A 112,639-nucleotide genomic window follows, 5' to 3' on the forward strand; every position below is an offset into this window, starting at 1 on the left:
CCGCTCCGACCACCCGCACATGCCTGAGAAGCCGGGCAAAGCGCTCACGCACCCGCCCAACCCCTCAAAAAGCCCCTAGTTCAGCAGTCTCCTAGGGTCATAGCCATGGCAGAGGATGCAGCGCTACCGAAGCGGACCTATCCGGCCGGCGTGCCGTGCTGGGTGGACAGCCAGCAACCCGACGTCGAAGCGGCCACGAGGTTCTACGGCGGATTGTTCGGGTGGGAGTTCGACGCCGGTACGGCACCGCCGGGGGACGGCGGCAGTTACGTAATTGCCCGGCTCGCCGGCCAGGAGGCCGGCGCCATCACCGGTTTGGGAACCGGCATCCACGGTGTGCCTGCGTGGAACACGTACATCGCCGTCGAGGATGCAGACTCCGCGGTGCGGCACCTGCTGTCCGCCGGCGCAACCCTGAAATCCGCTCCTGCCGATACCGGGGCCGGAGGGGTCCGGGCCGTGCTAGCCGACCCCGAAGGAGTGGAGTTCCGCCTTTGGCAGCCACTGCAGAGGCCTGGCGCCCAGGCGGTTAATGTGCCAGGCGGCTGGAACTTCAGCGACCTCCATACAGCGCACACTGATGCGGCGGCAGATTTCTACGCCAGGGCCTTTGGTTGGCAGTTCGACCGGCTCGACTTCGGCACCATGATCCGCCGGCCCGGATACGGCGACCATCTGGAAGCCACCATCGACCCCGGCATCAGGGCCCGCCAATCGGGAGACGCCGTGCCCGCAGGTTTTGAGGATGCTGTGGGCTGGCTTGCCCCGGCCGCCCAGGGCGAGCGGCCGCACTGGCATGTCACCTTCACGGTTGCCGAGCGCGACGTGGCTGTCCGGGAGGCGGAGCGCCTTGGCGGCCACGTCCTCGGACAGGAGGACACCGAGTGGACACGGACCGCCCTCATCCGGGACCCCGGCGGGGCTGTGTTCACGGCCAGCCAGTTCACGCCGCCGTCGGGTTTTTAGCCCAAATCAGACGCCGGCGATGTGCCGCACCGCGTCGAGGTACGGCATGTTGACGGCGGCGTCGGCGACGGCGAGGACAGCGGGCTTGGCATTGAAGGCCACCCCGATGCCCGCGGCGCCGAGCATGTCCAGGTCGTTGGCGCCGTCGCCCACCGCGATGGTGTGCTCCAGTGCGATGCCTTCAGCGGCGGCCCATTCGCGGAGGTACTTTTCCTTGGCGGCGCGGTCGATCACGTCGCCGACAACCTTTCCGGTGAGTGCGCCGTCCACGATTTCCAGTTCGTTGGCGATCCAGTAGTCCATGCCGAGGTCCTCGGCGATGGGGCGCAGGATCTGGTTGAAGCCACCGGACACCACTGCCACGGCATGGCCTGCGGCCTTGAACGCGGCCACCAGCTCGGCGGCTCCCTCGCTCAGCGTCACCTCCGCGTAGACAGAGTCGACGACGTCGGCAGGCAGCCCGGCCAGGACGGCCACCCGGGCGTGCAGGCTCTGGGCGAAGTCGAGTTCACCGCGCATGGCGGCCTCAGTGACGGCTGTGACTTCGTCGCGCTTGCCGGCGTAGGCGGCGAGGAGTTCGATGACTTCCTGCTGGATCAGGGTGGAGTCGACGTCCATGATGAGCAGCTTGCGCTCCGCCTGCCGCAGTTCTGCGGGAACAATGGCGGTGTCCACTCCTGCCCGCCCACCGTTCTCCTTGGCGGCGGCAATCACGTGCCGCAGGCGAGCGATATCCGCGGCTGACCCCGAAGGAACGGAAAAGTCCAAGGTGCAGACTTCGAACCGTCCGTCGCCGGCGCTTGAGGTTTCTCCGAAGGTGGCGTCGGAGTCCGCCAGCAGGGACCGCAGGTTCTCCGGTTCCGAGGGGGACAGTTTCGGGCCATAGCTGACCGCAGTCACGTTCGAAGTCATGACTACAATCTTATCGAGCGAGGGCCCCCCTCCCGAATCCATTGCGCCCGACCCTTCCCAGCCGGCTCCCAGCAGACGTCCGGCAACGGGGAGCGGATTCCGGCAGAATGGTCTGATGATCTCTGCCCTGACTGCCCGCCTGCGCCCGGCGCCCTTGCCACGGGCGTCGCAGCAGGTACTTTTCTGCTGGGCCGGGGCTCTTTTGGTGGTTGGTGACGCGGTTTTCTGGCTCATGTTCGCGGCCGTCCAGTCGGACTCGGGGCTGGCAGCAATGGACGGCACTGTGCACAGCCTGCTGGTGGATTCGCGCAATCCTGCCGCCACCGCGCTGTTTTCGGTCGTGTCCGCCGTGACCGCGCCGGAAGTGCTGACCGTGGCCGGTGCGGCGTTCGCCCTGGCATGGGCCGTCTGGAAGCGTGAGCTGTGGCGCCCCGCAGTGCTCATGGGGGCCATCGTGCTGGCCGTGGTCCTGACCACTCTCATCAAGCAGCTCGTCAGCCGGTCACGTCCGCCCGCCGCTGACTTCCTGCTCGGCCCGGACGATGCCCTCTCGTTCCCCTCGGGGCACACCGTGGGAGTAGGCGTGATCACGGTGGTGCTCGCCTACCTTGTGCTGTCACGCTCAGGAACGCGTACGACGGCGGTGCTTGGGTTCTCCGGGGCCCTTGCAGTTACGGTGCTGGTCGGCTTAAGCCGGCTGTATCTGGGCTATCACTGGCTCACCGACGTCGTGGCGTCCTTCGGCGTGGCACTCGCTGCGGCAGCGGTGGCAATGTTCACTGATGTAGCCCGGCACGGCTCTGCGAGGCTGCATCAAAAAACGTCCGAAAGCCGGCCACCCAGCAGTTCGGCGGATGCTGATCCGTCAGCTCCGGACGCGCAGGCGTAGCAACGCCACGCCCGCCGCAGCGATGACTGCAGCCGCAAAGGCACTGATACCGGAGTAGCCGGTGAGGCCCATAACGGGTCCTGACAGCGCGCTTCCCACCGCGCCGGCCAGGGACATGGTGGCGTCCGCGAACCCCTGGACCGGGACGCGCTCAGCGGGGGCGAGCGTGGCGACGAGCAGGGTGGAACCGGCAACAGTGGTGGCCGACCAGCCAAGCCCAAGCAGGACCAGGCCTACCGTGACCGAACCCATGCTCTGCGACGCCAGTCCGGTCAGGGCAACGGCGCCGAGCAAAGTCAGCAGGCCCGCGAGCGCGGCGGTCCGCGGTCCGAGACGGTCGGTCAGGACGCCCATCAGTGGCGAGAGTGCGTACATCCCCGCGATGTGCAGCGAGATGGTCAGGCCGATCAGGGCGATGGTGTCCGGGTTACCCGCGGTGTGGCCGGCGTGGTGCTGCATGTGCAGCGGCGTCATGGACATCACGGCGACCATCACCGCGTGGGCCGCGACGACGGCGATCACCGCTGCGCGGGCGCTGGGGTGCTGCCGTACGATCTGCCATCCTTCCCGCCAGGTGCCGGAGCGCTGTGCACCCGGCAAGGGGTCCCCGCCGTCGAGCGCGCGCCGGGTCAGGAGCGGATCCGGGCGCAGGGCCAGCACCACGATAGCGGCCCCGACCACCATCCCCAGCGCTGATATCAGGAACGGCCCGGCCGACGCGGGAATGGCCAGCCAGCGGGCCAGGACTGCCCCCGGAGCCACCATGTTGGGCCCCGCGACAGCGCCGATGGTGATGGCCCACACCACCAGCGACAGGTCCCGTCCGCGGTGTTCCGGCTCAGCCAGGTCGGTGGCAGCAAAGCGGGCCTGCAGGTTGACCGCGGACGCCAGTCCCACCAGGAAGGCCCCGCCGAGCAGAAGCACAAACAGTCCGGAAGTCACGGCGCTGACCATCAGGAAGGTGCCGGCGATCGCCGCGGCCAGACCGGTGGTGAGGGCAACCCGGCGTCCCCGTCGCAGAGCCAGCCGGGACAGCGGAATCGCCGTGGCCGCGGTGCCCAGGGTCAGGGCGGTGTTCACGGACCCGGCCCATGCTTCGGACCCTGACAGCTCCACAGCCAGGATGGAGCCCAGGGCAAGGGTTGAGCCGCTGCCCAGGCCGGAGAAGATCTGTGCGACCGACAAGGTCCGCACGATGCGGCGCTGGGTGGAACGGGTTGCTTCGGCGGTGCTGGTCAACTTGTGTGATCCCCTCGGGCAGGTCCTCGATGTGGAAAGCTCCACAGGACAACTGTGATGTCATGGGTTTATGCAGTTCAACCATGACAACATGCACGGCGTGCGGCTGGCGGAATCCCTCGTCAACATGCTTGCCGACGGCCAGTGGGGCAGCGACGCGCTGCAGGAGCTCCTGGCAAACCACCTGTTCCGCTCGCCCCGGGTCACACCCGCGTCCCGGAACGAGCTCCGGGAGTGGACAGTCCGGCTGCAGACAGTCTTCGCCGCCGGGGACCAGGCGGCCCGCTGCTCAGCGGTCAACGCCCTGCTGGCGGCGGGTGTGCGGCGCGTGTTCCTCACCACCCACGACGAGATGCTCCCGCACCTTCACTTCGCGGACGCCAGCGAAACGCTGGTTGAAAGGGTGCGCGCGGTCACTGCCGGCGGACTGGCCATCTTCATGACCGAGGCCGCCGGCGAGCGGCTCGGCGTCTGCGCCTGGCGGGACTGCCACCGCGTCTTCGCCGACACCAGCCGCGGCGGAAACCGGACATACTGTTCAGCCCGATGCGGCAACGCCGACGCCGTCCGGCGCTACCGGGCGGGGCGCGCTTGAGCTGACGGGGAGTTGGAGCTAACTGGGCACTCGGCCGTCACGTACCGCGGGCGCTGCCGCAGCCGGTGAGGCTAGGGCGTGCCGGTACTGGCAGCGGTGGGCGTGAGAGCCACGTCGTCGAGTTTGGGCAGGGCGTGCCGCAGCCGGTGCTTGGCCTCGCGCATGGTCTCTTCAGCCCGAGCCAGGCTGCTGCCGCCGTCGAGCCCGATGGTGGCCGCGCCCTGGAGCCGGTGCCCGACCCACCGCAGCTGCACGCGCCTCACTTCCACAACACCGGGCGTTCCCTCAAGGGCGCCGCGTGCACGGTCGACGAGTTCGGGCTCGATGCCGTCCATCAGCCGGCGTCCGATGCTGCGGACCGTGCCCCACAGCAGCATGATGATGGCCGCCGAGATCAGCAGGCCAACGATCGGGTCCGCCAAGGGAAAGCCGAGCATGACGCCGCCGGCGCCCAGGACCACGGCCAGGGAGGTGAAACCGTCCATCCGCGCGTGAACGCCGTCGGCCACCAGCGCAGCGGAACCGATCCGGCGCCCGATCCGGATGCGGTAGATGGCCACTGCTTCGTTTCCGGCAAAGCCGATCAGCCCCGCGGCCATGACCCAGCCAAGATTCTGGAGCGCTTGCGGGTGGATCAGCCGGTCCACCGACTGCCACGCCGCCACCACCGCCGAGAGTGCCACGACGGCTACAATGAACAGCCCCGCCATGTCCTCCGCCCTGCCGAAGCCGTACGTGTAGCGGCGGGTAGCCGCGCGCCGGCCCAGGACGAACGCCACCCACAGCGGAACGGCGGTCAGCGCGTCGGAGAAATTGTGGATGGTGTCCGCCAGCAACGCGACGGAACCGCTCACCAGAACCACCAGGAACTGCAGGACCGTTGTTCCGAGCAGCATGAGCAGGCTGATCTTCAGGGCCCGGATGCCCTCCGAGCTTGCCTCGAGGGCGTCGTCGACAGAGTCGGCCGCATCGTGGGTGTGCGGGATGAACAGCTCGTAAAGCCAGCCCTTGAGGCCCTTGTGATGCCTGTGCCCGTGGTCATGGTCATGGTCGTGGTGGTGACCATGGTCCTGGTGATCCTCGTGCCCGTTGTCATTGTCATGGACATGCCCGTGGTGGCCGTGCGGCTGGTCGCGGTGATGGTGTTCCGGAGCGTTTCCGCCCCCTGGCATTCCGGCTGTCTGCGTGCGCTCACTCATGATTCCGTTCCCTTCGTGCGGTGGTGGGCCGGCTGGCCGCCGAGCGCATGCTCGGCCTGGAAGATTGCATCCGCGACGAGCTGGCGGGCGTGCTCGTTTTCGAGCCGGTAGAGGACCTTGGTTCCTTCCTGGCGGGTGGAAACCATGCGCGCCAGGCGCATTTTGGCCAGATGCTGTGACACGGCTGCCGGCGACTTGCCCACCACCTGCGCCAACGCCCCGACGGCCATTTCACCCTCACGCAGCGCCAGGATGATCCGCACCCTCGTGGCGTCCGCAAGCATCGCGAAGATCTCCACCGCCAGTTCCACATACTGGCTATCGACGTCGAGCCTGCAAGCCTTCTTATCTGCGTTCATACGCATATAATGACATAAACAGGAGGGCCCGCGACGGCGGCCAGGCCAGTTATCAGTCACACCCTGTTTTGTCCTAGTGTCTACTTCTATGAGTGATGTTCTTGAAATGGCCGCCGTCAGCGTTGTGCGCGGAGCCAAAACGCTCCTGAGCAAGGTGGACTGGCAGGTCAGGGAAGGCGAGCGGTGGGTCATCCTCGGCCCCAACGGCGCTGGCAAGACCACTCTGCTGCAGATTGCCGCCGCCCGGCTCCATCCCACCAGCGGCATCGCCGGCATCCTGGACGAAAGCCTCGGAAAGGTGGACGTCTTCGAACTGCGGCCGCGGATCGGCCTGTCTTCCGCCGCACTGGCCACCCAGATCCCGGAATATGAGAACGTGCTCAACGTGGTGGTCACTGCCGCCTATGGAGTGACCGGCCGCTGGCGCGAAGGCTACGAGAAGGACGACGAGCGCCGCGCCTTCGCCCTCCTGAACGACTGGGGGATGGGCCCTCTCCTGAACCGCAAGTTCTCCACGCTCTCCGAGGGTGAGCGCAAGCGCGTGCAGATCGCCAGGGCCCTGATGACCGACCCCGAACTCCTGCTGCTCGACGAGCCCGCCGCCGGCCTGGATCTTGGCGGCCGCGAGGACCTCGTGCACCGCCTTAGCCAGCTGGCCATGGACGAGGATGCGCCGGCGATCGTGCTGGTCACGCACCACCTCGAGGAAGTCCCGCCGGGCTTCACCCACGCAATGCTCATGCGTGACGGCGAAGTGGTGGCGGCCGGTCCCGTCGCCGAGGTGCTCACCTCGGGCAACCTGAGCGAGACGTTCGGCCTGCCCCTCGACGTCTCGGTGAACGCCGGCCGTTACACGGCAACCGCCCGCCGCTAGCGGGGCAGCCTGCACAGCGTGGAGTTTTTCAGCGGGATCATTGTGTTCTTTGCCGGTCTCTGGGCCGGCACCATCAACAGCGTTGTCGGGTCCGGAACCCTCGTCACCTTCCCGGTGCTGATCGCCCTGGGCATCGCACCGGTGACGGCCTCCATGAGCAATGCCATGGGCCTCGTTGCCGGCGGTGCCGCTGGCGCCTGGGGTTACCGGCGCGAGCTGAAGGGCCGCGGCCGCCAGCTCCTGCGGCTGCTTCCGGCGTCCCTGCTGGGAGGCATCAGCGGAGCCTGGCTCCTGCTTCACCTGCCGGAGCAGGTGTTTCATTACGCGGCGCCGGCGCTTATTGTCCTGGCCCTACTGATGGTGGTGTTCCAGCCAAAGCTCCAGCAGTGGGTGCGGAACCGCGAAGAAAACCCCGAGCACGCGCTGCGGGACAAGCACCACGGCATTCTGCTGGTGGTGCTGGTGTACCTGGCCGGGGTCTACGGCGGCTACTTCGTCGCGGCGCAGGGCATCCTGCTGGTGGGCATCCTCGGCGTCTTCATGACCGGCACCATCCAGAACGCCAATGCCATGAAGAACATCCTGGTGCTGGGCGTAAATCTGATTGCTGCCGCCTCATACCTGCTGTTCGCCTTCGGCCGGATCAACTGGACCGTGGTGGCCCTCATCGCCGTCAGCTCCCTCATTGGCGGCTTTGTGGGCGCAAAGGTTGGGCGCCGGCTCTCGCCCCCGGTACTGCGCGGCGTGATCTTCACCCTCGGCCTGGTGGCGCTCGGCTTCATGGTTGCCAACCTGCTCAACGAATAAGTAAAAGGACTGCCGGTGACTTTTCACTACCTCGATTCTGCCGCGGATCCGCGCGTCGCCGACTACACGCAGCTGACTGATGTGCACCTGCGGAAACTCCGCGAACCCGCCGAGGGAATGTATATCGCCGAATCCTCCCGCGTCCTGCGGCGGGCCCTCGCCGCCGGGCACCGGCCGCGGTCCTTCTTCCTGGCCGAGAAGTGGGTTGCGGACCTCACGGACATCTTCGAGCAGTACCCGGACATTCCCGCGTACATCGGCAGCGCCGGCCTTCTGGAGGAAATCACCGGATTCCACCTCCACCGCGGCGCCATGGCAGCCATGCACCGCCCGGCGCCGGTCCCGTTGCCGGAACTGCTGGCAGGCGCCCGGCATGTGGCGGTCCCGGAGGACACTGTGGACCACACCGCTGTGGGGTGTTCCAAAACCCCGCATCGGTCGAGGATCGCGGTCCTGGAGGACTTGACCGATCATACGAACGTTGGCGCCGTTTTCAGATCAGCTGCGGCGATCGGTGTCGACGCTGTACTGGTTACGCCGCAATGCGCCGACCCGTTGTACCGCCGCTCGATCAGGGTCAGCATGGGCACCGTTTTCCAAGTTCCGTGGACGAGGGTCGACCCGTGGCCGGCCAGTATCGAACAGCTGAAGGAATCGGGCTACTTCGTGGCAGGCATGTCTTTGGGGGAGGGAGCCATCACTCTTGACGAACTGGTGACCCAGGACCATCAGAACCTGGTCCTGGTCTTCGGAACGGAGGGCGAGGGGCTGAAGCCTGAGACCGATCGACTCCTCGACGCACGAGTGACAATCCCCATGATGAACGGCGTAGATTCGTTGAACGTTGCTGCGTCGTCGGCCGTGGCGTTCTATGCGACCAGGTAACGCGTCGAACTATGTACTTCTTGCCTGCTACGGGCTTGGGCCCTCCCGGCTTGCCTCCAGCACCGATTCCCGGAGCCGGGACTGTGCCAAGGTCAGTCCCGCATTTGCTGCTCCACTGGCCACCGATAGTCCGAGCACTTGCGGTGCGACCCTGATCTCCGGAACGACGGGAAGGTTTTGCTCGAGCCGCCTGCGCGCCTCGGGAAGGACTTCGACCACCAGCGGACTCAAGCGACCCACGAAGTACACGGACTCCGGATCCAACGTAACTGCAACGGCACCGACAGCGGTGACGAGCGCCGTCGTAAACGCCTCCATGACCTCCGCGCGGGGTGCCGCTTCCTGCGGCTGGGACCAGAGCGCTTCGATGCCCTCCAGCTCCAGTCCTCGCCCCTTGGAGAACTGGAGGAGCCCCTTTGTGCTCAACAGCCCATCGAGGGTCTCGTTGCCAACGCCCGAGTAGAGAACACCACCGAGGTCACCGAAAGTAGGCGTACGCCCCTGGGCGATCTCATGATCGGTACAACTGGCGAACGTCAGCACGGTACTGAGCATGAACAAGGCAGCGTTACCTAGGCCCGCATCATCCTTCAGGATCCCCCGGAGGGACGCGCTGGCGTCGCTCTCAAGGCTCACGGGAGCGTTCAGTCGATCCTCCAGGCAATTCCGGAGAGAAGAATCAATAGAATTCTTCCGTGTCTCTGGTGTCCCAGACCTCCTCATGCCATGCGGGACACGGCCGGGCAGTCCGACGACGATTTGGCGCAATGGTCCCTCTGCGGAATCACTGGTCTTCGCAATCAGGTCCGCCAGCCACCTGGCAGTTGTTTCAGCATCGCCCCCTTCGTGGCTGGGAACAATGAGATGCCTAATCTCGCGACCTCGCAGGTCCGTTACCAGGACGCAGGTGGTTTGCGCTCCGAATGAGATGCCAACAATGTGTCCCGCCGTGCCGGGTACGTCGAGAAACGTGGAGCGTCGACCGCGGCGCACAACTGTGTCGACCCCCTGCTCAACGAGGAAACCGTCGAAAAGAAGCTCATCCACCTTCCGGGATACTGTCGCCTGGCTTAGACGCGTCAATTCGATCAGCCTGCTCCGCGTCAAAGGTGCCTCCGAAAGGACCGCATCAAGGACCGAAGCCTTGGTGTAGTCACCTGCCGTGGGGATGCTGCTCATAGCACAACCTTAATGAGAGTTCAGACCAAAACCGGTACATGAGAGGCGGCCCGGTATTCGTTGCATAGGGGTTAGTGGCTTTCTTACTGGCGGATCTTGGCTTCTGTGATGGCTGATTCTCCCAAGCCCCAGTAGTCCAGCGACTCCTTGTATTCCGGGGTTTCCAGAACGGACTGGATGGCTTTCTGGAAGGCCGGTGTCAACGGTGACCCCTTTTTCAGGCCCATCGCAACGTTAGTGTCCGTGCGGGTATCCATCCGCGGCTCCAGGACGGTGAAGTGGCCCGGCTGCTGCTCGTTGGCCCACGCCAGGGCACTGGCGTCGTAAAAGACGCCGTCGATCCGCTTTGAGTCCAGTTGGGTCAGGGCTTCCTGGACGTTGGGCAGCGTGATGGCGTTGATGGCTTGGTTCCCCTTTTCCTCACAGGTCCATTTCGAGACGTTCGGCAGGTGCTTCAGTTGCTGCGAGGACCCTTTGGTCACGCCGATATTTTTGCCACACAGTGCATCATTGGCCAGATTGAGCGGGTTGCCCTTGGCCACAGCCACGGCGGAACCACCCTTAAGGTAGTTGATCATGTCCAGAACCTTCAGCCGCTCTTCCGTGGCGGACATCGTGGTGGCCGTGAAGTCGTAGCGGCCGCCGTCAATTCCGGGAATGATCGTGTCGAACGCCGTGTTCTCGAACTTCAGCTTCAGCCCCAACTTTTTGGCTACAAGGCGCGCGAGGTCCGGGTTGACGCCAATGGGGGTTGCATTATCCTCAGCGAGGAAGGTCATCGGCGGGGAGCTCAGATCCATCGCCACTGTCAGTTCACCGTTGGCCTTGTAGGACTCCGGTAGCAGCGCCACCGCGGCCTCATCCGGCTGGACACCCGCTGAAATGTCACGAGTGTTCTGGGTCTTCGGGATATCCGTGGCCTGGCTGCCTGTTGCCGCGCCGCCGCACGCGGAGAGGGCCAGCAGGACGGCGAGTCCGGCAGCAGCAGTGTGGATCGTGTGTCTGGTCTTCATGGTGCAATCCTTCATATCGTTTCAGCGGGTGTAATCCGCAGAATGAGTGAACTTGTTTAGCAGGATTCCTCCGTCCCGTGCGGGCCTAACGCAGCGTCTTGACGGCACGGCCCATTGCTTCGAGCAGACGATCAGCATCATTGCTGGAGAACGGCATTGGGGGGCGGAGTTTCAGGACATTGCCCTGGGCACCGCATGCCGAGATGAGGATCCGGTCCTGCCTGAGGGCGTTCACAATGCCAGCGGCGGCTTCGCCGTCGGGTGAGAGTGTGGCTTGGTCCGTGACGAGGTCGACGCCGATAAAGAAGCCGCTGCCGCGGACTTCTGCAACCTGATCCAGACCCTGAGTGAGATCCTTGAGTCCGGTGAGGATCTTTCCGCCGACCTTGAGGGCGTTTTCCATGAGCGATTCCTCCCGGATCACGTCCAGGACGGCCTGCGCCGCCGCAATGGCGACTGAATTCCCGCCAAAGGTGTTGAAGTAGCGGATGTTTTTCCCGAACTCCTGCAACAGTTCGGGCCTGAAGATGGCAGCCGCAACGGGAATGCCGTTACCCATCGGTTTACCTATGGTCACGATGTCCGGCACGATTCCGTGACGCTGGAAGCCCCACCATTCCTCACCGGTGCGGCCGAAGCCCGGCTGGACTTCATCGGCGATGTACAGGCCGCCCACAGCATGGATTTCCTCGACGATGGGACGCAGGAAGCCTGCTGGGCCGGCGAAGACACCGTCGGAGGAGAAGATGCTGTCGGCGATGAAGGCCGCCACTCCGATGCCATGCCGGTGAAGGTCGGCGATGGCCGCACGCACCTGGTTCCGCAGGTGATCCTCCAGGGACCCTTGATCCAATGGGTATCGCAGGGAGTCCGGGGCGTCGATGACCCGCACGTTCGCACCCAGGGGGACGCCGATGCCCAGGGACGGTGAGAAGGACGCTACTTCGGTGGTGAGTCCGTGGTACGCGCCGGAGGTGACGATGATGCCCTGGTTTCCGGTGGCGTATTTGGCGACGCGCATGGCGAGGTCGTTGGCTTCCGAACCTGTGCAGGTGAACATGACATGGCCAAGCTCGGCGGGAAACGTGGAAAGGAGCTGCTCTGAGTAATCGAGGATGGATTCCTGGACGTAACGGGTGTTGGTGTTCAGCGTCTGCATCTGTTCGTGGACGGCCGCGATGACACGCGGGTGGGCGTGACCGACAGAGGGGACGTTGTTGTAGACATCGAGATAGTCATTACCGTCGCGGTCAAACAGCGTCACGCCCTTGCCACGGACGACTTCCAGCGGTGTGTCATAGAAAAGCCGGTATCCGGGCCCCAGGCTCTGGTCCCGGCGCCGGATGTTCTTCTGCATCTGGTCCGGGAGTTCATCGAGGCGGTTGGGATCAAAGCCATTGACCATTGCACGCGATGGCTTACGGATTTGGGAAGTGTCCATGGTTTCTCCTTGAAGGCTGTGAATCTGGTTCAGAATGTAAAAGGCACTATTGGTGCAGGGGCGGCCACTGTGGAAGCGAGCCGGTCCCAGTCAGGTTTGGAGTGGGACAGGAGATAATCACTTCTTTGCGGCAATTGGCTTGCCCGCCACTGCGTGATCAGGGCCCGCAGGAGCAGACGTGCCTGCGCTGAGACGATCAGGGCCTCCAACTCCTGGTCAGGCAGCGGACGGATGCTCCGATACCCGTCCACGACGTGCAGTGCGAGTTTCCAGGGTCGGGACGGGTCTGCTCCCAGCAGGTTGGCCATGGTGACACTGAGGTCGAAGATCACAGGAGTCCGCACGACGTCTCCGAAGTCGATAATCCCGCTCACGTAGTCCGGGCTGTCCGGGTCGATCAGGACGTTGAACGGACTGAAATCCCCGTGGACAACTTGAGTGGTGAGGGTGCTGAGAAGCGGAACCACCTTTTCGTCGAACTGATCGAAAATGTCTTCGGCCAGGTCACGTTTTTCCTTCTCGTCGACGTGGTCAAGAAGCGGCCGCATCCGGTGGAAGTGCTTGAGGTCCCAGAGGAGCAGGCGGTCGGCACGAGGATGTTCAAAGTCCTGCAGTGCTCGGGCCAGACGGGCAAGGCTTGAGCCAACCAACTGAAGCTGAGCAGCCGACGGTACCTCGTTGGCCAGCAAAATTCCGGGCATGAAGCGCATCACCCGAAGTACCCGGTCATGGGGTCCTTGCAGCACGGGGATGTGGACTTCGGGTTTCCCGCCCAGGCTCCTCACCAGGCGCTGGGCTGGAATTTCAGGCGCAGCCTGTTCAAGATGCTTCATGCATGCGGTCTGAAGATGGACGATCATCGGATCCTCGTCCGGTGTGGAGATCTTGACCAGATAGGTTTCTTCTCCGTGCCCGAGGCGGAAAGTCTCGTCCTTCTCGGTGGGAATCCGGACAAGCTTCCCCTTCAGGCCGTAGGACTCTTCAAGGAGTTCCAGGACTGTTGAATCCGGGAGTTGGGACTGCTCCGCAAGCAGTCCACTCTCTGATGCGACGGCGTCGATAAAAGCAGAGTCGCTGCTGGCATTCCAGGCTGCCTGGACGCGGCCGGCGGACCCGCTGGCATGGGGCGGCGCCGTATGGATTGTCGCGGGTTCGGGGGTAGTGCTCATGTCACCCTTTCAAAAGGGAAGAGTCAGGAAACCGGGCTTGGTTTGGTGAAGTGTTTGGGGGCCGGAAGAGCATGCGGAACAGGCAGGTGTCCCCGCCCACGGCACTACGGCCGTGGGCGGGGGAGGAGGCCAGGTTTGGCCGTCGGTCACCTAAATCACCTTTACGTCTTCAAAGACGCTTCGCCTCAGGAACCGGGCTTAGAGACCGAGGTGCTTGTTGATCTCGTCCAGGGATTTAACCGTGTTGTAGTCGTAGCCCCCGGTAATGGGGTCATAGCCACGGTCCAGCACCCACAGGTTCCTAAAGCCCATGTCGTGCATCGGATGCATGTCGTACCGGGTGTGCGAGGCGATGTGCAGGAAGTCCTCGGGCTTGGCGTTCAGGGTGTCGAGCATGTACTCGAAGGCCTGGTAGCGCGGCTTGTAGGCCTGGGCCTGTTCGGCGGTCAGTACGGCGTGGAAGTCTGCACCGAGCTTGGGAATGCTGATGTCCAGGAAGCTGTCGTCCGCATTGGACAGGGCCACCAGCTTGTAGTTGTCGCCCATGAGCTTCAGCGGAGCCGGCACGTCCTCGTGGGCACCAAAGCCGCGTACGGCGTCGGCGAACTCTGCGCCCGCACCGGGGGTCGGCCCAATGCCGAAGTACTTGCAGACCCGGTCAAAGGAATTTTGCAGGATCTGCTCGTAGGGCTTGTAGTCGCCCAGCACCTCGTCGAACCGGTACCCGCGGAACACCTTCTTGAATGCGGGCCAGTGCTCTTCAGGCAAACGGCCTGCAAGTAGCCGGCGGGTAGTGGAATCCGTATCCCAGTTGATCAGTGTGCCGTAGATATCAAAAGAGATGTACTTCGGCCGGGAGTTGGTTTCTGCCATGGATTCGATCCTTCGTAGTGGTGTTTGGTGGCTCGGCCGTTGTCAGCCGTTTGCATCCGTCTTCCGGAGCAGTTTTTGATTCACTACGAATCTAAATCGGTGATAGTCAATTGTCAACAATTTTCTTTTGCTGTCGTGTACTCCCTCTACTGCTGTTGCGGCGGGCAAACCCTCCCAGGCCCGGGTGTTCCTGCTCTTGGTGTTGGATGCAGGAACCGAAGCAGATTCGGCAGTCGGGACGAGGAAGCTGCACCCGCCGGAGGGGCCGGTTCGTTGGTTTCCGCCAGCATCCGCTATGATTGATAGCTGGTTCCACTGTGTTTTTCGCCGTCCTATGGCCGGCCGGGGCACGGCGGAAACCATCCCATTCATACCTGGCAGCTGGCAAAATCCAGCTGCGTGAACAAAGGTCCCATTATGAAGTCTGAGATCCACCCGAAGTACGAAGCTGTTGTTTTCAACGACCTGGCCTCCGGCACGAAGTTCCTGACCCGCTCCACCGTGTCTTCCTCGAAGACCATCGAGTGGGAAGACGGCAACACCTACCCGGTCATCGACGTCGAAATCTCCTCCGAGTCCCACCCGTTCTACACGGGCAAGCAGCGCATCATGGACTCCGCTGGCCGCGTCGAGCGCTTCAACGCTCGCTTCAAGGGCTTCGGCGGCAAGAAGTAATTCACTTCTCCCCAAGGTTCTTTGGAAAGCCCGCACCGGCAACGGTGCGGGCTTTTTGCGTTTGTGGGGCAGGATGGAAGGCATGACTGCCACGCCAGGTTCTGCAAACGAGGAGGCCGCCCCGCGGCTGCACGGTGAGTACAAGGTCCCGGGAGGCAAGCTCGTAGTGGTGGACCTCGACATCGCGGACGGCGCCCTGGCAGACGTGTCCCTGAGCGGCGACTTCTTCCTCGAACCGGATGAGGCGCTGCTGGCCATCAACGCGGCCCTGACGGGACTGCCGGAAAGTTCGACGGCGGCCGACATCGCCGCCGCTGTAGAGGCCTCCCTCCCCGAGGACGCCGTACTGTTCGGGTTCTCGGCCGACGCCGTGGCCATCGCCGTCCGACGGGCGCTGGCCAAGGCCACCGCATGGACTGACCACCACTGGAACATCATCCCTCCCACAGTGCTCCCCACGCATCTGAACGTGGCCCTGGACGAGGTGCTCACCGAGGAGGTCGGCGCGGGCCGCCGGAACCCCACCATCCGCTTCTGGGACTGGGAGGAACCGTCGGTGGTGATCGGCAGCTTCCAGTCCTACCGCAATGAGGTGCATCCCGACGGCGTGTCCCGGCACGGCATCACCGTGGTCCGCCGCATCAGCGGCGGGGGAGCGATGTTCATGGAGGCGGGCAACTGCATCACGTACTCGCTCTACCTGCCGCAGACCCTCGTGGACGGCATCAGCTTTGCGGATTCCTACGCATTCCTCGACGCGTGGGTCATGGCCGCCCTGAAGAAACTCGGCATCGACGCCTTCTATGTTCCGCTGAACGACATCGCCACCAGCCAGGGCAAGATCGGCGGCGCTGCCCAGAAGCGGCTGGCCAACGGTGGAATGCTGCACCACGTGACCATGAGCTACGACATCGATGCCGACAAAATGGTGGACGTGCTCCGGATCGGCAAGGAAAAGCTCTCAGACAAGGGCACCACGAGCGCCAAGAAGCGCGTGGATCCGCTGCGCCGCCAGACCGGCCTGGCCCGGACCGCAATCGTGGCGGCCATGATGGAGGTGTTCGCCGAGCGCTACGGCGCAACGCCGTCGGAGATCAGGGCCCAGGAGCTGCAGACCGCCGGTGAACGCGTCGCGTCAAAGTTCGGCACGGAGGCGTGGCTGCACCGGGTGCCCTGAAACGGATCGAGCGTTCCCATCGACTGCTCCGTAGGTGCCGTTCTGAGCGGTCAAAAGGGCATCTACGGAGCAACCGATGCGGTTTTAACCGGCACCGCCTGCGCCGTCAGGGACCGGTGCAGGTGGCTCCGCTGTTCGATGACGATCCGGCGCAGGGCACGCGGGGCATCAGGGTGCTCGGCGAGCCAGCGGTCGGTGCGCGCCACCACGGGATGGTCCTCCGGATTTCCCGCTGTGCCCAGGTCCCGGACCGCCGGGTAGAGACCGCGGACAATCCGGCTGGCGATTTCGATGCTCCGCTCCGCCCACACGCCTTCCAGGCACGCAAAGTAGGGCTCCACAAACGGGTCCAGCAGCTCCTCCGGGGCCGTGTTGAATCCGGCGATGGTGGCGCTGAGCAGCTGGTTGGACAGCTCCCTGCCGCGCACTGCGGCATCCCAGGCCGCGGCCTTGACCGCTGCCTCGGGCCGGGCGGCCAGCGCCGTGGCATGCCCGGCCCGGCCGGAGGCTGTGGTGTCCCTTGCCAGTTCGGCGTCGAGTTCCTGCTCCGTGGCCAGGCCGCGGGCCGCCAGCGCGTGCCACAGGCTCCAGCGGAGCTCGGCGTCCACCGCCAGCCCCGGCACCCGCTCACTGCCGTCCAGCAGGCCGCTCAGGAGCCCGGCCGTGCTGCCCTCGGTCCGGCTGACCGTGGCGAGCGTCCTGGCCCAGGCCAGCTGCTGGTCGGAGCCGGGTTCCGCCGCATGGAGTTCCTGCACCACACCCTCGGCAAAGGACTTCCGCAGGGCATCCCGCTGCCCGGCCGGAACGTACTGCTCCAGGGCCATGGTGGCGCTGCCCAGGATGTTCAACAGGACGCCGATGCCGGATTCGGCGGAGGCAAACCGGAGCACGGCGTCCACATAGTGCGAAGCCGGGGAGATGCCGTCCCGGGCTGAGTTCCACAAAGCTGACCAGCACAGCGCGCGGGCCATGGGATCGGTGATCCGATCCAGCGAGGCACGGACGGTGGCTTCCGATACGGGGTCGAGGCGGACCTTGGCGTAGCTCAGGTCATCGTCATTGACCAGCAGCAGGGCCGGCCTGGCCTTCCCGGACAGGGCCTCGATGTCCTGGGCTTCGCCGCTCAGGTCGGTCTCCACGGAATCGGTCCGGACCAGCGCGCCGGTGCCGTCGAAGTTGTACAGGCCGAGGCGCAGCCGGTGCGGCCGGGGCTCCTGGCGGCCGGTGACAGGATCGGCAGCATCCTGCAGCAGGGTGACGCGCTCCAGGACGGCCTGCCCGTCGGCGGCCGCAGCCGGCTCCACCTCGGCGTGAAGCGTGGAGATCCCGGAGGTCTGGAGCCACTGCCTGGCCCAGGTGGCGAGGTCGCGGCCGGACGCCGCGCTCAAGGCGTCGAGCAGGTCCGCCAGCGTGGTGTTGCCGTACTCGTGGTCCCGGAAATACTGCCGCGAGCCGGCGATAAAGGCGTCGAAGCCGACGTAGGCCACGAGCTGCTTCAGGACGGAGGCGCCCTTGGCGTAGGTGATGCCGTCGAAGTTCTGCTTGGCCGCCTCGAGGTCCGGGATGTCCGCCACGATCGGGTGGGTGGTAGGCAACTGGTCCTGGACGTAGGCCCAGCCCTTGCGGTTGTTCGCGAAGTTGACCCACGCGGTCTCCCAGTCCGTGGCGCGGTCCACGCCGAGCGTGCCCATGTAGTCCGCGAAGGATTCCTTCAGCCACAGGTCGTCCCACCACTGCATGGTCACAAGGTCACCGAACCACATGTGCGCCATCTCGTGCAGGAGCGTGTTGGCGCGGCCCTGGTACTGGGAATCTGCAGCGCGGGACGTGAAGACATAGTTCTCGGTGAAGGTGACCAGGCCGGGATTTTCCATGGCCCCGAGGTTGTATTCGGGCACGAACGCCTGGTCGTACTTGCCCCAGGGATACGGATAGTCGAACAGCCCGTTGAAGAATTCCAGCCCCTGCTTGGTGAGCCTGAACAGTTCGGCGGCGTCGAACGAGGGCGCCATGGAGGCCCGGCAGTAAAGTGCCAGCGGCACGTCAAGGCGGGCTCCGCCGTCGTCCGTCCTGCTCCAGCGGTCCTCGGCCTTGAAGTAGGGACCGGCCAGCACCGAAGTGATGTAGGTGGACATGGGCAGGGTGGGCTGGAAATCCCAGCGGCACGCCCCGGCGTCGTCCGCCAGCGGCAGGCGTGCTGCCTCGGCGCCGTTGGAGGCCACTTCCCAGCCTGCCGGTGCGGTGACGGAGAAGGTGAACCGGGCCTTGAGGTCGGGCTGTTCGAAGTTCGCGAAGACCCGGCGGGCATCGGCGGGTTCGTACTGGGTGTAGAGGTAGCACTGGCCGTCGGCCGGGTCGAAGAACCGGTGCATGCCCTCGCCCGAGCTGCTGTACAGGGCAGTTCCGGTGACCGTCACCCGGTTCTCAGCCTGCAGGTTGTCCAGCCGGATCCGTGCCCCGTCCACCACCTCCGGCACAGCCAGCTCCGCGCCGTTCAGGAGCACGCTGTGCACGTCACCGGCGATGAAGTCCAGGAAGGTGGATGCTCCGGGCTGCGCCGCCGAGAATGCGATGGTGCTACGGCTCGTGTAGCCGGCCGTGTCCGGATCCGGGGCGCCGCGGACATCGAGCGAGACGTCGTAGCTGTGGGTGGTGATCAGGGCGGACCGCTCTGCCGCTTCGCGGCGCTGGAGATTCTGGTTCGGCACCCAGCTATTGAATCACGCGGGCTATTGAATCACGGGCTGCCGGATACAGCGCGCTACTGGACCATGAGCAGCGCGGCCGCCAGCCCGAGGACAGCAATCAGAACCCATGCCGCGAGGGCAGCCAGCACGGCCCGCGCCCCGGTGTGCAGCAGGGTCCGGATCCGCACCGCCGACCCCAGCCCGAAGAGGGCAGCTCCCAGCAGCACGTCCTGTAAGCCGGCAGCGGCCTCCAGCCAGCCGGCGGAGAGCCAGCCGCTGGAGCGGAGCGCCACCATCGCCACGAATCCGGCCACGAACAGCGGGATGATCGGAGGCCTCCCCGGGGTGGGACCGCCGGTCCGGCCGGCCTCCCGGCGGTGCCGGAGCCTCTGCTCTGCCCCCGCTATGGCCACCATGGGAGCCAGGAGGATCACCCGGGTGAGTTTGACGACGACGGCGAGGGCCAGTGCCGCCGGGCCTGCGGTTTGCGCTGTGGCCACCACCTGCCCGACGTCGTGGACGGAGGCGCCGATCCAGGCACCGAAGGCCTCGGTGCCCAGCTGCAGCGGATGGACCAGCAGCGGGAGCACGCCGATGGCCAGCGTTCCGCACAGCGTCACTAGCGCCACGGGCAGGACCGTGTCCCGGTGGCTGATCCGCCGCACCGCGGCCATCGCCCCGATCGCCGAGGCGCCGCAAATCGAAAACCCGGTGGCCACCAGCAGCGCCGTGTCGGCGGGAAGGCGGAACAGCCGGGAAATTCCGTAGGTGCCGGCGAAGCTGGCCACCACCACGCCCGCGATGAGCAGGAGGGCCAGCCAGCCCAGGCCCAGCACGTCCGCGAGGCTCACCTTCAGCCCGAGCAGCACGATGCCGGCGCGCATCAGGTGCTTGCCGGCGAAGTCCAACCCGGGCCGGGCACGGCCGGCAGTCCACACCGCCGTGCCGGGCAGGTTGGCTGCCAGCAGGCCGAGCACCACGGCCAGGGTCATGGCCGGAAGCGCCGGAACGGCAGCGTGGATGGCGAATGCGAAGGCCAGCGCCACCACAGCGGTCAACAGGCCGGGCAGAATCCGGGTAAGGTTCTGATGCGTCATCCCGCGCAACTGCGGCAGCAGCGGCGTCGGGAGTCGGAAGTCTGGCACCTCCCAACCTTGCCGGACGCCGGCGCCAAAGACCAACCGGGAGTCCCGCCAACACGCCAGGGCGGAACGGGAAATGAATTCGCAACAAAAAGGTGGTTGGCTATTGCCCATGTCTGACCTATTCCAGGATTACTCCGAGGCCGCCGGCCGCACCGGCGCCTACGACGAGATGTTTGCCCCCGGGCAAAAGGCACGCCAGTCGTATGGCCAGGTTGCGGGCGCCCTGCGGCAGCTGTCCCTGGCGGACGTCAGCGCGCGGGCGGACTCGATGGCGAGGACGTTCCTGGACCGAGGCGTGACCTTTGACTTCGCGGGGGAGGAGCGGCCGTTTCCGCTGGACATCGTCCCGCGCGTCATCCCCGCCAGCGAATGGGACGTGCTGGAGCGCGGCGTCGCCCAGCGGGTCCGCGCCCTTGAGGCCTTCCTGAACGACGTCTACGACAAGATGACGGTGGTGTCCGACGGCGTGATCCCGCGCCAGCTGATCACCACCAGCGCACATTTCCACCGTGCCGTGCACGGCTTCGAACCTGCCGGTGGGGTGCGCGTGCACATCTCCGGCATCGACGTGGTGCGCGACGCCGCGGGGACGTTCCGGGTCCTGGAGGACAACGTCCGTGTGCCGTCCGGTGTGAGCTACGTGCTGGAGAACCGCCGGGCCATGGCGAAGGGCCTGCCGGAAGCGTTCGGCCAGCAGCCCATCCGGCCGGTGGAGGAGTACCCGCGACGGCTGCTGTCCGCCCTGCGCAAGACGGCGCCGTCGGGCGTGGACGACCCCACGGTGGTGGTGCTGACCCCCGGCGTGTTCAACAGCGCCTACTTCGAGCACACCCTGCTGGCAGGCCTCATGGGCGTGGAGCTCGTGGAGGGCCGTGACCTCATCTGCCGCGGCAACCGCGTGTACATGCGCACCACCGCAGGCGAACAGCGCGTGGACGTCATCTACAAGCGGATCGACGACGACTTCCTCGACCCCCTGCAGTTCCGCTCCGACTCCATGCTCGGCTGCCCCGGACTGGTCAATGCCGCCCGCGCCGGCGGCGTCACCATCGCCAACGCGGTGGGCAACGGCGTGGCGGACGACAAGCTCGTCTACAGCTACGTTCCGGACCTGATCCGCTACTACCTGGGTGAGGAACCGGTGATCGCCAACGTGGACACCTTCCGGCTGGAGGAGAGCGAGGCCCGTGAGCACGTCCTGGACCGGCTGGACGAACTCGTGGTCAAGCCCGTGGACGGCTCCGGCGGCAAGGGCCTGGTGATCGGCCCGGACGCGTCCAAGGACGAGCTGGACGCGCTGCGCAAGCGCATCATCGCCGATCCCCGCGGCTGGATCGCCCAGCCTGTGCTGCAGCTCTCCACCGTGCCCACGCTCAGCGGTGACAAGTTCGGCCCCCGGCACGTCGACCTCCGGCCGTTCGCGGTCAACGACGGCGACGACGTCTGGGTGCTGCCCGGCGGGCTGACCCGCGTAGCCCTGAAGGAGGGGTCGCTGATCGTTAATTCCAGCCAGGGCGGCGGTTCGAAGGACACCTGGGTGCTGGCCGGTTCCCCGCAGGTGCCGGTGGAACGGGTGCCGCGGCAGTCCGTTACCGTCCGCGAGCGGGTCTCCGTGTGGCCGGTCGAGAGCAACTGGCGCGACCGGCAGTCGGAACAGCAGCAGCAGCAGATTTCTGACCCGCAGGAGGTACCCGCGAATGCTTAGCCGAATTGCCGAGTCGCTGTTCTGGATCGGCCGCTATGTTGAGCGGGCCGACGGCACCGCCCGCATCCTCGACGTCCACCTGGAGCGCCTGAACCACCTCCCCACGGAGGAGCGGCGCAGCGTGGCCCGTGAACTCCTGGGAGTCATGGGCGCGCGCCCGCAGAGCGAGGACTTCGGGCTGGAGGAACTGCTCCACGCCCTCGCCTATGACAAGCACAGCGCCACCTCCATTGCGGGGTCCCTCGGTGCTGCCCGGGAGAACGCCCGGCGCGCCCGTGAGACGGTCTCGTCCGGCCTGTGGGAAAGCCTGAACACCACCTACTACGGGCTGAACCAGCACCGCAAGGACGTGGTGGGCACCTACCGCTTCTGCCATTGGGTGCTCGAGCGGACAGCGATGGTCAGCGGCCTGGCCGACACCACGGTCAGCCACGACGACAGCTGGCTCTTCCTGGCGCTGGGCCGTTCGCTGGAGCGGGCCGACATGACCGCCCGGATGCTCTCCACCCGTGATGTCCTCTCCGCAGGCATGTCCTGGGTGAACATGCTCCGCTGCGCCGGCGCCTACGAATCCTTCCTGCGGACCCGGCGTGCCGCCTTCGGCGACCAGCACGCGGCCGAGTTCCTCCTGCTGGACCGGCTCTTTCCGCGCTCCATCGTCTACGCCCTGCGCGACGCGGACGATTGCCTGGCCAAGCTGGACCCCACGGCGCAGCGCGTCGGCTTCATCAACGACGCCCGCCGGATCGTGGGCCAGGCGCGCACCTTCCTGGAGTTCCACCGCACCGACGACCTCATGTCCGAACTGCCGGAGCACATGGAGCGCGTGCAGAAGGCCGTTGCGCAGGCGTCGGACGCCATTTCCCGTAAGTACTTCAATCAGGCGGATGAACTGGCCTGGGTGGGAGAAGTTTCATGACCCGGCTGAGCATCGTCCACCGGACCGGCTACAAGTACAAGCGGCGCGTCACGCTCTCCTACAACGAGGCCCGCATGACCCCCCTGACGGACCCCCAGCAGGTGGTGCTGGAGTCCTCCATGAAGGTCACGCCGTCACAGGCGGCCGTCAGCAACTACCGGGACTACTGGGGCACCAAGGTCACCGCGTTCGACATGCAGGTGCCGCACGAAAGCCTGGAAGTGCTTTCCACCACCACGGTGGAGGTCCACCGGGTGGTTCGGGTTCCCTCCGAGGCCGACATTGTGGGCTGGGACGACCTCGCCTCCCCGGAGACACTCAACCAGTTCAGCGACTGGGTGCCGCAGTCACAGCTGACCGGCCCTGGGGAGGAAGTCCTTGGCCTTCTCCCCGGCGTGGTCAAGGGCAAGAATCCGCACGAGGCGGCAATGGCGATCTTCGACTGGATGCGCGGCGAAATGACCTACATGAAGGGCACCACGGGCGTGACCACCAACGCCGAGGAAGCCTGGACACAGCGCCAGGGCGTGTGCCAGGACCTGGCCCACCTCGCCATTGGCGCCCTGCGCAGCTGCGGCATCCCGGCCCGGTATGTCTCGGGCTACCTGCATCCGCGTTCGACGGCGGACATCGGCGAGACGGTGGCCGGTCAGTCCCACGCGTGGTTGGAATGGTGGGACGGCGAGTGGCGCAGCTGGGACCCGACCAACCACAAGCCGGCGGGCGACTTCCATGTGACGGTGGCCCGTGGCCGCGACTACCGGGACGTACCGCCGCTGAAGGGCATCCTGTCCGGCGGCGGAGGCTCCAACTTGAGCGTGAGCGTGGAGATCACCCGCCTGGCCTGAGGCTTACTCCGGCGAGGACTTAACCGCGCCGCTGAGCTGGGTCCACCAGGTGAGCGGCGGGGTGACCTTGAACCGCCTGCCGGTGACCGAGTCCGGTGTGATGCGGACGAAGTGGTCCTTCTGCCCTGCCTGCCACGGGAACAGGAACAGGGACGCGGAATCCAGGATCTCCTCGGTGCCCTTGAGGGCTGCCGCCTTGCCTTTGACCACCACGCTCCAGGCCATTCCGGAATCGGCGTCAACGCCGTCGGCTTCCAGTGCCACCGGGGCTTCCCCGAGAGCGCCGCCGAGCTTGGTGCCTTCCCCGGTTCGGAACACCAGGGTGCCGTGGTCAACGGTGTAGTTGAGCGGGAAGATGTCGGGGTGGTCATCAACCCACACGGCCAGCCGGCCCACGGAGACCTGCCGGAGCAGGGCCCAGCACTGGCCGGAGTCGAGGTGCTCGACGGAATGTTGGGAAGCGTCAGTGGGCTGCACGTTCGTCATGGACCAGAGCCTACGCTGGCATGCTGCGGGCTTCAAAGAGTGAAGAATCCGCCGGGCTGAATCTGCCGGCAAGCCGGCAAGCGGCCTCGGCAGCCCGCTACTCGAACGACGCCCTGCGCTGGTCCTCCAGCCTGGTGCTCCAGATGTGCGGGGCAGCAACTTTGAAGCGGCGGCCCGTCAGCACCTGGGGTGTCAGGCGGACATAGTGGGACTTCTCGCCGGGCTCCCACGGTTCCAGGCCCAGTGCGTCCGCCGCGGCCTGCTCCACATCACTGTCCACGACGGAGGTGGTGCCGCGTGCCGTCACGCTCCACGCCTCCTGCGTGCCCGCATCGTAGCCGTCAATCTCGAACGCAGCCGCGGATTCCCTGGCGGTTTCCCACAGCTTGGTCCCGCCCCCGGTGCGGAACATGATGCTGCGCCGTTCGATGACGAAATTGACGGGAAAAATCTCCGGATGCCCGTCCACGATAATGGCGAGCCTGCCGACCACCGAAGCGGCCAGCAGGTCCCAGCACTCGTCGAAGCTGAGTTTTCCGTCCTGCGGAGCGCGGTCCTGTGATGTCCTGTCCTGTGATGCGCTAGTCATGGACCCATGCTACGAAACCATGGGGGCAGCCGGGAGTCCATGACACGCGGCGAGGTACAGAACGGCCGCGGGGTGCCGCTGGGGCCGCTACCAGGGGCTGGGCTTGTAGTCCTTCAGGAACACCCCGTACTGGTCTTCGCCGTTTTCGCCCATGACGATGGGGTCGTAGACCCGCGCTGCGCCGTCCACCAGGTCCAGGGGCGCGTGGAAGCCTTCTTCCATGAGCCGGACTTTGGTGTAGTGCGGGCGTTCGTCGGTGATCCAGCCGGTGTCGACGGCGGTCATGAGGATGCCGTCCGTTTCCAGCATTTCCTGAGCACTGGTCCGGGTCATCATGTTCAGCGCAGCCTTGGCCATGTTGGTGTGCGGGTGTCCGGGTCCCTTGTAGGCCCGTGAGAACTGGCCCTCCATGGCGGAGACGTTGACGATGTACTTGCGCCGCGCGGTGGACCGTTTCATGGCGTCGCGCAGCCGGCTGACCAGCAGGAACGGTGCGGTGACGTTGCACAGCTGCACCTCGAGCATCTCCAGCGGGTCCACCTCGTCCACCACCTGCGTCCAGCTGTTGATGGTGGCGAGGTCCGGGACCAGTCCGCCGGCGTCGATGGCTGTGCCGGCCGCGATCCGCTCCAGAGACGCCGAGCCAGTGGACAGGGCAAGGGACGTGACAGCGTCCCCGGCCAGGACCGGGTGCTCCGTGACGCTGCTGGCGATGGCGAGCGGGTGCTTGTCGTGGGCGTGGCCAAAGGTGACCAGCTCCGGGCCCCCGTTGGCTGCCTGCAGGGCTGCGGGGAGCGGCTCATCCTCGGCATCCACCAGCGGCTTGTAGGCGTTGCCGGAGCGGCGCACTGTCTGGGCAGCGTTGTTGATGATGATGTCCAGCGGCCCGGCGGCGTTGAGGTCATCGGTGAGGGCCATGACCTGGGAGGGGTCGCGGAGGTCGATGCCGACAATCTTCAGCCGGTGCAGCCAGTCCCCGCTGTCCTCCATGGCGGCGAACCGGCGCGCGGCATCCTTGGGGAAGCGCGTAGTGATGGTGGTGTGCGCGCCGTCGCGCAGCAGCCGCAGGGCGATGTACATGCCGATCTTGGCACGGCCGCCGGTCAGGAGCGCACGCCGGCCGGTGAGGTCGGTGCGGGCATCCCGCTTGGAATGGCTGAACGCCGCACATTCGGGGCACAGCTGGTGGTAGAAGGCGTCCACTTGTGTGTAGTGCTGCTTGCAGATGTAGCAGGGCCGGGACCTGATGAGGTGGCCGGCGATGTTCCCCGTGGCGGAAGGGGCGAGCTTGTTGCCGCGCGTCTCGTCGTCGATCCGGTCGGGTGCGGCGGTGGCGGTGAGGGCAATGACGGCGCGGTCGGCTTCGGCGATCTGGTCGCGCTTGGTGACGCGGCGGTGCCGCTTGACCGCTTTGAACATCTTGCCGGTGGCGCGGCGCACCGACACGTAGTCGGGGTGCTCCTCGTCATAGACGTGGATGGTGTTCAAAACCTTGAGGCAGGCCTGAATCTCTTCAGGCGTCAGATCGGCGGAGCTCATTGGTCTGATTTTACAGCCTGTGGAGCGTCAGGCCTGCCTCGGAAGTCAGCGGAGCCGGCAGCTGGCGGAACCCGCAGCTGCCGGCTACCGGTCCGCGATGGAACCCGGGTCAGGAACCGGCGGAATGCTGGGACGGGGAGTCCGCACCGACAGCCGCGGCATGAACCTTGCCCACCTGCTCCACGGAGCTGCGGGCATCCGGGAAGTGTTCGGTGGCGGCCTTGATCCCCTCGGGCACCAGGTGCAGGTTCGCCGCGGACAGTGCACGTTCGGCTTCGTCCGGCTCGGGAACGGCCTGGTACTTGGAGAGCACCGTGATGCCGGATTCCGTCACCTTGAAGCCACGTGCCCGGTCCAAGTCCGGATCCAGGCCAATGGCGGCACCGGCGGGGACCTTGACGTTCTTGTCGATGATGGCCCGGCGCACCACTGCACCTTCGCCGATGTGCACCTTGTCCATCAGTACTGAGTCGATGACCCGGCTGGCGGTGCCGACGTAGACATCGTTGGAGAGCACTGAGCCCTCCACGACGCCGCCGGAGATGACCACACCGCTGGCGACGATGGAATCCAGGGCCGTGCCCACGGTGTTGTTGTCACCGCGGACGAACTTGGCGGGCGGGGAAATGCTCTGGCGGGTGTAGATCGGCCATTCGGAGTTGTACAGGTTGAACACCGGCAGCGGCGAGATCAGGTCCATGTGCGCTTCGTAGAAGGAATCGATGGTCCCCACATCGCGCCAGTACGTCCGGTCCCGCTCGGTGGAGCCGGGGATGTCGTTGAGGGTGAAGTCGTAGACGCCGGCCTGCCCCTGGTTGACGAAGTAGGGGATGATGTCCCCGCCCATGTCGTGCTTGGTGTCGAGGCGTTCGGCGTCCACGTGGAGCGCATCCACCAGGGCGTCGGCGTCGAAGACGTAGTTGCCCATGGAGGCGAGGAACTGGGTGGGGTCCGCGGCCAGGCCGGGAGTGGACGCGGGCTTCTCCACGAACGCGGCAATCTTCTGCGGATCTTCGGGGTCCACCTCGATGACGCCGAACTGGTTGGCCATGTTCAGGGGCTGGCGGACGGCGGCCACGGTGGCCTTGGCGCCGCTCTTGACGTGCTGTTCGACCATCTGGAAGAAGTCCATGCGGTACACGTGGTCTGCGCCCACCACGACGACGATGTCCGGGTTCGCGTCGTGGATCAGGTTCAGGGACTGGTAGATCGCGTTGGCGCTGCCCAGGAACCAGCTCTTGCCCACACGCTGCTGGGCCGGAACGGAAGCGACGTAGTTGCCGAGCTGGGTGGACATGCGCCAAGTCTCGGAAATGTGGCGGTCAAGGCTGTGCGACTTGTACTGCGTCAGGACCACGATCTGGAGGTAGCGGGAGTTCACGAGGTTGGACAGCGCGAAATCGATGAGCCGGTAACTGCCGGCGAAGGGCACAGCAGGTTTGGCCCTGTCTGCCGTCAGCGGCATCAGTCGGTTTCCCTCGCCCCCTGCGAGGACAATGGCGAGGACTTTCTTTGTTGACGGCATGATCGCTCCTGTACGCCTTCGTATCTCCCCAAAAAATCCGGTTTGTCCGGACTTTCTTCACACTAGAACAGTTCAACCGTAACGACTACCTTGGGTAACGTGCGAATAGACATTGTGACTAAAGAGTTTCCGCCCGAAATCTACGGCGGCGCGGGTGTCCACGTTGCCGAGCTGAGCCGGGTCCTGGCCAAACATGTCGACCTGCAGGTGCGTGCCTTTGGTGCGCCCCGCGATGCCGACTACCATGGCGCGGCCGTGACCTCCTACTCGGTGCCCGAGGACCTGGGGGCAGCAAACGCCGCCGTGCAGACCCTCGGCGTGGACCTGCGCATCGTCCCTGACGTTGCCGGAGCGGATCTGGTGCATTCGCACACGTGGTACGCCAACATGGCCGGCCACCTGGCGTCCTTGCTGCACGGCATTCCGCACGTGCTCAGCGCCCACAGCCTGGAACCGCTGCGGCCGTGGAAGGCTGAGCAGCTGGGCGGCGGCTACGCCCTGTCCTCGTGGGTGGAGAAAACCGCATATGAGGCCGCGGCCGCCATCATCGCCGTGTCCGAGGGCATGCGCCAGGACATCCTGCGCAGCTATCCCGAGGTTGACCCGGCCAAGGTCAAGGTGGTGCACAACGGCATCGACGTGAGCCTGTGGAACCGCGACGAGAACGACGACGCCATCCGCGCCCTCGGCATCGACCCCGCCCGCCCCAGCGTGGTGTTCGTCGGCCGCAACACCCGGCAGAAGGGTGTCCCGTACCTGCTGCGGGCGGCCGCCAAGCTTCCCGCGGACGTGCAGCTGGTCCTCTGCCTTGGCGCAGCGGACACCCCCGAACTCGCAGCAGAGACCGCCCGGCTGATCGAGGAGCTGCAGAGCCAGCGCAGTGGCGTGGTGCTGATCGAGCGAATGCTTCCCCGTAATGAGCTGATCCAGGTCCTCAGCCACGCCACCGTTTTCGCCTGCCCGTCCATCTACGAACCGCTGGGCATCGTGAACCTTGAGGCAATGGCCTGCGGCGCCGCCGTAGTGGCCAGCGCCACCGGCGGCATCCCCGAGGTGGTCAACCACGGCGAGACCGGCCTGCTGGTGGAGCTCGAACAGGTGACCGACGGGACCGGCACTCCGCTGGATCCGGAGAAGTTCGTCAGCGAGTTCGCTGCGGCCCTGACGGAGGTTGTGTCGGACCCGGCACGGGCCCGTGCCATGGGCCAGGCCGGCCGCAAGCGTGCCGAGGAGCACTTCTCCTGGGAGTCGATCACCCAGACCACGCTTGACGTCTACCGTTCAGTCCTCAACTAGCATCACCTGATTAACGCCCGACGGCGGGACCCTCCTTGGGAGGGCCCGCCGTCGGACTTTTTAGCTGGCGGTTGGGGATTACCGCCGCTGCGGGAGTGACTTCTCCGGTACGGGCGCCGTTCCGCTGGCCCGCTGCACCCGGTAGTACTCGCGTGCCTCGTCCTGCCGGACCTTCTCGGCGCCGGTGGCGATGGCGGCGCGCAGGTGGGCGGGGCCGTAGCCGAAGGCGTCCACGAGGTCGAGGGCATGCGGGCGGAGTTTGACCAGCAGCCGGTTGATGTAGCCGCCCACCGTCCTGGCCCGCTGCATCGAGAGCCTGCCGTTCATCAGGTACCACGAAAGGTTGTTCTCGATGAGGGACAGCCCGAACAGGTCGCGGAGCCAGGTCAGCACCGTCCTGGTGCCCGGATCCGCAACCTTGCCCAGGGCCTCGGTGAAGGCCTCCCACTGCAGGAGTTCGGCGTGTGCCCTGGCGGCATCGATGAGCTCGTCCTGGTGCTGATTGAAGAGGGCCGACGCCTCGCGCTGGGGCAGCCGGCCGGCTCCCCTGAGGGCGGAGGCGGCCTCGGCAACCATCGTCTGGACGCGGTCGGTGAGCAGTGCGCGCTGGCTTTCCTCGTCGCGGAGGGCGATGGCGGCCTTTTGGACGGAGCCGTTGTCAGCCACGAACTGGGCCACCTGGCGCAGGCCGGTCCGGTGCACAGCCGTACCTGCGGCCTGGTTGACCACGTACCGGGCCAGCACGCCGAACGTGGCACTGCGGAACTCCTTGGCGTAGTCGGCCAGCAGCCGCTTGGCCACGAGCTGCAGCAGCACGGTGTTGTCGCCCTCGAAGGTCACATAGACGTCGAGGTCGGCGCGCAGCGAGGCGAAGCGGTTTTCGATCAGGAAACCGGCGCCGCCGCAGGCTTCGCGGCATTCCTGCAGGGTGTCCAGTGCGTGCCAGGTGCTCAGCGGCTTCAATGCAGCGGCCAGGGTTTCCAGGTCCTGGCGGTCCTCGTCGGAGTCGTGGGTGCCGGAGAAGACGTCGTCCAGCTTTTCCAGCAGCTGTTCGTGAGCAAAGCCGGCCGCGTAGGTGGTGGCCAGCCGGGTGAAGAGCCGGCGCTGGTGCCTCTGGTAGTCCAGCAGCACCTCCTCCTCGACGGGGGACGAGGCGTTGAACTGCCGGCGTTCCGTTGCGTACGTGATGGCCGTCTTGAGTGCGAGCTTCGATGCGGCCACGGCGGCGCCGTCCAGGCTCACCCGGCCCTGTACCAGCGTGCCGAGCATGGTGAAGAAACGGCGCCCGGGGCTGGCGATGGGCGAGGTGTAGTTGCCGTCGGGGTCGACGTCGCCGTAGCGGTTGAGCAGGTTGGTCCGGGGGACCCGGACATGGTCAAAGTGCAGCCGGCCGTTGTCAATGCCGTTGAGCCCGCCCTTCACGCCGTCGTCCTCGCCGCCTATTCCCGGCAGGAACTCCTTGGTGGCGGGATCACGCAGGTCCACGTAGAACGCGTGCACGCCGTGGTTCACCCCGCGCGTGACCAGCTGGGCGAAGACCACGGCGCTGAGGCCGTCGATGGCGGCGTTGCCGATGTAGTCCTTCCAGGCGGCACGGAAGGGGGTATGGATCACGAACTTCTGCGCGTCCGGATCATAGGTTGCCGTGGTGGCGATGCTGGCGACGTCGGAACCGTGCCCGGTCTCGGTCATAGCGAAACAGCCCGGGATGTCCAGGGTCATGATGCCCGGCAGCCACCTCTCGTGGTGCTCCTCCGTGCCGAGGTGCATCACGGCGGAACCGAACAGACCCCACTGGACACCGGCCTTGATCTGCAGGGACGGATCTGCGGTGACCAGTTCCTCAAAGCCGGCGATGTTGCCGCCATGGTCGTCGGAGCCGCCGAACCTGGCCGGGAAAGCGCGGTGCACGGCGCCGCTGTCCACGAGCAGCTTCAGTTGCCCGAAGGTGCGTTCCCGGTGCTCCGTGTGGGGAAGCCCTTCCGGCTTGTGGAGCTCCTCGCGTGCCGCGATGTCACGCGCCTGCCGGCGGACGTCGGCCCAGTTGCCCAGGAGCAGCTCACCGAGGGCCGCGACGTCGACGGCGGGCAGGTCGACGGCGGGCAATGGGCCTGCCGCCCGGGACGCCGACGCAGGGGTGGTGGTGCCCGCCGGGCGGTCCGCTACTTCAGTCATGTCAATCCCTTCGTTGGTGCCGGTCCATCGTTGGCTCTGGCAGGTTCGGTGCTATTGGGCGTCCTTGAGTTCCGGCGCAATGCCGACGCACAGCCAGTCGGTGATCTGCCGGGCCATGGTTTCCTGGTCCGGCTTGGCGGGGGAGTCCGGACTGGCCAGCCACTGCTCGCCGGCGTTGCGGACCAGGCCGATGGCGGCATTCGGCCAGTAGCCGATGACCGACTCCTTGCCTTCGCCGAGGTGGTGCCGCATGGGGGTGGCGATCATGTCGGCGATGGCGTCAAAGAAGTGCCCCAGGGCGCCGCCCGTCGTGATTGAGGTGGGGCCGCCGTCGGACTCCACAGCCGAGTACCGGGTCACGAACGTGTAGACGTTGGGGCTGGTTTCGGCCATCTGGAGGTAGGCCGAGACCATGGCGAGCAGGCCCTCCCGGGGCGTCTGCGCGCTTTGGGCCGCTTCCCTGATGCGCTGCTGCATGTGTCCCAGCACCACTTCCCCCACCGCCTGCTGCAGGCCGGCCTTGTCGCCGAAGTACCGGTAGAACACTGACTTCGACGTTCCGGCCGCCGCCGCGATGTCCTCCATGGACGCGTCGCTGCCCAGTGCATGAACTGCCCGCCGGGCGGCCTTGATCAGCTCCCGCCGGCGTTCTTCCCGGTGCAGGTGCCACCGCGAGGCGCGGCCGTCCACAGGTTCTGGGGAGGAGCCCGGGGACGCGGCAGGAGGAATCAAGTTCATGATACCCAGCGTATCAGGTACGCTGGGTATCGATAACCAGCCGGATCGAAGGAGATAGCTCATGCCCGTGGATGGACAGCCCCAAACCGTGCGGAAAGCCGTGGTGGTCGGCGGCAACAGGATCCCGTTCGCCCGGACCGGCGGCGCCTACACCAAGTCGTCCAACCAGGACATGCTCACCGCAGCATTGGACGGGCTGATCGCGCGCTTCGGCCTGCAGGAGGAGCGCATCGGCGAAGTGGCCGCAGGCGCGGTGCTGAAGCACTCCCGGGACTTCAACCTGACGCGCGAGGCAGTCCTGGGCTCGGCGCTATCGCCGGAAACTCCCGCCTATGACCTGCAGCAGGCCTGCGCCACGGGTCTGGAAACGGTGCTGGGCCTTGCCAACAAGATCAAACTCGGCCAGGTGGACTCCGCCATCGCGGGCGGCGTGGACTCCGCCTCCGACGCTCCGATCGCCGTCAGTGAAGGTCTCCGCGAGGTGCTCTTGGACCTCAGCCGCGCCAAGACACTGCCGCAGCGCCTGCAGATCCTTGCCCGCCTGCGCCCCAAGGACCTGGCCCCGGATGCGCCGAACACCGGCGAGCCCCGGACCGGCCTGTCGATGGGTGAGCACCAGGCCCTGACCACCGCCCAGTGGAACATTTCCCGCGAGGCCCAGGACGAGCTCGCCCTTAACAGCCACCGGAACCTCGCAGCGGCCTATGAGGCCGGATTCTTCGATGACCTCCTGACGCCGTACCGCGGGCTCACCCGGGACTCAAACCTGCGGCCAGACACCAGCCTGGAGAAGCTGGCGTCCCTCAAGCCCGTCTTCGGCCGGAACCTCGGCTCGGAAGCCACCATGACGGCCGGCAACTCCACCCCGCTGACGGACGGCGCCTCCACGGTGCTGCTCGCCTCGGAGGAATGGGCCGACGGGCACGACCTGCCCAAGCTCGCTACCGTTCTGGACGGCGAGGCGGCCGCCGTGGACTTCGTCCACGGCAAGGACGGGCTGCTCATGGCCCCGGTGTTCGCCGTCCCGCGCCTCCTGGCACGCAACGGACTGACCCTTGATGACATCGACTTCTTCGAAATCCACGAAGCCTTTGCCGGGACGGTATTGAGCGCACTCGCCGCCTGGGAGGACGAGAAGTTCGGCCGCGAGCGCCTCGGTCTGGACGGTGCCTTCGGCAAGGTCGACCGGTCCCGGCTGAACGTCAACGGATCATCCCTGGCGGCCGGGCACCCGTTCGCTGCCACGGGCGGACGCATCGTGGCCACTCTCGCCAAAATGCTGCATGAGAAGGGCACGGCGGGAGGACGTCCCGCATTGGGTCTCGTGTCCATCTGCGCCGCCGGCGGGCAGGGCGTCGTTGCGTTGCTCGAGGCGTACACGGACGGAACCACCCCGGGGGACATCCATGACTGACACCTATGCACGGCTGGTTAACCATGGCCTCGGACGCGATCTGGCCCGCAAGCTCGGCCTGCCGCAGCCGGCCGAGCTCCGGCGCTACCGGCCTGGCCAGCCCCTGATCGAAGGACCCCTCCTGGTGGGCGGCTCCGGAGCGGGTGCCGACGGGATCGCGACGGCGCTGCTTGCATGGGGGCTCGATGTCCGCCGCCACGCTGTTCCCAAGGAAAAGCTGGGCGGAATCGTGCTGGTCCTCGACACCCTCACGGCGCCCGGCGACCTGGAGCAGCCGGTCCTGGCCATCGCGCCGTCGCTTCGCGACCTTGCCCCCGGCGGCCGGGTGGTGACCGTCTCGCGCGCGCCCGGCGGTACCCCGGCCACGGCAGCCGCCCGGCAAGGCGTCGACGGGCTGCTGCGCTCCCTCGCCAAGGAACTGCGTGCCGGAGCCACCGGCAACGGCATCCTCCTGGGGGAAGAGGTCAGTCCCACAGCGCCCTCGACGCTGGGTGCGCTGCGCTTCTTCCTCTCCGCCCGGTCGGCGTTCGTGGACGGCCAGTTCGTCCGGATCAGTTCCGGCGGAGGCAGCCTGCCCGACGACGCCGAGGCACCGCACGCCGGGAAAGTCGCGGTGGTGACCGGTGCGGCCCGTGGGATCGGCGCGGCCATTGCCCGGACACTGCACCGTGACGGCGCCACCATTGTGGCGGTGGACGTTCCCGCGGCCGGGGACCACCTGGCCGAAGTCGCCAACGAGGTCCGCGGCACCGCGCTGCAGCTGGATATCACGCGCGATAATGCAGGGCAGCGGATCATCGATCACGCGGTGCACCGCCATGGCCGCCTCGACATCGTGGTGCACAACGCCGGCATCACCCGGGACAAGCTTCTCGTCAACATGGACCAGTCCCGGTGGGGTTCGGTGATTGAGGTGAACATCGCAGCCCAGCTGCGAATCAATGAGGCGCTCCTGGCGTCCGAGCACTTCCGCTCCGCACCGCGCATCGTCTCGGTGGCCTCCACGAGCGGCATAGCCGGCAACCGCGGGCAAACGAACTATGCAGCGTCCAAGGGCGGGGTCATGGGCATGGTCCGGGCCACCGCGCCGCTGCTGGCCCCGTATGGCGGTTCGATCAATGCCGTGGCACCCGGTTTCATTGAGACCGAGATGACGGCACGGATTCCCTTCGCCACCCGGGAGATCGCCCGGCGGCTGAATTCCCTGCAGCAGGGCGGGCAGCCGGGCGACGTTGCCGAGGCCATTTCCTTCCTCGCGGGCGATTCGGCCGGCGGCATTTCCGGAGAGGTGCTCAGGGTATGCGGACAAAACCTGGTGGGGGCATGACCGGTACCCAGCCCCTCATCCTGGGGGAGATGCCATCGCTCTCAAAGCTCTATGTAAACGCGGCGGCCATAGCCGCCCGGCGCAGGATCCTGGGCGCGCACACCACCGCCGTACTGCCTGCCGTCAGCCACGAAGTCCGGGAAGTCCGTCCCGACGTCGAAAACCTCACGGCATACCAGCACCTGTTGGGCGAGACCGCCAGCGACGTGCTGCCGGCCGGGTTCATCCATGCGCTGGCGTTCCCGGTGGCCATGAGCGTCATGAGCCGCGACGACTTTCCGCTGCCGCTGCTCGGGATGCTCCATCTGCGGAACGTGGTTGAGTACCGGAGGCCGGTCACTTTCACCGAACCGCTGGACATAGTCGCCAGAGCCGAGGCCCTCCGGGCGCACCGCGCGGGAACCCAGGTGGATATCGCGGTGGAGGTCCGCGCCGCAGGTGACGGCACTCCAGGTGAAGACGCAGCATGCTGGTGCGGCGTGTCCACCTATCTTGCCAAGGGGGTGTTCCTGCCGGGCATCGACAAGGCCTCGGCACCGGCCGCTCCCCAGGGCTTCTCGGCGCCGGACCCCACCGCGCTCTGGCAGCTTGGAGTCGACGCCGGCCGCGCGTACGCCGCCGTGTCAGGGGACTTCAACCCGATCCACCTGAGCGTGTTGTCCGCCAAGGCCCTGGGCCTGCGCCGGTCCATTGCCCACGGCATGTACCTGGCGTCGAGGGCACTGGCGGATGTGGGCTCGGTCAAGGGCGACAGCTTCCGCTGGGAGGTCGGGTTTGAGGCCCCGGTCTTCCTGCCCGCACGGGTGGCACTGGACATTTCGACGGCGGAGTCCGGTGACGGCGGCTGGCTGCGGTCCGATTACGTTGCCTGGAATCCGCGGTCCGGCCGTAAGCACTTCGGCGGGTCGGTGGCGGCGCTGTAGGCGTTACTTGCCGGCGGGCTTTGCGACGCGGAGGATGCGGTGCAGGCTGAGCAGGATTGATCCTGCGGCACTCGGCGCGCCCGCCTCTGCCTCTTCGGAGGCCGTGCGGTCCTCGAGGGAGGCGACCGCAGTGCGGGCTGCCTGATACAGCTCGACCTGCCTCTCGGCGTCGTCCTCCTCTTCCGAGCGGAGCACCTCGCCCACGGCAAAAAGGGCCTCCGCCAGGGGTTCACTGTAGGGGAGCGGGATGGTGAAGGGCATGTCCTCGTTCCAGATGACGTCGGCAAGCACCTCCGTCATGTCCTGGATATGGAAGGTGATCTGCTCCAGTTCCCGGACGGTCCGGTAGTCCCGGTCCACATCCCGCGGGTGGAACCGGCGCCGCGGGTTGGCAGCCCTGCTGGCGTCCGCCTTCTCCACAGCCGCCCGGACCGAACGGGCGGACCGGGCCAGGTCCTCGGAGCGGCGCGACCAGTCCTCGTGTTCGGGCGGCCATTTTTCATGCATCGCCGCCCCCATGTCCTGCAGCTGGCGTGCAAGCGAAAGCCGCAGCTCCGCGAGGCTCAGTGCGGCGGCGTTGAAGTGCAGGGGCGGAAACACCAGCAGGTTGACGGCGACGCCGACCACCACGCCCACGCCCATCTGCAGCAGGTAGCCAAAGGAGAAATCGTCCGGGTTCTGCCTGCCTACCAGCAGCACCAGGAGTGCCGCCGTCGGAATCCAGTCCCGGCCCGCGCCCAGGCGCGGAAGTCCGGCCAGGAGCACTCCTAGCGCCATCACCAGAGCCACTGACACCGGCGTGGCGCCGAAGCTGAAGAGCAGGAAAGCCAGGCCGATGCCCGCTCCCAGCCCCACCAGGGTCTGGACTCCCTGCCGCATCGAGCCCGATACGTTCTCGTACATGACCACCAGCGCGCCGAGCGGCGCGTAGTACGCATACTGGGCGGCCGCTCCGGGCATGAGGGGCGCCACCCAGAAAGCGATGCCGGCCGCCAGCCCTGCCTTGGCGGCCAGCTGCAGGCGCGGCGCGGCGAGGGCGCGGGCAACCATGGCTGACCAGGACCGCCAGAACCTCCGCGGCCAGGAACGGCGTGCGGTCTTTTCTTCGGCCATGTCGGCCTTGTTATCAGTCATGGCCGGGTTAGGCGGCCCCGTGCCCGGCAGCCACTTCCTCGCCGGCCTTCACCGGCCCCGGCGGAGTTCCCTCACCGAAGGGGCTGCCGCCCAGGGACTCCCGCCCGTGCGCGGTGAGCCAGCCTGACAGCTCCGGGCCCGCCGGGACGATCTGTGTGGGGTTAATGTCCTCATGAACGATGTAGTAGTGCTGCTTGATCTGCACGAAGTCAATGGTGTCCCCGAAGCCGGGCGTCTGGAACAGGTCCCGTGCGTAGGCCCACAGGGCCGGCATTTCGCTGAGCTTGTTCCGGTTGCACTTGAAATGGCCGTGGTACACGGCGTCGAAGCGCGCCAGCGTGGTGAAGAGCCGGACATCGGCTTCAGTGATGGTGTCACCCACCAGGTATCTTTGGCCGGCGAGCCGTTCCTCGAGCCAGTCCATGGCGTTCCAGAGCCGCGCATATGCAGCATCGTAGGCCTCCTGCGACCCGGCGAAGCCGCACCTGTAGACACCGTTGTTGACCTCGGTGAAGACGCGCTTGTTGACGGTGTCGATTTCCTCGCGCAGGTGCTCCGGGTAGAGCTGCGGCGCGCCCGGCCGGTGAAATTCGGTCCATTCCGTGGAGAAGTCCAGCGTGATCTGGGGATAGTTGTTGGTCACCACTGCACCGCTGGCGACGTCCACCACTGCAGGAACCGTGATGCCGCGGGGGTAGTCAGGGAATCGGCTGAAGTAGGCGTCCTGCAGCCGCTCGATGCCAAGTACCGGGTCCTTCCCGTCCGGATCCAGGTCAAAGGTCCAGGACCTGGCATCGTGGGTGGGGCCGGGCTGGCCGAGGCTGATGACGTCCTCGAGTCCCAGGAGGCGGCGGACGATGATGGTGCGGTTGGCCCAGGGGCACGCCCGCGCGGCTATCAGCCGGTAGCGGCCCGCTTCAACCGGCCAGCCCGGTTCACCGTTTGGCCCGGGCGTACCGTCCCGGGTGATGCGGTCCTCGATGTAGTTGGTGTCCCGGGTGAACTCGCCGCCGGTGACGTAGGCGCCTTTTGTGCTGTGTGGATCCGCGCCTGCTTGGTCCTTGCTGCGCGGTTCCGCGGCGTGCAGTTCGGTGCTGCTCGGTTCCCCGGCATGGCGTCCCCTGCTGTGTGCTTCGACTGTGCTGGTCTTCTCACTCATGGGTCCACACTATGTTGCCGCGCCGAAGACCTGCGACATTGGCTGCCAGGCAACTATCCAGCAGGCCGCGACCACCAGGGAGAACAGCGCGATCCAGACGCCGGACGGCACGGCTGTGGCGCGGTAGAGGATGTAGGCGTCCGAGGAGCGGAGCTGGTCGCGGCGGCGGAGGTGGACGTTGGTGAGCTTGAACAGGTCCCGGACGGCAGCCACAAGGAGCGCAAGGCCCAGGATGATGGCCACATGGCCGGTGAACGCGGCGGGCACATTGATGATCATCGCCGCGACTCCCAACACTGCCGCCAGGAGGATCAGCACGCCGGCCACGTTGCGGATGAAGATCAGCGATGCCAGCAGGACCAGCAGCCCGGCGGACATGGCGGCCGGCCCCCAGCCGCTGAAGCCGGCCCATACCAGTGCGGCGCCGGTCACACCTGGAACAGGATAGCCCCAGAAGCCGGACCACACCGCGGCGGCGCGGCCCCGGGTGTAGGACGTGGTGGTGCCGCCGTGATTCAGCTGCAGGCGGATGCCGCCCAGCCGCTGGCCGCTGGTCAGGGCAGCGAAGGCGTGTCCCAGTTCATGGGTCACCGTGGCCAGCAGGCCGAAATAGCGCCAGGTGGCGCGGGGAACGGACAATACGGCCGCGATGAGCACCACGGCCAGGAGCTCGGTGACGGAAACCGAGGGAACAGCGGTCTGAGTGAATCCGGCAGCCACCCGGTCCCACCATTGTTCGGGCAGCGACGGACCGGGGACTTGCAGATAAACCATAGGAATCAAGGCTACAGGGGCACATCCCTTTGCATGCGGATCACAGCCCTGGCAGTGGCGGCGGATCCTCCGTCAGGGCTGACGCGTCGTCCGGAACCACCAGATCCAGCATGCTTTCCACGGGGGCTTCGCCCATCGCGACAAGGAGCTCATTGATTGACATCTGCCCGGCAAGTTCACCCGGATGTTCCTCTTCCATACATAGAACATATGTGCGAACTCCGCGTGCAGCGGAGAAGGACACGCGGCAACACCGTGATCCCGGACGGTACGCGGCTCGAGTCAGTGCCGGAACCTAGGCAGTACCGCTCCGGCTGGTCCACGATGGAAGTGCACCCCCTTGCGAGAGAAGGACACCATGACAACGCTGAAGGAACGCCTGCATGGCGACGTCGTTGCACACCTGAAAGAGCACAACAAGGTGGCCCTGGGCACCGTGCGCAGCGTCCTGGGCGAGATCGAGACCCGAGAAAAGTCCGGGAAGACACCTGTCGAACTGGACGACGCGCAGGTGACGGCACTGCTGCAGAAGGAGGCGGCAAAGCGGCGCGACACCGCCCGCATCTATACGGAAGCCGGCGAAACGGAACGGGCAGCCGCGGAGATCGCCGAGGCGGAGGTCATTGAGGCGTACCTGCCGAAGGCTCTCACCGCTGCCGAGGTGGAAAGCATCGTCGACGACGTCATCGAGGGCCTGCGGGCGGAGGGCACGGAATTGTCGGTGCGGCACATGGGCGCTGTGATGAAGCCAGTGACCGCGCGGGTGGCAGGCCGCTTCGACGGCAAGGCAGTGAGTGACATCGTCCGTCAGCGGCTCGCCTGACTGATCGACAGCCACCGGCAATGGGAGGACGATTGAGGTACACCCACTGTTAGGAGGTCGGTGATGTGCTATTCATCGTGTGAGGGATGGCGGAATTACAGGAAAGAAGCGGCCAGGGAAGCCGAGGGACGCCCGGAATCAAAGCCGGCCGAGACCCCTGATCCCCAGGTGCAGGCAGAGGAATCCAGGATGTGGGCCTACCTCGCCCGGCTGCAGGAAGCCGGTGAGAAAGACCGCATCCGCGAGAACGCGTAAGCACACGAAGAAAGGCGCCGCCGGTGCGGAGCCTTTCTTCATGTCCTTGTCGCTACTGGAAGCCGGTTGCTATATCCCGGCCGATTTCCCCGAGCAGTGCGGCGGACAACCCGGGGTCCCTGGACGAGTCCCGGTCCGTGTAATCCGCCAGGGCATAGATCCGGGCCAGGTCCATCTCCGACCAGCGTTCCCTGGGGAGCAGGGACCTCCCGGCCACCGCGATGATCGGCCGGCCAGCGGACCTCCTGGCGACGGCCGCCGGAAGTTTGCCGGCCAGGGTCTGTTCATCGATGCTGCCTTCGCCGGTGATGACGACGTCGCAGCTGTCCTTGCGGTGATCGAAGTCCAGCAGGTCCAGGAAGTAGTCGGCGCCGGAGACCTGTTTCGCTCCGAGCAGCAGGCAGGCGTAGCCGATGCCGCCCGCGCTGCCCGCTCCCTCGTGTCGCGCAAAGCCCCTGGCATTGGCCACTCCGGAGTCCTCCATCATGGCGATCAGGTTCTCCAGGCCGCTGTCCAGGTCCGCGACTTCCCGGGGACCTGCGCCCTTTTGGGGACCGAACACCGCGGCGGCACCATCCGGTCCGGTCAGGGGGTTGCGGACATCGCTGGCGGCCACGAGCTCGATGCCGGCGAGTTCCGGAAGGGGCGAATGCCGGACCGAGCGGATCTTTGCGAGGTCCCGCCCGCTGCCGGAGAGCTCTCCGCCCGCCGCGTCCAGGAAGCGGTAACCCAGTGCGCCGAGCATGCCCACTCCGCCGTCCGTGCTGGAACTGCCGCCGAGGGCCAGGACGATCTCTGCAGGGCGAAGGCTGAGCGCGAACAGAACCGCTTCGCCGAATCCGCGGCTCGATGCGTCCAGCGGTTCCAGCCTGCCTTGCGGGAGAAGTGCCAGCCCGCAGGTGTTCGCTACCTCCACAACTGCCGTCACGCCGTCGAACGCTATGCCCGCCTGGACCGGCCGGCCTGTGGGGCCGGTGACGGTGACGGTGTGGCGGGTGAAGCCGGAGGCGACGGCGGCGTCGACGCTGCCGTCACCTCCGTCCGCGAGGGGAAGGAGCTCGCAGTGCACCGTCCCGGCACGGCCGGACAAGTCGGGTGCTGAACGAAGCCCGGCGGCCAGGGCGTCGGCAACTTCAGCGGCGGTGAGGCTGCCTTTGAACTTGTCGGGCGCGATCAGGGTCCGGAGGGTTTTCGGGGCGGTGGTGTTGTTCATGTCAGACGGATTCCGAGTAGGCGGGGCGGCGCTCAGCGGGAGTGGGGGGAACGGCGTCGGCGGCGTGCCGGGGTGCCGGGTCCTGCCTTGGGTCTTCTTCCGCGGCGGGGTGCTTGGGGCCGTGGTGGCCGTATTCGGTGAGGTCGTCGTCGATGTCGGTGACTTCGTCCAGGTGGACCGGGTCTTCGGTGGGCATCGGTTCGACGGTTTCGCCGTTGAAGACCCGGCGGACGCGGTCGGCGTCGAGGGTGCGGTCCCACCAGGCGATGAACAGCGTGGCCACGGCGTTGCCGGTGAAGTTGACGATGGCCCGGCATTCGGACATGAACTTGTCGATGCCGAAGATCAGCATGATGCCGGCGGCCGGGATGGTGCCCAGGGTGGTGAGCGTGGCGGTGAGTGCGATGAAGCCACCGCCGGCGACGCCTGCTGCGCCCTTGGAGGTCAGGAGCATGACGGCGAGCAGGCCCAGCTGCTGGCCGATGCTCAGGTCGGTGTTGGTGGCCTGGGCGATGTAGAGGGCGGCGAGGGAGAGGTAGATGGCGGCGCCGTCGAGGTTGAAGCTGTACCCGGTGGGGACGACCAGGCCCACGGTTTCCTTCTTGACGCCGGCGTGCTCGAGCTTGCGCATGAGGCCCGGCAGGGCAGGTTCTGCAGTGGAGGTGCCCAGGATGAGCATGTATTCCTCTTTGAGGTGGCGGATCATCTTGAAGATATTCAGCTTCAGGAAGGCCATGATCGAGCCGAGGACCACCACTACGAACAGGATGGAGGTGATGTAGAACAGGGCGATCAGTCCGCCCATGCTGGTCAGAGAGGAGACGCCGAACTTGCCCACGGCGTAGGCCATGGCGCCGAAGGCACCCACCGGGGCAGCTTTCATGATGAAGCTCAGGATTTTGAACATCACGCCGGTGAGGCGCTGCACGCCCTCGAGCACGGGGGCGCCGACCTTGCCCATGGCGTTCAGGGCGATGCCGAAGACGACGGCGATGAAGATGATCTGCAGGATGTTGCCCTCAACGAAGGGTGCCACCATGCTTTCGGGGATGATGTGGGTCAGGAATTCCCACCATTCCTGGTGCTGGCCGGCGTCGATCAGCTTGGCGGCGGATTCGGAGGTTTCGATCTTGCTGGCGTCGGCGTTGACCCCGTCGCCGAGACGGAACAGGTTGATGGCCACCAGGCCGAAGACCATGGCGCAGATGGTGCCGATCTGGAAGTAGGTGAGGGCCTTCAGGCCCGTCATTCCCACCTTTTTCAGGTCGGCGACGCTGGCGATGCCGCCGACGATGGTGAGGAAGACGATGGGGCCGATCAGCATCTTCATCGCGTCGACGAATGTGGTGCCGATGGGTTCCATGGCGATGCCCACACTCGGGGTCAGCCAGCCAACGAGGATGCCGACAACGATGGCGGTCAGGACCCAGAAGTACAGTTGCCGGTACCAGCGCGTCTTGGGTGCCGGCGCCGCGTGGCCGGTGGTGATGTGTTCCATGATTCCTACCTCATTGTGGAATTTCTTTGGATCAAGTCTGATGGGTGGATGTTCGACGGCGGCGGTCAGGCCGCCCGCGGAGGTCCCTTCCCAACGCTCGCACGCTCGCGTCGGGGCCCTGGGGACCCGCTTAGGAAGGGGCCTCCGCGGAAAAGTTGGAACTAGACGGCGGCAGGCGCGAGGGTGAGTGCGTCGATAATCGCCCCGGTGACGTCTTCAGTGTTGGAGTCGCCTCCGACGTCGCGGGTCAGGTGGCCGGAGCCGGTGGCTGCTTCGATCGCGGCCTCGACGCGGCGGGCTTCCTCGTGCAGGCCGAAGTGGTCCAGCATGAGGGCTGCGCTGGCGATGGCACCGATCGGGTTGCTGATGCCCTTGCCGGCGATGTCCGGGGCGGAGCCGTGCACCGGTTCGAACATGGACGGGAAGCGGCGCTCCGGGTTCAGGTTGGCGCTGGCGGCCAGGCCGAGGCTGCCGGCGAGGGCCGAGCCGAGGTCGGAGAGGATGTCGGCGTTCAGGTTGGAGGCGACCACCACGGAGAGGTCCTCGGGCTTGAGGATGAACTTGGCGCTCATGGCGTCCACCAGGACACTTTCGGTCTGGACGTCGGGGTAGTCGAGGGCGACACGCTGGAAGGTTTCGTCCCAGAGGACCATGCCGTACTGCTGGGCGTTGGACTTCGTGACCGAGGAGACCTTCTTGACGGTGCGGGTGCGGGCGAGGTCGAAGGCGAACCGCATGATGCGCTCGCAGCCCTTTTCGGTGAACAGCGCCGTCTGCAGGGCCACCTCGTTGCCCGGGCCGCGGCCGCTGAGGTTGCGGCCGCCCAGGCCCGCGTACTCGCCTTCGCTGTTTTCGCGGACCACGATCCAGTCGAGCTCGGTGTTGTCTGCCTTGCGGAGCGGAGACTGTACGCCGGGCAGGAACTTGACCGGGCGGATGTTGGCCCACTGGTCGAAGTTCTGCGTGATGTTCAGGCGCAGGCCCCACAGGCTCACGTGGTCCGGCACGTTCTCCCAGCCGACGGCGCCGAAGTAGATGGCGTCAAAGTCCTTGAGCGCGTCCAGTCCCTTGGGGTCCATCATCTGGCCGGTCTTCTCGTAGTATCCGCAGCCCCAGGGGAACTCGGTCCAGTCGAAGGCGAACTTGCCGTTGGCGTTCTCAGCTAGGGCGTCCAGGACGCGGCGGCCTGCGGCGACGACTTCCTTGCCCACGCCGTCTGCGGGGATGGATGCGATGCTGAATTTCTGGGTGGCGGTCATGTGACTGTCTCCTCGTTGAGTGTTCTGGCAGTGCGTTCCTGTTATCGCGATCACACTGTTTTCTTCCTCTTCAAGTAGAGGCCACAGCCGGTTCATGCGTCCAAGACCAAGATTCAATCCGGTAAATAGGCTCAGCCTATGAGCGGCGGTTGGTCGAGCGAGGTCAGGCAATGCCCGCCTCCTGCGAGGCATGCCGTTCCGCAACCTTCAGGAACGCGCTCGCAGCCGGTGTTAGGCCCTCCTTCCTGCTCAGAATGGCCACATCCAGGTGGGAGACCGGCTCGATCTGCGCCGTGCGGAGTCCGGCCTTGTGGGCGGTCGGAGCCCACGAGGAAGGCATGACCGCGTGGCCGACCCCAGCCAGCACCAGGGGCAGGATGGACGTCCGGTGCGCGACTTCAACGACGATTTCGACTTCGACGCCGTGGGCCAGGGCATCATCCACGAGCCAGCGCATCAGTGATCCGCGCTGGCTGGCGATCAGCCGGTGGCCGCCCAAATCCTCACGCTGAAGGGTGGCACCCGCAGGGAACGTGTCCGCCCGCGGGTTGATGATGAGGATCAACGGCTGGCGTTCAAGATCCAGGACGTTGACCCCCGGAACCCGGATGGGGCTGGATGATCCAGCCAGACCAATCTCGGTGCTGCCGGTGCGCACTGATTCAATGACCTCCTCAGGCGTGAAGGCCGCGCTTACGTTGAGGCGGACCTCCGGATGCAAGCCGGTGAAGGCGGCAATCATCGAGGTGAGCGGTTCGATGCCGGGGGAGGGCATGGTGGTGATGTCCAGCCGGCCGCTCCGGACGCCGCGCAGTGCCTGCACTGCGGACTGGGCGGCGTCCAGGTCCCGCATGACCAGGCGGGCCGGGCCCACGAGTTCCTTCCCCGCTTCGCTGAGGACGGCCCTTCGGCCGATGCGGTGGAACAGGGGCACGCCCAGGTCCTTCTCCAGGCTGGCAATGGTCTGGGACAGGGACGGCTGTGCAATAAGGAGGTGTTCCGCGGCGCGGTTGAATCCGTCGTGGTCCACCACGGCCAGAAAATACTTCAGCTTCCGCGTGTCCACGCTGGCTCCTTTACCGGTACGGTTCCTCGTCGCCCCGGACACGGTCCTGCAAGGCTTCAGGGGGCCTGGTCTCCGGGGCACTGATAGCGTACGCCTATCAGTGCCTTCGGTTGATCCGCTGGCATACTCGGACCATGGCCGTCACCTTCGAATGCATCTCACGGACAACCCTGGGCGTGACGGAGCTGTTTGACCTGTCCCGGAGCATCGACGCGCACAGGGACTCGATGGCCCGTTCCCGGGAGAAAGCCGTTGCGGGCGTGACCTCCGGGCTCATCTCCCTGGGCGAGGAGGTGACCTGGCGCGCCTGGCACTTCGGGCTGCCTATAAGCATGACCAGCCGGATTACCGAGATGCAGGCACCGCACTACTTCGTTGATGAGCAGGTCCGGGGGCCGTTCCTTCGTTTCCGGCACGTCCACGAGTTCAGCGAGGAACCGGCCGGAACCGTGATGGTGGACCGCATTCATTTTGCCGCGCCGTTCGGAATCCTGGGACGAGTGGCGGAGAAACTCTTCCTGGCGCGCTATCTCCGCGGGCTTATCGAAACCCGCAACCGGCACCTGACCGGAAACCAGACTCCGCTCACCGGCCCGCGATGAGTTCCGCAGCCCGCACCAGTTCTTCCTCGTGGTTGTAGAAGTGGGGTGCCAGCCGGATCCGGCCGGCACGGACGGACACGACCACGTTCGCCAGCTGCAACCGGGCCATGACGGCGTCCGCATCGCTGACCGGAACCGAGATGATGGTGGAGCGGTGCTTCTCGGGATAAAGCCGGTAGCTGACCCCCTCTCCTTCCAGTGCGCTCTGCAGATGGCGGGCAAGTTGTGCGTTGCGCTCGAGGATGGCGCCGATGCCCAATCCATGGATGACAGCGAGCGCGGCCCGGTCAGCGAGGGCCGGAAACCACGCCAGGGACGCATCCAGCTTTGACGCGGTAGAGGAAAGTTCCATGGCCGGGCCCAGGAAGCTCTCGAACGGCTCGCGGGCAGCCTTCCACCCTGCCAGGACCGGTTGGAGGCGATCGATGAGCCCGGGCCGGACGTAGAGGTAGCCCATGCCCCGCGACCCGAGCAGGAATTTATGGCTGGCGGTGGCCAGGAAGTCCACGCTGTCGTGCACCACGTCAAGGGGGACCGCGCCGGCCGCCTGGCAGGCGTCAACAAAGAACCAGGCGCCTGAGCCGGCTGCAATACGGCTGATCGAGGCCAGGTCGGCACGGAACCCGGTGACGGGGTGAACCGCGCTTACCGCGATCAGGCGCGTTCCGCCGTCGGCTGCCCTGGCGAGGGCCTCGGCCGGGACGATATCCTCTTCCGCAGCAACAGCGCGCACGTCGTAGCCCCGCTCCCTGAGCAGGAGCCAGGGGTAGTAGTTGGAGGCGAATTCGTTCGCTGCCACCACAATGTTTTCGCCTGTTCTGGCGGGCGGCAGATTGGCGGCCACGATCCCTGCGGCGGTGCTGACGGCGGGGACGATGGCAATGTCCGCCGCATTGGCCCCGATGATCTCTGCGAACATGCAGCGGGCCTCCTCGCCCGCCTGCTCTGCTTCCATCCAGTCGAAGCCCCCCGTCGACCAGCGTTCGACTGCCCGCTCATACGCTTCCCTGACAGGGGTGCAGCCGACGCAGGTGGTGGCGGTGTTGAGGTAGATGGTGTCTTTGAGCCCGGGGAAAAGCCCGCTGATGTCAGAGAGGTTCATTTGCTCCCGCCGCCTTTCACACGATGGCCGCCCCCTGCGGATTATTATCCCGTTCACCGCCGCAGCCAGTCACCGCGGTTGCCTTCTTTCCAGTACCGGTGACGAGCGGTAGTGTTGGCGCCCTGCAAGGAGCACACCGGAAAGCGGGAGCCACCATGGCGCAGTCAGAGATCGCCCGAGCCATCACGACGTCGCGGGAATACCTTACCGAGCAGCCGGACAAGGCTCGCTCCCGCGATTCGAGGGCCACCGCGGTGTTGGGAGACGGACTGTCCGTACGGGTGGAAGGGCCACACGGCTGGTCCCTGGTTACCGATATGGGCGCCGGGGTCGGCGGCAAGGGTGCTGGTCCTACTCCCGGCTGGTTGCTGCGCTCGGCAGCCGCTTCCTGCCTCGCCTCGCTCATCGCCATGCGGGCTGCAGAGCTGGGAATAGCACTTTCACGCCTCGTGGTCGAAGTCGACAGCGAGTCCGATGAGCGGGGCCTCCTTGCCCTCACGGACGGCGTTCCCGCGGGGCCCCTGCGACTGCGGACGGCCGTCCACCTTGCCGCGCACAATACCGACGCGGCGGTTCTTGAGGACATGGTTCGCTGGGCGGACGAACACTCACCCGTCGATGACGCGATCCGCCGCTCAGTGCCGGTTGAGCTGATTATCCAGGCCGGCTGAATTCCGGAAGCAAAGCCCGCGGCCACTCCAACGTTGGTCTGGACTGCCCGCCAGCCCGCGTATATTAGCTTCGGGCTAATCGCGAGACTGGGGGACGGATGCCGCTTCGTTTATGGACGCATGCAAAACAACGGGCGCTGGCGTCGGCAACCACGTTTTCGGCAGTAGGACTGCTGGTTGCGGCAGCGGTTATCCACCCAGGGTTTAAGGAAACGCACGTCGACCTCAACGACGGCGGCGTGTGGGTAACCAATTCCGAGCTGAACCTGGTAGGCCACCTGAACTTCCAGTCGAAAACGCTGGACGGTGGCCTCATGGCCGCCAGTTCTGATTTCGACATCCTCCAGCACAGCAGCAGTGTGCTCGTCGCGGACCGCGGCAATGCATCCCTGGGCAGGGTCCAGGTTTCTACCGTCACCCTTGAACCTCCCCAGCAGTTGCCGGGAACCGCCGTCCCGGCTTTCGGGGAAAAGGCCGTCGCCGTGGCTGATCCGGCGTCGGGCAGTCTCTGGGTGACCGAGAGCAGCGTGCTCGGCTCCATCGACTTCGCTTCACAGGAACCCGCCGTCAGCGACGCCCAGGGGATCGTCGCAACGGTAGGAGTTGACGACGTCGTGCACGCAGCGGATCCGGCACGCGGGGCGGTGACCACCCTGCGTGTGGATGCGACCGGGGGAGTGGACTCCCGCGACAGCGTCCAGTACGCACAGATCCGCAACAAAGAAAACCTCCAGGTGGCCGCCGTCGGGGACAAGCCGGTCGTGTTCGACGCCGAAGGCGGATTCCTTCATCTTCCCGGAGGCCGGGTGACGCAGGTGCCGGACGCGGCAGGGGCGCAGCTGCAGCAAAGCGGCCCCGCCTCAGACTTTGTCGCCGTCGCCACCAAGAAGGGCCTCATCAGGCAGCCACTGGACGGCTCCGCCGCGACGGTTGTAGACGCTGGAACGACCGGAACCCCCGCCACTCCGGTCCACGTCAACGGCTGCGTTTATGCCGCATGGTCAGGGCAAGGCAAGTACCTGCGCGAATGCACAAACCCCGCAGACAACAGCCGCGCCGACATTCCCGGCGTAAGCGCCCGGTCCCAGCTGGTCTTCCGCGTGAACCGCGACATCGTGGTCCTCAATGACGTCACGTCCGGCAACGTCTGGCTGGTCACCGAGAACATGAGGCTCGTAGCCAACTGGGATGAGATCATTCCTCCGCCGGACAAGACCGAGGACCAGGACGACCCAGCTGCCGATGACAACCCGGTGGACACCCTCCCGGACCGCACGAAGGAGAACCGTCCGCCCTCGGCGGTAGATGACCAGTTCGGCGTGCGCCCCGGCAGGACCACCGTCCTGCCCATCCTGGATAACGACTCGGACCCGGACGGTGACGTCCTCACCGTCCAGCTCCAGGGCGACAACCCCGCCGCCGGAACCGTGCAGTCGGTCTACAACGGCACCGGCCTGCAGGTGAAAGTGCCGGCAGATGCGACCGGAACGTCGCGGTTCCAGTACCAGGCCAGTGACGGCCGCGGCGGCACGGCCGGAGCCACGGTCAGCCTGACGGTGAAGGATGCTGCCAGCAACGAGCCGCCGAAACAAAGGCGCGTGCCCACGATCATCCTGGAACAGGGCAAGAGCATCTCCCAGAACGTCCTCACGGACTGGAGAGATCCCGACGGCGACGACCTGCTGCTGCTGGGCGCCCGGCCTACCCGGGAAGGCGACCAGGTGCGGACCCGGGCGGACGGCCTGTTGACGTTCCAGGACGTGGGATCCGCCCTTGGGAAAAAAGACGTAGCGATCATCGTCTCTGACGGACGGGACCAGGTCGAGGGCACCGTGGTGGTGGACGTACGGGCCAAGGGCGACCTTCCGCCGAAAGCCAACGCGGACCACGTTGCGGGAACCGCCGGCCAGGACATCCTGGTTTCTCCCCTGAAGAACGACAGCGACCCCACCGGGGAAGGGCTGCGGCTCACACGCGTGGCAGGCCCCCCGGGGCAGGAGATCACCCCCGACTACCGGACCGGGACGTTCACCTTCCGTGCAGCCAATCCCGGCACGTATTACGCCACGTATCTGGTGACCAACGGGCCGCACAGCTCCGAGGGGCTGGTGCGGATGGACGTCAAAGCCGCCGCCGCCGGGAGCGGGGGACCGGTGGCCGTCGCTGATGTCGCGCTGCTTCCCGCGGGTGGCGAAGTGCTCGTGGACGCGCTCGCCAACGACTCGGATCCGGCCGGAGGCGTCCTCGTCATCCAGTCCGTTGGTCTTCCACGGAACTCAGCGGTGGCCGTCGCTGTGGTGAATCATCAGATCCTGCGCATCACGGACGTCCGTGGGCTGACGGCGCCCACCAGCCTGACCTACACCGTGTCCAACGGCGTGGCCAGCTCAACGGGCGAGGTGACCATCCTGCCCATTCCGGCGCCCGCCAAACTGGTCCCGCCCGTCGCAGCCCCGGATGAAATCACCGTCCGCGCCAACGACGTGGCCACCATCGCCGTTCTCGCCAACGACTCCCACCCCAACGGCGCCAAGCTGAAGCTCAAGCCGGTCCTGGTGCAGGGAATCGACTCCGCCCAGGGCTTCCTGGCCGTCTCCGGGGACGTGCTGCGGTTCAAGGCGGGGAACGCCGGCGGAACAGTGCACGCAATCTACGCTGTGTCCGGCCCTGACGGCCAGGAAGACTCCGCGCAGGTGACCATCCACATCCGGGCAGCGGGCGCGAACTCGAGGCCGCTTCCGCAGCACGTCACCGGCAGGGTCGTCGCCGGCAACACGACGAGAATCGCCATTCCCCTGGACGGCATCGATCCCGACGGCGACTCCGTCACCCTGGTGGGGCTGGAGCAGGCACCACGCAAGGGAACTGCGGCGGTGGGAGCCCACTATGTGGAGTACACGGCTCCGGCGAACGCGTCCGGACAGGACACGTTCTCCTACGTGGTGGAGGACCGCTTCGGAGCGCGGTCCACAGCGCGGGTGAGCGTGGGTGTTGCACCCGCCCCTGGGTCCAACCAGAGCCCTGTGGCTGTTGAGGACAGCATCACGGTCCTCCCCGGCCGGCACGTGTCAGTGGACGTGCTGGCCAATGATTCCGATCCCGACGGCGACAATGTCAGCCTCGCCGCCAATCGGCTGGAAGCTGCACCGGAGTTGAAGGCCTCTGTCATCGACGGGCGGGTGCAGCTAACCGCCCCAACGCCTTCCGGACCAACCGCCACGGCGATTGTCCGTTACCAAATCAGCGACCGCCGCGGCGGCACCGCCGTCGGAACCCTGAAAGTCCACGTGCGCAGCGATGCCGCCACCCTGGCCCCCATCGCCCGGGACGACCGAGTGACCTTTGCCGAAACTCTGGGTAAGACGGTGGTCGACGTTCCCGTGCTGAAAAACGACGAAGACCCGGACGGAGTGGCCGCCGAACTGAAGATCACCTTCCCGCAGGCAGCACCCACCGCCAGCGTCTCTGCTCCCGGGAAGGTAGCCGTGCGGCTGGAAAGCCAGCCACAGATCGTTGCGTACACCGTAACGGACATGGACAAGCTCAGCTCAACGGCCTTCATCCTGGTACCAGGCCTGGACGGGCAGGCACCCGCGCTGAAAAGCACGGCGCCGCTGGAAGTTGTCAGCGGCCAGCAACTCACCATGAACCTTCATGACCTCGTGGTGGTCCGCCCCGGCAAGAGCCCCCGAGTCACACAGGATTCCAAGGTCCAGGCGGTAGCTTCCAACGGAGCGCCGCTGGTGAAGGACGCGACCACCATTATGTTCACGTCTGCCGACGACTACTCCGGTCCGGCGGCAGTGTCCCTGGAAGTGACGGACGGCGCAAGCGCGGACGACCCCGACGGGCGTAAAGCGGTACTGACGATCGGCATCAACGTCCTGCCCGACCCTGCCCGGAACCATCCTCCAACGTTCCCGTCAGGCACCCTCGACGCTGCCGTGGGCGAGGAAGCAACGCTGGACTTGCGCCAGGTGGCTTCGGACGTGGACGAAGCAGACCAGGACAGGCTCACCTTTGCCCTGCAGGGCAAAATCCCCGCCGGGATCAGGGCCGCCCTGGACGGCAGCGTCTTCAAGGCCACCGTCGACGGCGCGGCCAAGGGAAGCAGGATTACCGTGCCCGTCACCGTCACGGACGGGCGCAGCGCACCGGTTAAGGGGGCCGTGGACGTCCGCGTGGTCGCGTCGAACCGTCCGCTGGCGGCAGCGAACGACGACGTCATCGCCAGCGCCCGCGCCGGCCAGTCCCAGCGGGTGCAGGTGCTGGACAATGACGTCAACCCGTTCCCGGAAACACCGCTGAAAGTCCTCAGCGCCGCCGTCGAAACCGGGACGGGCACCGCGGCAGTGGAAGGTGACACGGTCACGGTGACACCCGCCGGGGATTTCGTGGGCACCATGGTGGTCGGCTACCGGGTCCAGGACAAGACCCAGGACGCCGAGCGCGAAATCGACGGCCGGATCCGGCTCACGGTCAAAGACAAACCGGATGCGCCGTCCACGCCGACCGTCGGAGAGGTACGCGACCGCACCGTGGTCCTCAACTGGTCCCCTCCCGCCAACAACGGAGCAGCGATCACCGGTTACAAGGTCAGCGGCAGCGGAGGATTCTCGCAGCAGTGCCCCGCCACCACGTGCACACTGACGGGCCTGACCAACAACGTGGAATACACCTTCACCGTGGTTGCCACCAACGAGGTGGGTGATTCGGCACCATCACCTGCTTCCGCACCGGCACGCCCGGATGCAAAACCGGACACCCCGGCGGCACCCACGCTGGTTTTCGGAGACAAGTCGCTCACAGTTAACTGGGTAGCGCCGAGGAGCCCGGGCTCGCCGGTGGAGAGCTACAACCTGGAGATCTCACCGGCACCCCCGGGAGGAAACGCACGGGCAAGCCGGGTCACGGGAACTTCCTACCGGTGGGCGGGACTGCAGAACGGAACGCCCTACCAGGTGCGGATCCAGGCCTCCAACAAGGCGCCTGACCCCTCCGAATGGAGCGCATATTCGGCCAGCATGATCCCTGCCGGCGTCCCGGGGGCTCCCGGCAAACCCGCCACCACACGTTCCACCTCCGGCGGGGCGGATTCGATCATGCTGGTGTCGTGGGCTCCGGCAGCGAACAACGGTGCTTCGATTGACACGTACACCGTCAACGCCATGCAGGGAGGATCTACAGTGGCGAGCACCACGGTCTCCGGCAGCCAGCTGAGCGTGCCCGTGACCGTCGGCAACTCCGCGACCGACTACACCTTCACCGTGGCGGCGAAAAACAAGGCCGGCACTTCAGCGGCTAGTCCGCCGTCGGACCCCCGCCGCGCCTTCGGCACCCCTGGAGCTGTCCCCGGCGTCCGCGCTGATCCGCTCGACAACGCGGTGCAGCTTTCCTTTGGTGAGGCCGCTGGCAACGGGGCGACCCCCAGCTACCAGTACCAAGTCAACGGAGGCGGCTTCACGGCGGTGCCGGCCGACAAGGTTATCCGGACCGGCGTGCCCAACAACGGCAACTACACCATCGGGGTGCGGGCCGTGAACAGCATGGATGGTGCCACCTATGAAGGGCCGGTCACCAATTCCAACCCCGTGGCACCGTACGGCAAACCGCATGCCGCGAGCGTCAACCCGGTGACAGTCACCACGACAGTGAGGTTCGACGTCGGCGCCGTCGTCAACAACGGACGTCCCGTGGTGGCACTCGAGTACCAGTCATCGGACGGGAAGTCGGGCACGCTGGGAGCCGGCGGGGGATCCGTCACCACCGGCAACGGGTACGACCAGACCATCTCCATCACCGTGACGGTGGTGGATGACCTGGGCCAGCGGACAGCCGTTTCGGCAAGCGGCACGACAGCCCCGGCGAAGTATCTCGTGGTGGACAACGGCACAGCGAGTCCCGGTACCTGCGAATGGCCTACGAACAGCACCTCCGCCCCGGACACGGCGGCGAACTGCGCCGCGGGCGGCGGAACGTTCGTGGCTCAGGGCACCAGGGTGCAGGTCCAGTGCGTGACCACCGGCGCCTCATACACCATCTACGACGGAGCGACCGGCCGCCCCACCGGGACCACCAGCAACGTCTGGTACAAGGTGATCAACGACCTGTGGATCCGTCCCACGGACGGACCTGTGGATTCGGGAGTACCGGCCTGCTGATGACAACACCAGTTCCCGCCCTGGATCGGCCCGTGGCGGCATCATGATGGTTTCAGCGCTGGACGCGATCCTGGGCGGGATATTGGCCCCGGCCTTGCCAGGAATCAGTGCCGGGGCGCCGCCAGTCTCGCAGGCGTGATCTGCATTTACCTGTTCACAGTGGCGCTCCTGGTGGCCAGCATCCTGGTCCCATCGGTGGTGATGGGCCGGGCGCGGCAGTCCTTCCGGCAACGCATCCGTGCGAACCCTGATCTCCGCAGGGCTGTAGAAGACGACCTCGCCTCTTGGCGCGCCGCCTACGGTAACGCAAGCTATGGCCCGCTCTGAACGGAGTGACAGCCGGGGGAGGCCGGCCCGCTGGCCGGTCTCTCACCCGTGGTCAGGAAGAATGGACGTCGTGACTTACCCGGATACCGCCGTACCCCGAAAATTTCAGACCTTCTGGACCAGCCTTGGAGGCTTCGCGTTCGTCGCGCTGTTGCTCCTGACCGGACCCGTGATGATCGGGATCGGATCCTCGATGACCGACTCGGATGAGGATCTCGCGCGCACGGGGACCCAGGTCACCGGCACCATCGTTGACTTCGACGACGTCCGGAAGGCGTCGAACCGGGACATCACGGTGGAGTATATGTCGGCTGACGGCGTGACCCGCCGCACCTTTGCAAATGTGGATCACGAGCAGCACCCCGAGGTCGGGGACTACGTCACCGTGATCTACAGCGATTCGAATCCTGGAAAGGCAGTCGTGGTGGGCTACGAAAGCGACGGCGTCTCCGTCGGCGGTATCGGTGCTCTGTTCACGCTGGTATTCACCATCCCACTGGGCGTGATCCTCATCATCAAACAGTTCCGGAGGCGCCCGAAACAGCGCACCGCCTGAGTGGCAACGAGAAGCCCCAGCACGATGAACGTGCCGGGGCTTCTTCATGTTCTGGGACCGGCTATCCGTGGAGTGCCGCTACGGCCTTTGATGCTGCCTGGATGCTTTCCCAGCCGCACCGGCCTGCCGCAACAGTCCGGGCGTCCAGAGCGACGCCCTTGTTCTGCAGGATGGCCACCAGGGTCGCGTTGACAATGTCCTCTCGCAGTTCGTTCAGCCAGGGCCCGCGGATGACCGGCATCACCGGGACGCGGGCGCGGATCGTCAGGAGGTGCCCGCCGGCCAGGGCCGCCACGAGGCAGAGGATCCCGACGATCAGGAGCTTCAGGTAGTTCTCCTGGTCGGTGGCCACGATGTACGCCGGTGGGGCGATCAGGGCCAGCAGGAGCCCGAGGCGCAGGGCCAGGATTTCGCGGGCGCTGCCGGACGCCTTGCGTCGGGCTACCAGGCCGGCCAGCTGCTGATCCCGGACTGCCTGGGCCTTCAGCCGCCACTGCCGCTGGGAGCCCAGGTGAAGCTTGACGAGCTCGCGGGCGGCCGCCAGCTCCTCCGGGTTGTCCTGCCGCAGGGCGGCCAGGGCCGGGGCCTGAGTGTCGGCCCAGGCACTGCCCAGGCGGCGGTCGATGGCGGCGGCCATGTCGTCCAGGCCCAGGCGAGCGGCGCCTTCTGCGGCTTCTTCGACGCGGACGGTAGACGGCGATGCAATGCCGGCACGTGATGCCTCGGTCCGGTGCCCGTAGCGTGGCGAGCCGTCGGCGAGGTGGTATTGATTGCTCATGATTTTCCCCATGGATGTAGTCCGGAAGTGCTGGTTGTTCATCTGATGCACTTCCGGCGGGACGGCCACCGTGGCCTGCCCGTCACCATTGTGCGGTACGGCGCCCAGGGTGAAGCTGACCGCCGGTTTCGTTACGCCCCGGCCGGCTCTGTGTGGTTGGTGCGCAGGTCCTGCGAAATCCTGGCGACGTAGCGGATATAGTTCCAGCCGCGGGACAGGGCGGCCGTAGAGGCGATGTCTGCTGATCGGGGGCCTCGGCGAAGCTGTACCGCCACTGATCCCCGCGGGAGTAAGGTTCGAGGGCCTGAGCCTGATGCAAGCGATCGCCCCCGTGCGGCAATCAGGGCGCCGTGCAGGTCAACGTGCCGTGGTCATACCTGAGATCTTCGGTTCCGGAGAGGAAGTCCGTCTCGAAGATGCACGTGGTTCCATCGGAGAAAGTTGTGGTGCTTGTTCCATCAAGTTTGATGACGTTTGCCTCGAAGAAGAGTCCGTCTGTATATGAGGCAAAGACACTGACGAACTTGTGGGCCCCCGTCGACGTGGTGGTCTCACCGCGGTGGGTTGTCGTGTCGGAGAACTCGCTCTCGCCCTGGATGATGACCACGCCAGACGGTGTCCGAACTTCGATGCTCCGCTGGCTGCCTTCAAAGCAGGACACCAGGCCCATCTCGTCATCTATGAAGCAGTTGTCGTACGTGAATGTTTGCCTGCCTTCGGTGCTGGCCGCGTTGGCCGGCAACGCACCGGCCGCCATCAGGAGCGCCGCTGCTCCCAATCCTGCCGTTGCCACTCGCGCTGACTTACCAAACGTTGCCACGCGCGCTGATTTACCAAACATGATGATTCCCCCCGGATCCTGTTTTAGGGCACCTCATCCCGGCACCTCTGGCCGAAGCCTATGGGGTGCCGACTTCCACCGTCAACGGCGGCCGTTGCCGATTCAGGGGTGCAGGGTCGGGGCGTGCGTCCATGGAAGAGGCGTTCATGCATTGTGGGCATCAACTTGCGATGCTTCCAGAGCATGCCGTCAGGGCCCAGCAGGACCATGGTGTTATAGAGACTTCCGGGCTTGTCCGATTCCCGTTCGTTCACCCCGAGCATGCAGTACATCATGTGTTCGGCACACGCCCTGATTAACCGGTCAATGTGGGGGCCGGGGACGTCCACGGAGTTGGCCCAGAGACGGGCCCACATCTCATCGAATCCGTCGAACCGGGCCGCCTGATGAGCCCACACGCCCGATGGGTACAGGGGGATGAACGTTTCAGGGAAAACGGCAAGCTTCACACCCTGGGCTGATGCCTCACCCAGGAGGCGGACCGCTTTTGCCACCGTTGCCTCCGCATCGAGGATTACCGGTGTGGCCTGGATTGCAGCGATGCGCGCATTTCCTGCTGGCATAACGAAACGTTGGCACGCAGTCCACGCCCCGTCAACGGCCACTTGTTGGGGCAGCTCAGACCGGTCCACCGGACGCAATACGTAACGGAAGCGTTCTTTCTTTTCCTCCGCCAGCCCGCTCCAGATCCATAACAGTCCGGAGATGCCCGCGCAGGGCCACATTCCGACAGACGGCTGGCTGGTCCCCGACGCTGCGCCGCAGAGGCGTGGCTGCAGAAACGACAAAACCCCGGGAATCCAGTGGATTCCCGGGGTTTTCCCTTTGTGCGCGGAGGGGGACTTGAACCCCCACCCCCTTTCGAGGACTAGCACCTCAAGCTAGCGCGTCTGCCATTCCGCCACCCGCGCAGGTGGTATTTCGAAGGTCTCTCTCCGCCTTTCAGCAGTTCATCGCTCTCCGAAGCAGCGAGAAAAACTCTAACACGAACTTTCGGCAAACATGGAATCGAGTCGACTGGGTAGGCTGAACCTGGACGTTCAGGCAGCCAAAAGCCGCCTAAACCCGCATGATTCCGCGTTTTCCCTGCATCAAGGAGTGATCAATGTCTCACGTTCGGCCAGAGGATGAAGTCGTCACCATCTGCCAGGAGCTCATCCGCATCGATTCATCCAACTACGGTGACGGCTCGGGTCCCGGAGAACGTGCGGCGGCCGAATACACAGCAGGCCTGATCAGTGAGGTGGGGCTGGACGCCGAGATATTCGAGTCTGAGCCAGGCCGGGCCAGCGTCGTCACCCGGATGGCAGGGGAGGACCCTTCGGCAAGCGCCCTGGTGGTCCACGGCCATCTCGACGTGGTTCCCGCCCTGCGCGAGCAGTGGTCCGTGGACCCCTTCGGCGCTGAACTCAAGGACGGGTTGATCTGGGGCCGCGGCGCCGTGGACATGAAGGACATGGACGCCATGATCCTGTCCGTCCTGCGCGACTTTGCCCGCACCGGACGCAAGCCCAAGCGGGACATCATCTTTGCCTTCTTCGCAGACGAAGAGGCCGGCGGAGTCCACGGCTCCCAGTACGCGGTCAAGCACCGGCCCGAACTCTTCGAAGGGGCCACAGAGGCCATCTCCGAGGTGGGCGGTTTCTCTGCCACCATCGGCGGCCAGCGCACCTACCTGCTCCAGACCGCAGAGAAAGGCATCTCCTGGCTGCGGCTGGTAGCCCACGGCCGCGCCGGCCACGGGTCCCAGATCAGCACTGACAACGCCATCACCCGGCTCGCGGCCGCAGTGACCCGGATCGGTGAGTACGAGTGGCCCATCGAGCTGACCGACACCACCCGCCAGTTCCTCGACGGCGTGACAGAACTGACCGGCGTCGAATTCGACCCCGACAATCCGGAGCGGCTCCTGAAGGAACTGGGCACGGTGTCCCGCTTCGTCGGGGCCACGCTGCAGAACACCTCCAACCCGACACTCCTCAGAGGCGGCTACAAGCACAACGTCATTCCCGAATCCGCCGAGGCGCTCGTGGACTGCCGCACCCTTCCCGGCCAGCAGGAGCACGTCCTGGAGATCGTCCGGGAGCTGGCCGGCAGCGGCGTGGACGTCAGCTACGTCCACCAGGATGTCTCCCTCGAGGTGCCCTTCTCCGGCAACCTCGTGGACTCCATGATTGATGCCCTGCACTCGGAGGACCCCGGGGCGAAGGTCCTGCCGTACACGCTGTCCGGGGGAACCGACAATAAGGCCCTCAGCAAGCTCGGCATCACCGGCTACGGCTTCGCACCCCTGCAGCTGCCGGACGACCTTGACTTCACCGGCATGTTCCATGGCGTGGATGAGCGGGTCCCGGCGGAGTCGCTGAAGTTCGGCGCACGCGTTCTGAACACGCTCCTCACCAACTACTGAGGCCCACCGTGGATCCCGAACAGCTGCTGCCCGACAGCCTGCTCGAGCGGCTCAGGGGGAGGGCTGCGGAGTACGACGAGCAAAACCGCTTTTTCACCGAGGATCTTGAGGAACTTTCCGCTGCCGGGTACCTGTTGCTTTTCGTGCCGGAGTCCGACGGCGGGGCGGGCCTAGGCCTGGAAGCTGCGGCCCGCTGTCAGCGGCGGTTGGCGACGGCGGCCCCGGCCACCGCGCTGGCGATCAACATGCATCTGGTCTGGACAGGGGTGGCGCGCGTCCTGGCCGACCGCGGCGACATGTCCCTGGACTTCGTGCTGCAGGAGGCCGCTGCAGGCGAAATCTTCGCGTTCGGCAACTCAGAGGCCGGCAACGACTCCGTTCTTTTCGACTCACTGACGGAGGCAACCCCCCTGCGTGACGGCAGCTACTCATTCAAGGGCCCCAAGATCTTCACGAGCCTTTCCCCGGCGTGGACCCGCCTGGGCATCTTCGGCAAGGACGCTGCCGCACGCGACGGTGAAGGCGAGCTGGTGCACGGCTTCATCCGGCGGGACACTGCCGGCTACCGGATCCTGGAGGACTGGAACACCCTGGGAATGCGCGCCAGCCAGTCGAACACCACCGTCCTGGAAGGCGCCCTTGTTCCGCAGGAACGCATCTTCCGGAAGCTGCCGGTGGGGCCCAACGCGGATCCGCTGATCTTCGCGATCTTCGCGTGTTTTGAAACCCTGCTGGCCGCCGTCTACACCGGCATCGGGGAACGCGCCCTCGTGCTCGCCGTGGAAGCCGCCAAGCGCCGGACATCGTTCAAGAACAGGGGCCGGAGCCTCGCCCAGGACCCGGATATCCGCTGGAAGGTGGCCGAGGCTGCCCTCGCCATGGATGCCCTGTACCCCCAGCTTTCGGTGGTGGCCAGGGACGTGGACACTTTGGCGGACCACGGCAGCCAGTGGTTTCCCAAGCTCGTGGGCGTCAAGCTGCGGGCGACTGAAACCGCCCGGACGGTGGTGGACCTCGCCATCCGGATCTCCGGCGGCTCCAGCTACTTCAGGGGATCCGAGCTCGAGCGCCTGTACCGTGACGTCCTGGCCGGGATGTTCCACCCCTCAGACGACGAGTCGGCGCACAACACGGTGGCCAACGCCTGGCTGGGGCCGCTCGAAGACCGGGGCTCAACCGGGCATTAGCCGGACAGCGCGGATGCGGGCGCACACCATCGCGGTGCGCGCCCGCCGGGCCGGAGCGGCCTAGACTGTGCGCTGCACCTGGGTGACGCGGCGGCGAAGCCAGAAGCGCCTGCCGCCGCCCACATACAGCCTGCTGCGCTCGAGTTCCCACTTGCCGTACTCGGAGTGTTCCACGAGCCGGCGCCGGGCTTCGGGCAGGGAATCGTCAGGACCAACGGTCAATACGAGGTACTCGTATTGCCGTGCATAATCCCGTTCCCGCAGGACTGAGCTGGTCAGAAAATGTTCCTTCATTGCTCTCCATTTTCGCCCTTTTCCCGCTAACGTGAAGGCATGAGCATCGATCCGCGTGTCGCGCTTCAGTCCTTGACCGCCGCATTGGAAGAACACCTTGCAGCCGCCTCAGCCCGCCGCGGGGATGGTGACCCCTCAGTGGAGTCGGCATTTTTTGCAGTGGCCGATGCCTTCGAAGTCTATGAGGACGCCCTCTATGAGGCCTACAACGAAGTGACGCCGCTCCAGGTTTTCGATGACGAAGAAGACGAAGACGAGGACGAAGAAGCGGACGACGAGGATCTGGAGATCGTCGAGGAGTAGCCCGGCTAGACCTGCGTGCTGGAGACATCCTCGAGGGCGCGGGCAATCTCAGCCGGCAGCGGCGTGAGCTGGGCGTCCAGAATTTCCTTCAGCTGGACGGGAGTGCGCGCGCCCACGATGGCCGTCGCCACACCATGCCGCGACAACAGCCAACTCAGCGCGACATCGAGGGAAGACCGCCCGAGTCCGCGGGCCGCCATGGCAACAGCTTCCACCACCTGCGACGAGGGCTGCTCAAGGTAGGCCTCCACGTACGTGGCCAGCCGCGTGCCGGCTGCCCGGGAATCGGAGGGCACATGGCCGCGGTACTTGCCGGTGAGGACGCCGCGGCCCAGCGGCGCCCACGCCATCAGCCCGAGGCCGGCGTCTTCGATGGCCGGCACCAGCTCGGCCTCCGGCCTGCGGCGCAGCAGCGAATACTCGGACTGGTTGGCCACGAGGGGAAACCCGGCGAGTGCGGCGGCTTTGGCCGTCTGCCAGCCGTTGTAGTTTGCGATTCCCGCATAGCGGGCCCGTCCGCTGCGGACTGCGAAGTCAAGGGCGGACAGCGTCTCCTCGAGCGGCACGTTGGGGTCCCACGCCTGGGCGAGCCAAAGGTCCACGTAGTCGGTGCCGAGCCGGGCAAGGCTTGCATCGAGGCCGGACAGCATGGCGTTCCGTGACGCGTCCACGCGCTGCCGCCCGTCCGACGGCGTCACCCCGGCTTTAGTGGAGATGACCACTTCCGTGCGGGAGACGACGTCGCCCAGCATCGACCCGAGCATGGCTTCCGCCTGGCCGTCAGCGTACGAGGCCGCGGTGTCCACGAGGGTCCCGCCGGCGTCCACGAAGGTGCGCAGCAGCTCCGAGGCATCCTGCTCGTCCGTTTCGCGGGACCAGGACATGGTGCCCAGAGAAAGGGAGGAGGCGCGTAGGCCGCTGTTGCCAATGTAACGCTGCTGCATAGCAGCTAGCTTACGGGGAAACCACCCCCACCATGACGTAGGGTCGTTAGCGTGAACTGGATTGAAGCGGCCCTGCTGGGTCTTGTGCAGGGACTGACCGAATTCCTACCTATTTCATCGAGCGCCCACCTCCGGATTGTGGGCTCCTTCCTGCCTAATGCGGCGGACCCCGGTGCCGCCTTCACGGCCATCACGCAGCTCGGCACGGAGACCGCCGTCATTGTCTACTTCTGGCGCGACATCGTCCGGATCGTGAAGGCCTGGTTCGGCTCTCTGACCGGACGGGTCCCGCGCGAGGACCCGGACGCACGCATGGGCTGGCTGGTGATCCTGGGCAGCCTGCCCATCATCGTCCTGGGCCTGCTGTTCCAGGACCAGATCGAATCCGTCCTCCGCAGCCTGTGGATCGTGGCCACCATGCTCATCGTCTTCGGCCTGATCCTCGCCGTGGCCGACGCCGTCGGCAAACAGGACCGGGACCTCTCGCGGCTCACCTATAAGCACGGCATCCTCTACGGTTTCGCCCAGGCCATGGCGCTGATCCCGGGTGTTTCACGCTCCGGCGGCACCATCACGGCCGGGCTCCTCATGGGCTACACCCGAGAGGCCGCCGCCCGCTACTCCTTTCTGCTCGCCATCCCCGCAGTCTTCGGCAGCGGCCTCTACCAGCTGTTCAAGGTGGCAACCAAAGATGGTGTCAGCGGTCCTTATGGCCTGGGGGAGACGGCCCTGGCAACGGCCATCGCGTTCGTCATCGGCTACGTCATCATCGGCTGGTTCCTGAAGTTCATCTCGACGCGCAGCTACCGGCTGTTCGTCTGGTACCGCATCTTCCTGGGCCTTGCCCTGTACCTGCTACTCGGTTTCAATGTCATCAGCGCCTAGCACTAGGCTTGGTCTGTGAAGTCCTGGATCTCCCGCCCCGTGCCTGTCCTGCCCGGGGAAATGCCCGCGCTCCGGCTGTTTGATACCACCGAAGACCGCGCCGTAGCCCTCAACGCCGACGGCAACAAGTCGATGTATGTCTGCGGGATCACCCCGTATGACGCAACCCATATGGGCCATGCCGCCAGCTATGTCGCGTTCGACCTGCTGAACCGTGCCTGGCGCGACGGCGGCCAGCAGGTTGCGTACGTTCAGAACGTCACCGACGTCGATGATCCGCTGCTGGAGCGCGCCGAGGCCACGGGCGTCGACTGGCGGGAGCTGGCGGAGAGCCAGATCGAACTTTTCCGCACCGACATGGAAGCCCTCAACGTCATCGCCCCCGACCACTACGTGGGCGCCGTCGAAGCCATGCCGCTGATCGTCCCCGCTATTGAAAAGCTCCTTCACCAGGGGCTGGCCTACCGGGTAAATGGCACCGCAGGCGAGCCTGACGGAGACGTCTATTACGACGTCGAAGCCGCCGGCAAGCACGCCGTCGGCGTCGACGCCTGGACCCTGGGAGCGATCTCCGGGCTGCCGGAAGCCGAGATGCTGGAACTGTTTGCCGAACGGGGCGGCGACCCCGGCCGGGCAGGCAAGCGCCAGGCCCTCGACCCGCTGCTGTGGCGCGTGGCGCGCGACGGTGAGCCCAGCTGGCCCGGCGGCGAGCTGGGGGAGGGCCGGCCCGGCTGGCATATCGAGTGTACGGTCATCGCCCAGAAGTACCTGCCCGCGCCCTTCACGGTGCAGGGCGGGGGCTCGGACCTGGTCTTCCCGCACCACGAGATGGGTGCCGGACACGCGTACTCGCTCTCCGGCGTTCCGCTGGCCGAACACTTCGCCCACGCCGGCATGGTGGGACTGGACGGCGAAAAGATGTCCAAGTCCAAGGGCAACCTGGTCCTGGTCTCCCAGCTGCGAGCTGCCGGCGAAGAACCGGCCGCCATCCGCCTGGCCATCCTGGCGCACCACTACCGCTCCGACTGGTCATGGACCGCCGAAGGCTTCGAGCAGGCCAAGGCGCGCCTCGAACGGTGGCGTTCCGCCCTCGCCGCGGCACCCGCCGGAACGGCTACGGAACTGGTTTCACAGATGCGGGAGGCCCTGGCCGACGATCTGGACGCACCCGCGGCGCTGGCCGCCGTCGACAGGTGGACTGAGGACGCCCTTAGCGGCACTGCCGGCAGCACCACCTCCGAAGCAGACCGAACCCTGGTGCGCGACGCAGTCAACGCGCTTCTCGGCGTCGAACTTTAACACCCCCGCAGACGGTTTCCTGCCCGCACGACATTCCGCAACGTCGTGCGGCAGGGAACCGTTGAAACGGCGGCGCTAACGGCTAGGGCTTGTCCTTGCCGCGCCGCTTCAGGTAGCGCTCAAACTCGCGGGCAATGGATTCACCGCTGGCCTCGGGAAGGTCCGCCGTGTCTTTCGCTTCCTCCAGCTGCCTGACATAGGCGGCGATTTCGGGATCCTCGGTGGCCAGTTCGTTGACGCCGCGCTCCCATGCCTCGGCCTCCTCGGCCAGTTCGTGCGTGTCCAGTGGAACCTGGAGCAGTTCCTCGATCCGGTGCAGGAGCGCCAGCTGCGCCTTGGGCGACGGGGCCTGGGCCACGTAGTGCGGTACGGCCGCCCACAGCGAAACGGTGGGGATGCCGGCGAGCAGGGATACCTCGGACAGCACGCCCACGATCCCCACGGGACCTTCATACTGCGAGGCCTCAAGGTTCAGCCGTTCCCGCAGCGCACCATCGTCGGTGGACGTGCTGACGGGGATGGGGCGGCTATGCGGCACATCCGCGAGGAGGGCGCCCACCAGGACCACGTAGTCGACGTGCAGCGCCTCGGCGTGGACCAGCAGTTCCGCCGTGTAGGCACGCCACTTGTAGGACGGCTCGGTTCCCTGGATGAAAATCACATCCACGTTGGTGCCGGGAGCACTGGCCTTGTAGATCCGCGTGGACGGCCACTTGATTTTGCGTTCCCCGGATGCGGTGCGGCGGACCGTGGGCCGGGTGAACTGGAAGTCGTAATACTCGTCGGCGTCTATGGACGCGACCTTCTTCCCGCCCCACAGTTTATTGAGGTAACGGAGTGCATCACTGGCGGCTTCCCCCGCGTCATTCCAGCCCTCGAACGCAGCCAGCATCACAGTAATACGCTGGCCCTCCGGAACAGGCTGCAGCAGCTGCTCCGTCTCAGGCGCGGTGCCCGGTTCGTTGGTGTCTCCGTCGAAGCTGTTCATCCCTTCACCCTACGTCCACAAGCGTTGCTGTTGCATAGTGCGAACCGCCGCAGTTCCGAACAAAACCCTTCATCGCCGCCGCGCGGGGGAGCGGATATTCGCCGACGGCGTACGCCGGGGACGTGCGGAAGGGCACCGCCGGGCGGCCCGGTAGAGTGGAAAGCATGGAATCTGCCGCCGCTCAGCCCTTGCTCAAAGCCGTTTTATGGGACATGGACGGCACCATCGTCGACACGGAACCGTACTGGATCGAAGCCGAACACAAGCTTGTCGAGGCCTACGGCGGGACGTGGTCGCACGAGCAGGCCATGCAGCTCGTGGGGCAGTCACTTGTCCATTCCGCCGGAATCCTCCAGCGCGCGGGCGTGCGCCTGGAGATCCGCGAAATCATCGATACCCTCACTGCCCAGGTCATCAGCCGCGTCCGGGAGAACGTACCGTGGCGTCCGGGCGCCCGGGAGCTGCTGGATGAACTTTTCAGCGCCGGCGTCCGTTGTGCCCTTGTGACCATGTCCGAGGCACCACTGGCCCGCGAGATTGTGGCGAGCCTTCCCCGTCCCTACTTTGAGTTCATCGTTACCGGCGACACCGTAACCAAGGGCAAGCCGCACCCGGAGGCGTACCTCAAGGCCATGGAACTGCTGAAACAGCAGGACCCCGCGCTCACCGCCGACCACTGCGTGGCGCTGGAGGACTCGGCACCGGGCGTTGCCGCGGCCGTGGCGTCGGGCGCGGTGACCGTGGCCGTTCCGCACCTCGTGCCGCTGCCGGACGATCCGCGCAGGGCCACCTGGGATTCCCTCGCGGACCGCACGGTCGCCGAACTGGAGGACCTGGTCAGGCTCCGCCTCGGGGCGGGCGAACCTGCGGCAACTTTCGAGAACATCAACTAAGGAGCCCGGAACGTGTCTGATCCCGCGGGATCCGGTCAGCAGACCCCGGACAGGCTGACAGCGAACAACCGCCGGGAGGGTATCCCGCTCGGCCGGATCGCAGGCATCCCCATTGTCCTGGCCTACTCCTGGTTCATCATCGCAGCCTTCACGGTGATTGTTTACGGGCCGGTCCTGCAGCACGGCACCCCGTCCCTGGGCATCGGCGCGTACTACGTGGCCTTCGCCTACGCACTGCTGCTCCTGCTGTCGGTGCTTGTCCATGAGCTCGCGCACGCCCTGACGGCCAAAATCTACGGCTGGCCCAGCGAGAAAATCGTGCTGAACCTGTGGGGCGGCCACACCCAGTTTGAAAGTTTCACCGCCACCCCCGGAAGGTCGGTGCTGGTGGCCATGGCCGGCCCCGCCGCCAACTTTGTGCTCGCCGGGGCAGCCTGGCTGGTGATCTCCGCGGGCGGACTGTCCGGCGTGGCCGACACCCTCCTGAACATCTTCTTCTGGGCGAACCTCGTGATCGGCATCTTCAACGTACTGCCGGGCCTGCCGCTGGACGGTGGCCGCCTGGTGGAATCCGCGGTCTGGAAGGCCACCGGCAGCCATGCCAAGGGCACCATCGCTGCGGGCTGGGGCGGGCGCATCATCGTCATCGCCCTGGGCCTGTGGTTCGTCGCCCGCCCGTTGCTCAGCGGAAACGTCCCGGACACCAGCATGCTGCTCATCACCATCCTGGTCGGCGGGTTCCTGTGGATGGGCGCCTCGGCGTCGATCCAGCAGGGCCGCCTGCGCGGCCGCCTGCATCTGGTGAGTGCCGCAGCGCTGGCTGAACCCGCCGTCGGCCTTTCCGAAACGGGCAGCGTCAGCGACATCCTTCAGGCAGCCGGAGGGCGGTCCGCCGTCGTGCTCTGCGCCCCGGACGGCAGGCCCAGCAGCGTGGTGGACCCGGCCGCCCTGGCCGCAGTGCCTGCCGACGTCGCAGGATCCACCCCGGCCCGGGCCGTGGCGTATCCGCTCGGTGCCGGCGCCTACGTGCCGGAATGGTCCAAGGGCCAGGAGCTGCTGCAGTACCTGGCACAGCTCGAAGGACACGACTACGCGGTGATTGACCACAACGGCAGGGTCACCGGCCTGCTCCGGCAATCCACCGTGGTGACGGCCATAACAGGCAAGGCGCCCCGCTAAACACGCGCCGGCCGGGCCGGAACCGGTAGAGTTACGTGCCGGTCATGAAATCGGCAGCCGGTGCTCCGCGCCCTGCCGGACCGCCAGGGTGCACCCGAAAACAGCTTTCACAGGAGCGAGGACACAGTCATGAGCAGCGAATCTGCCGCCAACGCAACCAGCACGGGCCTTTCCTCCGGCACTGCCGCCGGAACTGCGGACCAGCCGGTCGGCGCTGCCCGGCGGCGCGGTCCCTTCCGCGAAGGCGAGCGGGTTCAGCTGACGGACGAGCGCGGGCGCATGAACACCATCAGCCTCGAGGCGGGCGGGGCCTTCCACACCCACCGCGGATTCCTCAACCATGACGACATCATCGGCAAGGTGGACGGGTCCGTTGTGGTCAACAACGTGGGGCAGCACTACCAGACCCTCCGCCCGCTGCTGTCCGACTTCGTCCTGTCCATGCCGCGCGGCGCGGCCGTCGTCTACCCGAAGGATGCCGCCCAGATCGTCACGATGGCCGACATCTTCCCCGGCGCCAGGGTGGTCGAGGCCGGCGTCGGTTCAGGTGCGCTCTCCATTTCGCTGCTGCGCGCGGTGGGGGACCAGGGCTACCTGCACTCGTTCGAGCGCCGCGAGGAATTCGCAGCCATTGCCCGCGGCAACGTGGAAACGATCTTCGGGGGACCGCACCCGGCCTGGCAGATCTCGCTCGGCGACTTCCAGGACGAAGTGGTCCGCACCGAAGAGCCCGGATCGATCGACCGCGTGGTCCTCGACATGCTCGCACCGTGGGAATGCCTCGATGCCGTGGCCACGGTCCTGGCCCCCGGCGGCGTGTGGATCAACTACGTCGCCACCGTCACCCAGCTCTCGCGTACAGCGGAGGCCATCCGCACCGACGGCCGCTTCACGGAACCGGACGCCTGGGAATCCCTGGTCCGCGGCTGGCATCTCGAAGGCCTCGCAGTGCGCCCCGACCACCGCATGGTCGCACACACCGGCTTCCTGCTGGTCACCCGGCGGCTTGCCGACGGCGTCACCGGCATCTCGGTTAAGCGGCGCCCGTCCAAGACCGATTTCAACGAAGAGGACGTCAACGCCTGGACGCCGGGCGCGGTGGGCGAACGCCAGGTCTCGGACAAGAAGCTCCGCCGGGCCGCACGGGACGCCATTGCCGGCACCAATGTGAAAGACGACCCGGAGATCACAAACTAGTCCGTATTTCGGATGTCGTCAGCTTTCCGCGCCGACTAGGAGCTATCGTCTTAATAGAAGCGCAGGAAGGGGCTGATCCATCATGGAGAACAATGACTCCGTACCTACGCCGGCTGAACAGGCGGGCGCCAACGAACTGTCTGTCGCTGACCGGCAGGTCAATATCCTTCGGGACAAGCTGAGGCACATCGACCGCCAACTGGCAGCCGCCACGCAGAACAACACCAAGCTCGTGGCGATGCTGGAAACTGCCAAGGCCGAGATCCTCCGGCTGAAGAACGCCCTGGACCAGGAAGGGCAGCCGCCGTACAGCTTCGGCACCATCCTCCAGCTGAACCCCCGGCGGCAGCCTTCGGGCAGCGGCCAGGCGGCCACCGAGGAATCGGTGGATATCTTCAACGCCGGGCGCAAGATGCGGGTCGGCATCAGCCCCCTGGTCAACATCAACCAGCTGGCCGTCGGCCAGGAGGTCCTCCTCAATGAGGCGCTCCTGGTGGTGGCCGGCCTCGGCTACGAGCGCGCGGGCGAGCTCGTCACGCTCAAGGAACTGCTCGGCCCGGACCGCGCACTGGTGCTCGGCCGCGCCGACGAGGAACGCGTGATCCGGCTCGCCGGGCCGCTGCTGAATGAGAAGCTCCGGGTGGGCGACGCCCTGTCCATCGATTCCCGCACCGGGTATGCCCTCGAAAAGGTCCCGCGGTCCGAGGTGGAGAACCTCGTCCTGGAGGAAGTTCCGGACATCACGTATGAGGACATCGGCGGCCTCGGCCCGCAGATCGAACAGATCCGGGACGCCATCGAGCTGCCGTTCCTGCATCCGGACCTGTACCGCGAGCACGGGCTCAAGGCCCCCAAGGGCATCCTGCTGTACGGCCCTCCGGGCTGCGGCAAGACCCTCATCGCCAAGGCCGTGGCCAACTCCCTGGCCGCACGCGCCGCGGAGCGCTCGGGCAACATCGACCTGAAGAGCTACTTCCTCAACATCAAGGGCCCCGAGCTCCTCGACAAGTATGTCGGCGAAACCGAACGCCATATCCGGCTGATCTTTTCCCGGGCACGCGAAAAGGCCTCGGACGGCAGCCCCGTAGTGGTCTTCTTCGACGAGATGGATTCGCTCTTCCGCACCCGCGGCACGGGCATCTCCTCCGACGTCGAAACCACGATTGTGCCCCAGCTGCTGAGTGAGATCGACGGCGTGGAGCGGCTGGACAACGTGATTGTCATCGGCGCCTCCAACCGTGAGGACATGATCGACCCCGCCATCCTGCGCCCGGGCCGCCTGGACGTGAAGGTCAAGATCCACCGTCCCGATGCCGAGGCCGCGGCGGACATCTTCAAGAAGTACATCACCCCGGACCTGCCGTTCCATGAGGACGACCTGGTGGAGCACGACGGCGATGTGCAGGAGACGGTGGACGCCATGATCCAGCGCACGGTGGAGGCCATGTACTCCACCGAGAAGTCCAACGAATACCTCGAAGTCACCTACGCCAACGGCGACACCGAGATGCTGTACTTCAAGGACTTCAACTCCGGGGCCGTTGTCCAGAACGTCGTGGACCGGGCCAAGAAGTACGCCATCAAGGACCTCCTGACCACACAGCAGAAGGGCCTGCGCATCGACCACCTGCTGCGCGCCGTCGTAGATGAGTTCCGCGAGCATGAGGACATGCCCAACACCACCAACCCGGATGACTGGGCACGGATCTCCGGCAAGAAGGGTGAGCGCATCACGTACATCCGCACGATCGTCCAAGGCAAGGCCGGCCAGGAGCCCGGCAAATCCATCGAGACCATGCCCAGCACGGGCCAGTACCTGTGACGGCCGCCTCCGAATCAGCGCTGGGAGGGGGCCTGCCGGCCGGCGGCGCCATGCGGGTCATGGGGTCGGAAACCGAATACGGGATTCACGCGCCGGCCGCCCCGGGCGCCAATGCCACGATGATGTCCGCCCGGGTGGTCCAGGCCTACGCCCAGGTCACCCGGCTCCGGGCTGCCGGCGGCGCCGAAACCCGCTGGGACTACACGGACGAGGAGCCGCTGCATGACGCCCGCGGCTGGACACTGGAACGCGGCCAGGCCCACCCGAGCCAGCTGACAGACCAGCCGCCGGTGCTGGACGCCGAGGCCGTGGCCCTTGCCTACGGCCGCGACGAGCTCGAGCTGGACGGCGAGGACGAATCCGGCTCGCTGCTGATGAACATGGTCCTCGGCAACGGTGCGCGGCTCTACGTGGACCACGCCCACCCGGAGTACTCCAGCCCGGAGGTCACCAACCCGTCGGCGGCGGTGGCCTGGGACGCGGCCGGGGACCTCGTGGGCCTGGCCGCCGTACGCAGGCTGGCCGGCGACACTGAACTGCCCGCCGTCAACCTCTACAAGAACAACACCGACAACAAATCAGTGTCCTACGGGTCGCATGAAAACTACCTCATGCCGCGGTCCGTGCCGTTCGGCGACATTGTCCGCGGGCTGACGCCGTTCTTCGTGTCGCGGCAGATCATCTGCGGTTCCGGGCGCGTGGGCCTGGGGCAGGACAGTTCCCGGCCCGGTTACCAGATCAGCCAGCGGGCAGACTTCTTCGAGGCTGAGGTGGGACTGGAAACCACCATCCGGCGCCCCATCATCAACACCCGCGACGAGCCGCATGCAACAGCGGACAAGTACCGGCGGCTGCACGTCATCATCGGTGACGCCAACCTGAGCCAGGTGTCCAACTACCTGAAATTCGGGACCACGGCCATGGTGCTGAGCCTGATCGAGGCGGGCCTGGCGCCGCGGATCGAGGTCCACGAGCCTGTTTCCGCACTGCAGGCCATCAGCCACGACACCACGCTCACCACCAAGGTCAGGCTCCTGGACGGCCGCCGGGTGACGGCCCTGGACCTGCAGTGGATGTACCACGAGGCCGCAGCCAAGCTCGCCCAGGACACCGGGGTGGGGGACGCGGTCGACGGCGACGGCCACACGCACGCCGTGCTGGAGCGGTGGGCCTCCACCCTGACCGAACTCGACAGCGACCGGGCCGCCGCCGCAACGTCCGTGGAGTGGCTGGCCAAGCTGTCCATCCTGGAGGGCTACCGCCAGCGCGACGGACTCCAGTGGGATGACGCCCGGCTGGGCCTGGTGGATCTGCAGTGGGCCGACGTCCGGCCCGAAAAGGGCCTCTACTACCGTCTGCTCTCCCGGAACCGGATGCAGCGGATCGTGGACGACGCCGACATCGCCGCGGCGGTAACGGAACCGCCGTCGGACACCCGGGCCTACTTCCGGGGACGCTGCGTCAGCAGCTTCAGCAAGGACGTGGTGGGTGCCAGCTGGGACTCGGTGATTTTCGATGTGCCCGGCTACGGACGGCTGCAGCGCGTTCCCACCCGGGAGCCGCTGCGCGGCACCCAGGCGCTCACCGGAGGGCTGTTTGCCAGGCACCGCGAGGCAGGTCCGTTCCTTGCGGAACTCCTCGGATCGGCGCCCGCTCCGCCACCGGCATAAAGCACACCGCAAAGCCCTTTTGCGTGGCAATATGGGCATACAGGATGTCCCTTCGGAACGGGGACTGGAAGAAGGAGAAGGACATGGCAGGCCAGGAGCAGCAGCAGCCGCAGCCACGCGACACCGAGGTCGAGGAAGAGGTCCCCGTACCGCCGGCGCCCGCGGAAGGACAGGCGTCCGCGTCCACCCAGGGTGTTGACGACCTCCTCGACGAGATCGACGGCGTCCTGGAGTCCAACGCGGAGGAATTCGTCCGGGCATTCGTGCAAAAGGGCGGCCAGTAGACCGGCAGGGACACCACCCGCACCGGGCACGGGATCCAGAGGTACCGGACAGCCGCCGAATCATCACGTTGAAGGAGTGCACCAGTGCAGGAGACAACAGCCAACAAGGTAGCCGCCCACGCGACATCGTCGTTCACTGAACATCTCCAACGCGACCGTCCGGACCTGCTTCCCCAATACGCACCACTCGCTACGGGCACGGCCACCGGCCAGCCGCCTGCCGTGCCCCACGCCACCACCATCGTTGCCATGACCTACGCCGGCGGCATCGTCATGGCGGGCGACCGCCGGGCCACCATGGGCAACATCATCGCCAGCCGGCATATCGAAAAAGTTTTTCCCGCGGACCAGCACTCTGTAGTCGGCATCGCCGGCACGGCGGGCATCGCGATCGACCTGACGCGCCTGTTCCAGGTGGAACTGGAGCACTACGAAAAGATCGAGGGAACATCCCTGAGCCTGGAGGGCAAGGCGAACCGGCTGGGAGCGATGATCCGCGGCAACCTGCCCATGGCGCTGCAGGGCCTCGCCGTCGTCCCGCTGTTCGCCGGCTTTGACACTGCGGCCGGGGTAGGGCGCCTCTTCTCCTACGATGTGACCGGTGGCCGCTACGAGGAACAGGAACACCACGCCGTGGGCTCCGGATCGATGTTCGCCCGCGGCGCGCTGAAGAAGCTTTGGCGGCCCAACCTGCCCGAGGACGACGCGATCACCGTAGCCGTGGAGTCGCTTTACGACGCAGCCGACGACGACTCCGCCACCGGCGGACCCGACCCCGTGCGGCAACTATGGCCAGTGGTGTACACCGTAAACCGGGCCGGGGCCCGACGGGTCTCCGAGCGCGAACTCGCCGCCACCGCCGGAAACATCATCGAGTCCAGGGCTGCCGCCCGGCGGGAGGCCTGATATGACTCAGCAGTTTTACGTCTCCCCCGAACAGCTAATGAAGGACCGTGCGGATTTCGCACGGAAAGGCATCGCACGCGGACGCTCCGTGATCGTGATCAGCTGCGAGGACGGGATTGCGCTGGTCGCCGAGAACCCCTCACCCTCGCTGCACAAGATCGGCGAAATCTACGACAAGATCGCCTTCGCCGCCGTCGGGAAGTACAACGAGTTTGAGAGCCTCCGCCAGGCCGGGGTTCGCTACGCCGACGTCCGCGGCTATTCCTACGACCGCGAGGACGTCACGGCCCGGGGCCTGGCCAGCGTCTACGCGCAGAGCCTCGGTGCCGTCTTCACCGCCGAGCAGAAACCGTTTGAGGTGGAGCTCGTCGTGGCGGAGGTGGGTGCCACCCAGGACCTCGACCACCTGTACCGCCTCACCTTCGACGGCTCGATCGCGGACGAGCACAATTTCATTGTGATGGGCGGGCAGGCGGACAAAGTGTCCGGGACGATCGAGAACGGCTGGCAGCGCGACCTCTCGTTCGCGGCGGCGATCCGGCTCGCTGTCCGGGGCCTGGCGACGGACAACGAGTCGCCGGATCCTCCGGCCAGGGCCTTGGAAGTGGCGCTGCTGGACCGCAGTTCGGAAAGCAACAGGGGGACGCGGAGGGCTTTCCGCAGGTTGTCCAACCAGGACGTTGTGGAACTGCTGGCTGAGGAGAGCTGACATGGACAAGAGGATCTTCGGCATTGAAACCGAGTTCGGGATTTCCTATTCGAGCCCGGACTCCCGGCCCCTCGCACCGGAGGAGGTGGCCCGCTACCTGTTCCGCAAGGTGGTCAGCTGGGGCCGGTCCTCCAACGTGTTCCTCACCAACGGATCCCGCCTGTACCTCGACGTGGGCTCGCACCCGGAGTACGCCACCGCCGAATGCGACGACCTCGCCCAGCTGATCGCGCACGACCGGGCGGGGGAGCTCATCCTGGACGACCTCGTGGATGAGGCCCAGTCCAGGCTCGCGGCCGAGGGCTTCAACGGAACCGTCTACCTGTTCAAGAACAACACCGACTCCGCCGGCAACTCGTACGGCAGCCACGAGAACTACCTCATTCCGCGCCGCGGAGAGTTCACCCGGCTGGCCGAAATCCTGATCCCGTTCCTCGTCACCCGGCAGCTCATCGCCGGTGCGGGCAAGATCCTGAAGACACCGCACGGGGCCACGTACGCATTCTCGCAGCGCGCCGACCACATCTGGGAGGGCGTGTCCTCGGCCACCACCCGTTCCCGGCCGATCATCAACACCCGTGACGAGCCGCATGCCGACGCCGAGTTCTACCGCCGCCTGCACGTGATCGTCGGGGACTCAAACATGTCAGAGACCACCGCGCTACTCAAGGTAGGCACCGTGGACCTCATTCTGAGGATGATCGAAGCCGGGGTGATCATGCGGGACATGCGGATGGAAAACCCCATCCGCAGCATCCGGGAAATTTCCCACGACCTGAGCGGCCGCGCCCTCGTCCGGCTCGCGAACGGCCGCCAGCTCACCGCTCTGGAGATCCAGCAGGAGTACCTGAGCAAGGTCACCGCATTCGTCGAGGAAAACGGCGCCCACAACCAGCACGTCCCGCTGATCCTGGACCTCTGGGGGCGGACGCTGCGCGCCATCGAAAGCGGCGACTCCAGCACCATCGACACCGAAATCGACTGGGCGATCAAGAAAAAGCTGATGGACAGCTACCGCAGGCGCCATGGGCTGGGGCTGGACGCACCGCGGATCGCGCAGCTGGACCTCACGTACCACGACATCTCGCGGGCGCGCGGCCTGTACTACCTGCTCCAGTCCCGCGGCGCCGTCCGCCGGGTGACCGAGGAGACGGCCATCAAGGACGCCGTGGACGCCCCGCCGCAGACCACGCGGGCCAAGCTGCGCGGCGACTTTGTCCGCAAGGCACAGGAACTGGGCCGGGACTACACCGTGGACTGGGTCCATCTGAAGCTCAACGACCGCGCGCACCAGACCATCCTGTGCAAGGATCCGTTCCGCAACGTGGACGAGCGGGTTGATGCCCTTCTGGACTCTATGGGCTGATACCCAGCTTTCCGCGTTACTCTGGAAGAGGCCGTTCTGCGGCCCTGACTGCCCTGCCGCCTGCAGCACCCCCACAGGCAGGGCATCCATCTTGCCCCGACGAAAGTTTTTACGTGCGCCGACTACTAGCAATCCTTCTTCCCGCGCTGCTTCTGCTGACCGCCTGCGGTGGCCAGGAGCCCGCAGCCCCGGAGCCGACCAGCCAGTCCGCGGGCGAGACCTCCAAGTTCGACTCGCTCAAGCTGACGGACAAAGGGGACAAGAAAGCCCCGGGCGTGGAATTCACCAAGCCGCTCGAGGTCAGCGAGGCCACCGTCAAGGTTGTCACCGAAGGCAGCGGGGACCGCGTGAAGGCCAACCAGGTGGCTGAAATCTCCGTCCTTGCCCTCAACGCCAAGGACGGCTCCACCCTGGACGACAGCTTCCCCCGCGACCCCGAGCCCATTGAACTGAACGAGGAACTCAAGACCGGCAGCGCCATCGTCTACAACGCGTTCGTTGGCGCCAAGGTGGGCTCCCAGCTCGCCCTCGCCATCCCGGGCAAGGCAGCGGCGGAAGGGCAGGCTGCGCAGCCGACCCAGCTCCTGATCATCAAGGTAATCTCGGCCAAGGACGCACCGAAGGTCCTGGAGAAGCCGGAAGGCGATGCGGTTACTCCGCCCGCCGGCCTGCCGACCGTGACCGAGAAGGATGGCAAGCCCGAAATCTCCGTCAAGGGCGTTGCCGCCCCGAAGAAGCTCATCGCCCAGGACCTGATCAAGGGCAAGGGCGCCGTCGTCAAAGCAACTGACACCCTGACCGTGAACTACGTCGGCGTGGCCCTGGCCAGCGGCAAGAAATTCGACTCGAGCTTTGACCGCGGCGAGCCGACGTCGTTCGGCCTGAACCAGGTCATCAAGGGCTGGACCCAGGGCCTGGCCGGCAAGACCGTCGGCTCCCGAGTCCTGCTGGTCATCCCCAAGGACCTCGCCTACGGCGACGCCGGCCAGGGTGACGCCAAGGGCGACCTCGTCTTCGTCGTCGACATCCTTGGTGTTAAGTAAGCAAGCATAGACCCAAGTCCGTACAAGCAGCCCAAACAGAAGGAGCAACCATGTCATTCGGACAGCGCAAGCTCGACCGTGAAAAGCCGGAAATCGAGTTCCCCGAGGGCCCGGTGCCCACGGAACTCGTCATCACCGACCTCATTGAGGGCGACGGACCGGAGGCCAAGGCCGGCGACACCGTCTCCACGCACTACGTCGGCGTGGCCTGGTCCACGGGCGAAGAGTTCGACGCGTCCTGGGGCCGCGGCGCTCCGCTGGACTTCCGCGTCGGCGTCGGCCAGGTCATCCAGGGCTGGGACCAGGGCCTGCTCGGCATGAAGGTCGGCGGACGCCGCCGCCTTGAGATTCCCTCGGAGCTGGCCTACGGCTCACGCGGTGCCGGCGGAGCCATCGGCCCGAACGAGGCACTGATCTTCGTCGTGGACCTGGTGGCCGTCCGCTAACCTCCACGGTCGCGGGCTCACCCGCCGGCTCCCAACCGCCGTATAGCGCAAGCGCGGTAACAATCGGAAGGATTTTCCGGATTGTTGCCGCGCTTTCGCGTTTTTGCCGGAACGGTTTTAGTAACGTAACGAGAGTGTCCGCGCAACGTACTGAACGCCTGCTGAACCTCCTGATCGCCCTGCTCAACTCGCGGTACGGGCTGCGGCGCAGCGAGCTGCGGGAGAAGATCTACGCCGGTGGCGCGGCCAGCGATGCCGCCTTTGGCCGCATGTTTGAACGCGACAAGAACGATCTCCGCGACTTCGGCTTCGACGTCGAGACCGTTACCGACCTGGGCTGGAGTTCAGACGATCCCGGCACCACCCGGTACCGGATCGGCAAGGAGTCCAACCGCCTTCCGGATGTGGAACTCACCCCGGACGAATGGACGGTCCTGTTGCTGGCCTCCCAGCTCTGGGAACAGGCGGCACTGGGAACAGCGGCGAGCAACGCGCTCCGCAAGCTGCAGGCGGCAGGCGGCCTGGCCGACGTCGAACTTCCGGCTGGCGTGCAGCCCCGCATCAAGCCCGCCGGCCAGGCGTTCGAGGACCTCGTGGCCGCCATGCACGCCCAGCACGCCGTCCGGTTCCTCTACCTCGCCGGCAGCACGGGCAAGGAAGAGGAACGCATCGTTGAACCCTGGGGCCTGGGCAGCCGCTTCGGACAGTGGTACCTCGTGGGCTTTGACCGGGGCCGCGGCGCCAAGCGCTTTTTCCGGTTGTCCCGCTTCACGTCAGCGGTAACGATTCTTGACCGGGAGACCTTCACGCCGCCCGCCGGCTTCAACGTCCGTGCGGAACTGAACAGCCTTCCGGAGCTTCCGCTCAGCACTGCCGAGGTTGACGTCCGGCGCGGCAAGCTGCTGGGGCTGCGCAAGCGTGCCGCCGCTGGCTCTCCGTCCGGGAACACGGACAGGGAGTCCGACGCCGGCTGGGACCGGCTGACGGTTCCCTACCGTGACGCTGAGGTGCTCGGGGAGGAACTGGCCTCCTACGGCCCTAGCGTGAAGGTTGTGGCCCCCGCGGAGCTGTCAGCTGCGGTGCAGCGCCGTCTGGAGAATGCCGCCGCCTTCCTTGCCGCGCCGGCGCCGCAGTACTCCTTCGCCCATGCCGGGGCCGGGAAGCGGACCCGCAAGCGCACCTCGGAGGACCAGCTCAAGCGGATGCTGCAGCTGGTCCCGTTCCTGGTCCGCAACCAGGGGCTGCCCATCGAGGAGGTCGCCGAACGGTTCGGGGTGACCCGCCAGGAACTGGAGGGCGACCTGCTGATCCTGATCTGTTCCGGCCTGCCGCAGGGATACCCGGACGAGCTGCTGGACATCCAGTGGGAGGAAGGCCACGTTTTCATCAGCCAGTCCATGGAGCTGAACCGGCCCGTCCGCTTCACGGTGGACGAGGCCTGCGCGCTGCTCACGGGCCTGGAGACCCTGAACGGCCTGCCGGAACTGGCCGAGGGAAGTGCCCTTGAATCGGTGACCCTCAAGCTGATGGCGGCCGCAGGGGAGGAGGGGCTCCGCGCCGCTGCCCTGTCCGGGCCGGAGGTGGGGCCCGGCAACTCAGCCAACCTGGAGGTCATCAGGGACGCGATCGAGTCAGGCTCGCAGCTGCACCTCGTTTACCTTTCCGCGCAGAAAGACACCCTGTCGGAGCGGGACGTGGATCCGCTCCGGCTCTATTCCCTGGACAACACCTGGTACTTCGAGGCCTACTGCCACTCGGCGGCCGGGCTGCGGAATTTCCGGCTGGACCGGATCGAGAATCTCGCCCCGAACGGGAAGTCCGTCTCGTCCGGGATAAAGCCCGACGGCGGGTTCCCGGCAAAGCTGTTCACCCCCAACGACGACGACACCCTGGTCACCGTCCAGCTCACCGCCCGCGCCACCGGGCTCGCGGACGACTACTATGCCGAGCGGACAGCGCCGCTTCCGGACGGCGGCCTGGTGGCCGAGATCCGGTTCGGCAACACCTCCTGGCTGCCCATGTTCGTGGCCCAGCACGGCGGAACGGCACGGATCCTGGAACCCGGGGAACTCGCGCGGGCCTCCCGGGACTGGATTGACGCGGCCCTGGCCATTTACGCCAGCTAGACTACTCAGCATGCCTTGGTGGTCTTGGATCCTAATTTGGGTGGCACTTGTGTCGCTGTCGCTGCTGTTCTTCGTCCTCATGGGGATACGCCTGTTCCGGCAGTTCATGGCGACGGTCAAGGAGCTCGGTGAAGCGGGGGACAAGCTGACCCGTCTTCCGGTTCCCGCAGCGGTGCCCGGAGGCACGACCGATCCGGCTCCTGATCCGGACACCGCGTGGCTTGCGCCGGGTCTGGCTGCTTTCGCCTCGCCGCAGCAGGTGCGCCATGATTACCACGCATCCAAAGAGGCCCGCAGGGAAGCCCGCCGCCAGCGCCGGGTCCGCCGGAAGGCCGAACGGGGCCAGCCCCAGTCGCTGCGCGACATCGAATTCAGATAAACGTAGGATGTATCTAAACGAAAGGAACACCCACCATGAGGCTTGAAGGCTGGCATCTCATCATCATCATCGTCCTGGCTTTGGTGCTCTTCGCTGCACCGAAGCTTCCCGGCATGGCCCGGAGCCTCGGCCAGTCGATGCGTATTTTCAAGTCGGAAGTCCGCGAAATGAAGAAGGACGGCACCCCGGAAGCCAAGGACAGCTCGGATCCCGTTGAGGGCACCGTCGTCAACCACCCGCGTTCCTCCGCTACGGATAACCGTCCTGCCGACGGAAACGACGTTCCGCCCCCCAACCGCGCCTAAGAGTACGTGGCACTAACCATGAGTCGTCGCTCCAATCCTGAGGGACGGATGGCTCTGCTTGACCATCTGCGCGAACTCAGGAACAGGCTGTTCAAGTCCGCCATTGCCGTAGTGCTCGCCACCGTTGCGGGTTTCATGGTCTACCAGCCCATGCTCGCGGCCCTGATCAAACCGATCCGGGACCTCAACGAAAGCCAAGGGCGTCAGGCGTCCCTCAACTTCGACGGCGTGGCGAGCTCCTTCGACCTCATGATCCAGGTGTCCGTGTTCCTCGGCGTCATCCTGGCCAGCCCGGTCTGGCTGTACCAGCTGTGGGCGTTCATCGTCCCCGGCCTGCACAAGAAAGAGCGCCGGCTGGCGCTGTCCTTTGTCGCGGCCGCCGTGCCGCTCTTTGTCGGCGGCGTCACGCTGGCGTGGCTGGTCCTGCCCAATGCTGTCCGGGTCCTCACCGACTTCACCCCCTCCGGCGGGTCCAACTTCATCAGCGCGCAGGTTTACCTGTCCTTCGTGCTGCGGCTGCTGCTGGCCTTCGGCATCGCCTTCCTTCTCCCGGTTGTCCTGGTCGGGCTGAACCTCGCCGGTCTGCTCCGCGGGGAACAGCTCATCAGGAGCTGGCGCATCACCGTGTTCCTCGTCTGCCTGTTCGCGGCCATGGCCGCTCCCGGCGGCGACGCGATGAGCATGTTCTACCTCGCCGGCCCCATGCTTCTGCTCTTCTTCGCGGCCATCGGCCTGTGCGTCCTGAACGACCGGCGGCGCGAGCGCCGGGCGGTGAAGCGGGCCGCTGAGACCGAGGCCACAGCAGATATCGCAACCCCGAGCAGTGAGCTGAAGAATCTCTAGTCGCCCACCGCTAGGCTTGGAGAATGTCCACCACCACTCCGTCGCCCTCCGAACGGTACCGTGCCAGCGCCGAACGGGCCGCGGAAGCCAAGACCCACCTGGGTGCGTTTGCCCGCACGTTCAGCTTTGAACTCGATGACTTCCAGCGGCAGGCGTGCAAGTCGCTCCAGGAGGGCCGCGGCGTACTGGTCGCCGCGCCCACCGGCGCCGGCAAGACCATCGTGGGTGAGTTCGCCGTTTACCTGGCGCTCCAGCGCGGACTGAAAGCCTTCTACACCACGCCCATCAAGGCGCTCAGCAACCAGAAATTCACCGAGCTGACGGAGAAATACGGTGAGGCGAACGTCGGGCTGCTGACCGGCGACACCAGCATCAATGGCGACGCGCCCGTGGTGGTGATGACCACCGAGGTCCTGCGCAACATGCTGTACGCCGACTCCGACACCCTGTTCGATCTGGGCTTTGTGGTCATGGATGAGGTGCACTACCTGGCCGACCGCTTCCGCGGCGCAGTCTGGGAGGAAGTCATCATCCACCTGCCCAGCGAGGTGCAGGTCGCATCCCTGAGCGCCACAGTCTCCAACGCCGAGGAGTTCGGCGCCTGGCTGGACACCGTGCGCGGAGACACCGACGTCATCGTCTCCGAACACCGGCCTGTTCCCCTCTGGCAGCACGTCATGGTGGGCCGCGAGATCGTGGATCTGTTCGCGGGCGAGACCACCTTCGACGAAATCGCCCCTGCGGGCAGCCCCGACTCCGCCGCATCCCTGCCTTCGGCACCGTCTGCCGATGAGGCGGACAAGAGGGGTTTCGAGGTCAACCCGGAACTGCTGAGCCTCTCCAGGGCCGAAAGCCAGCTCAACTTCCAGGGCCGCTTCGGCCACGGCGGCCGCAGCCAGCGGCGGCAGCAGCGCCAGCGCTATGGCGACCGGCCCCAGCAGGAGACCCGGACCGCGGTGCGGCGGGCCACCCGGCCGCAGGTCATTGCCAGCCTGGACCGGCAGGACCTGCTGCCCGCGATCACCTTCATCTTTTCCCGGGCCGGCTGTGACGCCGCCGTTGGCCAGTGTGTGGCCTCCGGGCTGTGGCTCACCACGGAGCGCGAGCAGCGCATCATAGCCCAGCGCGTGGACGAAGCCGGGCAGGACATCCCGACCGACGACCTTGAGGTGCTCGGCTTCTGGAACTGGCGCGAGGGACTCCTGCGCGGCTTCGCGGCCCACCACGCCGGGATGCTTCCAACGTTTAAGGAAGTGGTCGAGAAGCTTTTTGCCGATGGCCTGGTGAAGGCGGTCTTCGCCACCGAGACGCTGGCCCTGGGGGTCAACATGCCGGCCCGTTCCGTGGTGCTGGAGAAGCTGGACAAGTTCAACGGCGAATCCCACGTGGACATCACGGCGGGGGAGTACACTCAGCTCACCGGCAGGGCGGGCCGGCGCGGCATCGACGTCGAAGGCCATGCCGTGGTCCTGTGGCAGCCGGGCACGGATCCGGCGGCGGTGGCCGGCCTTGCCTCCCGCCGGACGTATCCGCTCAATTCCAGCTTCCAGCCCACGTACAACATGAGCATCAACCTGCTCGCCCAGTTCGGCCGGCCGCGGGCCAGGGAAATCCTGGAGTCCTCCTTCGCCCAGTTCCAGGCTGACCGCTCCGTGGTGGGGCTGGCCCGCCAGGTCCGCAGCCGCGAGGAATCCCTGGCCGGCTACGCCAAGTCCATGACCTGCCATCTCGGTGACTTCACCGAATACGCGCGGCTGCGGCGTGAACTGTCCGACGCCGAGAATTTCAGTTCGCGCAGCAAGTCCCGTGCTCGCAAATCACTCAACGAGGACTCCCTGAGCCGGCTCCTGCCGGGCGATGTTGTTGATGTCCCGGCAGGCAGGGCCCCCGGATTCGCCGTGGTCCTCAGTTCGGACCACAGCTCCCGCGAGCCACGGCCCGCGGTGCTGACGCTGGAAAGCCAGCTGCGCCGGATCGGCGTCGACGACCTTGAGGGGCCCATCACGCCACTGACCCGGATCAGGATCCCCAAATCCTTCAACGCCAAGGTTCCCAAGTCGCGGCGTGACCTGGCCTCGTCCGTCCGGAATGCACTGCGGGAGAACCGGCCGCCGGCGAGGGGAAACAGCCGCAACACCGACTTCGGGCTGGGCTCTGCCCTCCAAAACCAGGAAAAGAAGATCGCCGATCTGCGCCGCGCCCTGCGCGCCCACCCGTGCCACGGCTGCAGCGAACGCGAAGACCACGCCCGGTGGTCCGAACGCTGGTGGAAGCTGCGCAAGGAAACCGACGGTCTGGTCCGCCAGATCCAAGGCCGCACCAACACCATCGCCAAAACATTCGACCGGGTCTGCGATGTCCTCTCCGCCTACGGTTACCTCGAAGCCGCCGAGGAAGGCCAGCACCGGATCAGCACCCACGGCCAGCGGCTGCGCCGGATCTACGGCGAAAAGGACCTGCTGATTTCACAGGCCCTGCGGCAGGGCGCCTTCGACGACCTCGACGCCGTGGAGGTGGCTGCGTTCGCCAGCGTGCTGGTGTACCAGGCAAAACGCGAGGACCGCGGTCTGCGGCCCCGCATGCCCAGCGTCTCGCTTGAGACGGCGGTGGACATCGTGGTGCGCGAGTGGTCTGCGCTGGAGGACGTGGAGGAGCAGAACAAGCTCCCGCTCACCGGAGAACCAGAGCTGGGGCTGATCTGGCCCATGTACAAGTGGGCGCGCGGCCGTCACCTCCAGGAGGTCCTCAACGGCACGGACCTGGCCGCCGGTGACTTCGTGCGCTGGACAAAGCAGGTTATCGACCTCCTCGACCAGCTGGCCAAAATTCCCGGCCTGGACCCCCGGCTGGCACGGCTCTGCGCCGAGGCCATCAGGCTGATCAGGCGGGGCGTCGTCGCCTACTCCACCGTGGGCTGAAACCCCGCACCCGCAACTGTTGAACCGCCTTATTCACTTTCCGATGAACACTGCAAGGAGCCCCTTCATGGCCGATGCCCCCGCCAGCCCGAAGAAAGGGACCGGTCCGCAGGCAAAAAACGGACCATCAAAGGTCACGCTGTACCGCAACGGTTCCGTTTATACAGCGGCCGATCCCTTCGCCTCGGCCATGCTCGTGGACGGCGACACCATCGCGTGGGTCGGCTCCGAGCAGGCGGCCACCTCGATCGCCGACAGCTCCATGGACATCATCGACTTGCGCGGCGCCCTTGTTGCCCCGGGATTCGTCGATTCCCATGTCCATCTCACGGAAACCGGCATTGCGCTCGACTCGCTGCAGCTTGGCGGTGTGCGGTCGGCACGGGAACTGCTGGACGCCGTCGCGGCATCGGGCGGGAACGGCGCAGTGCTTGGCCATGGCTGGGATGAGTCCCGCTGGGACGATCCCACGCTCCCGGACGCTGGAGAGCTGGACCGGGCCGCCGGGGGACGTCCGGTGTATCTTTCCCGGGTCGATGTGCATTCCGCCCTCGTTTCGCCTTCGCTTGTGGCAAGTGCCGGGCTGGCGGACCTGGACGGCTATGCGCCGGGCCATGTCCGGCGCCAGGCGCACAGTGCCGCGCGGCAGGCCACGCGCCGGCTCCCGGCGGGTGCACTGCAGGAGTACCAGCGGCGCGCACTGGATGAGGCTGCAGCCAACGGGTATGTGGCGCTGGCCGAAATGGGTGCGCCGAAGATCAGCAGCATGGACGACCTGCGGCTGGCCGCCGGGTGGAACGACGCGGCTGGCTCGGGCCCGGTTCCGGAAGTGCTGCCGTACTGGGGACAGCTGACACCGACGGCGGACGAGGCCGCCGCGCTGCTGGCCGAGCTCGGAGTCCGGGTCCGGGGCTTTGCCGGCGATCTGAACATCGACGGATCGATCGGCTCCCGCACCGCGTCCCTGCGCGAACCCTACGCCGACGCCCCCGGCGAGACCGGCACCACGTACCTTTCCGTGTCTGAGGCTGCGGCGCACCTGGCGGCATGCTCAGAACTGGGGATCCAGGGTGGATTCCACGTCATTGGCGACGCCGGCCTCGATGCGGCGCTGCAGGCCCTCGATGAGGCAGCCGCGTTGGTGGGGGAGCAGCGCGTCCGGGCCGCGGGCCACCGGTTCGAGCACGTCGAAATGGCCGACGCCGACGCTATCGCCCGGCTGGCGAAGTATTCGGTGACGGTCAGCGCCCAACCCGCCTTTGACGCCGCCTGGGGCGGCCAGGGCCGGCTCTACGAACAGCGCCTCGGATCCCGCAGCCGGGGCATGAACCCGTTTGCCTCCTTCCATTCGGCCGGCGTCCCCATCTGCTTTGGCAGCGACACCCCGGTGACGCCGCTCCGTCCCTGGTCCAGTGTGCGGGCCTGCCTCGAGCACCACGACGCCGGCCAGCGGATCTCCGCCCGCGCTGCATTCCTCGGGCACACGCGGGCCGGCTGGCGCGCGGCCCGCTACGAGAATCCCATGGCCGGCCAGCTGGTACCCGGCGCACCCGCAACCTTCGCTGTGTGGGAAGTGGATGAGCTTATGGTCCAGGTGGCCGACAACCGGGTCCAGTCGTGGAGCACCGACCCGCGCGCCCGCACGCCGCTGCTGCCTGCACTGGACACAGGCCGGGATCCACGGTGCCTGCAGACGGTACGGAATGGGCTGGAGCTGTTCGCTGCCGAAGCGCTCCGCGGGTAACTTGCAGGCGTGCTTAATCCGGCGACACATGGAGCCGCGGACCCGCCACAATGACACTCCGCCAACTGCGGACAACACGCCTCTGACCTGCGGTAATGCATGAACCGGCAGGTCAGAGTGCTGTTGACACACCCGGGCCAGTCCGTAGCATTGAGCTTCCGGGGGCGGGTCCACAGCGCAGCAGAAAACAGTTCCACCATCCGCGCAGCGCGGCATCAGGAACTGGCCCGTGGCGCATGGACCCGCCCGTGGCGGAGCAGATTCCATGCGCGGACAGAAGCGCTCCCCGGGCCCCGTATAATGGAGAGTTGCGCTTTGCGAGTCGGCGTTCCCGCCGGGCTCCGCGCGTGCTGACCGCTCCCATCCAGGAAAGGCCTCCCTGTGCGTGTCCTCACCATCATCCCCACCTACAACGAGCTGGAGTCGCTCCCGAAGACCCTGGGACGCCTGCGCGCCGCGGTGCCGGCTTCTGACGTCCTCGTCGTGGACGACAACAGCCCGGACGGCACCGGAGCGCTGGCGGACAGCATCGCTGCCGGGGACAGCCAGGTCCACGTCCTGCACCGCAAGGGCAAGGAAGGCCTGGGCGCCGCCTACATTGCGGGTTTCAAGTGGGGACTTGATGCCGGGTACGACGTCCTCGTGGAGATGGACGCCGACGGGTCGCACCAGCCGGAACAGCTGCCTTCGCTGCTGGAGGCCGTGGACCAGGGCGCAGACCTGGCCATGGGTTCCCGCTGGGTCAAGGGCGGCAGCGTGGTGAACTGGCCGCTGTACCGCCAGGCGATTTCCCGGACCGGCAGCACCTATGCCCGCATCATGCTCGGCCTCAAGATCAAGGACGTGACCGGCGGCTACCGGGCGTTCCGCCGCACCACGCTGGAGAAGCTCAACCTGGACCAGGTCGACTCCGTGGGCTACGGCTTCCAGGTGGACCTCGCATGGCGCGTTGCCAAGATGGGGCTGAACATCGTGGAGCGGCCCATCACCTTCGTGGAGCGTGAGCTCGGTGCTTCCAAGATGAGCGGCAACATCGTGGTTGAAGCAATGGTCAACGTGACAAAGTGGGGGCTGACCGCCCGCTGGCAGAAGCTGACCGGCAAGAGCCCCCGCGACTAGCGGGCTCCCTAAGCCGGCCTATTCAGCCGGCACAGGACGGATACGCAAAAGGCCGGAGCCGTTGCAACCACGTGGTGCAACGGATCCGGCCTTTTGCTTAAAGCGCTAGTCAGCAGCGGTGGTCAGGCTGAACGCCGTTCGCCGCGACGCTCGCGCAGGATGGTGAGGCGGTCTTCGAGGATCTGCTCCAGTTCGGGAAGCGAGCGGCGCTCCAGCAGCATGTCCCAGTGGGTGCGGACTGCCTTCTCGCTGCTGGTGTCCGGGCGTTCGCCATCAACGAGCAGCGCTTCCTTGCCGGTCTTGGAAACCCAGACAGGGGGAATTTCGGCTTCGGAGGAAAAGGTTACGAAAACCTGTTCGCCGTCCTCGCACCGGTACTCAACCCGCTGACGCGGAGCCGGCTCCACGCCGGATTCGGTCTCCATGCTTTGGGCGCCAAGACGCATGCCCCGCAGGCTGCGATCGCTCATGATTTCTCCCTCTAATCGGTTCGCGGAGCGGACTCCGCGCTAGTCGGAAACCCCTAAAGAGGTGTCTCCGGACTACGGTGTGGTTCACGTAGCATCACTAGGTGAAACGCTTCGCCAAGCATTGTTGTTCCGCACGGACTGATCCGGCCGGACAAATATCCCATTATACGGATACCGGCAGGGCACAGCAATTTGAGGTGCAGGCACGAAACGCTACGGCTGGGTGCGGGCCGCAGCCTCGCTGCCCTGGCCGCCGTCCGGCCCGGATTCCTGACCCTTGAACAGGTCGCCGGAGCGGGGATCAGGGTTGGTTCCGCCCAGGGCGCTGCCAATGCCCTTCAGTGCCTCGCCGACTTCACTCGGGATGATCCACAGCTTGTTGGAGGACCCGTCCGCGAGCTTCGGCAGAGTCTGCAGGTACTGGTACGCCAGCAGCTTCTGGTCGGGGTTGCCCTTGTGGATGGCGTCGAACACCTTCTGGATGGCCTGCGACTCACCGTCGGCACGCAGGATGGCAGCCTTCGCTTCACCCTCGGCTTTGAGGATGGCGGCCTGGCGCTGCCCTTCCGCCGTCAGGATCGCAGACTGCTTGGTTCCCTCTGCGGTCAGGATCGCTGCACGGCGGTCGCGTTCCGCCCTCATCTGCTTCTCCATCGAATCCTGGATGGAGTGCGGCGGGTCGATGGCCTTCAGCTCCACCCGGGAAACGCGGATACCCCAGCGGCCGGTGGCCTCATCCAGCACACCGCGCAGCTGGCCGTTGATCTGGTCGCGGGACGTGAGCGCCTCTTCCAGGTTGAGGCCGCCCACCACGTTGCGCAGGGTGGTGGTGGTCAGCTGTTCCACGGCCTGGATGTAGTTGGCGATCTCGTAGGTGGCAGCGCGCGGGTCTGTGACCTGGAAGTACACGACCGTGTCGATCGACACCACGAGGTTGTCCTCGGTGATCACGGGCTGCGGCGGGAAGGACACCACCTGCTCGCGGAGGTCCAGCAGCGGCAGGAGCCGGTCAACAAAGGGGATGAGGAGGGTCAGTCCGGGGTTGAGCGTCCGCTGGTATTTCCCCAGCCGTTCCACGACGCCGGCCCGGGCCTGCGGCACGATCCGTACCGAGCGGACCAGCACGATGATGACGAAAATGATCAGAACCACCATCACAAACGTGAGGGCGACTCCTCCTGGGCTATCCATACTTCTCCTTGTCCCCAACTTTCAGTGAAGCTCTAACCTGGCGAAAGTTCGCCGCAATCTGCCGCTCCGCCGCGGCGGGCGCAGAAACCCGTGAGGGAACCGCCTACTGGACCGCGGTCTCAGCCTGGGGCGAGACAACCGCCGTCGCACCTTCGATGGCCGAGACGATGACGCGCTGGCCTTCGGGCAGGAGCCCGGACTGCGAGCGCGCGCTCCAGATGTCGCCGCCGATCTTCACGCGTCCGCCCGTGGCCGTTACGGCCTCGAGGACGAGAGCTGATTCGCCGATCAGGCGGTCGATGTTGGTGCGCTGTTCGGGCGGCCCTTTGTGCAGGTGCTTGAGGGTCACCGGGCGGACGAAGACGATCATGAGCAGCGAGACGACGCAAAACACCACGATCTGAAGCCACAGGTCCGCGCCGGCAAAGTCGGCGACCACGCCTGCCAGGGCCCCTCCGCCCAGCATGATGAAAAACAGGTCAAGGGTCAGCATCTCCACGGCGGCGAACACCAGGAAGAGGGTGAGCCACAGCGCCCACCAATTTTGGCCAAGCCATTCGAACATCGCGTTCCCCCTTGATCCCGAGGGCTGCGGGGCAGACCCTCAGTGACTTTCTTCCATCGTAGACCGAAGCAGGGGCGCCCGGCAGGGGAATGGCGGGCGGCGGGGGAACGTGGCCAAGCCGTTATAGACCGGGGATTTCCGAGGGCACGAAGACGCTGATCCGGAACCGTGCGGAGACCCGGGTGACGGGCGGAAGTCCGGCCAGCTTTTCGGTCAGCGCGGCACGGTCCGTGTGGTGGCCGGCCGGGCCCATGAGCGCCAGGTTGGCCACGTCCTCCGGGGAAAGCGACAGGTCCACGTCGATGTCCCGGGTCGACAGCGGTGCAAAGCGGCCGGCAAGCGCCTCGGCCAGGCGTTCGTCCTTGGCCGGATCGATGCCCAGCAGTCCGGCCTGGCTGGCGACCTCGCCGAGGTGGCCGGCACGCGGCGTCACCACGATCAGCCTGCCGGCGGGCTTGAGGACTCGGGCGAACTCGGCAGCGTTGCGCGGCGCGAACACCACGGTGACGACGTCGACGGCGGCGTCCGGCAGGGGCAGCGGCTGCCAGACGTCACCCACCAGGTTGATGGCTTCCGGGTTCAGCCTGGCGGCGCGGCGCAGGGCGAACTTGGAGATGTCCAGCCCGACGGCGGCAAGCCCTTCGCGACTGTCCCGAGCACCGCTGCCGTCCAAATAGTCCAGGATCGCCCGCAGGTAGTGTCCCGTCCCCGTTCCGGAGTCGAGCACCGCGGGGGCGGGGCCCTGCAGGGCCGGCGCCGCGGCCTGCGCCAGGGCGTCGGCCAACGGCCGGTAGTGGCCGGCGTCGAGGAAGGCTGTCCTTGCCGCAACCATCTCCGCCGTATCCGATTCGAAGGCGGTTCCCTTGCCCACCAGCAGGTTGAAGTACCCCTGCCGGGCGGCGTCGAAGCTGTGCCGCTCCCGGCATGCTAGCGCCCGGACCCGGCCTGTTCCGCCGTCGTGGACGGGCTGGAGGTCCTGGCGGCAGACGGGGCAAAGGAGGACGGGCAGGCGCGAAAGCATGAGGACAATCCTAGGGCAGGCGTTTTCCGTGCCTTCGTTCCGCGCCATGGCCCGACCCGCTAGGCTCACGTGGGTGAAGCCTGAACATTTGCCGCTGCTCAATTCCGTCTCCGCCCCCGCAGTCCTCCCTGACGGCACCAGGGCCGTTGTGTCCGTTGTCCGGCCTGACTTTGCCGCCGACTCGTATGTTGGCCAGCTGTGGAGTGTGCCGCGGGACCCCGAAAAGCTGCCCCGGCGGATCACCCGGGGCTTCCGTGACACGGCGCCCGCGTTTTCGCCGGACGGGCGGGTGCTGGCTTTCCTCCGCGCCAGCCCGGGCGGCAAGCCCCAGCTCCACGTGGTGGAGGCTGCCGGCGGGGAGCCGCAGGCCCTGACCGACAGAAAGATGGGCGTCAGTTCGTTCGCATGGTCGCCGGATTCCACCCGGATCGTCTTCGCGTCCCGGGAGCCGGAAGACGGCCGCTACGGAACGGTCGACGGTGTGGGCTCCGGCGCCGAGGACGCGCGGCTGATCACGGACTACAAGTACCGGATGAACGGTGTGGGCTACACCCGGGACAAGCCCCTGCAGCTTTTCCTGCTCGACGTGCCCGAACTGGGCCGGGAACCCTGGGTCAAGCCAGTGGGGCGCGGCGCCAGGCGGAGCGACAGTGCGGCGGGCAACAACAGCACGGGCAATGACGACGCGCGCCGGGACGACGCGGGCAGCGACAACAGCGAGGCCGGCCGCTCTGCAGCGTCAGGCGGGGAATCCGGTGGGTTCCCGGAGGCACGCCAGCTCACGACGGCGGCAACCGACCACACCGGCGCCACCTTCAGCCGCGACGGCACTGCCGTCTACTTCGTGGCTGCCCTCCACGAGGATGCCGACCAGGATCTGGCCACCGGGATCTACCGGGTGAAGGCCGACGGCGGCACGCCGGCTCTGGTGCCGGTCCCCAACCTGGGTGCCCAGACGGTCTCCGACGTCCGTGAGTCGGCCGACGGGCGCTGGCTGTTCTTCACCGGGCAGGACCTGGGCAGCACCCGCCAGGACTTCGTTGCCAAAAACACGGTCCTGTACTCCATGCCCGCCAGCGGCGGCGACGCCACGGCCCTGAGCGATGCCGAGAACATGGACGTTGCAGCGCCCGGCAACACCATCGGCCTCCGCGGCCAGGACAGTGCGCTGGTACTCAACACCGCCCAGGGGACGGTGGAGCTGCTCGAGTTCAGCGCCACCGGGAACCATTCCCTCCTCGTTCACGGTGACAGGGTGGTCGGCGGAGCCGAGGATGGTGCCGGCACGGTGTTCCTCAGCTACAGCGACGCCGCCACGGCAGGGGACGTGGCCGTCCTCGAAGATGGCCAGCTGCGCCTGCTCAGCGACTTCTCCGCCGCGCTGCGGACTGAAGCGGGCATCATCGAACCGCAGGAATTAACGTTCCCGGCCCCTGACGGCTACCCGGTCCACGGCTGGCTGGTGCTGCCGCCGGGGAAGGGTCCGCACCCCGTGTTGCTGAACATCCATGGCGGACCGTTCGCGCAGTACACCACCGCGTTCTTCGATGAGGCGCAGGTCTACGCCTCGGCCGGCTATGCCGTGCTGATGTGCAATCCGCGCGGCTCGGCCGGCTATGGCCAGGCCCATGGACGGAGCATCAAGGAGCGGATGGGCACGGTGGACATGCAGGACGTGCTGGCCTTCCTGGACGGCAGCCTGGAGAAATTCTCCTCCCTCGACGCCGGCGCCCTCGGCATCATGGGCGGCTCCTACGGCGGGTACCTCACGGCGTGGACCATCAGCCAGGACCACCGGTTCCGGGCAGCCATCGTGGAGCGGGGTTTCCTGGATCCCGTGAGCTTCACGGGCTCGTCGGACATCGGCTGGTTCTTCGGCGGTGAGTATGTCGGCTCAGCAGCGGACCAAGTGGCCGCGCAAAGCCCGATGGCCACGGTCGCCGCGGTCCGGACGCCCACGCTGGTCATCCACAGCGAGGATGACCTCCGTTGCCCGGTGGAACAGGGCCAGCGCTACTTCACTGCGCTCAAGCAGCAGGGCGTCGACTCTTCGTTCCTCGTGTTCCCCGGTGAGGACCACGAGCTGTCGCGCACCGGGACGCCGCATCACCGGCGGCAGCGGTTCGAACACATCCTGGCCTGGTGGGCAAAGTACCTGCCGACGGACAGCAACAGAGGTGAATCCAGCTAGCCCGCAGAATCCGGTGCAGCTTCCCGGCCGGTCTCCACGTATGCCCCTGCGCCGGACGGGAAGCCAAGCTCCCGGCTGGCGGTGCCGATGCCCGGTTCGGCCCAGCGCGCAGCGTATTCGCTGTTGGTGCTGAGTGAGCGGAGCTCGGCGCGGTCGATGTAGAGCCGGCCGTGGAGGTGGTCGGTCTCGTGCTGGACGATCCGCGCCTGCCAGCCGCTGAAGTCCCTGGTGACCTGTCCGCCGTCGGGCGTTACATACTCCAGCCGCACGCTTTCGGCACGCTCGACCACGGCCTGCAAGCCGGACAGTGACAGGCAGCCTTCGAAGAAGGCGGCCGTGCCGGCGCCCACGGGGGAGTAGGACGGATTCAGCATGGCGAAGAACTCCAGCGGTGCCCGGCCCCTTGCCGCTGCAACGGCCTCGTCGATCTCAAACTGGTCCTCGAGGACGGCCAGCTGCAGCGGAACGCCGAGCTGCGGAGCCGCCAGGCCGACGCCGGGAGCGGCATGCATGACCTTCCTCATCAGGACGATCAGCTGGCTGAGTTCCTCGGGCTCCAGCTGGCCCTCAAAGGGAGCGGCGTGCTGCCTGAGGACGGGGTGGCCGGCCTGCACAATAGGCGGCAGGGAGTCCGAGGCCAGCAGTTCCTGCACGGTTTCCCGGATGCGGGCGGGGCTGTAGGACGTAGGCGGGGATGCGTGGACCATGGGGACAGCCTAATGCCGTATCCCACGGTGCTGTGCAGCAGCGTGTCCCGGACAGCGGGCTACTGCATGGTGAAGCGGCGCGCCACCAGGGCATTGAAGGCCGGGATGGCTGCGGCCCGGGCGATCGCCGCGTTCCGGGGGCGCAGCAGAACGTTGGGCAGCGGCCGGCCCAGCGCCATGTTCACCTCGGCCTGGCGCCTGGCGGTGGCTGCCGCGCGGCGCCGTGCGGCGTCGAATTGCCGGAGGGCTGCAATGGCGGGCTGACCGCGCACAATGTCGAGGAGAACCGGCAGCAGCGCTTCGGCGTCCAGCCAGCCGAGGTTCATTCCCTGTCCGCCGATGGGGCTGATCTCATGCGCGGCATCACCGATAAGCGCGGTCCGGCCGGAGACCATGCGCGCGGCCAGCCGGGAGCGGACGCTGAAGCCGCTGAGCATCGTGTTGGCACCGGCGTCCAGCGCCGTCCGGGTCCGGCGGGCGACGAGTCCGGCCAGCTGTTCTGCGTCGGGGCTGGCCGGAGGCTTCCCCAGCCGGACCACCCAGCGGCGGACACTGCCGGGAAGCGGAAAGGACTCCACGATGCCTTCGCTTTCCAGGAAGAGTGCGGCGTCGTGGCCGAAGGGACTGGATTCGGGGAAGTCGCCCATCAGGTAGTGGTCCGGGTACAGTTTCTCCGGCGCTGCGACGCGCAGCAGGGTCCGCACTGTCGAGTAGGCGCCGTCGGCGCCCACGACGAAAGCGGCGGTGCAGCTGGCAGCACCCGCGGCAGTGGTGACGCTGAGGGTGACCCGGCCGCCGTCGTCGTGCATTCCTGTCACGCGGGCGTTCCGGAGCAGCGCCTCGCTGTCCAGCTCCCGGAGCCGCCGCTCCAGCACCTCCTCCGTCACGGGCTGGGGCACGGCGAGGACAAAGGGATACGTATCGGAAACGGCAGCGAACGGCATGCGGGCGATCCTCCGGCCGTTGTTCACGGCGAATCCCTGGCGGATCGGGATGCCCCGGCCGATCAGCTCCTGGGCAACGCCGATGCGCTCCAGGGCGGCGAGGGCCGGCGGATGGATGCCGATGGCCCTGGTGTGCGCGTTCCGTCCGGCCCGCTTTTCCAGGACCCGCACCGCGACCCCCTGCTGCAGGAGCAGCGAGCCGAGGAAGAGGCCAACCGGGCCCCCGCCCACAATCAGCACGTCGGTCATGCCCGGCCCTGCCCGTAGGTATCGTGCCGCCGGTAGCTGAGCAGGCAGTGGAAGGGGGCGTGCGGCTCCACGGTCCAGCCGGCGGGGACGACGGCGGCCAGTTCAGTAACGGTATAACTGCGCCTGATCGAGGTCAGCCCGTCCCCGCGGATGTAGGAGCCGGTGAGCGGCAGCGCGCCGGCACTGAACAGCGCATAGGCGGCCGCACTGCGCCGCAGGTCGTTGTGCAAGGCCAGCCGGCGTGCGAGCCCGGCAGAATCGTCCAGGAAGGACTGCAGCTCCGGCGCGGTCAGGTGGTGCAGCACGTGGTTCGAAATGACGACGTCGTACTGCCGGCCTTCGGCGAGCAGGTCGCCGCTGCTGGCCTGCCTGAACTTTACGCCCGGAACCGGTTTGCGGCGGGCGGCGAAGCGGTAGGCCCTGGCGTCCGGGTCAATCCCGGTCACGTGAAGCGGGATCCTGTCCCTGGCCGCCCAGCGGGCGATCATCACGGCGAGGTCGCCGCCGCCGCAGCCGACGTCCAGCAGCGCGGCCTCGCCGGAGCTAGTGAGCTGCGGCCGCACCCTGGTCCGGTACAGCCGGTGCCAGCCGGCCACCACGCGGTTGACCAGGCCAAACTGCTCATAGGTGCGCCGCAGCCGGTCCGGGTCGCAGTCCGGCCGGTCCATGTCCTCCACGGCTGCCGTGTCCCGCCCGCCAAGAAAACCGGGGCCAAGGATGCCGGCCTCGGGTCCGCCGCCCAGGATCCTCACCGGCGTCAGGCCAGGGACGGCTCGGCCTCGCCGGCACTGTCCCCACCGGCGACGGCGTCGGGTTCATCCGCCGGCTGCGCCACCTTCGTGAACAGGCCGGTTTCCACGGTCAGCCCGGGTCCGAAGGCCATGGAGCAGATGCGTTCGTCCCCCTCCCGCGGCGGAAGGTCCAGGATGTGCTTGAGGACGAAGAGCACCGTGGCGCTGCTCATGTTGCCGTAGTTCCGCAGCGTTTCGCGCGCCGGCAGCAGTTGCTCGTCCGAGAGGTCCAGCCGGGACTGCACCTTGTCCAGGATGCTGCGGCCGCCAGGGTGGATGGCCCAGTGCGTGATGTCGCGATAGGGGAGTTCCCGCAGCGAGGGGTCGCGTGCCAGCAGCGGCTCGAGGGCGCCCACGATGTGGTCATCGATGATGTGCGGCACGTAGTTGCCGAGCACCATTTCAAAGCCCTCATCGCCGATGTTCCAGGCCATCGAATCCTCGCCCACGGGCGTCAGGACGGTCTCGAAGTGGTCCAGCTGGAGCAGCGGCGGATTCGCGAGGTCATTCCGGGCCGTCACCACGGCCGCCGCGGCGCCGTCCGCAAACAAGGCAGATCCCATGATCGTGTCCGGGTCGTTGGAGGTGCGCACGTGCAGGGAACAGAGCTCGGCGCACACAACCAGAACGACCGCCGTCGGATCCGCCTCACAGAAGGACTTCGCCGCGCGAAGCGCGGGAAAGGCGGCGTAACAGCCCATGAACCCGAGATGGTAGCGCTGCACCGCGGGGTTAAGCCCCAGGGCGCGGACGATCTTGTAATCCGGCCCGGGGTTGAAGAAACCGGTGCAGGAGACCGTGACGAGGTGGGTGATGTCCAGCCGATCAATGCCGTCGCACTTGGAAACGGCCGCGTCCGCCGCCTCGATAAAGAGCTTCGTTGCCTCCTCGGCGAAGAGGTTGTTGCGTGCCTTGGTGCTGGGGCTTCGCAGCAGGCCGGTCTGCGAATCGAAGAACTGCGGATCTTCGGCGTCGGAGTCCCGCGTCAGCTCGCGCACCGCGGTGTACCGGGTATCGATGGCCGCGGAATCGAAGCAGGTGGTCACGAGCCGGGAGCCAAGGCGGGTCAGCCCTGGCTGGGCGGCGAACACGTCACGGGCCTCGTGCTGGATGAGCAGAGTCGGAGGAACTGCAGTTTCAAGAGCTCTCACATAGACCGTCATCCGTTCATTCTTAACGAGGGCGAACGGTTAAGACAATGGATTGGACTGGACAACTCCGGCGGGAGGTAGCACCATCTCGACTGTGACCAGCAAGCCCGCCGAAACACAGCGCCTGGAGGATCTGGCGCGCCTTCGCCGTGTCCGTGACCGCATCGACCGGGAGTACGCCCGGCCACTGGACGTGGAGGCGCTTGCCCGCGGCGTGAACATTTCGGCCGGGCACCTTAGCCGCCAGTTCCGGGAAGCGTACGGCGAGTCGCCGTATTCCTACCTGATGACGCGACGCATTGAACGGGCAATGGCGCTGCTGCGGCGCGGCGACCTCAGCGTCACGGAGGTGTGCTTCGCCGTCGGCTGTTCCTCGCTGGGCACGTTCAGCACCCGCTTCACCGAGCTGGTCGGCATGCCACCCAGTGCATACCGGACGCAGGCGGCGGGGGAGGCGGCGGGAATGCCCCCGTGTGTGGTGAAACAGGTGAGCAGACCGGTCAGGAATCGAGAAGCGGTCCTGCCCGGCCGTCCCTAGACTGATCGGCATGAACCTCACCATTCACTACACTTTCCTTCCCCATAACGACGCCGACGCCTCCCTGGCGTTCTACCGCGACACCCTCGGTTTTGAGCTCCGAAACGACGTGGGGTACGGCGGGATGCGCTGGCTCACCATGGGTCCGCCCGACCAGCCCGGCACCTCCGTGGTCCTGGAACCGCCGGCTGCCGATCCCGGCATCACCGAGGACGAGCGGCGAATCATCACCGAGATGATGGCCAAGGGCACCTACGCGCGCCTGGTCCTCGGCACCCCGGACCTGGACGGCACCTTCGACAAGGTGCAGGCCAGCGGCGCCGAGGTGGTCCAGGAGCCCACTGACCAGCCCTACGGCGTCCGCGACTGCGCCTTCCGCGATCCGGCAGGCAACCTGATCCGCATCAACGAGGTCCGCTAGGAGTTGCTGTTGCCGCCGCCGGGCGAAGGAACAAGAATCAGACATGGTGCGGCCCGGCGGCCTTCGCCCGATTTCCGCGGCCTGCCATCCGCCTGACAGCTGCTATCCGCCTAACAGATGGGAACACGATGACCATAACGACCAGGACGGACACGCAGTCCTCCGGACTGCACGCTGCCGACGGCCACGACCTGATCCGCGTGCAGGGTGCGCGCGTGAACAACCTCAAGGACGTCAGCGTCGAAATCCCGAAGCGCCGCCTGACCGTGTTCACCGGCGTCTCCGGCTCCGGCAAAAGCTCGCTGGTGTTCGGCACGATCGCCGCGGAGTCGCAGCGGATGATCAATGAAACCTACAGCGCGTTCGTGCAGGGCTTCATGCCGACGCTTTCCCGGCCCGAGGTTGATGTGCTGGAGGGCCTGACCACAGCGATCATCGTCGACCAGGAGCGGATGGGCGCAAACCCCCGGTCCACCGTCGGCACCGCGACAGACGCCAACGCGATGCTGCGGATCCTTTTCAGCAGGCTCGGCCACCCTCATATCGGCTCACCCAACGCGTACTCCTTCAACATCCCGACCGTGAAGGCCAGCGGCGCGATCACCGTGGAGCGCGGCAACAAGACCAAGGCGGAGAAGGCGACCTTTAACCGGCTCGGCGGCATGTGTCCGCGCTGCGAGGGGATGGGCAACGTCAGCGACTTCGACCTGACGGCGCTGTACGACGACAGTAAGTCGCTCAGCCAAGGTGCCCTGACCATCCCGGGCTACAGCATGGACGGCTGGTACGGCCGGATCTTCGCCGGTGCCGGCTTCAACATGGACAAGCCGATCAGCAAGTTCACCAAGAAGGAACTCCACGACCTGCTCTACAAGGAGCCGACGAAGATCAAGGTTGAGGGCATCAACCTGACCTACGAGGGCATCATCCCCAAGATCCAGAAGTCGATGCTGTCCAAGGACGTGGACGCGCTACAGCCGCACGTCCGCGCCTTCGTCGAGCGGGCCATCACGTTCACCATCTGTCCCGACTGCGGCGGCACCCGGCTCAGCCAGGAGGCGTTGTCGTCGAAGATCAGGGGCAAGAACATTGCCGATGTCTGCGCCATGCAGATCACCGACCTCGCCGACTGGGTGCGTGACCTGGACGAGCCGTCCGTGGCGCCGCTGCTCGCGGGCCTGCAGCACCTGCTGGACTCGTTCGCCGAAATCGGGCTGGGCTACCTCTCACTGGACCGGCCGTCGGGGACGCTGTCCGGGGGAGAATCCCAGCGCACCAAGATGATCCGTCATTTGGGCTCGTCGCTCACGGACGTCACCTACGTCTTCGATGAGCCCACGATCGGCCTGCATCCCCACGACATCGAGCGGATGAATTCCCTTCTGCTCCAGCTGCGCGACAAGGGCAACACCGTACTCGTCGTCGAGCACAAGCCGGAAAGCATTGCCATTGCCGACCACATCGTCGACCTCGGGCCCGGTGCCGGTACGGGGGGCGGCACCGTCTGCTTCGAAGGCACCGTTGAGGGGCTGCGGGGGAGTGACACCATCACCGGCCGGCACCTCGATGACCGGGCGCAGCTGAAGGATTCGGTGCGGCCCGCGTCCGGCGCGCTGGAAATTCGCGGGGCGTCATCGAACAACCTGAAGAACGTCGACGTCGACATCCCGCTCGGTGTGCTGTGCGTGCTGACCGGCGTGGCCGGTTCCGGCAAAAGCTCGCTGATCCACGGCTCGGTTGCCAAGCGCGACGGCGTGGTGGTGATCGACCAGACCGGCATCCGGGGTTCGCGCCGCAGCAACCCCGCCACCTACACCGGGCTGCTCGAACCGATCCGCAAAGCGTTCGCCAAGGCCAACGGCGTGAAGCCGGCCTTGTTCAGCTCCAACTCGGAGGGCGCCTGCCCCACCTGCAACGGCGCCGGGGTCATCTACACGGACCTGGGCGTCATGGCCACCGTCGAGACCACCTGCGAGGAATGCGACGGCAAGCGGTTCCAGGCGGCGGTGCTGGAGTTCACCCTGGGCGGCCGGAACATCGCCGAGGTGCTGGCGATGTCGGTGGCGGAGGCCGAGCAGTTCTTCGAAGACGGTGATGCGCGCACTCCGGCAGCCCACAAGATCCTCGACCGGCTGGCCGACGTCGGGCTTGGCTACCTCACCCTCGGCCAGCCGCTCACCACACTGTCCGGCGGCGAGCGGCAGCGGCTCAAGCTGGCCGCACAGATGGCCGACAGGGGCGATGTCTACATCCTCGACGAACCCACCACCGGCCTGCATCTCGCCGACGTCGAAAACCTCCTCGGCCTGCTCGACCGGCTCGTCGATTCGGGCAAGTCGGTGATCGTCATCGAACACCACCAGGCGGTCATGGCACACGCGGACTGGATCATCGACCTCGGCCCCGGCGCGGGGCACGACGGCGGCAGGATCGTCTTCGAGGGATCGCCGGCTGATCTGGTGGCCGGCAGGTCAACGCTGACTGGCGAGCACCTCGCGGCCTACGTCGGCGCCAGCTGACAGGCCCTGCGTGACCTGACAGACCAGCGCGAACGTACACTTGTGGCCCCAAAATCAGCCGGATTTGGGGCCACAGGTGTACGTTCGCGCTGAACCGGTACGCTACGCTGCCGGGGCCGGCAGGACGGCCAGCCCGTCGGCAACAACCCTGCCCCCGTGGATGACGGTGCGGTCGGCGCCCCGGTCCATGACGGTGCTCGTGACGGTTTCGCCGTCGACCAGAACGATGTCTGCCGGGTCTCCGACGGCGAGGCCGGGCCGGTCGTCGGGGCTTGTCAGGCGCTGGACCGAGCGGTCCATGATGGAGGCGCCCCCGACTGTGGCGATGGCAGCGCAGTGCTCGATCAGGCGGTCCTTGCGCAGCCGGTGGGTGAACGCCAGCTGCCAAGTCCGGTCCAGCATGTCGCAGTTGCCGTACGGGCTCCAGTAGTCCCGCTGGCCGTCCTCGCCCAGCCCCACCCTGATCCCGGCGTCGGTCATCTGGGCCAGGTCGAACTGGGTACCGCCGCTTGCCGGAGCGACCGTCGCCCAGGCAACGTCAAGTTCGGCCATCTGCTCCACGAGCCGGGCGGTCACGTCGGGGTGGACGTTGGCCAGGTCGTAGGCGTGGGAGAGTGAGACGCGGCCCTCCATGCCCAGTGCCCGGGTGCGTTCAAAAATAAGTTCCGCGCTGAAAACCCCGAGGTGACCGGGCTCGTGCAGGTGGATGTCGACGTCGACCCCGTACTTCTCGGCGAGGCCGAAAACGATGTCCAGGTGGCGCACCGGGTCCCGGTCCAGCTGGCAGGGATCAATACCGCCGATCGTCGTGGCACCGGCGCGCAGGGCCTCCTCAAGGAGGGGGACGGTGCCGTCCTCCAGCAGCAGGCCGGCCTGGGGGAAGGCCATGATCTCCACTGTTGCGGCGCCGGCGAAGCGCTCCCTGGCAGCCATGACCGCCTCGAAGCGATCCAGCTTGCAGTCGACGTCGATCTGGGCGTAGGAACGGACGCGTGTGGTGCCCCGCGCAATCATCCGTTCCAGCGTTCCCGCCACCACCTCCGGGTACGGGATCGGGGTGTTCCGCCAGTTCTCCCGGTCGTTGCACATCATGTTCCACACCCCGGGCGCCCCCGTGTGCTCGCGGAACGGCAGCCCTATCCTCGTGGAATCGAGGTGGACATGGACGTCGGTGAACGCCGGAAGCGCGATCCGGTTGCGCCCGTCCACTGCGTCACCGGCCGTCCCGGCATTTACGACGGCGGTGCCTCCCGGGTGAAGGGCGGCTATCCGCCCTTCCCGGACCTCGACGTCCACCGAGCCCCCGCCCCACGGGCGGACATTGGTGATCAGCATGGTCATTCCTTTCGTACTAGAAGTTCAGGGCAACCTGCGCGATGGCTGCCGCGGCTACGAAGCTCGCCGTGAAGGTCATCAGTGCGACGACGATGATCTTCCAGCTCAGTGACCGCAGAGCCTTGACGTCCCGGCCGAGCGACATGCCGATGAGGGCAATCATGGGCAGGCCGGCAAACAGAACGTTGATGTTGTGCGTGGCGGAAGCAATGAACGGGCCGATGGGCATGAAGGTCGCGGAGGCAAGGGTGGCCAGGGCCAGCACCCAGATGCTGGACGGGACCGCCGGGACGAGCTTGGCAAGGACAAGAGCGACGGCGGTCAGGGCGAGGAGGATGAGCACGCCGACCACATCCAGGGGCCGCAGGGAGCCGGTGCCGAGGGCGTTGAGCAGCACACCCGCCACGCCCGCCGCGGCAAAGGCGGTGAGCCACGTCCACGGTGTCCGGACAACGGTGGGGTCCTCCTCGACGCCGTTGACATCCACGGTTTCTGCGTCCGGTTCCTCATCCGGATCAGCTGCCGCGCCGGCCGGCTTTGCGCTGGCCCCGCTCCTTGCTCCAACAGCATTCATTCCGCCGAGAGCACTGGCCATGAGCGGCCCCCTGATGCGCCGGCCGAGGTCGTCACGGCCAAAGATACGGGACCACATCCGGTAGAGCTTCTGGCACATCGGCAGTGCGATGAACACGCCTGCGTAGAAGCCGACGATGTTGGTGACGAGGTTGGACAGGGCCGCGAGCGCCATGATTTCCCCTGCCATCTCCGGATACAGGATGGACAGGGCGCCGACGCCGCCAAGCATCATCGAGGCGGACCCGAGGCCGAGGCCCAGCGCGAGGGCCCGCGGGTCAAAGAAGTCCAGTCCGCCTAGGAGGCCTGCCAGGAGGGAGATGAAGACGGCGCCGAAGACGCTGCCGAGCACCCACACGCCGAAGACGCCGCGGTACTCCGGGGAGCGCACGCCGAAGCGTTGAATGGCGAAGGCAAGATAGGACTCACGGTCGATGGACCAGGTGGCTCCGATCGCCGTGCGGCCCAACCCGAGCGCAACTGCCACCGGCAGAGCGAGGATTACCGTGCCCACCACGTGGCCGACTTCCTGAAGGAGGATTGCGGGTCCGATATTAGTGAACTTGGTCAGCGACGGGCCTATTTGGCTGCCCAGGCCGGCGAGGAAGAAAACGATGGACACGTCCATCAGGTGGGTGGACACGGCCCGTGCCCGCCCGCCGACTGGCCTCCATTTCTGGACACCAAGGAATCCTCCGATGAGAACAGTCCAGAGGATGGGCATCAGGACGATCGCGGCCGGACCAAGGTGGAACTTGTGGGTCCCGACCATGATGGCAAGGGCACAAACGGCCGTCGAGATTCCGATCATTGCCAGCCATATGGCGGGGCGGGCGCGGAAAGGACGTGGTGGTGCTGGGTCGAGCAGGGCGGTCGGGGAGTTGGCTGTGGTCTTCGCTTCATTGCGCATGACGCGTGCCTTTCAAGGGGTTTTTGGGGAGGAACTGGTGGAGTGAGTTCTGGGGACCGGGAGGCTCTTCATCCCGCTGGTATACCAAATGACTGTATACTCGCTTTCAGTGAGAGGCAAGTCACATTCTTCCGATGGCGGGAAAAATCCTCACACCTGTGCAAGTCCCACCTGTGCAAGGAGGCACACATGTTCACGAAAATCTCAGCCCGATACGTCCTGGGCTCTGACGGAAACCAGCACACGCTCATTGAGGACGGGGAAGTCGTGTTCCACGGTGACGCGATCGTCTTCGTGGGCCACAACTACAGCGGACCGGTGGACGAGGAACATGATTACGGGCAGAGCCTGATCATGCCTGGCCTGATTGACCTCGATGCACTGGCTGACATCGACCACCTCATTCTTGACTCCTGGCCGTCACCCGGCGTGGCGCCCGGCCACCTGTGGTCCGAGGACTACTTTGCCAACCGCCGCCGGGATGTTTTCACGAGGGCTGAGCGGGCGAAGGTCCGCGAGTTCGCCCTGGCACAGCTCGCCCTGCACGGGATCACGACCTACATGCCGATTGCCTCCGAGATCCACAGTTCCTGGGCCGACAGCTTCGAGGAGCTGGTGGACATGGCGGAGACCAGCCGGCGCATGGGGCTCCGCGGCTTCCTCGGGCCGGCTTACCGGTCCGGCGTCCACACCACCACCGCCGAAGGAACCCGTGCCGTCCTTTTCGACGAAGCCGAGGGGATCGCGGGACTCCGCGACGCCGAAAGATTCCTGGACTACGCTGCGGGCCTCGCGGACCCGCTCGTCACCGGGGTATTACTGCCATGCCGCATCGAGACCCTCTCCGAAAACATCATGCGGGAAACAGCACGCATCGCCCGCGAAAGGGACGCAATCGTCCGTCTCCACTGCCTTCAGTCCCCGCTGGAGGACGGGCTCCTGCAGCAGTCCGCAGGCAGGGGAGTCCTCGAACTCCTTGAATCGACGGGACTTTTCGGCACCCGCCTGCTCATTCCGCACGGCGTGGTGATCGACGGCAAGGACCCCGACGCAGTTGCCCCAGGAGGGCCGCTGGACCTGCTCGCCAGACATAGCGTCAGCATCGTCCACTGTCCGCTGACCTCCTTCCGGTACCAGAAGCAGCTGGTCTCGTTCGACCGATTCCGCGCGGCAGGCGTCAACATGTGCCTGGGCACCGACTCCTTCCCGCCGGACCTTGTGCGGGGCATCGACGTCGGCATGCACCTGGCCCGGCTCGTGGAGGAACGGCCCGACGCCGGAAGCCTGGCGGATTACTTCGACGCAGCCACCCTGGGCGGAGCACGCGCCCTCGGCCGGGCTGACCTGGGCCGGCTTGCCCCCGGGATGCAGGCCGACATCGCCGTGGTCTCGCTGGGACATTTTGGCGACGGCGTCGTCGAGGATCCCCTGCGGACCCTGGTCCTGAACGGCACGGCGCGCCAAGTGACAGACACGTTCGTGGCGGGACGTCCCGTCGTCATTGGGGGCGCCCTGCCCGGCGTAGACCTCGAGGCGCTGCGCGCCGACGGGCAGCTGCTCTTCGACCGGATGCGGGCTGCCTACTCCGAGCGGGACGTACAGCGCAGAGAGCCGGACCAGCTCTTTCCGCCCGTGTACCGGCCCGCGCGGATTGCGATGACGACGCCAAGCAGCTAGTCCACCGCTATTGTTTTGGTATACCAAAACCAGTATCCTGAGGTCATTCGATCTCGGCTGCAACCCGGAGCGGCAGCTCCCTGGCGCTTGGCAGAACACCCCGTCCCTGACTTACTGACGAGACCCCGCTCCTATGGCGGGGCCCACCCCCTTTGGAGAGAACAATGTGCCTGCACGACCACACCCCGGCCGCCCCTCCCGCAGCTGCCGTCCCGCGACGCGGCATTCTGGCCGGGGCGGCCGCGCTGGCCGGAATCTCAATGGCCAGCCTTGCAGCGCAGCTCGGCAGCGCGCCCGCGGCGGAGGCAACAGGCAACGCCTCAAACTCCAGCCGCAGGCGCCCGGCTCACCTACGCCCATGATCATCGAGGGCGGGACCATCGTGGACCCCAAGACGGGCAATGCAGTGGAAGACGGCGTCCTCGTTCTCGAAGAAGGCCGGGTCAGAGCCGTCGGCAGCCGTGACGAAACGCGGCGTGCCGTCGCCGCCCTGGCAGGCAGGGCCACGACAGTGGACGCCTCCGGCCGCTGGGTGGTTCCGGGCCTCATCGACGTGCACGTGCATGCCAATGCACTGTCCGATGCTGCCACCATCCTGCAGGCCGGGGCGACCAGCGTCAGGAGCGGATCCAGCAGCTTCTACCAGGACGTGGCGCTGGCCGCCCTGCCCGAGTGGGCGGCCGGCGCGTCGCCCCGCATGAGCCCGGCAGGGCTGTTCATTTCGCCCGAGTTGGGGGAGTCGCTCCTGGCGGACCCGGACCTTGGGCAGCTTGCAGCCCTGCACGGGGGAGTCACCGAACCTGCGGACCTCGCTTACCTCGCCCGCGTCAACCTCAAACGGGGCGCCAAGGTCCTCAAGACCCGGGCCAATCCACGGGCGGGTCTTCCGGAGCAGGATCCACGGGAACTCGTCTACGACTACGACCAGCTGTCCGCGGTGGTCGCAGCCGCAGGCAAAGCGGGTGTCCTCTGCCACGCGTACAGCGCGGAGGGGATCGACGGTGCAGTGCGCGCGGGTGTGCGCAGCATCGAGCATGGCGTTTTCGTAACCGAGCAGACCATCTCCCGGATGGCCAGCCGCGGGACGTACTTCACGCCCACCCTGGACGCCATCAACAGCATGGCAGGATCCTCCGACCCCGTTCTGGCGGCGCGGGGCCGGGAATACACGCCGATCATCAAGGAAGCGGTGCGGGCAGCCCACGAAGCCGGTGTGACGGTCGTGGCTGGGACCGATTCCTTCGGGTCCGAGGTGACGCCGATCGGCACCGAGGTGCGGCTTCTTGTTGAGGCCGGGCTTTCACCGCTGGATGCCCTGCGGGCGGCAACGGTCAATGCCGCCGCCCTGCTGGGCTGGAGCGCCGACGCCGGGCGTCTGCTCCGCGGTTCGTATGCTGACGCCGTCATCGTGAACGCAGATCCGCTCAGCAGTGCCACGGCGCTGGAACAGATCGCTGCCGTCGTGGCGCAGGGTGTCCTGGTGCGGAACGACCTCTAACCTCCCGCCCTGACCGCCCCCTTATCCAGAAAGCGATCCATGACCCTGATCCTCACTGCTTCCGAGCTCCAGGCCCTGGCCGACATGCCGGGGACCATCGCCGCCGTCGAACGCGTCTTTGCCGGCCTCAGCCGGGGGACGGCAGTCCAGCCGGCGCCTGCTTCGCTCGTGCTGCCGTCCTCCGATGCGAGGTTTTTGCCGATGGCGGCGCTGTCCGGCACCGAGGAACTCGCCTCCGTGAAGCTGCTGGCAGACATCCCGGCCAACGGGGCGGCCAACCTGCCCACGCAGCGGTCCACGATCATGCTCGTGTCCCAGCTGACCGGCGAAACCCTGGCCATCCTCGACGGCAAAGTACCCACCCGGGTCCGCACTGCAGCCGCCAGTGCCGTCGCCACGAAGCTCCTCGCGAGGCCCGGCAGCACCACGTTGGGGCTCGTGGGTGCCGGGGCCCTGGCTGTGGCCCATGTGGAAGCCATGCTTGCCGTGCTGCCCATTGAGAACGTTGTGGTGTGGTCCCGTTCGACGGCCACCGTCGAAGCCTTCTGCCACGAGGTTTCCCGGTACGGGCTCAACATCGCGCGTGCCTCCAGTGTCCGGGAAGTCGTGGAAGGCGCCGACGTCCTGTGCACCCTCACGCCGGCAGTTGAACCGCTGGTGAAGGGGGAGTGGTTCCGGCCAGGACTGCACGTCAACGCCGTCGGGTCCCGCCCCCGGCCGGACCACCGGGAGATCGATTCAGCCGGCATGGTGCGGGCGCGGGTCTTCGTGGACAGCCTCGCCACGGCAAAGGCGAAATCCGGGGGACTGATCATCCCGGTGGCGGAAGGCGTGATGACTTTCGACGACGTGAAAGCCGAACTCGGTGACGTGGCGGCCGGGACAAAAGCAGGGCGCCTGGCGGACGAGGACGTAACCTTGTTCAATTCGGTGGGTATCGGTCTGCAGGATCTGGCCATCGGCCGGCTCCTGTACGACGCTGCGCTCAACCAGGGGATCGGCACCCACGTGGAGCTGAATAACTGAGGCGGGCGGAATGAAGACGCCGGGAAGAGCGGGAGGCACCAATGACAGTCCAGGCGGAATCTCCCTCGTCCTCGGCGGACACCACCCGGGCGCGGATCCGCGAGCTGATCATCTCCGGTGAGTTTGCGCCGGGATCCCGACTCAGGGAACGCGAGCTGTCCCAGGCCCTCGACGTTTCCCGGGTCCCCGTGCGGGAGGCCCTGCAGCAGCTGGAAGCTGAAGGTTTCATTGATACCTCGCCACGGCGCGGGGCCACGGTAAAGCAGATCACGCTGAAAGACGTCAACGAACTCTTTGACGTCAGGTTGAGCCTCGAAGTTCTCGCAGCTCGTCTCGCGGCCCAGGCTGCAGCCCGCGGCGGCTCATCGTCCCGGCTGCGGCAAATGATGGACCAGGCGGAAGAGGCAACGCTGAGGCATGACGATGCGCAGATACCGCTGCTCAATACGGCGCTGCATGCGGAAATCGTGTCGATGGGCGGCAATTCGCTGCTGGAGTACTCCATGAAGCCCCTGCTGGGGCGGATGCAGTGGCTCTTCACCCTGACCGGGCACCGTGATCCGCAGGTACAGTGCGCGGAACACCTCAGCCTGTGCCAGGCGATCTACGACGGCAAGGCCGAACTGGCAGCGGCGCTGGCTTTCGCCCACGTCGAACTGGGCCGGGCACCGTCGCTCCAGGGCCTGGCCGGACGCCTGCCTGAGGGCTGAGCCTGGCTGCGTTGAGAGTGCGACGTTATGTCAAGTAAACGGAACTCCGCGTGCCGCCGCTTGGGGACCGTCGAGGGGTTTGACGGCGTTGCAACGCACGCCGTCGGTGCGCCGGATACCTGGCCTGGACCCGGTCTGGATACGGCATACGACAGCCGCGGAAAACCGCGGATCTCAGCTGCAGCGTGCGGCCATGCCGGCGGGTGGCCACGAAAGATTGGGCGCCCCCTCTCACGCTTCGGCCTAGAACGCCGATAATCAGCATTATGTAAAGTAGAACAGTTACTGCTGCGTCCGATGCACGGTGGCCCCTCCTCTTGTCCTACCTACACTTGTTGCGTGACTGATGCTCTAGTTCGACGTGCCTACGCCGCACATGCGGCGGAATACACGGGTGTCCTCGGCACCGTCGAAGACATGCATGAGCTTGACCGTCGCCGCATTGAACGATGGTCCGAGCAGCTAAGCGGTCCTGTCATCGACGCCGGATGCGGCCCGGGACATTGGACGGACTTTCTTCACAAACGGGGTGTCGAAATCACAGGCATCGACCTCGTTCCTGAGTTCATAGAAAACGCCCGCATCCGCTTTCCCGACGTTCCCTATCAGGTTTCCTCACTCCGTGCCCTCGACCTGGCCGACGGCAGCCTCAATGGCGTGCTGGCCTGGTACTCCCTCATTCATCTGGCCCCGGCGGAGCTACCCCAGGTTCTCTCCGAACTCGCAAGGGTTCTGGGGCCACAAGGGCACCTGCTCGCCGGCTTTTTCGAAGGCGTGTCAGGCGAACCGCTCGATCATGCAATTACCAAGGCCTACTACTGGTCCATAAACCAGATGAGCCTCCTATTGGATGATGCCGGGTTTGAGGTCCTCGACGTCGAAACGCGTCAGGATCACAGCAAACGACCGCACGCAGCTATTGCCGCAATTGCCCGATGAAGGCCAGAGGAATGGATAGACCCCCTACTCCCCCGCCCAGCAATCTCTAGCAGTGCCATGGCATCCTTTGCCTGGCCGCGCAGCGCTCATCGCGGCCAGGAGTTTCGCAGCCGAAATGGTGCCGCTTTACGCTTCAGTATTGGTACTGCACGTTCGCGGTTCCCGTTTCCGCACATAGCCACCGGGCCGCAGCCGTCCGCCGCTAAACGGCATCTGAATAACGCCGGCGGCGGCGAGTATGAGGACGATCGCGAGGATCGTTGTGGGAAGGACAGGCTCGCGGAGGAAGGTGGCACCGATGATGACGGCGACCACGGGCGGGATGTAGGTGGCGGTGGAGGCAGTCAGCGCACCCAGCCTGGCAATGGTGATGTAGTAGAGGATAAATGCCAGACCGGTGCCAATCGCTCCGAGCCCCAGTGCTACCCCCGCAAGAGCGAGCGGGTCGTCCATGATCGCGGTGATGCCGTCCAGGTCGGTGACCACTGTCAGGCTGGCCCCTGCCAGGACCATCTGGTAGGTCGCCGAGGCTGCGGCAGGGATACCGAGCGGGCTGATGAAGCGCCGGGCGTAAGCGAACGAGGCGCCAAGGCTGGCCGAGCCGAGCAGCATGTACAGCACGCCGGTGGTGTCGACGGCACCGGCGGCCCAGGGCCGGGCCAGCACGACCACCCCGAGCGCGCCGATCGCCAGCCCCGCAGCTTTCCGGACCGTGAACGGCTCGGTCCGCAGCGCCACGACCGCTGCCAGGAACGCGAACAACGGAATCGAACCGCTCAGGGCCCCAGCGATGCCGCTGTCGAGCCGGTACGTTCCGGCTGCATAGGCGTAGTAGTACAGGCCCGTGGCCAGGACCGACATCACCACGAAATGATGCGTATGCCGCAGGTGCCGCCAGGCGAAGGCGCGCTTAACGAGTGCGAATACCACCACAGGCACGAGGCCGAAGGCGATCCGCAGCAGGGTGGTCTGTTCTGCGCTGATGTACGCCGAGGCCATGTGCATGAAGACGAAGTTGAAGCCCCACACGGTGCCCAGGGTGGCATAGGCTGCGACGGCGGTTGTGCGTGCCGGTGTCATGGCAGGGTGATGACCTGCCCGGTTCCGGCGCCTTCCACCGCTTTCCGGTATCCCCGCGCAACATCGGCCACCGGAACCGGGGCGAAGCCGGGGAAGAAGTCGCCATAATCCCCCAGGCTCTCGGTGAACACCGAGGGGCTCACCACATTGATCCGCCTGGGCGCGATCTCCAGGGCGGCAGCGCGGACAAAGGCTTCGATGGCCCCGTTGGCCATGGCCGCGGCAGCAGAAGACACCACAGGGTCCCGGGAAGGAATGCCGCTGATCAGTGTGAACGATCCCCGTTCTGCGACATGGGCGAGCCCGGTCCGGACGACGTTGATCTGCGCGAGAGCCTTCTGGGTAAAGGCCGCCTGATAATCCGCAGAGCCGAGTTCATCAATCGTGGCGTAAGGAACCTCTCCGGCGGCACAGACCACCGCATCCACAGGGCCGGACTGCTCCCACAGCCGATCGACCTGGGCGGGGTCCGTGATGTCACACCGGATATCGCCCGAGCTGCGCCCGACAGTGACGATCTCGTGGCCCAATTCTGCCAAATGCTGGTGGACCGCCTGGCCGGCTTTGCCTGCTGCTCCGATAATCATGATTCGCATGCCGCTACGGTAAGGACTCCCCCTCGGCGGAGGGAAATACATTCACCGGCACCTGCTATACGCTGGACGCATGAATGTGGAGCTGCGTCACCTCCGGGCGCTGGTCACTCTCCACGAGTCGGACACCTTCACCACCGCGGCTGCTGTTTTGGGCACAACCCAGCCCACACTGTCCCGGACCATTGCACAGCTGGAGCAGATTGCCGGCGTCCCGCTGGTTGACCGCTCCACTCGCTGGGTCAGGTTCACGCCGGCCGGTCAGCGGCTCGCGGCCGAGGCCCGGGTCCTGCTGGTACAGCTGGATAACGCTTTAGCCAGCCTGCACGACGACGGGAACCGCCCGCTGCGGCTCGGATGGGCCTGGGCAGGCCTCGGGTCCCACACTGTTCCGCTCCTGCAGCAGTGGCGCAGCATCAGCGAAGTACCCGTTGAACCCAGCCGGCCCAACGACCCCGAGTCAGCACTGCTGAACCGGGAGATCGACGTCGCGATTATCCGCCGCGCCATGCCCCTGGCCGAAACCGCCCCTGGACTGCGCTCAACAACGCTGTTCACCGAAAGCCTCGTCGCCGGCGTGGCGACCAACAATCCGCTCGCCACCGAGACTGCCCTGTCACTCTCAGATCTCGCCGCCGGCCCGCTCGCGGTCTGCTCAACAGCACCGACAGCAAAGGCCAGGCTGTGGGAGCACCTGAGCCACACTCCACGGACCATTACTGTCAGCAACTCCGACGAATGGCTTTCGCGCATTGCACTCGGCGATGCAGTGGGCGTGACCTCGGCGGCGACGGCCTACAGCTACCAGCATCCGGGCGTCGCCTACTTACCGGTGGAAGACTCACCGCCCGTCGACGTTTCCATGTTGTGGCCCATGGCCGGCCCCCACCCGCACGCTGCCGCTTTCGCCGACTTCTCCCGTGGCTACTTCACCAAGCTAATCCCGACCAGCACCCCGCCCAGCCTGCTCACCCAATCCTCAAGCCCTGCAGTACTGCAGTGAGAAGACCCGGCTAGAAGACGTTCTCAGGATCGGCAGTGGAGGTTGCATACTCCGGACGCCCATGGGGCCGATAGGCCTGGATGGTGATGCCCCGCGAGGTAGTCCGCGAGCTGACCAGCTCGAGCGCGAGGTCGGGTCCGGAATCCGGGAACAGCCGCGTACCCTGGCCGACGACGACGGGATAGGTCACCAGTTCGAGCTGGTCCACCAGCTCGTTGGCCAACAGCCACCGGACCAGGGCGCCGCTGCCGGGAACCAGCAGCACGCCGTCGTGCTTATCCTTCAACTCTCCGACGGCGGTGGCGACGTCGCCGTGCAGAACAGACGTGCCCTCCCACCGCGGGCCCGTCAGGGTGGTGGACACCACATACTTGGGCCGGCTGTTCAGGGCGGCAGCAATCGGATTGGCGCCCGGATCCGGCAGCACTCCCCAGTACCCGGCGAATATTTCGTACGTCCGGCGGCCGAAGAGGAATGCCTCCGCACTGCCGTAAACCTGGTTGAGGTAGTCCCCTGTTTCGGCGTCGAGTAACGGGATGGCCCACCCGCCGCGGTCAAAGCCTCCGCTGCGGTCCTCGTCGGGCCCGCCCAACCCCTGCATCACGCCGTCCACCGAGACGTTGGTCGTTGTCGTCAACTGCATGTCGTGTCACCTCATCGAAGGACGGCCACGGACTCCGGAAGCGATCCGGGCTACATCGCTACAGACAAGCACAGGCACCGGCCCCATGGCTAGGATGTGCATCGTGAAACACCTTTCCCCCGTTTGGGACCCTGCCGCACGCACTTCGGAACCGGCGCCCGGTATCTTTTTCGTCGAAGGGCCGGCGTCGAACTGGATCGTGGTCCGCGACGCGGCCGGATTCATGCTCATCGACAGCGGTTATCCGGCTGACCGCCCCCTTGTCCTGGGATCCATCCGCCGTCTCGGCCTGCGGCCCGCCGATGCCAAAGCCATGCTCATCACGCACGGCCACGTCGACCACACCGGCTCAGCTGCCTATTTCTCCGAGACCTACGGCACGCCCATCCTGTGCGCCCCGGATGAATTGGCCCACGTGCAAGGGAAGGAAAAGCACCAGGTCACATTTGGCCAGGTCATCGTCCGCGCCTGGCGGCCCCGCGTCTTCCGCTGGATGACGCACGTCATCCAGGCAGGGGCCCTCAAAGCGAAGCCGGCGACGGACGCGCAGGCCTGGGACCCGGACACGCTGCAGAACCTGCCGGGCAAGCCCGAAGCCGTCCCATTGCCGGGGCATACGCCGGGCAATGCCGCAATCCTCCTTCGGGAAGCAGGGGTGATTGCAGTCGGTGACTCATTCGTCAGCGGACACCCGCTCAGCCGGAAAAACGGACCCCAGATGCTGGATCCAATGTTCCACTCCAATCCCGGGCAGGCGCTCGCGGAAACCCACCGACTGGACGGAATAGATGCCTCGGCGGTGCTGCCGGGCCATGGCCCCGCCCTGCGGATGCCGCTGGCCGACGCCCTGGCAGCATTGCGGAGTTGATAACGGAGGCGCTAAAATGAATGGCATTCATTTATTTCACCCCGGCCGCGCAAGATGCCGGGGCGAATGCCGTTCAGACCAAAGGAGCCACCGACAGTGACGCCGGGGACTTTTACTGCAAGCACTACTCACGATTCGCCCGACCTGCTGGGAAAGAAGGTCCGTGTGGAGGAAGCCGGAACTGTGATCCGCGTTGGTTACGTGGAAACAGCCACGCCCTCCGGGACGCTGGTCTGGATCGCGGCGTCGGGCTGCGAACCGCGGAGGCTGTACGGCTCCGCACTGGGCCAGAGCGTATTCCCTTTGCCGGAATCCGACGAGCTTGCCCAGTAGTCAGCCGGCACCGGTTGGGGCCGAACGCTGATTCACTTCGTCAGTCAGGCGGTCGATCCGGTCGACGGCGTCGTCAAGACTCTCAACCGTCGACCAGAGGGCCGGCTGCTCTTCCCGGATCTGTTCAAGGGTGCGTCCTGCGGACGTGAGGGCGGCGAGATCGAAACTGACGTTGGTCCGTGCCCCGGTCACCGCTGCCCTGAGGGCGCCAAGCGCAACCACGACGTCGGCGACAAGCGCCCGGTTGCCGTTGGCAGCCAGCCACTCCAGGTCCGCAATGGCGTCGATGGCGCGCTCGCCGAGGACGGCAGATGCCTTGGCGGCGTTCACGGATGCCCGGCGTATGGCTTCCTCACGCGCGGGGCCCCGATCCAGCCGGAACGCCGCGCCGAATTCCCGGGAAGCTGAAGCGTCCTCATCGGCCAGCCGCAGGGCGGTCTCCCGCAGTGAACGCACCCGGGCGTGGACATCGGCCAGTTCCTGCTGCTGGCGCCCGTCAGCCTCGGTGTAACCGGCCACCATGGAGGCCAGTGATGCAGCGATGGCAAGCATCACACCTGCCCCGGCGCCGCCTCCCGGCGAACCAACGGACTGCGCCAAAGCCTGCGTCCAGTCCTCCACTGTCGAACTCTGGGTCGTAACCGCCTCGGAAGCATCACTCATGGCACCAGTCTGCCCCACGCCGGGCGCGGGCAGACAGTACGACAGGCCGTTGCGGTCAACGGGTGGGCCGGCCGCCCGGGGTACTAACCGCCGTCGTAAGCCCGCTGGAGTCCAGCAATGTCCAGCTTCTGCATCCCGAGCATCGCCTGGACGGCGCGCTGGGCGCCGGCGGCGTCCGGCCCGTTGATGAGCTGGCCAAGGACCTTGGGCACTATCTGCCACGAAACTCCGTACCTGTCCTTGAGCCAGCCGCACTGGCTCTCGCTCCCGCCGTCCGTGAGGGAGTTCCAGTACCGGTCGACCTCTTCCTGCGAGGCGCAATCGACCACGAAGGACACGGCCTCGTTGAAGGAGAAGGCCGGGCCTCCGTTCAGAGCCTGGAAAGGCTGGCCCTCGATCTCAAATTCGACGGCGACGGCCTGTCCGGCCGGCCCGGGACCGCCCTCGCCGAAGCGGGACACGCTCACGATTGAGGCATTGTCGAAGACGGACACGTAGTACTCGGCCGCTTCCTCCGCCTCCTTGTCGAACCACAGGCACGGTGTGATCTTCTGCATGCCGCTTTCCTCCTCCATGAGCCCGGACGCCCCCGGCGAGGGACGTCTCCTGCATCTTCCGCCCTGAGACTAGCCGCGCGGGTTGCCGAGGACAATGGCTACCAGCCGGGCCTAAGCATCGGACGCCGCAGGCGCTGCATGGCTCACGAGCCCCACCGTGTTGCCTTCGCTGTCCCTGATGAACGCCATCCATTCGTCCGTGCCCGCCGGGCCCAGCCGTGCATCAACGTGGTGGAAGATCACATGCGGGGCGCCCACCACCTCCACTCCCCTGACCTCCAGCTCCGCCACCTGCGATCGCACGTCCGGGACGTTCAGGTAAATCACCGACGACGGTGCGCCGCGCTCCAAGAGGAGCCGGACGCCGTCGAGATCAAAGAACAGCAGTCCCGGAGGATCGAAGACCGCCGCCGGCGCGGTGCCCAGC

General features: G+C 66.3%; 105 protein-coding genes and 1 tRNA gene (1 of these 106 cut by a window edge). 57 read left to right on the forward strand and 49 right to left on the reverse strand.

What is annotated here, in order from left to right; all coding sequences use genetic code 11:
- Positions 1-105: 105 nt before the first annotated feature.
- Positions 106-966 (forward strand): VOC family protein, encoded by an 861-nt coding sequence (locus ACFTR6_RS03170; RefSeq protein WP_377956848.1) that lies wholly within the window; start codon positions 106-108, stop codon positions 964-966.
- A gap of 6 nt (positions 967-972) precedes the next feature.
- Here ACFTR6_RS03170 and serB read toward each other — a convergent pair whose 3' ends face one another.
- On the reverse strand, positions 973-1,878 hold the full coding sequence (gene serB / locus ACFTR6_RS03175) for a phosphoserine phosphatase SerB (protein WP_087871858.1): 906 nt from the start codon (positions 1,876-1,878) through the stop codon (positions 973-975).
- A 115-nt stretch (positions 1,879-1,993) separates the two neighbouring features.
- On the opposite strand from serB, the gene ACFTR6_RS03180 reads away from it, so the two are divergent.
- On the forward strand, positions 1,994-2,767 hold the full coding sequence (locus tag ACFTR6_RS03180) for a phosphatase PAP2 family protein (protein WP_377956849.1): 774 nt from the start codon (positions 1,994-1,996) through the stop codon (positions 2,765-2,767).
- On the opposite strand, the gene ACFTR6_RS03185 is transcribed toward ACFTR6_RS03180, so the two are convergent.
- Entirely contained in the window at positions 2,744-4,006 is a 1,263-nt protein-coding gene (locus ACFTR6_RS03185) for an MFS transporter (RefSeq protein ID WP_377956850.1), read from the reverse strand. The genes ACFTR6_RS03180 and ACFTR6_RS03185 overlap by 24 nt on opposite strands.
- 70 nt (positions 4,007-4,076) lie before the next feature.
- On the opposite strand from ACFTR6_RS03185, the gene ACFTR6_RS03190 reads away from it, so the two are divergent.
- Positions 4,077-4,601, forward strand: coding sequence for a CGNR zinc finger domain-containing protein (locus tag ACFTR6_RS03190; protein ID WP_377956851.1), 525 nt, complete (start codon positions 4,077-4,079; stop codon positions 4,599-4,601).
- Positions 4,602-4,672: 71 nt separating this feature from the next.
- On the opposite strand, the gene ACFTR6_RS03195 is transcribed toward ACFTR6_RS03190, so the two are convergent.
- Complete coding sequence (locus ACFTR6_RS03195) at positions 4,673-5,800, reverse strand: cation diffusion facilitator family transporter (protein ID WP_377956852.1); 1,128 nt, start codon at positions 5,798-5,800, stop codon at positions 4,673-4,675.
- Entirely contained in the window at positions 5,797-6,159 is a 363-nt protein-coding gene (locus ACFTR6_RS03200; protein ID WP_083706388.1) for a metalloregulator ArsR/SmtB family transcription factor, read from the reverse strand. The genes ACFTR6_RS03195 and ACFTR6_RS03200 overlap by 4 nt, the downstream gene beginning before the upstream one ends.
- An 88-nt stretch (positions 6,160-6,247) precedes the next feature.
- On the opposite strand from ACFTR6_RS03200, the gene ACFTR6_RS03205 reads away from it, so the two are divergent.
- From ACFTR6_RS03205 to ACFTR6_RS03215, 3 genes are read left to right on the forward strand one after another with little or no spacing between them, the layout of a single operon-like run.
- On the forward strand, positions 6,248-7,033 hold the full coding sequence (locus ACFTR6_RS03205) for an ABC transporter ATP-binding protein (protein WP_377956853.1): 786 nt from the start codon (positions 6,248-6,250) through the stop codon (positions 7,031-7,033).
- An 18-nt stretch (positions 7,034-7,051) separates the two neighbouring features.
- A complete protein-coding gene (locus tag ACFTR6_RS03210) occupies positions 7,052-7,840 on the forward strand; it encodes a sulfite exporter TauE/SafE family protein (RefSeq protein ID WP_377956854.1) in 789 nt (262 codons plus the stop codon).
- Positions 7,841-7,855: 15 nt separating this feature from the next.
- The gene (locus ACFTR6_RS03215) at positions 7,856-8,725 is read left to right on the forward strand and encodes a TrmH family RNA methyltransferase (protein ID WP_377956855.1); all 870 of its coding nucleotides are present in this window, start codon (positions 7,856-7,858) and stop codon (positions 8,723-8,725) included.
- A gap of 27 nt (positions 8,726-8,752) precedes the next feature.
- Here ACFTR6_RS03215 and ACFTR6_RS03220 read toward each other — a convergent pair whose 3' ends face one another.
- From ACFTR6_RS03220 to ACFTR6_RS03240, 5 genes are all read right to left on the reverse strand, one after another.
- On the reverse strand, positions 8,753-9,904 hold the full coding sequence (locus ACFTR6_RS03220) for an ROK family protein (protein ID WP_377956856.1): 1,152 nt from the start codon (positions 9,902-9,904) through the stop codon (positions 8,753-8,755).
- Positions 9,905-9,987: 83 nt separating this feature from the next.
- The gene (locus tag ACFTR6_RS03225) at positions 9,988-10,917 is read right to left on the reverse strand and encodes an ABC transporter substrate-binding protein (protein WP_377956857.1); all 930 of its coding nucleotides are present in this window, start codon (positions 10,915-10,917) and stop codon (positions 9,988-9,990) included.
- Positions 10,918-11,002: 85 nt separating this feature from the next.
- Positions 11,003-12,358, reverse strand: a complete 1,356-nt coding sequence (locus ACFTR6_RS03230; protein WP_377956858.1) for an aspartate aminotransferase family protein — start codon at positions 12,356-12,358, stop codon at positions 11,003-11,005.
- A 29-nt stretch (positions 12,359-12,387) separates the two neighbouring features.
- On the reverse strand, positions 12,388-13,527 hold the full coding sequence (locus ACFTR6_RS03235; protein ID WP_377956859.1) for a phosphotransferase: 1,140 nt from the start codon (positions 13,525-13,527) through the stop codon (positions 12,388-12,390).
- Positions 13,528-13,725: 198 nt separating this feature from the next.
- Entirely contained in the window at positions 13,726-14,400 is a 675-nt protein-coding gene (locus ACFTR6_RS03240; RefSeq protein ID WP_377956860.1) for a haloacid dehalogenase type II, read from the reverse strand.
- A 417-nt stretch (positions 14,401-14,817) separates the two neighbouring features.
- Between ACFTR6_RS03240 and ACFTR6_RS03245 the strand changes: the two genes are divergently transcribed.
- Entirely contained in the window at positions 14,818-15,075 is a 258-nt protein-coding gene (locus ACFTR6_RS03245; protein WP_076803010.1) for a type B 50S ribosomal protein L31, read from the forward strand.
- An 82-nt stretch (positions 15,076-15,157) separates the two neighbouring features.
- On the forward strand, positions 15,158-16,252 hold the full coding sequence (locus tag ACFTR6_RS03250) for a biotin/lipoate A/B protein ligase family protein (protein WP_377956861.1): 1,095 nt from the start codon (positions 15,158-15,160) through the stop codon (positions 16,250-16,252).
- A 62-nt stretch (positions 16,253-16,314) separates the two neighbouring features.
- Here ACFTR6_RS03250 and pepN read toward each other — a convergent pair whose 3' ends face one another.
- Together pepN and ACFTR6_RS03260 are read right to left on the reverse strand one after the other, a co-directional pair.
- Positions 16,315-18,960, reverse strand: coding sequence for an aminopeptidase N (gene pepN, locus ACFTR6_RS03255; protein ID WP_377956862.1), 2,646 nt, complete (start codon positions 18,958-18,960; stop codon positions 16,315-16,317).
- Positions 18,961-19,013: 53 nt separating this feature from the next.
- Complete coding sequence (locus tag ACFTR6_RS03260; protein WP_377956863.1) at positions 19,014-20,036, reverse strand: YeiH family protein; 1,023 nt, start codon at positions 20,034-20,036, stop codon at positions 19,014-19,016.
- A 157-nt stretch (positions 20,037-20,193) separates the two neighbouring features.
- Here ACFTR6_RS03260 and ACFTR6_RS03265 point away from each other — a divergent pair, with 157 nt between their 5' ends.
- The 3 genes from ACFTR6_RS03265 to ACFTR6_RS03275 are packed head-to-tail and all read left to right on the forward strand — an operon-like array spanning position 20,194 to position 23,556.
- Entirely contained in the window at positions 20,194-21,789 is a 1,596-nt protein-coding gene (locus ACFTR6_RS03265; RefSeq protein WP_377956864.1) for a circularly permuted type 2 ATP-grasp protein, read from the forward strand.
- Entirely contained in the window at positions 21,782-22,708 is a 927-nt protein-coding gene (locus tag ACFTR6_RS03270) for an alpha-E domain-containing protein (RefSeq protein WP_076803004.1), read from the forward strand. The genes ACFTR6_RS03265 and ACFTR6_RS03270 overlap by 8 nt, the downstream gene beginning before the upstream one ends.
- Positions 22,705-23,556: a transglutaminase domain-containing protein gene (locus ACFTR6_RS03275; RefSeq protein WP_377956866.1), complete on the forward strand. Its 852-nt coding sequence runs from the start codon at positions 22,705-22,707 to the stop codon at positions 23,554-23,556. The genes ACFTR6_RS03270 and ACFTR6_RS03275 overlap by 4 nt, the downstream gene beginning before the upstream one ends.
- Before the next feature lie 3 nt (positions 23,557-23,559).
- On the opposite strand, the gene ACFTR6_RS03280 is transcribed toward ACFTR6_RS03275, so the two are convergent.
- The 4 genes from ACFTR6_RS03280 to glgC all read right to left on the reverse strand — a co-directional run bounded on the left by ACFTR6_RS03280 (position 23,560) and on the right by glgC (position 27,695).
- Entirely contained in the window at positions 23,560-24,042 is a 483-nt protein-coding gene (locus ACFTR6_RS03280) for a pyridoxamine 5'-phosphate oxidase family protein (RefSeq protein WP_377956867.1), read from the reverse strand.
- A 97-nt stretch (positions 24,043-24,139) separates the two neighbouring features.
- Complete coding sequence (locus tag ACFTR6_RS03285) at positions 24,140-24,631, reverse strand: pyridoxamine 5'-phosphate oxidase family protein (protein ID WP_377956868.1); 492 nt, start codon at positions 24,629-24,631, stop codon at positions 24,140-24,142.
- A gap of 87 nt (positions 24,632-24,718) precedes the next feature.
- Positions 24,719-26,170 (reverse strand): SDR family NAD(P)-dependent oxidoreductase, encoded by a 1,452-nt coding sequence (locus ACFTR6_RS03290; RefSeq protein ID WP_377956869.1) that lies wholly within the window; start codon positions 26,168-26,170, stop codon positions 24,719-24,721.
- Between the two features lie 109 nt (positions 26,171-26,279).
- On the reverse strand, positions 26,280-27,695 hold the full coding sequence (gene glgC, locus ACFTR6_RS03295; protein WP_377956870.1) for a glucose-1-phosphate adenylyltransferase: 1,416 nt from the start codon (positions 27,693-27,695) through the stop codon (positions 26,280-26,282).
- Between the two features lie 99 nt (positions 27,696-27,794).
- Here glgC and glgA point away from each other — a divergent pair, with 99 nt between their 5' ends.
- Positions 27,795-28,991: a glycogen synthase gene (gene glgA, locus ACFTR6_RS03300; protein WP_076802992.1), complete on the forward strand. Its 1,197-nt coding sequence runs from the start codon at positions 27,795-27,797 to the stop codon at positions 28,989-28,991.
- Positions 28,992-29,069: 78 nt separating this feature from the next.
- Here glgA and ACFTR6_RS03305 read toward each other — a convergent pair whose 3' ends face one another.
- Entirely contained in the window at positions 29,070-31,166 is a 2,097-nt protein-coding gene (locus ACFTR6_RS03305; RefSeq protein ID WP_377956871.1) for an acyl-CoA dehydrogenase, read from the reverse strand.
- A 51-nt stretch (positions 31,167-31,217) separates the two neighbouring features.
- A complete protein-coding gene (locus ACFTR6_RS03310; protein ID WP_377956872.1) occupies positions 31,218-31,904 on the reverse strand; it encodes a TetR family transcriptional regulator in 687 nt (228 codons plus the stop codon).
- A 61-nt stretch (positions 31,905-31,965) separates the two neighbouring features.
- Between ACFTR6_RS03310 and ACFTR6_RS03315 the strand changes: the two genes are divergently transcribed.
- The 3 genes from ACFTR6_RS03315 to ACFTR6_RS03325 are packed head-to-tail and all read left to right on the forward strand — an operon-like array spanning position 31,966 to position 35,568.
- Positions 31,966-33,318 (forward strand): acetyl-CoA C-acetyltransferase, encoded by a 1,353-nt coding sequence (locus ACFTR6_RS03315; protein ID WP_377956873.1) that lies wholly within the window; start codon positions 31,966-31,968, stop codon positions 33,316-33,318.
- Positions 33,311-34,645, forward strand: a complete 1,335-nt coding sequence (locus tag ACFTR6_RS03320; RefSeq protein ID WP_377956874.1) for a 3-oxoacyl-ACP reductase — start codon at positions 33,311-33,313, stop codon at positions 34,643-34,645. The genes ACFTR6_RS03315 and ACFTR6_RS03320 overlap by 8 nt, the downstream gene beginning before the upstream one ends.
- Positions 34,642-35,568, forward strand: coding sequence for a MaoC family dehydratase (locus tag ACFTR6_RS03325; RefSeq protein WP_377956875.1), 927 nt, complete (start codon positions 34,642-34,644; stop codon positions 35,566-35,568). The genes ACFTR6_RS03320 and ACFTR6_RS03325 overlap by 4 nt, the downstream gene beginning before the upstream one ends.
- Before the next feature lie 3 nt (positions 35,569-35,571).
- Here the strand turns inward: ACFTR6_RS03325 and ACFTR6_RS03330 are convergent, their stop codons facing one another.
- The 4 genes from ACFTR6_RS03330 to ACFTR6_RS03345 all read right to left on the reverse strand — a co-directional run bounded on the left by ACFTR6_RS03330 (position 35,572) and on the right by ACFTR6_RS03345 (position 38,834).
- Positions 35,572-36,618, reverse strand: coding sequence for an aromatic acid exporter family protein (locus ACFTR6_RS03330; RefSeq protein ID WP_377957023.1), 1,047 nt, complete (start codon positions 36,616-36,618; stop codon positions 35,572-35,574).
- Between the two features lie 91 nt (positions 36,619-36,709).
- Positions 36,710-37,861, reverse strand: coding sequence for a glutathione S-transferase family protein (locus ACFTR6_RS03335; RefSeq protein ID WP_377956876.1), 1,152 nt, complete (start codon positions 37,859-37,861; stop codon positions 36,710-36,712).
- A 9-nt stretch (positions 37,862-37,870) separates the two neighbouring features.
- Positions 37,871-38,635, reverse strand: a complete 765-nt coding sequence (locus ACFTR6_RS03340) for a M50 family metallopeptidase (RefSeq protein ID WP_377956877.1) — start codon at positions 38,633-38,635, stop codon at positions 37,871-37,873.
- A 40-nt stretch (positions 38,636-38,675) separates the two neighbouring features.
- Positions 38,676-38,834 carry a hypothetical protein gene (locus tag ACFTR6_RS03345; protein WP_157365223.1) on the reverse strand — a complete coding sequence of 53 codons (159 nt, stop codon included), beginning with the start codon at positions 38,832-38,834 and terminating at the stop codon, positions 38,676-38,678.
- A gap of 159 nt (positions 38,835-38,993) precedes the next feature.
- Here ACFTR6_RS03345 and ACFTR6_RS03350 point away from each other — a divergent pair, with 159 nt between their 5' ends.
- Positions 38,994-39,458: a GatB/YqeY domain-containing protein gene (locus ACFTR6_RS03350; protein WP_377956878.1), complete on the forward strand. Its 465-nt coding sequence runs from the start codon at positions 38,994-38,996 to the stop codon at positions 39,456-39,458.
- A gap of 63 nt (positions 39,459-39,521) precedes the next feature.
- Positions 39,522-39,713 carry a hypothetical protein gene (locus tag ACFTR6_RS03355; protein WP_377956879.1) on the forward strand — a complete coding sequence of 64 codons (192 nt, stop codon included), beginning with the start codon at positions 39,522-39,524 and terminating at the stop codon, positions 39,711-39,713.
- A 52-nt stretch (positions 39,714-39,765) separates the two neighbouring features.
- Here the strand turns inward: ACFTR6_RS03355 and ACFTR6_RS03360 are convergent, their stop codons facing one another.
- The 4 genes from ACFTR6_RS03360 to ACFTR6_RS03375 all read right to left on the reverse strand — a co-directional run bounded on the left by ACFTR6_RS03360 (position 39,766) and on the right by ACFTR6_RS03375 (position 44,749).
- The gene (locus tag ACFTR6_RS03360) at positions 39,766-40,926 is read right to left on the reverse strand and encodes a glycerate kinase (protein WP_377956880.1); all 1,161 of its coding nucleotides are present in this window, start codon (positions 40,924-40,926) and stop codon (positions 39,766-39,768) included.
- Between the two features lies 1 nt (position 40,927).
- The gene (gene dctA / locus ACFTR6_RS03365; protein ID WP_377956881.1) at positions 40,928-42,424 is read right to left on the reverse strand and encodes a C4-dicarboxylate transporter DctA; all 1,497 of its coding nucleotides are present in this window, start codon (positions 42,422-42,424) and stop codon (positions 40,928-40,930) included.
- Between the two features lie 161 nt (positions 42,425-42,585).
- Entirely contained in the window at positions 42,586-43,683 is a 1,098-nt protein-coding gene (locus ACFTR6_RS03370) for a tartrate dehydrogenase (protein ID WP_377956882.1), read from the reverse strand.
- Between the two features lie 163 nt (positions 43,684-43,846).
- The gene (locus ACFTR6_RS03375) at positions 43,847-44,749 is read right to left on the reverse strand and encodes a LysR family transcriptional regulator (protein ID WP_377956883.1); all 903 of its coding nucleotides are present in this window, start codon (positions 44,747-44,749) and stop codon (positions 43,847-43,849) included.
- 134 nt (positions 44,750-44,883) lie between these two features.
- Between ACFTR6_RS03375 and ACFTR6_RS03380 the strand changes: the two genes are divergently transcribed.
- Positions 44,884-45,351 carry a cyclase gene (locus ACFTR6_RS03380; RefSeq protein ID WP_377956884.1) on the forward strand — a complete coding sequence of 156 codons (468 nt, stop codon included), beginning with the start codon at positions 44,884-44,886 and terminating at the stop codon, positions 45,349-45,351.
- Here the strand turns inward: ACFTR6_RS03380 and ACFTR6_RS03385 are convergent.
- Positions 45,335-46,453: an aminotransferase class V-fold PLP-dependent enzyme gene (locus ACFTR6_RS03385; protein WP_377956885.1), complete on the reverse strand. Its 1,119-nt coding sequence runs from the start codon at positions 46,451-46,453 to the stop codon at positions 45,335-45,337. The genes ACFTR6_RS03380 and ACFTR6_RS03385 overlap by 17 nt on opposite strands.
- Before the next feature lie 155 nt (positions 46,454-46,608).
- On the opposite strand from ACFTR6_RS03385, the gene ACFTR6_RS03390 reads away from it, so the two are divergent.
- The 4 genes from ACFTR6_RS03390 (at position 46,609) to ACFTR6_RS03405 (ending at position 54,168) form a co-directional block, all read left to right on the forward strand.
- The gene (locus ACFTR6_RS03390) at positions 46,609-47,124 is read left to right on the forward strand and encodes an OsmC family protein (protein ID WP_377956886.1); all 516 of its coding nucleotides are present in this window, start codon (positions 46,609-46,611) and stop codon (positions 47,122-47,124) included.
- A gap of 98 nt (positions 47,125-47,222) precedes the next feature.
- Positions 47,223-53,285, forward strand: a complete 6,063-nt coding sequence (locus ACFTR6_RS03395) for an Ig-like domain-containing protein (protein WP_377956887.1) — start codon at positions 47,223-47,225, stop codon at positions 53,283-53,285.
- Between the two features lie 135 nt (positions 53,286-53,420).
- Positions 53,421-53,612: a hypothetical protein gene (locus ACFTR6_RS03400; protein ID WP_377956888.1), complete on the forward strand. Its 192-nt coding sequence runs from the start codon at positions 53,421-53,423 to the stop codon at positions 53,610-53,612.
- 61 nt (positions 53,613-53,673) lie between these two features.
- Positions 53,674-54,168, forward strand: coding sequence for a DUF3592 domain-containing protein (locus tag ACFTR6_RS03405; protein ID WP_377956889.1), 495 nt, complete (start codon positions 53,674-53,676; stop codon positions 54,166-54,168).
- Positions 54,169-54,229: 61 nt separating this feature from the next.
- Here ACFTR6_RS03405 and ACFTR6_RS03410 read toward each other — a convergent pair whose 3' ends face one another.
- The 4 genes from ACFTR6_RS03410 to ACFTR6_RS03425 form a co-directional block, all read right to left on the reverse strand.
- On the reverse strand, positions 54,230-54,946 hold the full coding sequence (locus tag ACFTR6_RS03410) for a hypothetical protein (protein WP_377956890.1): 717 nt from the start codon (positions 54,944-54,946) through the stop codon (positions 54,230-54,232).
- A gap of 340 nt (positions 54,947-55,286) precedes the next feature.
- Positions 55,287-55,739, reverse strand: coding sequence for a hypothetical protein (locus ACFTR6_RS03415; protein WP_377956891.1), 453 nt, complete (start codon positions 55,737-55,739; stop codon positions 55,287-55,289).
- Positions 55,740-55,810: 71 nt separating this feature from the next.
- Complete coding sequence (locus tag ACFTR6_RS03420) at positions 55,811-56,350, reverse strand: nitrilase-related carbon-nitrogen hydrolase (protein WP_377956893.1); 540 nt, start codon at positions 56,348-56,350, stop codon at positions 55,811-55,813.
- A gap of 265 nt (positions 56,351-56,615) precedes the next feature.
- Positions 56,616-56,698 (reverse strand) — tRNA-Leu (locus tag ACFTR6_RS03425).
- 194 nt (positions 56,699-56,892) lie between these two features.
- On the opposite strand from ACFTR6_RS03425, the gene ACFTR6_RS03430 reads away from it, so the two are divergent.
- Both ACFTR6_RS03430 and ACFTR6_RS03435 read left to right on the forward strand, forming a co-directional pair.
- Entirely contained in the window at positions 56,893-58,197 is a 1,305-nt protein-coding gene (locus ACFTR6_RS03430) for a M20/M25/M40 family metallo-hydrolase (RefSeq protein WP_377956894.1), read from the forward strand.
- An 8-nt stretch (positions 58,198-58,205) separates the two neighbouring features.
- Positions 58,206-59,384, forward strand: a complete 1,179-nt coding sequence (locus tag ACFTR6_RS03435; RefSeq protein WP_377956895.1) for an acyl-CoA dehydrogenase family protein — start codon at positions 58,206-58,208, stop codon at positions 59,382-59,384.
- Positions 59,385-59,444: 60 nt separating this feature from the next.
- Here ACFTR6_RS03435 and ACFTR6_RS03440 read toward each other — a convergent pair whose 3' ends face one another.
- Positions 59,445-59,678, reverse strand: a complete 234-nt coding sequence (locus tag ACFTR6_RS03440; protein ID WP_003802269.1) for a DUF5703 family protein — start codon at positions 59,676-59,678, stop codon at positions 59,445-59,447.
- Between the two features lie 39 nt (positions 59,679-59,717).
- Between ACFTR6_RS03440 and ACFTR6_RS03445 the strand changes: the two genes are divergently transcribed.
- Positions 59,718-59,981 (forward strand): hypothetical protein, encoded by a 264-nt coding sequence (locus ACFTR6_RS03445; protein WP_076802951.1) that lies wholly within the window; start codon positions 59,718-59,720, stop codon positions 59,979-59,981.
- A 5-nt stretch (positions 59,982-59,986) separates the two neighbouring features.
- Here the strand turns inward: ACFTR6_RS03445 and ACFTR6_RS03450 are convergent, their stop codons facing one another.
- On the reverse strand, positions 59,987-60,925 hold the full coding sequence (locus ACFTR6_RS03450) for an aldo/keto reductase (RefSeq protein WP_076802949.1): 939 nt from the start codon (positions 60,923-60,925) through the stop codon (positions 59,987-59,989).
- A gap of 51 nt (positions 60,926-60,976) precedes the next feature.
- Here ACFTR6_RS03450 and ACFTR6_RS03455 point away from each other — a divergent pair, with 51 nt between their 5' ends.
- Positions 60,977-61,810: an undecaprenyl-diphosphate phosphatase gene (locus tag ACFTR6_RS03455; protein ID WP_076802947.1), complete on the forward strand. Its 834-nt coding sequence runs from the start codon at positions 60,977-60,979 to the stop codon at positions 61,808-61,810.
- A gap of 15 nt (positions 61,811-61,825) precedes the next feature.
- Positions 61,826-63,109, forward strand: a complete 1,284-nt coding sequence (mshC, locus tag ACFTR6_RS03460) for a cysteine--1-D-myo-inosityl 2-amino-2-deoxy-alpha-D-glucopyranoside ligase (protein WP_377956896.1) — start codon at positions 61,826-61,828, stop codon at positions 63,107-63,109.
- A gap of 82 nt (positions 63,110-63,191) precedes the next feature.
- Here the strand turns inward: mshC and ACFTR6_RS03465 are convergent, their stop codons facing one another.
- Positions 63,192-64,097, reverse strand: a complete 906-nt coding sequence (locus tag ACFTR6_RS03465) for a PAC2 family protein (RefSeq protein ID WP_003802259.1) — start codon at positions 64,095-64,097, stop codon at positions 63,192-63,194.
- A gap of 164 nt (positions 64,098-64,261) precedes the next feature.
- Between ACFTR6_RS03465 and ACFTR6_RS03470 the strand changes: the two genes are divergently transcribed.
- The 18 genes from ACFTR6_RS03470 to ACFTR6_RS03555 all read left to right on the forward strand — a co-directional run bounded on the left by ACFTR6_RS03470 (position 64,262) and on the right by ACFTR6_RS03555 (position 85,046).
- Complete coding sequence (locus ACFTR6_RS03470) at positions 64,262-64,990, forward strand: HAD family phosphatase (RefSeq protein ID WP_172411864.1); 729 nt, start codon at positions 64,262-64,264, stop codon at positions 64,988-64,990.
- A gap of 12 nt (positions 64,991-65,002) precedes the next feature.
- Positions 65,003-66,169 (forward strand): site-2 protease family protein, encoded by a 1,167-nt coding sequence (locus ACFTR6_RS03475; protein WP_087874579.1) that lies wholly within the window; start codon positions 65,003-65,005, stop codon positions 66,167-66,169.
- A gap of 129 nt (positions 66,170-66,298) precedes the next feature.
- Positions 66,299-67,366, forward strand: coding sequence for a tRNA (adenine-N1)-methyltransferase (locus ACFTR6_RS03480; RefSeq protein ID WP_377956897.1), 1,068 nt, complete (start codon positions 66,299-66,301; stop codon positions 67,364-67,366).
- Positions 67,367-67,448: 82 nt separating this feature from the next.
- Positions 67,449-69,188, forward strand: coding sequence for a proteasome ATPase (gene arc, locus ACFTR6_RS03485; protein ID WP_377956898.1), 1,740 nt, complete (start codon positions 67,449-67,451; stop codon positions 69,186-69,188).
- 50 nt (positions 69,189-69,238) lie between these two features.
- Positions 69,239-70,858 carry a depupylase/deamidase Dop gene (gene dop, locus ACFTR6_RS03490; RefSeq protein ID WP_377957024.1) on the forward strand — a complete coding sequence of 540 codons (1,620 nt, stop codon included), beginning with the start codon at positions 69,239-69,241 and terminating at the stop codon, positions 70,856-70,858.
- 83 nt (positions 70,859-70,941) lie between these two features.
- Complete coding sequence (locus ACFTR6_RS03495; RefSeq protein WP_076802936.1) at positions 70,942-71,142, forward strand: ubiquitin-like protein Pup; 201 nt, start codon at positions 70,942-70,944, stop codon at positions 71,140-71,142.
- Between the two features lie 84 nt (positions 71,143-71,226).
- A complete protein-coding gene (prcB, locus tag ACFTR6_RS03500; protein WP_076802934.1) occupies positions 71,227-72,048 on the forward strand; it encodes a proteasome subunit beta in 822 nt (273 codons plus the stop codon).
- 1 nt (position 72,049) lies between these two features.
- The gene (gene prcA, locus ACFTR6_RS03505) at positions 72,050-72,757 is read left to right on the forward strand and encodes a proteasome subunit alpha (protein WP_377956899.1); all 708 of its coding nucleotides are present in this window, start codon (positions 72,050-72,052) and stop codon (positions 72,755-72,757) included.
- A 1-nt stretch (position 72,758) separates the two neighbouring features.
- On the forward strand, positions 72,759-74,123 hold the full coding sequence (gene pafA / locus ACFTR6_RS03510) for a Pup--protein ligase (protein ID WP_076802930.1): 1,365 nt from the start codon (positions 72,759-72,761) through the stop codon (positions 74,121-74,123).
- A gap of 113 nt (positions 74,124-74,236) precedes the next feature.
- Positions 74,237-75,166: an FKBP-type peptidyl-prolyl cis-trans isomerase gene (locus tag ACFTR6_RS03515; RefSeq protein ID WP_076802928.1), complete on the forward strand. Its 930-nt coding sequence runs from the start codon at positions 74,237-74,239 to the stop codon at positions 75,164-75,166.
- A gap of 50 nt (positions 75,167-75,216) precedes the next feature.
- Complete coding sequence (locus ACFTR6_RS03520; RefSeq protein ID WP_076802927.1) at positions 75,217-75,612, forward strand: FKBP-type peptidyl-prolyl cis-trans isomerase; 396 nt, start codon at positions 75,217-75,219, stop codon at positions 75,610-75,612.
- A gap of 134 nt (positions 75,613-75,746) precedes the next feature.
- Entirely contained in the window at positions 75,747-77,738 is a 1,992-nt protein-coding gene (locus tag ACFTR6_RS03525; protein WP_377956900.1) for a helix-turn-helix transcriptional regulator, read from the forward strand.
- 10 nt (positions 77,739-77,748) lie between these two features.
- Complete coding sequence (locus ACFTR6_RS03530; RefSeq protein WP_377956901.1) at positions 77,749-78,117, forward strand: hypothetical protein; 369 nt, start codon at positions 77,749-77,751, stop codon at positions 78,115-78,117.
- A 35-nt stretch (positions 78,118-78,152) separates the two neighbouring features.
- Positions 78,153-78,422, forward strand: a complete 270-nt coding sequence (tatA, locus tag ACFTR6_RS03535; protein WP_076802921.1) for a Sec-independent protein translocase subunit TatA — start codon at positions 78,153-78,155, stop codon at positions 78,420-78,422.
- Between the two features lie 48 nt (positions 78,423-78,470).
- On the forward strand, positions 78,471-79,265 hold the full coding sequence (tatC, locus tag ACFTR6_RS03540; protein ID WP_172411865.1) for a twin-arginine translocase subunit TatC: 795 nt from the start codon (positions 78,471-78,473) through the stop codon (positions 79,263-79,265).
- 23 nt (positions 79,266-79,288) lie between these two features.
- Positions 79,289-82,183: a DEAD/DEAH box helicase gene (locus ACFTR6_RS03545; protein WP_377956902.1), complete on the forward strand. Its 2,895-nt coding sequence runs from the start codon at positions 79,289-79,291 to the stop codon at positions 82,181-82,183.
- 67 nt (positions 82,184-82,250) lie between these two features.
- Positions 82,251-83,927 (forward strand): amidohydrolase, encoded by a 1,677-nt coding sequence (locus ACFTR6_RS03550; RefSeq protein ID WP_377956903.1) that lies wholly within the window; start codon positions 82,251-82,253, stop codon positions 83,925-83,927.
- 381 nt (positions 83,928-84,308) lie between these two features.
- The gene (locus tag ACFTR6_RS03555; RefSeq protein WP_087874586.1) at positions 84,309-85,046 is read left to right on the forward strand and encodes a polyprenol monophosphomannose synthase; all 738 of its coding nucleotides are present in this window, start codon (positions 84,309-84,311) and stop codon (positions 85,044-85,046) included.
- A gap of 122 nt (positions 85,047-85,168) precedes the next feature.
- On the opposite strand, the gene ACFTR6_RS03560 is transcribed toward ACFTR6_RS03555, so the two are convergent.
- The 4 genes from ACFTR6_RS03560 to ACFTR6_RS03575 form a co-directional block, all read right to left on the reverse strand.
- Positions 85,169-85,516, reverse strand: coding sequence for an RNA polymerase-binding protein RbpA (locus ACFTR6_RS03560; protein ID WP_076802913.1), 348 nt, complete (start codon positions 85,514-85,516; stop codon positions 85,169-85,171).
- Positions 85,517-85,729: 213 nt separating this feature from the next.
- A complete protein-coding gene (locus tag ACFTR6_RS03565; protein WP_076802911.1) occupies positions 85,730-86,707 on the reverse strand; it encodes an SPFH domain-containing protein in 978 nt (325 codons plus the stop codon).
- A 103-nt stretch (positions 86,708-86,810) separates the two neighbouring features.
- Positions 86,811-87,272: an NfeD family protein gene (locus tag ACFTR6_RS03570; RefSeq protein ID WP_076802909.1), complete on the reverse strand. Its 462-nt coding sequence runs from the start codon at positions 87,270-87,272 to the stop codon at positions 86,811-86,813.
- A 121-nt stretch (positions 87,273-87,393) separates the two neighbouring features.
- On the reverse strand, positions 87,394-88,293 hold the full coding sequence (locus ACFTR6_RS03575; protein ID WP_377956904.1) for a putative RNA methyltransferase: 900 nt from the start codon (positions 88,291-88,293) through the stop codon (positions 87,394-87,396).
- Positions 88,294-88,366: 73 nt separating this feature from the next.
- Here ACFTR6_RS03575 and ACFTR6_RS03580 point away from each other — a divergent pair, with 73 nt between their 5' ends.
- A complete protein-coding gene (locus ACFTR6_RS03580) occupies positions 88,367-90,484 on the forward strand; it encodes a S9 family peptidase (protein ID WP_377956905.1) in 2,118 nt (705 codons plus the stop codon).
- On the opposite strand, the gene ACFTR6_RS03585 is transcribed toward ACFTR6_RS03580, so the two are convergent.
- Genes ACFTR6_RS03585 through ACFTR6_RS03600 form a run of 4 tightly spaced genes read right to left on the reverse strand, consistent with a single transcriptional unit; the run spans position 90,481 to position 94,338 of the window.
- Positions 90,481-91,191 carry a peptide deformylase gene (locus ACFTR6_RS03585; protein WP_377956906.1) on the reverse strand — a complete coding sequence of 237 codons (711 nt, stop codon included), beginning with the start codon at positions 91,189-91,191 and terminating at the stop codon, positions 90,481-90,483. The genes ACFTR6_RS03580 and ACFTR6_RS03585 overlap by 4 nt on opposite strands.
- Before the next feature lie 59 nt (positions 91,192-91,250).
- Positions 91,251-92,384 (reverse strand): FAD-dependent oxidoreductase, encoded by a 1,134-nt coding sequence (locus tag ACFTR6_RS03590; protein ID WP_377956907.1) that lies wholly within the window; start codon positions 92,382-92,384, stop codon positions 91,251-91,253.
- On the reverse strand, positions 92,381-93,136 hold the full coding sequence (locus ACFTR6_RS03595; RefSeq protein WP_377956908.1) for a class I SAM-dependent methyltransferase: 756 nt from the start codon (positions 93,134-93,136) through the stop codon (positions 92,381-92,383). Before ACFTR6_RS03595 ends, ACFTR6_RS03590 begins: the two co-directional genes overlap by 4 nt.
- Before the next feature lie 5 nt (positions 93,137-93,141).
- A complete protein-coding gene (locus tag ACFTR6_RS03600; RefSeq protein WP_377956909.1) occupies positions 93,142-94,338 on the reverse strand; it encodes a type III polyketide synthase in 1,197 nt (398 codons plus the stop codon).
- 82 nt (positions 94,339-94,420) lie between these two features.
- On the opposite strand from ACFTR6_RS03600, the gene ACFTR6_RS03605 reads away from it, so the two are divergent.
- The 3 genes from ACFTR6_RS03605 to ACFTR6_RS03615 all read left to right on the forward strand — a co-directional run bounded on the left by ACFTR6_RS03605 (position 94,421) and on the right by ACFTR6_RS03615 (position 97,804).
- Positions 94,421-94,864, forward strand: coding sequence for a helix-turn-helix transcriptional regulator (locus ACFTR6_RS03605; RefSeq protein WP_377956910.1), 444 nt, complete (start codon positions 94,421-94,423; stop codon positions 94,862-94,864).
- Positions 94,865-94,874: 10 nt separating this feature from the next.
- A complete protein-coding gene (locus tag ACFTR6_RS03610; RefSeq protein WP_377956911.1) occupies positions 94,875-95,285 on the forward strand; it encodes a VOC family protein in 411 nt (136 codons plus the stop codon).
- 128 nt (positions 95,286-95,413) lie between these two features.
- Positions 95,414-97,804 (forward strand): ATP-binding cassette domain-containing protein, encoded by a 2,391-nt coding sequence (locus ACFTR6_RS03615; RefSeq protein ID WP_377956912.1) that lies wholly within the window; start codon positions 95,414-95,416, stop codon positions 97,802-97,804.
- 102 nt (positions 97,805-97,906) lie between these two features.
- Here the strand turns inward: ACFTR6_RS03615 and ACFTR6_RS03620 are convergent, their stop codons facing one another.
- Together ACFTR6_RS03620 and ACFTR6_RS03625 are read right to left on the reverse strand one after the other, a co-directional pair.
- Positions 97,907-99,139: an amidohydrolase family protein gene (locus tag ACFTR6_RS03620; protein WP_377956913.1), complete on the reverse strand. Its 1,233-nt coding sequence runs from the start codon at positions 99,137-99,139 to the stop codon at positions 97,907-97,909.
- A 16-nt stretch (positions 99,140-99,155) separates the two neighbouring features.
- Positions 99,156-100,622: a DUF3100 domain-containing protein gene (locus tag ACFTR6_RS03625; protein WP_377956914.1), complete on the reverse strand. Its 1,467-nt coding sequence runs from the start codon at positions 100,620-100,622 to the stop codon at positions 99,156-99,158.
- Between the two features lie 189 nt (positions 100,623-100,811).
- Here ACFTR6_RS03625 and ACFTR6_RS03630 point away from each other — a divergent pair, with 189 nt between their 5' ends.
- The 5 genes from ACFTR6_RS03630 (at position 100,812) to ACFTR6_RS03650 (ending at position 106,472) form a co-directional block, all read left to right on the forward strand.
- On the forward strand, positions 100,812-102,299 hold the full coding sequence (locus ACFTR6_RS03630) for an amidohydrolase family protein (protein ID WP_377956915.1): 1,488 nt from the start codon (positions 100,812-100,814) through the stop codon (positions 102,297-102,299).
- Between the two features lie 358 nt (positions 102,300-102,657).
- Positions 102,658-103,797 (forward strand): amidohydrolase family protein, encoded by a 1,140-nt coding sequence (locus tag ACFTR6_RS03635; RefSeq protein ID WP_377956916.1) that lies wholly within the window; start codon positions 102,658-102,660, stop codon positions 103,795-103,797.
- Between the two features lie 39 nt (positions 103,798-103,836).
- Positions 103,837-104,823 carry an ornithine cyclodeaminase family protein gene (locus tag ACFTR6_RS03640; RefSeq protein ID WP_377956917.1) on the forward strand — a complete coding sequence of 329 codons (987 nt, stop codon included), beginning with the start codon at positions 103,837-103,839 and terminating at the stop codon, positions 104,821-104,823.
- A 41-nt stretch (positions 104,824-104,864) separates the two neighbouring features.
- Positions 104,865-105,533 carry a GntR family transcriptional regulator gene (locus ACFTR6_RS03645; RefSeq protein WP_076802884.1) on the forward strand — a complete coding sequence of 223 codons (669 nt, stop codon included), beginning with the start codon at positions 104,865-104,867 and terminating at the stop codon, positions 105,531-105,533.
- A gap of 339 nt (positions 105,534-105,872) precedes the next feature.
- Positions 105,873-106,472 carry a class I SAM-dependent methyltransferase gene (locus ACFTR6_RS03650; RefSeq protein ID WP_377956918.1) on the forward strand — a complete coding sequence of 200 codons (600 nt, stop codon included), beginning with the start codon at positions 105,873-105,875 and terminating at the stop codon, positions 106,470-106,472.
- 126 nt (positions 106,473-106,598) lie between these two features.
- Here the strand turns inward: ACFTR6_RS03650 and ACFTR6_RS03655 are convergent, their stop codons facing one another.
- Positions 106,599-107,552 carry a DMT family transporter gene (locus ACFTR6_RS03655; protein WP_377956919.1) on the reverse strand — a complete coding sequence of 318 codons (954 nt, stop codon included), beginning with the start codon at positions 107,550-107,552 and terminating at the stop codon, positions 106,599-106,601.
- Positions 107,549-108,148 (reverse strand): short chain dehydrogenase, encoded by a 600-nt coding sequence (locus ACFTR6_RS03660; RefSeq protein WP_377956920.1) that lies wholly within the window; start codon positions 108,146-108,148, stop codon positions 107,549-107,551. Before ACFTR6_RS03660 ends, ACFTR6_RS03655 begins: the two co-directional genes overlap by 4 nt.
- Before the next feature lie 70 nt (positions 108,149-108,218).
- Between ACFTR6_RS03660 and ACFTR6_RS03665 the strand changes: the two genes are divergently transcribed.
- Positions 108,219-109,148: a LysR family transcriptional regulator gene (locus ACFTR6_RS03665; RefSeq protein ID WP_377956921.1), complete on the forward strand. Its 930-nt coding sequence runs from the start codon at positions 108,219-108,221 to the stop codon at positions 109,146-109,148.
- 10 nt (positions 109,149-109,158) lie between these two features.
- Here ACFTR6_RS03665 and ACFTR6_RS03670 read toward each other — a convergent pair whose 3' ends face one another.
- Entirely contained in the window at positions 109,159-109,791 is a 633-nt protein-coding gene (locus ACFTR6_RS03670; protein ID WP_087874604.1) for a dihydrofolate reductase family protein, read from the reverse strand.
- Between the two features lie 103 nt (positions 109,792-109,894).
- Between ACFTR6_RS03670 and ACFTR6_RS03675 the strand changes: the two genes are divergently transcribed.
- Together ACFTR6_RS03675 and ACFTR6_RS03680 are read left to right on the forward strand one after the other, a co-directional pair.
- Positions 109,895-110,659, forward strand: coding sequence for an MBL fold metallo-hydrolase (locus ACFTR6_RS03675; RefSeq protein WP_253250622.1), 765 nt, complete (start codon positions 109,895-109,897; stop codon positions 110,657-110,659).
- 96 nt (positions 110,660-110,755) lie between these two features.
- Positions 110,756-110,992, forward strand: a complete 237-nt coding sequence (locus ACFTR6_RS03680) for a hypothetical protein (RefSeq protein ID WP_140416719.1) — start codon at positions 110,756-110,758, stop codon at positions 110,990-110,992.
- Here ACFTR6_RS03680 and ACFTR6_RS03685 read toward each other — a convergent pair whose 3' ends face one another.
- The 3 genes from ACFTR6_RS03685 to ACFTR6_RS03695 form a co-directional block, all read right to left on the reverse strand.
- Positions 110,993-111,655 carry a cyclodeaminase/cyclohydrolase family protein gene (locus tag ACFTR6_RS03685; RefSeq protein WP_377956922.1) on the reverse strand — a complete coding sequence of 221 codons (663 nt, stop codon included), beginning with the start codon at positions 111,653-111,655 and terminating at the stop codon, positions 110,993-110,995.
- 83 nt (positions 111,656-111,738) lie between these two features.
- Positions 111,739-112,212 carry a VOC family protein gene (locus tag ACFTR6_RS03690; protein ID WP_087874613.1) on the reverse strand — a complete coding sequence of 158 codons (474 nt, stop codon included), beginning with the start codon at positions 112,210-112,212 and terminating at the stop codon, positions 111,739-111,741.
- 111 nt (positions 112,213-112,323) lie between these two features.
- On the reverse strand, positions 112,324-112,639 hold the 3' portion of the coding sequence (locus ACFTR6_RS03695) for a VOC family protein (RefSeq protein ID WP_087874606.1). Its footprint extends 68 nt past the window's final position; only the last 316 of its 384 coding nucleotides appear in the window; its start codon lies off the right edge, out of view — the gene reads right to left on this strand; its stop codon occupies positions 112,324-112,326.

The sequence above is a fragment of the Arthrobacter sp. NPDC057009 genome, from assembly GCF_042673905.1.
GTDB lineage: Bacteria > Actinomycetota > Actinomycetes > Actinomycetales > Micrococcaceae > Arthrobacter.

What these genes read in the sequence shown, in the direction of transcription:
- ACFTR6_RS03635 (WP_377956916.1), top strand. Translation starts at nt 102,658, where the DNA reads ATGATCATCGAGGGCGGGACCATCGTGGACCCCAAGACGGGCAATGCA.
- ACFTR6_RS03325 (WP_377956875.1), top strand. Translation starts at nt 34,642, where the DNA reads ATGACCGGTACCCAGCCCCTCATCCTGGGGGAGATGCCATCGCTCTCA.
- ACFTR6_RS03445 (WP_076802951.1), top strand. Translation starts at nt 59,718, where the DNA reads ATGAGCATCGATCCGCGTGTCGCGCTTCAGTCCTTGACCGCCGCATTG.
- ACFTR6_RS03200 (WP_083706388.1), bottom strand. Translation starts at nt 6,159, where the DNA reads ATGAACGCAGATAAGAAGGCTTGCAGGCTCGACGTCGATAGCCAGTAT.
- ACFTR6_RS03430 (WP_377956894.1), top strand. Translation starts at nt 56,893, where the DNA reads ATGTCTCACGTTCGGCCAGAGGATGAAGTCGTCACCATCTGCCAGGAG.
- ACFTR6_RS03250 (WP_377956861.1), top strand. Translation starts at nt 15,158, where the DNA reads ATGACTGCCACGCCAGGTTCTGCAAACGAGGAGGCCGCCCCGCGGCTG.
- ACFTR6_RS03180 (WP_377956849.1), top strand. Translation starts at nt 1,994, where the DNA reads ATGATCTCTGCCCTGACTGCCCGCCTGCGCCCGGCGCCCTTGCCACGG.
- ACFTR6_RS03585 (WP_377956906.1), bottom strand. Translation starts at nt 91,191, where the DNA reads ATGGTCCACGCATCCCCGCCTACGTCCTACAGCCCCGCCCGCATCCGG.
- ACFTR6_RS03190 (WP_377956851.1), top strand. Translation starts at nt 4,077, where the DNA reads ATGCAGTTCAACCATGACAACATGCACGGCGTGCGGCTGGCGGAATCC.
- ACFTR6_RS03275 (WP_377956866.1), top strand. Translation starts at nt 22,705, where the DNA reads ATGACCCGGCTGAGCATCGTCCACCGGACCGGCTACAAGTACAAGCGG.
- ACFTR6_RS03615 (WP_377956912.1), top strand. Translation starts at nt 95,414, where the DNA reads ATGACCATAACGACCAGGACGGACACGCAGTCCTCCGGACTGCACGCT.
- ACFTR6_RS03645 (WP_076802884.1), top strand. Translation starts at nt 104,865, where the DNA reads ATGACAGTCCAGGCGGAATCTCCCTCGTCCTCGGCGGACACCACCCGG.
- ACFTR6_RS03610 (WP_377956911.1), top strand. Translation starts at nt 94,875, where the DNA reads ATGAACCTCACCATTCACTACACTTTCCTTCCCCATAACGACGCCGAC.
- dctA (WP_377956881.1), bottom strand. Translation starts at nt 42,424, where the DNA reads ATGGAACACATCACCACCGGCCACGCGGCGCCGGCACCCAAGACGCGC.
- ACFTR6_RS03625 (WP_377956914.1), bottom strand. Translation starts at nt 100,622, where the DNA reads ATGCGCAATGAAGCGAAGACCACAGCCAACTCCCCGACCGCCCTGCTC.
- ACFTR6_RS03305 (WP_377956871.1), bottom strand. Translation starts at nt 31,166, where the DNA reads ATGACTGAAGTAGCGGACCGCCCGGCGGGCACCACCACCCCTGCGTCG.
- ACFTR6_RS03225 (WP_377956857.1), bottom strand. Translation starts at nt 10,917, where the DNA reads ATGAAGACCAGACACACGATCCACACTGCTGCTGCCGGACTCGCCGTC.
- ACFTR6_RS03575 (WP_377956904.1), bottom strand. Translation starts at nt 88,293, where the DNA reads ATGCTTTCGCGCCTGCCCGTCCTCCTTTGCCCCGTCTGCCGCCAGGAC.
- ACFTR6_RS03600 (WP_377956909.1), bottom strand. Translation starts at nt 94,338, where the DNA reads ATGACGGTCTATGTGAGAGCTCTTGAAACTGCAGTTCCTCCGACTCTG.
- ACFTR6_RS03245 (WP_076803010.1), top strand. Translation starts at nt 14,818, where the DNA reads ATGAAGTCTGAGATCCACCCGAAGTACGAAGCTGTTGTTTTCAACGAC.
- ACFTR6_RS03290 (WP_377956869.1), bottom strand. Translation starts at nt 26,170, where the DNA reads ATGAGCTCCGCCGATCTGACGCCTGAAGAGATTCAGGCCTGCCTCAAG.
- ACFTR6_RS03390 (WP_377956886.1), top strand. Translation starts at nt 46,609, where the DNA reads ATGGCGCAGTCAGAGATCGCCCGAGCCATCACGACGTCGCGGGAATAC.
- ACFTR6_RS03310 (WP_377956872.1), bottom strand. Translation starts at nt 31,904, where the DNA reads ATGAACTTGATTCCTCCTGCCGCGTCCCCGGGCTCCTCCCCAGAACCT.
- ACFTR6_RS03565 (WP_076802911.1), bottom strand. Translation starts at nt 86,707, where the DNA reads ATGGATAGCCCAGGAGGAGTCGCCCTCACGTTTGTGATGGTGGTTCTG.
- glgC (WP_377956870.1), bottom strand. Translation starts at nt 27,695, where the DNA reads ATGCCGTCAACAAAGAAAGTCCTCGCCATTGTCCTCGCAGGGGGCGAG.
- ACFTR6_RS03370 (WP_377956882.1), bottom strand. Translation starts at nt 43,683, where the DNA reads ATGACCGCCACCCAGAAATTCAGCATCGCATCCATCCCCGCAGACGGC.
- dop (WP_377957024.1), top strand. Translation starts at nt 69,239, where the DNA reads ATGCGGGTCATGGGGTCGGAAACCGAATACGGGATTCACGCGCCGGCC.
- ACFTR6_RS03590 (WP_377956907.1), bottom strand. Translation starts at nt 92,384, where the DNA reads ATGACCGACGTGCTGATTGTGGGCGGGGGCCCGGTTGGCCTCTTCCTC.
- ACFTR6_RS03660 (WP_377956920.1), bottom strand. Translation starts at nt 108,148, where the DNA reads ATGCGAATCATGATTATCGGAGCAGCAGGCAAAGCCGGCCAGGCGGTC.
- ACFTR6_RS03440 (WP_003802269.1), bottom strand. Translation starts at nt 59,678, where the DNA reads ATGAAGGAACATTTTCTGACCAGCTCAGTCCTGCGGGAACGGGATTAT.
- ACFTR6_RS03655 (WP_377956919.1), bottom strand. Translation starts at nt 107,552, where the DNA reads ATGACACCGGCACGCACAACCGCCGTCGCAGCCTATGCCACCCTGGGC.
- ACFTR6_RS03355 (WP_377956879.1), top strand. Translation starts at nt 39,522, where the DNA reads ATGTGCTATTCATCGTGTGAGGGATGGCGGAATTACAGGAAAGAAGCG.
- ACFTR6_RS03465 (WP_003802259.1), bottom strand. Translation starts at nt 64,097, where the DNA reads ATGAACAGCTTCGACGGAGACACCAACGAACCGGGCACCGCGCCTGAG.
- pafA (WP_076802930.1), top strand. Translation starts at nt 72,759, where the DNA reads ATGGACAAGAGGATCTTCGGCATTGAAACCGAGTTCGGGATTTCCTAT.
- ACFTR6_RS03220 (WP_377956856.1), bottom strand. Translation starts at nt 9,904, where the DNA reads ATGAGCAGCATCCCCACGGCAGGTGACTACACCAAGGCTTCGGTCCTT.
- ACFTR6_RS03195 (WP_377956852.1), bottom strand. Translation starts at nt 5,800, where the DNA reads ATGAGTGAGCGCACGCAGACAGCCGGAATGCCAGGGGGCGGAAACGCT.
- ACFTR6_RS03230 (WP_377956858.1), bottom strand. Translation starts at nt 12,358, where the DNA reads ATGGACACTTCCCAAATCCGTAAGCCATCGCGTGCAATGGTCAATGGC.
- ACFTR6_RS03530 (WP_377956901.1), top strand. Translation starts at nt 77,749, where the DNA reads ATGCCTTGGTGGTCTTGGATCCTAATTTGGGTGGCACTTGTGTCGCTG.
- ACFTR6_RS03690 (WP_087874613.1), bottom strand. Translation starts at nt 112,212, where the DNA reads ATGCAGAAGATCACACCGTGCCTGTGGTTCGACAAGGAGGCGGAGGAA.
- ACFTR6_RS03405 (WP_377956889.1), top strand. Translation starts at nt 53,674, where the DNA reads ATGGACGTCGTGACTTACCCGGATACCGCCGTACCCCGAAAATTTCAG.
- ACFTR6_RS03470 (WP_172411864.1), top strand. Translation starts at nt 64,262, where the DNA reads ATGGAATCTGCCGCCGCTCAGCCCTTGCTCAAAGCCGTTTTATGGGAC.
- ACFTR6_RS03335 (WP_377956876.1), bottom strand. Translation starts at nt 37,861, where the DNA reads ATGAGTGAGAAGACCAGCACAGTCGAAGCACACAGCAGGGGACGCCAT.
- ACFTR6_RS03340 (WP_377956877.1), bottom strand. Translation starts at nt 38,635, where the DNA reads ATGGTTTATCTGCAAGTCCCCGGTCCGTCGCTGCCCGAACAATGGTGG.
- ACFTR6_RS03665 (WP_377956921.1), top strand. Translation starts at nt 108,219, where the DNA reads ATGAATGTGGAGCTGCGTCACCTCCGGGCGCTGGTCACTCTCCACGAG.
- ACFTR6_RS03630 (WP_377956915.1), top strand. Translation starts at nt 100,812, where the DNA reads ATGTTCACGAAAATCTCAGCCCGATACGTCCTGGGCTCTGACGGAAAC.
- ACFTR6_RS03345 (WP_157365223.1), bottom strand. Translation starts at nt 38,834, where the DNA reads ATGGAAGAGGAACATCCGGGTGAACTTGCCGGGCAGATGTCAATCAAT.
- ACFTR6_RS03330 (WP_377957023.1), bottom strand. Translation starts at nt 36,618, where the DNA reads ATGGTTGCCCGCGCCCTCGCCGCGCCGCGCCTGCAGCTGGCCGCCAAG.
- ACFTR6_RS03545 (WP_377956902.1), top strand. Translation starts at nt 79,289, where the DNA reads ATGTCCACCACCACTCCGTCGCCCTCCGAACGGTACCGTGCCAGCGCC.
- ACFTR6_RS03240 (WP_377956860.1), bottom strand. Translation starts at nt 14,400, where the DNA reads ATGGCAGAAACCAACTCCCGGCCGAAGTACATCTCTTTTGATATCTAC.
- ACFTR6_RS03550 (WP_377956903.1), top strand. Translation starts at nt 82,251, where the DNA reads ATGGCCGATGCCCCCGCCAGCCCGAAGAAAGGGACCGGTCCGCAGGCA.
- ACFTR6_RS03320 (WP_377956874.1), top strand. Translation starts at nt 33,311, where the DNA reads ATGACTGACACCTATGCACGGCTGGTTAACCATGGCCTCGGACGCGAT.
- ACFTR6_RS03420 (WP_377956893.1), bottom strand. Translation starts at nt 56,350, where the DNA reads ATGCCAGCAGGAAATGCGCGCATCGCTGCAATCCAGGCCACACCGGTA.
- tatC (WP_172411865.1), top strand. Translation starts at nt 78,471, where the DNA reads ATGGCTCTGCTTGACCATCTGCGCGAACTCAGGAACAGGCTGTTCAAG.
- ACFTR6_RS03205 (WP_377956853.1), top strand. Translation starts at nt 6,248, where the DNA reads ATGAGTGATGTTCTTGAAATGGCCGCCGTCAGCGTTGTGCGCGGAGCC.
- ACFTR6_RS03620 (WP_377956913.1), bottom strand. Translation starts at nt 99,139, where the DNA reads ATGCTGATCACCAATGTCCGCCCGTGGGGCGGGGGCTCGGTGGACGTC.
- ACFTR6_RS03235 (WP_377956859.1), bottom strand. Translation starts at nt 13,527, where the DNA reads ATGAGCACTACCCCCGAACCCGCGACAATCCATACGGCGCCGCCCCAT.
- ACFTR6_RS03450 (WP_076802949.1), bottom strand. Translation starts at nt 60,925, where the DNA reads ATGCAGCAGCGTTACATTGGCAACAGCGGCCTACGCGCCTCCTCCCTT.
- ACFTR6_RS03640 (WP_377956917.1), top strand. Translation starts at nt 103,837, where the DNA reads ATGACCCTGATCCTCACTGCTTCCGAGCTCCAGGCCCTGGCCGACATG.
- ACFTR6_RS03285 (WP_377956868.1), bottom strand. Translation starts at nt 24,631, where the DNA reads ATGACTAGCGCATCACAGGACAGGACATCACAGGACCGCGCTCCGCAG.
- ACFTR6_RS03685 (WP_377956922.1), bottom strand. Translation starts at nt 111,655, where the DNA reads ATGAGTGATGCTTCCGAGGCGGTTACGACCCAGAGTTCGACAGTGGAG.
- ACFTR6_RS03260 (WP_377956863.1), bottom strand. Translation starts at nt 20,036, where the DNA reads ATGACGCATCAGAACCTTACCCGGATTCTGCCCGGCCTGTTGACCGCT.
- ACFTR6_RS03170 (WP_377956848.1), top strand. Translation starts at nt 106, where the DNA reads ATGGCAGAGGATGCAGCGCTACCGAAGCGGACCTATCCGGCCGGCGTG.
- prcA (WP_377956899.1), top strand. Translation starts at nt 72,050, where the DNA reads ATGACTCAGCAGTTTTACGTCTCCCCCGAACAGCTAATGAAGGACCGT.
- arc (WP_377956898.1), top strand. Translation starts at nt 67,449, where the DNA reads ATGGAGAACAATGACTCCGTACCTACGCCGGCTGAACAGGCGGGCGCC.
- ACFTR6_RS03270 (WP_076803004.1), top strand. Translation starts at nt 21,782, where the DNA reads ATGCTTAGCCGAATTGCCGAGTCGCTGTTCTGGATCGGCCGCTATGTT.
- ACFTR6_RS03670 (WP_087874604.1), bottom strand. Translation starts at nt 109,791, where the DNA reads ATGCAGTTGACGACAACGACCAACGTCTCGGTGGACGGCGTGATGCAG.
- ACFTR6_RS03385 (WP_377956885.1), bottom strand. Translation starts at nt 46,453, where the DNA reads ATGAACCTCTCTGACATCAGCGGGCTTTTCCCCGGGCTCAAAGACACC.
- ACFTR6_RS03395 (WP_377956887.1), top strand. Translation starts at nt 47,223, where the DNA reads ATGCCGCTTCGTTTATGGACGCATGCAAAACAACGGGCGCTGGCGTCG.
- serB (WP_087871858.1), bottom strand. Translation starts at nt 1,878, where the DNA reads ATGACTTCGAACGTGACTGCGGTCAGCTATGGCCCGAAACTGTCCCCC.
- ACFTR6_RS03380 (WP_377956884.1), top strand. Translation starts at nt 44,884, where the DNA reads ATGGCCGTCACCTTCGAATGCATCTCACGGACAACCCTGGGCGTGACG.
- ACFTR6_RS03520 (WP_076802927.1), top strand. Translation starts at nt 75,217, where the DNA reads ATGTCATTCGGACAGCGCAAGCTCGACCGTGAAAAGCCGGAAATCGAG.
- ACFTR6_RS03480 (WP_377956897.1), top strand. Translation starts at nt 66,299, where the DNA reads ATGAGCAGCGAATCTGCCGCCAACGCAACCAGCACGGGCCTTTCCTCC.
- tatA (WP_076802921.1), top strand. Translation starts at nt 78,153, where the DNA reads ATGAGGCTTGAAGGCTGGCATCTCATCATCATCATCGTCCTGGCTTTG.
- ACFTR6_RS03315 (WP_377956873.1), top strand. Translation starts at nt 31,966, where the DNA reads ATGCCCGTGGATGGACAGCCCCAAACCGTGCGGAAAGCCGTGGTGGTC.
- ACFTR6_RS03495 (WP_076802936.1), top strand. Translation starts at nt 70,942, where the DNA reads ATGGCAGGCCAGGAGCAGCAGCAGCCGCAGCCACGCGACACCGAGGTC.
- ACFTR6_RS03560 (WP_076802913.1), bottom strand. Translation starts at nt 85,516, where the DNA reads ATGAGCGATCGCAGCCTGCGGGGCATGCGTCTTGGCGCCCAAAGCATG.
- ACFTR6_RS03265 (WP_377956864.1), top strand. Translation starts at nt 20,194, where the DNA reads ATGTCTGACCTATTCCAGGATTACTCCGAGGCCGCCGGCCGCACCGGC.
- ACFTR6_RS03410 (WP_377956890.1), bottom strand. Translation starts at nt 54,946, where the DNA reads ATGAGCAATCAATACCACCTCGCCGACGGCTCGCCACGCTACGGGCAC.
- ACFTR6_RS03570 (WP_076802909.1), bottom strand. Translation starts at nt 87,272, where the DNA reads ATGTTCGAATGGCTTGGCCAAAATTGGTGGGCGCTGTGGCTCACCCTC.
- ACFTR6_RS03360 (WP_377956880.1), bottom strand. Translation starts at nt 40,926, where the DNA reads ATGAACAACACCACCGCCCCGAAAACCCTCCGGACCCTGATCGCGCCC.
- ACFTR6_RS03280 (WP_377956867.1), bottom strand. Translation starts at nt 24,042, where the DNA reads ATGACGAACGTGCAGCCCACTGACGCTTCCCAACATTCCGTCGAGCAC.
- ACFTR6_RS03350 (WP_377956878.1), top strand. Translation starts at nt 38,994, where the DNA reads ATGACAACGCTGAAGGAACGCCTGCATGGCGACGTCGTTGCACACCTG.